Source organism: Haloarcula sp. H-hyl6, assembly GCF_056934455.1.
In genome coordinates, this window is record NZ_JBRIIK010000001.1 from 2,419,797 (window position 1) to 2,529,434 (window position 109,638).

At 68.2% G+C, this 109,638-nt stretch carries 108 protein-coding genes (2 of these 108 running past the window's edge); 48 read left to right on the forward strand and 60 right to left on the reverse strand.

Translation table 11 applies throughout. The features are described 5' to 3' along the window. The 4 genes from Hhyl6_RS12570 to Hhyl6_RS12585 form a co-directional block, all read right to left on the reverse strand. On the reverse strand, positions 1-1,507 hold the 5' portion of the coding sequence (locus tag Hhyl6_RS12570; RefSeq protein WP_483739532.1) for an SLC13 family permease. The gene continues 401 nt to the left of window position 1, outside the view; 1,507 of the gene's 1,908 nt are visible here — the first part of the coding sequence; its start codon is at positions 1,505-1,507; its stop codon lies beyond the left edge, outside the window. Positions 1,508-1,666: 159 nt separating this feature from the next. After that, positions 1,667-2,710, reverse strand: coding sequence for a DUF7972 family membrane protein (locus Hhyl6_RS12575; RefSeq protein WP_483739533.1), 1,044 nt, complete (start codon positions 2,708-2,710; stop codon positions 1,667-1,669). A 78-nt stretch (positions 2,711-2,788) separates the two neighbouring features. Then, positions 2,789-4,717, reverse strand: coding sequence for a threonine--tRNA ligase (thrS, locus tag Hhyl6_RS12580; protein WP_483739534.1), 1,929 nt, complete (start codon positions 4,715-4,717; stop codon positions 2,789-2,791). Positions 4,718-4,769: 52 nt separating this feature from the next. Then, positions 4,770-5,363 (reverse strand): HTH domain-containing protein, encoded by a 594-nt coding sequence (locus Hhyl6_RS12585; protein WP_483739535.1) that lies wholly within the window; start codon positions 5,361-5,363, stop codon positions 4,770-4,772. Positions 5,364-5,548: 185 nt separating this feature from the next. Between Hhyl6_RS12585 and Hhyl6_RS12590 the strand changes: the two genes are divergently transcribed. The 6 genes from Hhyl6_RS12590 to Hhyl6_RS12615 all read left to right on the forward strand — a co-directional run bounded on the left by Hhyl6_RS12590 (position 5,549) and on the right by Hhyl6_RS12615 (position 11,448). Continuing rightward, the gene (locus Hhyl6_RS12590; RefSeq protein WP_483739536.1) at positions 5,549-5,980 is read left to right on the forward strand and encodes a universal stress protein; all 432 of its coding nucleotides are present in this window, start codon (positions 5,549-5,551) and stop codon (positions 5,978-5,980) included. A 70-nt stretch (positions 5,981-6,050) separates the two neighbouring features. After that, positions 6,051-7,580 (forward strand): RAD55 family ATPase, encoded by a 1,530-nt coding sequence (locus Hhyl6_RS12595; protein ID WP_483739537.1) that lies wholly within the window; start codon positions 6,051-6,053, stop codon positions 7,578-7,580. Next, positions 7,581-8,141, forward strand: a complete 561-nt coding sequence (locus tag Hhyl6_RS12600) for a DUF7504 family protein (protein WP_483739538.1) — start codon at positions 7,581-7,583, stop codon at positions 8,139-8,141. A gap of 49 nt (positions 8,142-8,190) precedes the next feature. Then, on the forward strand, positions 8,191-8,703 hold the full coding sequence (locus Hhyl6_RS12605; protein ID WP_483739539.1) for a gamma carbonic anhydrase family protein: 513 nt from the start codon (positions 8,191-8,193) through the stop codon (positions 8,701-8,703). A gap of 255 nt (positions 8,704-8,958) precedes the next feature. After that, positions 8,959-10,878, forward strand: coding sequence for a glutamate-cysteine ligase family protein (locus tag Hhyl6_RS12610; protein ID WP_483739540.1), 1,920 nt, complete (start codon positions 8,959-8,961; stop codon positions 10,876-10,878). 96 nt (positions 10,879-10,974) lie between these two features. Continuing rightward, positions 10,975-11,448 carry a redoxin domain-containing protein gene (locus tag Hhyl6_RS12615; RefSeq protein ID WP_483739541.1) on the forward strand — a complete coding sequence of 158 codons (474 nt, stop codon included), beginning with the start codon at positions 10,975-10,977 and terminating at the stop codon, positions 11,446-11,448. Between the two features lie 28 nt (positions 11,449-11,476). On the opposite strand, the gene Hhyl6_RS12620 is transcribed toward Hhyl6_RS12615, so the two are convergent. From Hhyl6_RS12620 to Hhyl6_RS12630, 3 genes are all read right to left on the reverse strand, one after another. After that, positions 11,477-11,638, reverse strand: a complete 162-nt coding sequence (locus Hhyl6_RS12620; RefSeq protein ID WP_483739542.1) for a hypothetical protein — start codon at positions 11,636-11,638, stop codon at positions 11,477-11,479. A gap of 65 nt (positions 11,639-11,703) precedes the next feature. Next, complete coding sequence (locus tag Hhyl6_RS12625; RefSeq protein WP_483739543.1) at positions 11,704-12,753, reverse strand: dipeptide epimerase; 1,050 nt, start codon at positions 12,751-12,753, stop codon at positions 11,704-11,706. After that, positions 12,750-13,760 carry an N-acetyltransferase DgcN family protein gene (locus Hhyl6_RS12630; protein ID WP_483739544.1) on the reverse strand — a complete coding sequence of 337 codons (1,011 nt, stop codon included), beginning with the start codon at positions 13,758-13,760 and terminating at the stop codon, positions 12,750-12,752. The genes Hhyl6_RS12625 and Hhyl6_RS12630 overlap by 4 nt, the downstream gene beginning before the upstream one ends. Positions 13,761-13,931: 171 nt before the next feature. On the opposite strand from Hhyl6_RS12630, the gene Hhyl6_RS12635 reads away from it, so the two are divergent. After that, on the forward strand, positions 13,932-14,087 hold the full coding sequence (locus Hhyl6_RS12635) for a hypothetical protein (RefSeq protein ID WP_483739545.1): 156 nt from the start codon (positions 13,932-13,934) through the stop codon (positions 14,085-14,087). Positions 14,088-14,164: 77 nt separating this feature from the next. On the opposite strand, the gene Hhyl6_RS12640 is transcribed toward Hhyl6_RS12635, so the two are convergent. Then, positions 14,165-14,866: a Bax inhibitor-1 family protein gene (locus tag Hhyl6_RS12640; RefSeq protein WP_483739546.1), complete on the reverse strand. Its 702-nt coding sequence runs from the start codon at positions 14,864-14,866 to the stop codon at positions 14,165-14,167. Between the two features lie 69 nt (positions 14,867-14,935). Further along, entirely contained in the window at positions 14,936-16,786 is a 1,851-nt protein-coding gene (locus Hhyl6_RS12645) for an ATP-binding protein (RefSeq protein ID WP_483739547.1), read from the reverse strand. Between the two features lie 87 nt (positions 16,787-16,873). Between Hhyl6_RS12645 and Hhyl6_RS12650 the strand changes: the two genes are divergently transcribed. Both Hhyl6_RS12650 and Hhyl6_RS12655 read left to right on the forward strand, forming a co-directional pair. Next, positions 16,874-17,665, forward strand: coding sequence for an endonuclease/exonuclease/phosphatase family protein (locus Hhyl6_RS12650; RefSeq protein ID WP_483739548.1), 792 nt, complete (start codon positions 16,874-16,876; stop codon positions 17,663-17,665). A 93-nt stretch (positions 17,666-17,758) separates the two neighbouring features. Continuing rightward, positions 17,759-18,094 (forward strand): DUF7113 family protein, encoded by a 336-nt coding sequence (locus tag Hhyl6_RS12655; RefSeq protein WP_483739549.1) that lies wholly within the window; start codon positions 17,759-17,761, stop codon positions 18,092-18,094. Positions 18,095-18,098: 4 nt separating this feature from the next. Here Hhyl6_RS12655 and Hhyl6_RS12660 read toward each other — a convergent pair whose 3' ends face one another. Next, positions 18,099-19,352, reverse strand: coding sequence for a DNA double-strand break repair nuclease NurA (locus tag Hhyl6_RS12660; RefSeq protein WP_483739550.1), 1,254 nt, complete (start codon positions 19,350-19,352; stop codon positions 18,099-18,101). A 215-nt stretch (positions 19,353-19,567) separates the two neighbouring features. Here Hhyl6_RS12660 and Hhyl6_RS12665 point away from each other — a divergent pair, with 215 nt between their 5' ends. Beyond that, entirely contained in the window at positions 19,568-20,485 is a 918-nt protein-coding gene (locus tag Hhyl6_RS12665; RefSeq protein WP_483739551.1) for a calcium/sodium antiporter, read from the forward strand. Here Hhyl6_RS12665 and Hhyl6_RS12670 read toward each other — a convergent pair whose 3' ends face one another. Together Hhyl6_RS12670 and Hhyl6_RS12675 are read right to left on the reverse strand one after the other, a co-directional pair. After that, on the reverse strand, positions 20,486-20,878 hold the full coding sequence (locus Hhyl6_RS12670) for a DUF7522 family protein (RefSeq protein WP_483739552.1): 393 nt from the start codon (positions 20,876-20,878) through the stop codon (positions 20,486-20,488). Positions 20,879-20,954: 76 nt separating this feature from the next. Further along, on the reverse strand, positions 20,955-21,299 hold the full coding sequence (locus tag Hhyl6_RS12675) for a carboxymuconolactone decarboxylase family protein (RefSeq protein ID WP_483739553.1): 345 nt from the start codon (positions 21,297-21,299) through the stop codon (positions 20,955-20,957). Between the two features lie 108 nt (positions 21,300-21,407). Between Hhyl6_RS12675 and gpmI the strand changes: the two genes are divergently transcribed. Next, positions 21,408-22,967, forward strand: a complete 1,560-nt coding sequence (gene gpmI, locus Hhyl6_RS12680) for a 2,3-bisphosphoglycerate-independent phosphoglycerate mutase (RefSeq protein WP_483739554.1) — start codon at positions 21,408-21,410, stop codon at positions 22,965-22,967. Between the two features lie 281 nt (positions 22,968-23,248). Here gpmI and Hhyl6_RS12685 read toward each other — a convergent pair whose 3' ends face one another. From Hhyl6_RS12685 to nadA, 4 genes are read right to left on the reverse strand one after another with little or no spacing between them, the layout of a single operon-like run. Then, on the reverse strand, positions 23,249-23,902 hold the full coding sequence (locus Hhyl6_RS12685) for an RNA 2'-phosphotransferase (RefSeq protein ID WP_483739555.1): 654 nt from the start codon (positions 23,900-23,902) through the stop codon (positions 23,249-23,251). A gap of 39 nt (positions 23,903-23,941) precedes the next feature. Next, positions 23,942-24,787, reverse strand: coding sequence for a carboxylating nicotinate-nucleotide diphosphorylase (gene nadC, locus Hhyl6_RS12690; RefSeq protein ID WP_483739556.1), 846 nt, complete (start codon positions 24,785-24,787; stop codon positions 23,942-23,944). After that, positions 24,787-26,313: an L-aspartate oxidase gene (locus tag Hhyl6_RS12695; RefSeq protein WP_483739557.1), complete on the reverse strand. Its 1,527-nt coding sequence runs from the start codon at positions 26,311-26,313 to the stop codon at positions 24,787-24,789. Before Hhyl6_RS12695 ends, nadC begins: the two co-directional genes overlap by 1 nt. A 2-nt stretch (positions 26,314-26,315) precedes the next feature. Beyond that, positions 26,316-27,437 (reverse strand): quinolinate synthase NadA, encoded by a 1,122-nt coding sequence (gene nadA, locus Hhyl6_RS12700; protein ID WP_483739558.1) that lies wholly within the window; start codon positions 27,435-27,437, stop codon positions 26,316-26,318. A gap of 250 nt (positions 27,438-27,687) precedes the next feature. Between nadA and Hhyl6_RS12705 the strand changes: the two genes are divergently transcribed. The 3 genes from Hhyl6_RS12705 to Hhyl6_RS12715 all read left to right on the forward strand — a co-directional run bounded on the left by Hhyl6_RS12705 (position 27,688) and on the right by Hhyl6_RS12715 (position 30,940). Beyond that, positions 27,688-29,340: an alkaline phosphatase D family protein gene (locus Hhyl6_RS12705; protein ID WP_483739559.1), complete on the forward strand. Its 1,653-nt coding sequence runs from the start codon at positions 27,688-27,690 to the stop codon at positions 29,338-29,340. Positions 29,341-29,485: 145 nt separating this feature from the next. Further along, positions 29,486-30,703, forward strand: a complete 1,218-nt coding sequence (gene hmgA / locus Hhyl6_RS12710) for a hydroxymethylglutaryl-CoA reductase (NADPH) (RefSeq protein ID WP_483739560.1) — start codon at positions 29,486-29,488, stop codon at positions 30,701-30,703. A 108-nt stretch (positions 30,704-30,811) separates the two neighbouring features. Then, a complete protein-coding gene (locus Hhyl6_RS12715; RefSeq protein ID WP_483739561.1) occupies positions 30,812-30,940 on the forward strand; it encodes a hypothetical protein in 129 nt (42 codons plus the stop codon). Between the two features lie 16 nt (positions 30,941-30,956). Here Hhyl6_RS12715 and Hhyl6_RS12720 read toward each other — a convergent pair whose 3' ends face one another. After that, positions 30,957-31,304: a hypothetical protein gene (locus Hhyl6_RS12720; RefSeq protein ID WP_483739562.1), complete on the reverse strand. Its 348-nt coding sequence runs from the start codon at positions 31,302-31,304 to the stop codon at positions 30,957-30,959. Beyond that, the gene (locus Hhyl6_RS12725; RefSeq protein ID WP_483739563.1) at positions 31,301-31,825 is read right to left on the reverse strand and encodes a DUF5817 domain-containing protein; all 525 of its coding nucleotides are present in this window, start codon (positions 31,823-31,825) and stop codon (positions 31,301-31,303) included. Before Hhyl6_RS12725 ends, Hhyl6_RS12720 begins: the two co-directional genes overlap by 4 nt. A gap of 122 nt (positions 31,826-31,947) precedes the next feature. Here Hhyl6_RS12725 and Hhyl6_RS12730 point away from each other — a divergent pair, with 122 nt between their 5' ends. The 3 genes from Hhyl6_RS12730 (at position 31,948) to Hhyl6_RS12740 (ending at position 33,998) form a co-directional block, all read left to right on the forward strand. Beyond that, positions 31,948-32,286 carry a cupin domain-containing protein gene (locus tag Hhyl6_RS12730; RefSeq protein ID WP_483739564.1) on the forward strand — a complete coding sequence of 113 codons (339 nt, stop codon included), beginning with the start codon at positions 31,948-31,950 and terminating at the stop codon, positions 32,284-32,286. A gap of 37 nt (positions 32,287-32,323) precedes the next feature. Then, on the forward strand, positions 32,324-33,121 hold the full coding sequence (locus tag Hhyl6_RS12735) for a hypothetical protein (protein WP_483739565.1): 798 nt from the start codon (positions 32,324-32,326) through the stop codon (positions 33,119-33,121). 76 nt (positions 33,122-33,197) lie between these two features. Next, on the forward strand, positions 33,198-33,998 hold the full coding sequence (locus tag Hhyl6_RS12740; protein WP_483739566.1) for a hypothetical protein: 801 nt from the start codon (positions 33,198-33,200) through the stop codon (positions 33,996-33,998). 108 nt (positions 33,999-34,106) lie between these two features. Here the strand turns inward: Hhyl6_RS12740 and icd are convergent, their stop codons facing one another. Then, positions 34,107-35,369, reverse strand: coding sequence for an isocitrate dehydrogenase (NADP(+)) (gene icd / locus Hhyl6_RS12745; RefSeq protein ID WP_483739567.1), 1,263 nt, complete (start codon positions 35,367-35,369; stop codon positions 34,107-34,109). 255 nt (positions 35,370-35,624) lie between these two features. Between icd and Hhyl6_RS12750 the strand changes: the two genes are divergently transcribed. The 3 genes from Hhyl6_RS12750 to map are packed head-to-tail and all read left to right on the forward strand — an operon-like array spanning position 35,625 to position 37,769. Then, entirely contained in the window at positions 35,625-36,476 is an 852-nt protein-coding gene (locus tag Hhyl6_RS12750; RefSeq protein WP_483739568.1) for an isoaspartyl peptidase/L-asparaginase, read from the forward strand. Positions 36,477-36,488: 12 nt separating this feature from the next. Then, positions 36,489-36,827 carry a hypothetical protein gene (locus tag Hhyl6_RS12755; RefSeq protein WP_483739569.1) on the forward strand — a complete coding sequence of 113 codons (339 nt, stop codon included), beginning with the start codon at positions 36,489-36,491 and terminating at the stop codon, positions 36,825-36,827. Between the two features lie 45 nt (positions 36,828-36,872). Next, on the forward strand, positions 36,873-37,769 hold the full coding sequence (gene map / locus Hhyl6_RS12760; protein ID WP_483739570.1) for a type II methionyl aminopeptidase: 897 nt from the start codon (positions 36,873-36,875) through the stop codon (positions 37,767-37,769). Positions 37,770-37,956: 187 nt separating this feature from the next. Here map and Hhyl6_RS12765 read toward each other — a convergent pair whose 3' ends face one another. Beyond that, complete coding sequence (locus Hhyl6_RS12765; RefSeq protein WP_483739571.1) at positions 37,957-38,154, reverse strand: DUF7835 family putative zinc beta-ribbon protein; 198 nt, start codon at positions 38,152-38,154, stop codon at positions 37,957-37,959. A gap of 239 nt (positions 38,155-38,393) precedes the next feature. On the opposite strand from Hhyl6_RS12765, the gene Hhyl6_RS12770 reads away from it, so the two are divergent. Beyond that, on the forward strand, positions 38,394-38,951 hold the full coding sequence (locus Hhyl6_RS12770) for an HIT family protein (protein WP_483739572.1): 558 nt from the start codon (positions 38,394-38,396) through the stop codon (positions 38,949-38,951). 24 nt (positions 38,952-38,975) lie between these two features. Beyond that, positions 38,976-39,890: a cation diffusion facilitator family transporter gene (locus Hhyl6_RS12775; protein WP_483739573.1), complete on the forward strand. Its 915-nt coding sequence runs from the start codon at positions 38,976-38,978 to the stop codon at positions 39,888-39,890. A gap of 8 nt (positions 39,891-39,898) precedes the next feature. On the opposite strand, the gene Hhyl6_RS12780 is transcribed toward Hhyl6_RS12775, so the two are convergent. Then, the gene (locus tag Hhyl6_RS12780; RefSeq protein ID WP_483739574.1) at positions 39,899-41,182 is read right to left on the reverse strand and encodes a tRNA (N(6)-L-threonylcarbamoyladenosine(37)-C(2))-methylthiotransferase; all 1,284 of its coding nucleotides are present in this window, start codon (positions 41,180-41,182) and stop codon (positions 39,899-39,901) included. A gap of 106 nt (positions 41,183-41,288) precedes the next feature. Between Hhyl6_RS12780 and Hhyl6_RS12785 the strand changes: the two genes are divergently transcribed. The 4 genes from Hhyl6_RS12785 (at position 41,289) to Hhyl6_RS12800 (ending at position 45,564) form a co-directional block, all read left to right on the forward strand. Beyond that, complete coding sequence (locus Hhyl6_RS12785; protein ID WP_483739575.1) at positions 41,289-44,645, forward strand: PAS domain S-box protein; 3,357 nt, start codon at positions 41,289-41,291, stop codon at positions 44,643-44,645. Between the two features lie 108 nt (positions 44,646-44,753). After that, positions 44,754-44,942, forward strand: a complete 189-nt coding sequence (locus tag Hhyl6_RS12790) for a DUF7576 family protein (protein WP_483739576.1) — start codon at positions 44,754-44,756, stop codon at positions 44,940-44,942. Between the two features lie 143 nt (positions 44,943-45,085). After that, the gene (locus Hhyl6_RS12795; RefSeq protein ID WP_483739577.1) at positions 45,086-45,412 is read left to right on the forward strand and encodes a HalOD1 output domain-containing protein; all 327 of its coding nucleotides are present in this window, start codon (positions 45,086-45,088) and stop codon (positions 45,410-45,412) included. After that, positions 45,409-45,564 carry a DUF7331 family protein gene (locus tag Hhyl6_RS12800; protein WP_483739578.1) on the forward strand — a complete coding sequence of 52 codons (156 nt, stop codon included), beginning with the start codon at positions 45,409-45,411 and terminating at the stop codon, positions 45,562-45,564. The genes Hhyl6_RS12795 and Hhyl6_RS12800 overlap by 4 nt, the downstream gene beginning before the upstream one ends. 6 nt (positions 45,565-45,570) lie before the next feature. Here Hhyl6_RS12800 and deoC read toward each other — a convergent pair whose 3' ends face one another. Further along, complete coding sequence (gene deoC / locus Hhyl6_RS12805; protein ID WP_483739579.1) at positions 45,571-46,209, reverse strand: deoxyribose-phosphate aldolase; 639 nt, start codon at positions 46,207-46,209, stop codon at positions 45,571-45,573. A 134-nt stretch (positions 46,210-46,343) separates the two neighbouring features. On the opposite strand from deoC, the gene Hhyl6_RS12810 reads away from it, so the two are divergent. Together Hhyl6_RS12810 and Hhyl6_RS12815 are read left to right on the forward strand one after the other, a co-directional pair. Next, on the forward strand, positions 46,344-47,180 hold the full coding sequence (locus Hhyl6_RS12810; RefSeq protein ID WP_483739580.1) for a DUF63 family protein: 837 nt from the start codon (positions 46,344-46,346) through the stop codon (positions 47,178-47,180). 40 nt (positions 47,181-47,220) lie between these two features. Continuing rightward, positions 47,221-47,697 (forward strand): hypothetical protein, encoded by a 477-nt coding sequence (locus tag Hhyl6_RS12815; protein WP_483739581.1) that lies wholly within the window; start codon positions 47,221-47,223, stop codon positions 47,695-47,697. Position 47,698: 1 nt separating this feature from the next. Here Hhyl6_RS12815 and Hhyl6_RS12820 read toward each other — a convergent pair whose 3' ends face one another. After that, on the reverse strand, positions 47,699-47,914 hold the full coding sequence (locus Hhyl6_RS12820; RefSeq protein ID WP_483739582.1) for a hypothetical protein: 216 nt from the start codon (positions 47,912-47,914) through the stop codon (positions 47,699-47,701). 80 nt (positions 47,915-47,994) lie between these two features. Here Hhyl6_RS12820 and Hhyl6_RS12825 point away from each other — a divergent pair, with 80 nt between their 5' ends. Further along, on the forward strand, positions 47,995-48,720 hold the full coding sequence (locus Hhyl6_RS12825; protein ID WP_483739583.1) for a guanosine phosphorylase: 726 nt from the start codon (positions 47,995-47,997) through the stop codon (positions 48,718-48,720). A gap of 68 nt (positions 48,721-48,788) precedes the next feature. Then, positions 48,789-50,309: an HPP family protein gene (locus tag Hhyl6_RS12830; RefSeq protein WP_483739584.1), complete on the forward strand. Its 1,521-nt coding sequence runs from the start codon at positions 48,789-48,791 to the stop codon at positions 50,307-50,309. Here the strand turns inward: Hhyl6_RS12830 and Hhyl6_RS12835 are convergent. Further along, positions 50,306-51,472 (reverse strand): NAD-binding protein, encoded by a 1,167-nt coding sequence (locus Hhyl6_RS12835; protein ID WP_483739585.1) that lies wholly within the window; start codon positions 51,470-51,472, stop codon positions 50,306-50,308. The genes Hhyl6_RS12830 and Hhyl6_RS12835 overlap by 4 nt on opposite strands. Positions 51,473-51,501: 29 nt before the next feature. On the opposite strand from Hhyl6_RS12835, the gene Hhyl6_RS12840 reads away from it, so the two are divergent. The 3 genes from Hhyl6_RS12840 to Hhyl6_RS12850 are packed head-to-tail and all read left to right on the forward strand — an operon-like array spanning position 51,502 to position 54,654. Continuing rightward, positions 51,502-52,803: a potassium channel family protein gene (locus Hhyl6_RS12840; RefSeq protein WP_483739586.1), complete on the forward strand. Its 1,302-nt coding sequence runs from the start codon at positions 51,502-51,504 to the stop codon at positions 52,801-52,803. Further along, positions 52,800-54,335 (forward strand): TrkA C-terminal domain-containing protein, encoded by a 1,536-nt coding sequence (locus Hhyl6_RS12845; protein ID WP_483739587.1) that lies wholly within the window; start codon positions 52,800-52,802, stop codon positions 54,333-54,335. The genes Hhyl6_RS12840 and Hhyl6_RS12845 overlap by 4 nt, the downstream gene beginning before the upstream one ends. A 43-nt stretch (positions 54,336-54,378) precedes the next feature. Then, complete coding sequence (locus Hhyl6_RS12850) at positions 54,379-54,654, forward strand: ubiquitin-like small modifier protein 1 (RefSeq protein WP_483739588.1); 276 nt, start codon at positions 54,379-54,381, stop codon at positions 54,652-54,654. On the opposite strand, the gene Hhyl6_RS12855 is transcribed toward Hhyl6_RS12850, so the two are convergent. The 6 genes from Hhyl6_RS12855 to gatD all read right to left on the reverse strand — a co-directional run bounded on the left by Hhyl6_RS12855 (position 54,641) and on the right by gatD (position 63,978). Continuing rightward, entirely contained in the window at positions 54,641-56,332 is a 1,692-nt protein-coding gene (locus tag Hhyl6_RS12855) for a sensor histidine kinase (RefSeq protein ID WP_483739589.1), read from the reverse strand. The two genes, Hhyl6_RS12850 and Hhyl6_RS12855, sit on opposite strands and share 14 nt — an antisense overlap. 83 nt (positions 56,333-56,415) lie before the next feature. Next, on the reverse strand, positions 56,416-57,315 hold the full coding sequence (locus Hhyl6_RS12860; protein ID WP_483739590.1) for an N-acetyltransferase family protein: 900 nt from the start codon (positions 57,313-57,315) through the stop codon (positions 56,416-56,418). A gap of 39 nt (positions 57,316-57,354) precedes the next feature. After that, positions 57,355-59,040, reverse strand: a complete 1,686-nt coding sequence (locus Hhyl6_RS12865) for an outer membrane protein assembly factor BamB family protein (RefSeq protein ID WP_483739591.1) — start codon at positions 59,038-59,040, stop codon at positions 57,355-57,357. Between the two features lie 156 nt (positions 59,041-59,196). Beyond that, positions 59,197-60,843 carry an outer membrane protein assembly factor BamB family protein gene (locus Hhyl6_RS12870; protein WP_483739592.1) on the reverse strand — a complete coding sequence of 549 codons (1,647 nt, stop codon included), beginning with the start codon at positions 60,841-60,843 and terminating at the stop codon, positions 59,197-59,199. 161 nt (positions 60,844-61,004) lie between these two features. Then, entirely contained in the window at positions 61,005-62,627 is a 1,623-nt protein-coding gene (locus Hhyl6_RS12875; protein ID WP_483739593.1) for an outer membrane protein assembly factor BamB family protein, read from the reverse strand. A 103-nt stretch (positions 62,628-62,730) separates the two neighbouring features. Continuing rightward, positions 62,731-63,978 carry a Glu-tRNA(Gln) amidotransferase subunit GatD gene (gene gatD / locus Hhyl6_RS12880; RefSeq protein WP_483739594.1) on the reverse strand — a complete coding sequence of 416 codons (1,248 nt, stop codon included), beginning with the start codon at positions 63,976-63,978 and terminating at the stop codon, positions 62,731-62,733. Positions 63,979-64,098: 120 nt separating this feature from the next. Here gatD and Hhyl6_RS12885 point away from each other — a divergent pair, with 120 nt between their 5' ends. Next, complete coding sequence (locus Hhyl6_RS12885) at positions 64,099-64,602, forward strand: hypothetical protein (RefSeq protein WP_483739595.1); 504 nt, start codon at positions 64,099-64,101, stop codon at positions 64,600-64,602. Here the strand turns inward: Hhyl6_RS12885 and Hhyl6_RS12890 are convergent. The 3 genes from Hhyl6_RS12890 to Hhyl6_RS12900 all read right to left on the reverse strand — a co-directional run bounded on the left by Hhyl6_RS12890 (position 64,594) and on the right by Hhyl6_RS12900 (position 66,921). Next, a complete protein-coding gene (locus Hhyl6_RS12890) occupies positions 64,594-65,241 on the reverse strand; it encodes an ArsR/SmtB family transcription factor (RefSeq protein ID WP_483739596.1) in 648 nt (215 codons plus the stop codon). The two genes, Hhyl6_RS12885 and Hhyl6_RS12890, sit on opposite strands and share 9 nt — an antisense overlap. A 49-nt stretch (positions 65,242-65,290) precedes the next feature. Continuing rightward, positions 65,291-66,187 (reverse strand): hypothetical protein, encoded by an 897-nt coding sequence (locus tag Hhyl6_RS12895; RefSeq protein WP_483739597.1) that lies wholly within the window; start codon positions 66,185-66,187, stop codon positions 65,291-65,293. Between the two features lie 95 nt (positions 66,188-66,282). After that, complete coding sequence (locus Hhyl6_RS12900; protein ID WP_483739598.1) at positions 66,283-66,921, reverse strand: DUF1405 domain-containing protein; 639 nt, start codon at positions 66,919-66,921, stop codon at positions 66,283-66,285. 131 nt (positions 66,922-67,052) lie between these two features. On the opposite strand from Hhyl6_RS12900, the gene Hhyl6_RS12905 reads away from it, so the two are divergent. The 3 genes from Hhyl6_RS12905 to Hhyl6_RS12915 are packed head-to-tail and all read left to right on the forward strand — an operon-like array spanning position 67,053 to position 68,841. Further along, complete coding sequence (locus Hhyl6_RS12905) at positions 67,053-67,418, forward strand: DUF5802 family protein (RefSeq protein WP_483739599.1); 366 nt, start codon at positions 67,053-67,055, stop codon at positions 67,416-67,418. A 45-nt stretch (positions 67,419-67,463) separates the two neighbouring features. Continuing rightward, positions 67,464-68,357: a Vms1/Ankzf1 family peptidyl-tRNA hydrolase gene (locus Hhyl6_RS12910; protein ID WP_483739600.1), complete on the forward strand. Its 894-nt coding sequence runs from the start codon at positions 67,464-67,466 to the stop codon at positions 68,355-68,357. 52 nt (positions 68,358-68,409) lie between these two features. Further along, positions 68,410-68,841, forward strand: coding sequence for a universal stress protein (locus Hhyl6_RS12915; protein WP_483739601.1), 432 nt, complete (start codon positions 68,410-68,412; stop codon positions 68,839-68,841). A 37-nt stretch (positions 68,842-68,878) separates the two neighbouring features. Here the strand turns inward: Hhyl6_RS12915 and Hhyl6_RS12920 are convergent, their stop codons facing one another. Both Hhyl6_RS12920 and Hhyl6_RS12925 read right to left on the reverse strand, forming a co-directional pair. After that, entirely contained in the window at positions 68,879-69,322 is a 444-nt protein-coding gene (locus Hhyl6_RS12920; RefSeq protein WP_483739602.1) for a universal stress protein, read from the reverse strand. Positions 69,323-69,377: 55 nt separating this feature from the next. After that, positions 69,378-70,430 (reverse strand): KaiC domain-containing protein, encoded by a 1,053-nt coding sequence (locus tag Hhyl6_RS12925; protein WP_483739603.1) that lies wholly within the window; start codon positions 70,428-70,430, stop codon positions 69,378-69,380. A gap of 111 nt (positions 70,431-70,541) precedes the next feature. On the opposite strand from Hhyl6_RS12925, the gene Hhyl6_RS12930 reads away from it, so the two are divergent. After that, positions 70,542-71,393, forward strand: coding sequence for an NAD(+)/NADH kinase (locus tag Hhyl6_RS12930; protein WP_483739604.1), 852 nt, complete (start codon positions 70,542-70,544; stop codon positions 71,391-71,393). Here the strand turns inward: Hhyl6_RS12930 and Hhyl6_RS12935 are convergent. Further along, a complete protein-coding gene (locus Hhyl6_RS12935; RefSeq protein ID WP_483739605.1) occupies positions 71,390-71,677 on the reverse strand; it encodes a DUF8006 family protein in 288 nt (95 codons plus the stop codon). The genes Hhyl6_RS12930 and Hhyl6_RS12935 overlap by 4 nt on opposite strands. Before the next feature lie 174 nt (positions 71,678-71,851). Here Hhyl6_RS12935 and Hhyl6_RS12940 point away from each other — a divergent pair, with 174 nt between their 5' ends. After that, complete coding sequence (locus tag Hhyl6_RS12940; RefSeq protein ID WP_483739606.1) at positions 71,852-72,427, forward strand: response regulator; 576 nt, start codon at positions 71,852-71,854, stop codon at positions 72,425-72,427. Between the two features lie 6 nt (positions 72,428-72,433). Here Hhyl6_RS12940 and Hhyl6_RS12945 read toward each other — a convergent pair whose 3' ends face one another. Beyond that, entirely contained in the window at positions 72,434-73,039 is a 606-nt protein-coding gene (locus tag Hhyl6_RS12945) for a hypothetical protein (RefSeq protein WP_483739607.1), read from the reverse strand. Positions 73,040-73,102: 63 nt separating this feature from the next. On the opposite strand from Hhyl6_RS12945, the gene Hhyl6_RS12950 reads away from it, so the two are divergent. Next, positions 73,103-73,711: a response regulator gene (locus tag Hhyl6_RS12950; RefSeq protein ID WP_483739608.1), complete on the forward strand. Its 609-nt coding sequence runs from the start codon at positions 73,103-73,105 to the stop codon at positions 73,709-73,711. A gap of 43 nt (positions 73,712-73,754) precedes the next feature. Here the strand turns inward: Hhyl6_RS12950 and Hhyl6_RS12955 are convergent, their stop codons facing one another. After that, complete coding sequence (locus Hhyl6_RS12955; RefSeq protein ID WP_483739609.1) at positions 73,755-74,387, reverse strand: TetR/AcrR family transcriptional regulator; 633 nt, start codon at positions 74,385-74,387, stop codon at positions 73,755-73,757. A 199-nt stretch (positions 74,388-74,586) separates the two neighbouring features. Between Hhyl6_RS12955 and Hhyl6_RS12960 the strand changes: the two genes are divergently transcribed. The 3 genes from Hhyl6_RS12960 (at position 74,587) to Hhyl6_RS12970 (ending at position 80,520) form a co-directional block, all read left to right on the forward strand. After that, a complete protein-coding gene (locus tag Hhyl6_RS12960; RefSeq protein ID WP_483739610.1) occupies positions 74,587-76,515 on the forward strand; it encodes a COG1361 S-layer family protein in 1,929 nt (642 codons plus the stop codon). A gap of 1 nt (position 76,516) precedes the next feature. Beyond that, positions 76,517-79,033: an efflux RND transporter permease subunit gene (locus Hhyl6_RS12965; protein WP_483739611.1), complete on the forward strand. Its 2,517-nt coding sequence runs from the start codon at positions 76,517-76,519 to the stop codon at positions 79,031-79,033. A gap of 80 nt (positions 79,034-79,113) precedes the next feature. Beyond that, on the forward strand, positions 79,114-80,520 hold the full coding sequence (locus Hhyl6_RS12970) for a dihydrolipoyl dehydrogenase family protein (protein ID WP_483739612.1): 1,407 nt from the start codon (positions 79,114-79,116) through the stop codon (positions 80,518-80,520). Here Hhyl6_RS12970 and Hhyl6_RS12975 read toward each other — a convergent pair. The 10 genes from Hhyl6_RS12975 to Hhyl6_RS13020 form a co-directional block, all read right to left on the reverse strand. After that, positions 80,517-80,693 carry a hypothetical protein gene (locus tag Hhyl6_RS12975; RefSeq protein ID WP_483739613.1) on the reverse strand — a complete coding sequence of 59 codons (177 nt, stop codon included), beginning with the start codon at positions 80,691-80,693 and terminating at the stop codon, positions 80,517-80,519. The genes Hhyl6_RS12970 and Hhyl6_RS12975 overlap by 4 nt on opposite strands. A 59-nt stretch (positions 80,694-80,752) precedes the next feature. Beyond that, positions 80,753-81,490 carry a 5-formyltetrahydrofolate cyclo-ligase gene (locus tag Hhyl6_RS12980; protein WP_483739614.1) on the reverse strand — a complete coding sequence of 246 codons (738 nt, stop codon included), beginning with the start codon at positions 81,488-81,490 and terminating at the stop codon, positions 80,753-80,755. A gap of 36 nt (positions 81,491-81,526) precedes the next feature. Then, positions 81,527-82,372 (reverse strand): DUF8054 domain-containing protein, encoded by an 846-nt coding sequence (locus Hhyl6_RS12985; protein WP_483739615.1) that lies wholly within the window; start codon positions 82,370-82,372, stop codon positions 81,527-81,529. A gap of 109 nt (positions 82,373-82,481) precedes the next feature. Then, positions 82,482-83,012: a DUF7974 family protein gene (locus Hhyl6_RS12990; protein WP_483739616.1), complete on the reverse strand. Its 531-nt coding sequence runs from the start codon at positions 83,010-83,012 to the stop codon at positions 82,482-82,484. Positions 83,013-83,053: 41 nt separating this feature from the next. Beyond that, positions 83,054-84,388, reverse strand: coding sequence for an ABC transporter ATP-binding protein (locus Hhyl6_RS12995; protein WP_483739617.1), 1,335 nt, complete (start codon positions 84,386-84,388; stop codon positions 83,054-83,056). Next, positions 84,378-85,445, reverse strand: coding sequence for an ABC transporter ATP-binding protein (locus Hhyl6_RS13000; protein ID WP_483739618.1), 1,068 nt, complete (start codon positions 85,443-85,445; stop codon positions 84,378-84,380). The genes Hhyl6_RS12995 and Hhyl6_RS13000 overlap by 11 nt, the downstream gene beginning before the upstream one ends. Beyond that, the gene (locus tag Hhyl6_RS13005; RefSeq protein WP_483739619.1) at positions 85,442-86,482 is read right to left on the reverse strand and encodes an ABC transporter permease; all 1,041 of its coding nucleotides are present in this window, start codon (positions 86,480-86,482) and stop codon (positions 85,442-85,444) included. Before Hhyl6_RS13005 ends, Hhyl6_RS13000 begins: the two co-directional genes overlap by 4 nt. A gap of 2 nt (positions 86,483-86,484) precedes the next feature. Next, the gene (locus Hhyl6_RS13010; protein ID WP_483739620.1) at positions 86,485-87,438 is read right to left on the reverse strand and encodes an ABC transporter permease; all 954 of its coding nucleotides are present in this window, start codon (positions 87,436-87,438) and stop codon (positions 86,485-86,487) included. 15 nt (positions 87,439-87,453) lie between these two features. Beyond that, on the reverse strand, positions 87,454-89,388 hold the full coding sequence (locus Hhyl6_RS13015; protein WP_483739621.1) for an ABC transporter substrate-binding protein: 1,935 nt from the start codon (positions 89,386-89,388) through the stop codon (positions 87,454-87,456). Positions 89,389-89,647: 259 nt separating this feature from the next. Beyond that, entirely contained in the window at positions 89,648-90,745 is a 1,098-nt protein-coding gene (locus Hhyl6_RS13020) for a PGF-CTERM-anchored ABC transporter substrate-binding protein (RefSeq protein WP_483739622.1), read from the reverse strand. 59 nt (positions 90,746-90,804) lie between these two features. On the opposite strand from Hhyl6_RS13020, the gene btuC reads away from it, so the two are divergent. From btuC to Hhyl6_RS13035, 3 genes are read left to right on the forward strand one after another with little or no spacing between them, the layout of a single operon-like run. Next, complete coding sequence (gene btuC / locus Hhyl6_RS13025; RefSeq protein ID WP_483739623.1) at positions 90,805-91,875, forward strand: vitamin B12 ABC transporter permease BtuC; 1,071 nt, start codon at positions 90,805-90,807, stop codon at positions 91,873-91,875. Positions 91,876-91,907: 32 nt separating this feature from the next. Continuing rightward, positions 91,908-93,134 carry a heme ABC transporter ATP-binding protein gene (locus Hhyl6_RS13030; RefSeq protein WP_483739711.1) on the forward strand — a complete coding sequence of 409 codons (1,227 nt, stop codon included), beginning with the start codon at positions 91,908-91,910 and terminating at the stop codon, positions 93,132-93,134. A gap of 19 nt (positions 93,135-93,153) precedes the next feature. Next, positions 93,154-95,499, forward strand: coding sequence for a DEAD/DEAH box helicase (locus Hhyl6_RS13035; RefSeq protein WP_483739624.1), 2,346 nt, complete (start codon positions 93,154-93,156; stop codon positions 95,497-95,499). Here the strand turns inward: Hhyl6_RS13035 and Hhyl6_RS13040 are convergent, their stop codons facing one another. Beyond that, the gene (locus Hhyl6_RS13040) at positions 95,500-96,363 is read right to left on the reverse strand and encodes a mechanosensitive ion channel family protein (RefSeq protein WP_483739625.1); all 864 of its coding nucleotides are present in this window, start codon (positions 96,361-96,363) and stop codon (positions 95,500-95,502) included. A 116-nt stretch (positions 96,364-96,479) separates the two neighbouring features. Continuing rightward, positions 96,480-96,893, reverse strand: coding sequence for an Lrp/AsnC family transcriptional regulator (locus Hhyl6_RS13045; protein WP_483739626.1), 414 nt, complete (start codon positions 96,891-96,893; stop codon positions 96,480-96,482). A 102-nt stretch (positions 96,894-96,995) separates the two neighbouring features. On the opposite strand from Hhyl6_RS13045, the gene carA reads away from it, so the two are divergent. Next, positions 96,996-98,042 (forward strand): glutamine-hydrolyzing carbamoyl-phosphate synthase small subunit, encoded by a 1,047-nt coding sequence (gene carA, locus Hhyl6_RS13050; RefSeq protein WP_483739627.1) that lies wholly within the window; start codon positions 96,996-96,998, stop codon positions 98,040-98,042. A gap of 81 nt (positions 98,043-98,123) precedes the next feature. Here carA and Hhyl6_RS13055 read toward each other — a convergent pair whose 3' ends face one another. From Hhyl6_RS13055 to Hhyl6_RS13090, 8 genes are all read right to left on the reverse strand, one after another. Beyond that, positions 98,124-99,050 (reverse strand): 2-dehydropantoate 2-reductase, encoded by a 927-nt coding sequence (locus Hhyl6_RS13055; RefSeq protein WP_483739628.1) that lies wholly within the window; start codon positions 99,048-99,050, stop codon positions 98,124-98,126. A gap of 119 nt (positions 99,051-99,169) precedes the next feature. Beyond that, complete coding sequence (gene carB, locus Hhyl6_RS13060; protein WP_483739629.1) at positions 99,170-102,418, reverse strand: carbamoyl-phosphate synthase large subunit; 3,249 nt, start codon at positions 102,416-102,418, stop codon at positions 99,170-99,172. Between the two features lie 123 nt (positions 102,419-102,541). Beyond that, positions 102,542-102,772, reverse strand: coding sequence for a hypothetical protein (locus tag Hhyl6_RS13065; RefSeq protein WP_483739630.1), 231 nt, complete (start codon positions 102,770-102,772; stop codon positions 102,542-102,544). Between the two features lie 96 nt (positions 102,773-102,868). After that, on the reverse strand, positions 102,869-103,633 hold the full coding sequence (locus tag Hhyl6_RS13070) for a hypothetical protein (RefSeq protein WP_483739631.1): 765 nt from the start codon (positions 103,631-103,633) through the stop codon (positions 102,869-102,871). Positions 103,634-103,671: 38 nt separating this feature from the next. Then, positions 103,672-104,208 (reverse strand): DUF5815 family protein, encoded by a 537-nt coding sequence (locus Hhyl6_RS13075; RefSeq protein ID WP_483739632.1) that lies wholly within the window; start codon positions 104,206-104,208, stop codon positions 103,672-103,674. 52 nt (positions 104,209-104,260) lie between these two features. Continuing rightward, complete coding sequence (locus tag Hhyl6_RS13080) at positions 104,261-105,091, reverse strand: DUF7847 domain-containing protein (RefSeq protein ID WP_483739633.1); 831 nt, start codon at positions 105,089-105,091, stop codon at positions 104,261-104,263. 247 nt (positions 105,092-105,338) lie between these two features. Beyond that, a complete protein-coding gene (locus tag Hhyl6_RS13085) occupies positions 105,339-105,755 on the reverse strand; it encodes a DUF7124 domain-containing protein (RefSeq protein ID WP_483739634.1) in 417 nt (138 codons plus the stop codon). Positions 105,756-105,875: 120 nt separating this feature from the next. Continuing rightward, positions 105,876-107,126 carry an NAD(P)/FAD-dependent oxidoreductase gene (locus Hhyl6_RS13090; RefSeq protein WP_483739635.1) on the reverse strand — a complete coding sequence of 417 codons (1,251 nt, stop codon included), beginning with the start codon at positions 107,124-107,126 and terminating at the stop codon, positions 105,876-105,878. 130 nt (positions 107,127-107,256) lie between these two features. Between Hhyl6_RS13090 and Hhyl6_RS13095 the strand changes: the two genes are divergently transcribed. Further along, a complete protein-coding gene (locus tag Hhyl6_RS13095; protein WP_483739636.1) occupies positions 107,257-107,847 on the forward strand; it encodes a DUF6149 family protein in 591 nt (196 codons plus the stop codon). Between the two features lie 213 nt (positions 107,848-108,060). Here Hhyl6_RS13095 and Hhyl6_RS13100 read toward each other — a convergent pair whose 3' ends face one another. Next, the gene (locus tag Hhyl6_RS13100; protein WP_483739637.1) at positions 108,061-108,660 is read right to left on the reverse strand and encodes a hypothetical protein; all 600 of its coding nucleotides are present in this window, start codon (positions 108,658-108,660) and stop codon (positions 108,061-108,063) included. A gap of 119 nt (positions 108,661-108,779) precedes the next feature. After that, a protein-coding gene (locus Hhyl6_RS13105) for an NAD(P)/FAD-dependent oxidoreductase (protein ID WP_483739638.1) crosses the window boundary here: on the reverse strand, positions 108,780-109,638 show its 3' portion. Its footprint extends 491 nt past the window's final position; the window shows 859 of its 1,350 coding nt (coding positions 492-1,350); the start codon falls outside the window, past its right edge — the gene reads right to left on this strand; it ends in the stop codon at positions 108,780-108,782.

The following is a 109,638-nucleotide window of genomic DNA, read 5'->3' on the forward strand; positions in this document are numbered from 1 at the left end:
GGAGGAGGCCGGCCAGCAGGAAGACGACGTTCCAGCTAACCGCGTCGTAGGCCCGGGTGGCGCTGAGCGTGCCCGTCGCCACCATCGCCACGACGCCCCCCAGCGCGGCGATGTATATCGGCATCGCCTCCACCGCCGCGAGGGCGATGACGGCCACGAGGATACCGACGGGGACCAGCGCCCGGGGACTGAGCGACTGCGTCACCTCCCCGTCGTGGATGACGTCGAACAGTTCCGGCGGCCCCTCGGTCAACACGAGGTACCCCTCCTCCTCTAAGTGTCCGATTTCGTCCATCGGCGTCTGCAGGAGGAGGGTGTCGCCCGCGGAGAGTTCGACGTCCCCGAACCCCTCGCGGATGAGTTCGTCACCCCGGCGAATCGCCAGCACCGTCACGTCGAACCGCGAGCGAAGGTCCACGTCACCGAGGGTGCGGCCCCGGAGACGGGACTCCCCGTCGACGACGGCCTCGACGAGGAAGCCGGGGTGGCCGCTCTCGGCCAGCAGTTCCTCGGTCACGGACTCCCGCGGGAGTTGCCGCAGGCCGTACCGCTCGCCGAACTGGTTGACAGCCTGTCTGCTCCCCCGGACCGTCAGCACGTCGTCGGGTTCCAGCGTGCGGTCCGTCGCCGTCGCGAAGAACGACTCGCCGTCCCGGTCTATCTGGAGGACGTCAACGTCGATGACCTCGGGTTCGGCCGCCGCCCCCTCCTCTTCCGGGCTCGACACGCTCTCGGTGGCCACGAGAGCGGCCACCCCGTCGCCGTCGAGGGCCTCGGCGACGGTCAGGCCCACCAGCGGCGAGGACTCCCGTACCCGTAACTGCGCGAGGTACCGGTCCATGTCGAACTCCTCGGTGAAGTCCGCCGCCGGGTGGACGCGCTCGGGGACGAGCGCTCGGCCGACGGTGAGCAGGTAGCCCACCCCGACCAGCAGGACGACGATACCGACGGGCGTGAGCGTGAACATCGAGAACGGCTCGTTCAACAGGTCACGCGAGATGTCGCTGGCCAGCAGGTTCGTCGCGGTGCCGACGAGCGTCAGCGTCCCCCCGAGCATCGCCGCGAAGGAGAGCGGGAGGAGCAGTTTCGACGGCGAGAGTCCGTACCGCTCCGAGAGGCCGGTGACGAGGGGGATGAAGACGGCGACGATGGGCGTGTTGTTGACGAACCCGGCACCGACGCCCGTGGTGCCGACGATTGCCGCGAGCAGGCGGCGTTCGTCGCCGCCCGTGAGGGCCGCCAGTCGCACGCCGAGCCAATCGACGACCCCGGCCGCCTCCACACCGGCGCTGAGGATGTACATGGCGACGATGGTGACCACGGCGGGACTGGCGAACCCCGAGATTGCCTCCCGGGCGGGGACCCCGGTGTACGGTTCGAGGACGGCCAACGAGACGAGGACGGCCACCGCCGTCATGTCCGGTGGGAGCCACTCCGTGACGAACAGCATCAGGGCGACGGCGACGAGTGCGAACACCACGAGCGCACCCGTCGAGAGCGGGGCCATGCCCGAGTAGAACGCTCGGGGAAGTGATAAATTGCGGTGGCGAACCCCGACCCCTCGCGGGAGCGGAGGCCGTCGACTCCACTCGGCCTCGGAATGGGTCGAACCTCGCCGCTTTCGCAGAACTGCCGCTTTTCGTCCCTCGTGGGGCCTTCAGTTCACTCAGTCCCAACTCACGTCCACGGACCGGTCCGTGTCGCGGAGGATGAACGGCCCGATAGAGAGGGTCCGCTTGGTGACGGTGACGATGCGGAGGATGTACGCGAGCAACAGCGTGAACGGGAGCAGCGAGAGGGTCGTCGTCGTCGCCAGTATCCACAGCGAGTCCGCGACGCCGAGCGTGAGGTTCGTGAAGTCCCGCGCGTCGAAGAAGACTTGCGAGGTGATGGCGACGGCGAGTGCGGGGACGGCGACGTACAGCAGGGCCCGCGAGAGGTTCGACAGCTCCCACTGGAAGTACAGCGTCTTGAAGTGCTCGCGGGCGGGGCCGAACAGTTCGAGCGTGTCGACGAGCGTCTCCAGTCGGTCGAGGATGTCCTCCGAGAGTTCGTCGGCGTACTGCTGTCTGATTCGCCGGCCGGCGTACAGTTTCCACGAGTAGTTGTAGTTCAGCGCGGCCTTCACGACGTCGAACTCGCCGAAGTTCGCGCCTTCGAGTTGGTCCGTGACGGTGTCGGCGTTCCCCACGATGGAGTCCAGATACGCAGAGAGAAGGTCGTTCAGGTCGTCGTCGATGTCGTCGGTGTCGACGGCCTCTTGGACCTCTTGTGCGTGCTCCTTCGTGGCGCGGACGAGCGAACGGAGGAACGCCGAGGGTTCGGCGGGACTGACGCCGGCACCGACGGTGTCGGCCACGTCCGACCGGAACGACATGGCGCCGGCCATCCGGTCCCGCTGGTCGCCGACGGCACCCAGTTCCTGCGAGAGCACGAGTTGGCTCAGCGTCAGGACCAGCGTGACCCCGGTGATGGTCCCGGTGATGAGCGCCTGATACAGCGTCTCGATAGGGTCGCCACGGGTCAGCAACTTCTGGCCAGGCGTGGGGTGGAGGACGCCGACGACCATGATGGCCATGAACAGGCCGGCCGAGAACAGCGCGGCGACGAACTTCCTGTCAGCGTCCAACAACACCCAGAGGAACCACGTGGAGTCGTCAGCCCGCTCCCGCATCGTGTCGCTGGGCTGGGTCCGGTCGGAGTCGGTCATGTCGAGACTCTCGCCGGCCAGACGGAAAAGCGACCGCCCTTACCCAGTCGGACCGGACGGAGGCTGGCGAGTAGCCGGTTACCGTCCGGCGAGGAACGTGACGGCAGTCCGCTGTTGGTCGACTTCCGTTTCGAGGTGGTCGCGGAACTCCGCGAGGTCGATGTCCTTCTCCTCGCGTTCCTTCCGGTCCCGGACGGAGATGGTGCCGGCGTCCTCCTCGTCGTCACCGATGATGAGCATGTACGGCACCCGGTCGTCGTGGGCCTGCTGAATCTTTCGGCCGACGGTCCACGAGCGGTCCTCGATTTCGACGCGGAACTCGCCCAACTCGTCCTGCAACTCCTCGCAGTAGGGGATGTTGTCGTCGGAGACGGGGAGGATGCGGACCTGCTCCGGTGCCAGCCACGGTGGGAACTTCCCGTTGTAGTGCTCGGTCAGCACCATGAAGAACCGCTCGTAACTGCCGTACAGCGCGCGGTGAATCATCACCGGGCGGTGGTCCTCGTTGTCCTCGCCCGTGTAGGTCAGGTCGAACCGCTCGGGCATGTTGAAGTCGAGTTGGACCGTCGGACCGTCCCAGTTCCGGCCCAGCGCGTCCTCGAAGGCGAAGTCTATCTTCGGTCCGTAGAAGGCCCCGTCGCCCTCTTCGACCACGTAGTTGATGTCCTGCTCGTCGAGGACCGAGGCGAGTTGGTTCTCGGCCTTCTCCCATATCTCGTCGCCGCCGACGGACTTCTCGGGGCGGGTGGCGAACTGGACGGTGTAGTCGAGGTTGAACGTGTCCAGCGTGTCGAGGATGATGTCTACCGTCGCCAGCACCTCCTGTTCTATCTGGTCGGGGCGGACGAACAGGTGGCCATCGTCGATGGTGAAGGCCCACGTCCGCGAGAGCCCCGACAGTTCGCCGCGCTGTTCCTTGCGGTACACCTTCCCGTCCTCGAAGTAGCGGACGGGGAGGTCACGGTAGGACCACGACTTCTGGTCGAAGATGGTCGCGTGGCCCGGACAGTTCATCGGCTTGAGGCCGTACTCCTCGTCGTTGACCTCCAGCAAGAACATGTCGTCGACGTAGTTCTCGTAGTGGCCGGACTTCTTCCACAGTTCCGTGCGGAAGACGTGGGGCGTCTCTATCTCGTCGTATCCGGCGTCCCGGTTGAGTTCGGCGACGTAGTCGGAGAGTTCGTTGAGAATCTTCTTGCCGTTGGGTTCGTACAGGGGGAGGCCCGGCCCCGTGGTGTCGTCGATGGAGAACAGGTCCATCTCCTGTCCGATTTTGCGGTGGTCCCGCTCCTCGGCCTTCCGGCGGCGTTCGAGGAACTCGTCGAGTTCGTCCTGCGTGGGGAAGGCGGTGCCGTAGACGCGGGTGAGCGTCTCGTTGCTCTCGTCGCCGCGCCAGAAGGCCGCCGAGATTTCCAGCAGTGCGAACCCGCCGATTTCGCCGGTCGACTCGACGTGGGGGCCCTGACAGAGGTCGTAGAACTCGTCCTGTCTGTAGAAGGAGACCGGGTCCTCGTCTGCGGCCTCGGTCTCCAAGATGTCCTGCTTGAACGGGTTGTCCTCGTAGCGCTCGAAGGCCTCCTCGCGGTCGACGAGTTCGCGTTCGATGTCGTAGTCCGCCTCGATGATGGCCTCGGCTTCGGCCTCGATGTCCTCGAGGTCGTCCTCGTCCAAGTCGACGCCGGTGACGTCGTAGTAGAACCCGTCGTCGGTCCACGGTCCGATGGTCAGTGTCGCCTCGGGGAACTCGCGCTGGAGCGCCTGTGCGAAGACGTGGGCGGCGGAGTGCCGTAGCACGTCGACGTACTCGTCGCTGCTCGGTGTGACGATGACCAGTTCGACGTCCGTCTCGATGGGCGTGTGCTTGTCGACCAACTCGCCGTCAACGACGCCCGCGACGGTGTCCGTACCGAGTCCCGGTCCGATTTCGTAGGCGACGTCTTCGACCGTACTGCCGGCGTCCATCTCTAACGTGGACCCGTCCGGCAGCGTGACCGTGACCGTACTCATACCCGTGGATACGATAGCCGCCGGGGATAAGTGTATTGAGACGCGGACGCTCTCACTCGGTCGGCAGGATTTCGGGGCCCTCCGTTTCCTCCTCGCGCACTCGATGGCGCTCCTCGCGTGTCGGGCGGGGCAGGTCTGGGCGCGCCGGTCGCTCGGCATCGGCCGCTCGCTCCGGTGGGTCGAACCGGGTGAACTCACCCTGTTCGAGGGCCGCGAGACGGTCCGAGACTGTCGTCACCTCGCCGTCGGCGGCGTGTGGCGTGACGCAGACGGGGGCGCCGTCGTGGTACTCGACGAGGAGGACGGCGGGGACCCGGATGGCGCGGTAGTGGTCGTCGGCCATGGTGTTCTCGACGCCGCGGACCTCGAACGCCGGTGCCAGCGAACAGTCGTTCTCCGACGCCCACTCCTGGAAGATAGTGACTCGGCCGAGGGCGTACTCGCCGGCGGCCGTCGTCGCCGCCTCGGGGGTCGCCGGAATCTGCGCTCCCCAGACGTGGACCGTCCGGTCGGTGAGCGTCCCGCCTTCGACCAGTCCAGCCACGCGTTCGAGGACGGCGTTCTGTGCCTCGCGGTAGCCGTCCGGCAGCAGCGACCGAACGTACAGTTCCGCACTCCGGTCCGCCGGCAAGTCGCTCCCTTGCATGACGGTAGCACACATGGGCCCGTCTGACAAAAGTATTGTAGTTGACAACTAATGGTCGGACTACCGGCTGAGTGAACAGTGGTAACCCGGGGTACGATGGGTGGCGACGCTCCGCTCGGAGGACCGTCGTGCGGCGTGCCAACAGGGAGTACTATGTACCGTCGGGACGCAGTACCGCCGTGCCGATGTACGACAACGTACTTGTCGCGACGGACGGCAGTTCGGGGACGACCGAGACGCTCGCTCACGCCGTCTCTATCGCCCGCGACAACGACGCGGTGTTGCACGGCCTCTACGTCGTCGACCGACGCCTCTACCTCGCGGCCGACAAAGACACGCAGGACGACGTGCGCGAGTCCCTCCGCGAGGAGGGCGAGGTCGCACTCGACGACATCACCGTCGGCGGCGAGGAGGCGGGCCTCGACACCGTCACCCGGATGGAGGAGGGCATCCCACACAAGGTCATCACCCAGTACGCCGACGACGAGGACATCGACCTCGTCGTGATGGGCACTCACGGCCGGACCGGCCGGGACCGGGTCGCCAACCTCGGGAGCGTCACCGAACGCGTCGTCGAGAGTTCGCCGGTGCCGGTCCTCGTCGTCCACATCGAGTGAGGCCAATCTCAGTCCTGATAGTTTGGCACTACGCATTTATTACGCGGTGTCCAACTGCGGGTCGTATCACATGTCGGTACCCACCGGGAGCGAGACGCTCGACAGCATCTTAGACGGCGGCCTCCCCGAGGGGCGGACGGTACTGGTCACCGGCGGCCCCGGGACGGGGAAGTCCACGCTCGCCATGCAGTTCCTTCAGGAGGGACTCGAACGAGGCGAGGAGTGTCTATACATCAGTACGGAACAGACGTTCGACGAGCTATCGGACGCCTTCGAGGACTTCGCGTTCGACCTGAGCGACGACAACCTTTCGGTCACGTCCGTCCACGCGACGCCCGGCCAGACCGTCGAGAGCGGGGACGAGCGGGAACTCACGCTGGAGACGCTGGAGGGGGGACAGATGCTCGGTGGAGACTACTCGGCCCCCTTCGAGACGAAGTACGTCACGCGCTACCTCGAACAGTTCGCGCCCGCCGACCGGGTCGTCTTGGACTCCGTCTCCGGCCTCTCGGCTATCGGCGAGAATCAGGACGTCTTCCGCCGGACGCTCCTCGATTTCATCCGACTGCTCAACGAGGAGTTCGACGCGACGGCGCTGTTCACGGCAGAGGAGTCCCAACCGGACCTCCTGCGGGACGACGTCAAGACGGTGGCCGCGAGCGACGCCGTCCAGTTCAACACCCACGGCGTCCTCCGCCTCTGGCGTGAGAACGTCGGGGGCGACTATCACCGCTTCATGGAAGTCGTGAAGATGCGCGGCGTCGACCACGACACGCGCGTCCACGAGGTGTCGTTCACCCGCGAGGGTATCCGCGTCTCGCCGCGACTCCGGACACACCCCGGCGAGTTCGTCCCCGGGGACCACATGTCCACGGGCATCCCCGGACTCGACCACCTCATGGGCGGCGGCATCGTCCGCGGTGGGACGCTCTTACTGGAGCACGACGGACAGGCGAGTCCCCACTCCATCCTGACGAATCTGCTCGCGCAGGCCCACGACAACGACATGGCTATCTCCATCGTCCCGCCGGTCGAACTCCCGCCGAAGCGCCTGCGCAGCATCATCGACGAGCGAATCGGCGACATGGACGAGTTGCTGGCCGACGACCAGTTGTTCCTCATCGACTTCGCCAACATCTGGGAGAACACCAAGCGCAACGTCTTCAAGCCGCAGGAACACGACGCGGACGACCCTGCCTCGGTGTTCCGGACTATCGACGACAGGCGCGGCGACCAACCGATGTTCACCGTCCTCAACGTCGAGGCGCAATTGCCGGTGCTCGACGACGACGGACTCAGACAGATACGGTTCTGGGAGGAGGAGAACCTCTACCGCGAGGACGACACTTCGATGTACCTGTTCAACCCGGCGACGCTTGACGACGAACTCGCGGCCTTCTACGAGAACGGCGCGTGGCAGACGCTGAAGACGTGGCTAACCGACAACGGCCTCCAGTACCTCGAACTCCAGAAGTCCCCGAGCGGCTACATGGGGTCGACGCGACTCGTCGAGTACGTCGAGGACGAACCGTACATGCGGGTCCAGCGACCGCCGGGGGCCGGCGAGACGACAGCGACGCTCGACGGGGGGGTCCAGTAGATGGACGGGACGGGCGTCCGCCCGGGTACGAACGTCCTCGTCTCGGCCCCGTCTCTGAGCGCCGAGAAGCGCGAGACGTGTCTCGACCTGCTGGGACCCGCGCCGCCGGCGGAACTCGACGTGTTGCAGGTGACCTACTCGTCGTCGCCGACGGAACTCGTCGCCGACTGGCGCGACCACCACGGGGAGTTGCCCGCACGCATGGGCATCGTGGCCGTCGGGAATCAGGCCGGACTCCACGACGCCGAGGGGGTTGACGTCCCCGACAGCGTCTTCGTCACGACGGCCAACCCGAACGACCCGACGGGGCTGGGGATGCGCCTGAACAACTACCTCACCGACCACGACGGCGACTCCCAACTGGTGGCGTGTTTCGACTCGATGACGGAACTGCTCCAGTTCGTCGACGTGCAGGCGGCGTTCAAGTTCCTCCACATGTTCGCCGGGCAGTTGCGGGAAGTCGACGCAGTCGGGCACTTCCACGTCGACCCGGCGGCCCACGACGACCAGACGATAAGCCGACTGAAACCCCTCTTCGACGACGCCGTGGACCGGACCTGAGCCACCTCCCGACCGGTATCTTTTCGGATTACCCACACGCTGTGTCGATATGGACAGCCGCGAGTACGAGTTCGAGGGGGCGACCCCCGACATCCACGGGTATGCACACGTCAGTCGGGAGGCGACGCTGGTCGGCGACGTGACCGTCGGGCCGAACGCGAACGTCTGGCCGGGGTGCGTGCTCCGGGGGGACGTCGCGCCGGTCGAAGTGGGCCGGGAATCAGCTATCGGCGACGGAGCCATCCTCCACGCGTCGACGGTCGGCGAGAAGGTGATGGTCGGCCACGGGGCCGTCCTCAACGACGCCGAGGCCCGCGACGGCGCGCTGGTCGGGTTCAACTCCACCGTCAGCGACGCCGTCATCGGCAAGGGGTCCATCGTGGCCATGGGCACCGTCGTCCCGCCGGGCTACGAGGTGCCCGCGGAGTCGTTCGTCCGCGGGAGCCCCGCGCAGGTGACCCCGCTCTCGGAGACGACCATCGACCCGGACGAGGTGTTCGAGGCGTTCTCTTCGGGGGACTACGCCAACCTCGCCGCGCGGCACGAGGACCTGTTCGAGTAGTAGCGAGGGGCGACGACCGAACGAGAGTGAGGGAGTCGGCCCTCGGAGTCACGAGCGGGGAGGAACGACCCGCGAGTAGTAGCGAGGGGCGCGAGCGAAGTGAGCGGCCCTCGAAGCGGACCGGCGACTATCGGGAGCCGCGAGCAACGCGAGATGCCCCCCATTGCGATGCCCCCCATTGCGATGCCCTCGTCGGGGCGTAGCGCTCGCCGCTGACGGGGTAGTTATAAGGGAAGAACCGCCACAGTTCTCCACATGGACGACATCGTCGACCTGGTGCGCCGTTCGCTGGCTGACGATACCTACGCGGAGTTCGCCGACCGGGTCGACGAACAGGCGGCACAGCTACGGACCGCCATCCGGTCCGGGGAGTTCGACAACGAGTCGTTCTCGGTCGGCATCGAAATCGAGGTGTACGCCATCGAAAGCGTCCCGGAACCGCCGGAACCGGAGGGGGACGACGAGGAACTCGACGAGAGCGACCTCGACGCGGACCTCTCGGGCGGCGGCGGGAACGCGTGGGACGGGTCGCTGGACGCGCCGGCCGAACCAGACGACGGCGGCGGCGCGTCGCTCGAACCCGAGGGCGGGGCGTCGCTCGACCCGGCGGAAGACGACCCGTTGGCGCCCGAAGACGCGGGGGACGACGGAGACGACAGCGACGACGGCGAAGGCGACGACCAGTTCGGGCCCGGAGAGGGACCGTCGCTGGACATCGACCCCGACAGCCCCCTCGCCGACGACGACCCGGCCACGCCGGAAGACGAGGGCGAACCGGCCGTCGAGGCCGTGGCAGACGACGAACCGCAGATGGACCCCGAGGAGTGGGAGGGCCGCCTCACGCGCCTCCCGGACGTGGTGTTCGAGGGGGAGGCGAACAAGGAACTCGGCCTGCACAACGCCGAGGTCAACACCGAACCGAACAGTTTCGACCAGACGGGTCTGGAGGTTCAGACCACCGCCGTCGAGATGCAGACCAAGCAGGCCCGCTCGCAGGCCAGCAACCAGCACTGCGAACTCGTCCTCGACGCGATGTGGACGATTCCGCCGGCGGAGGGGAGCGAAGCCTACCTCTCGGCCCACGAAAAGCGCGACGGGGTGGTGCTCGCAGAGAACATGCGGCAGGCCCCGCGGTACGTCGCGCTGGACAACGAGGTCTTGGGGCACGCCGGCGGCGAGATACCGTTCGACGTGCCCGGCTACGACGGGGCGTTCCCGAGCATCCTCTTCGAGTCGCTGGCCACCTCGATTCAGCCCCACCTCCAGATACCCGACAGCGAGTCGTTCCCGGACTACTACAACGCCGCAATCCGGACGCTCGGTCCGCTACTGGCGCTGTCGGCGAACTCACCGTTCCTCCCGGCGGACATGTACGAGGGCGTCGACGGCGAGTGGCTCTGTGAGCAGACGCACCACGAACTCCGCATCGCGGCCTTCGAGCAGTCGGTCAACACCAGCGCGAACCCGAAGGTCCGAGTACCCGAGGACATCGACGCGGCGACCGACGTGGTCGACCGGGTGGTCGAGGACGACCTGTTCGCCCCGTTCCTCCGGGAGTGGCTGGAAGACGACGACCGGAACGGCTTCGCCGACGAGTTCTGGGAGTTCGACCACAAGCGCGGCACCTACTGGCGGTGGCTCCGCTGTGTCGTCGGCGGGACGCCGGTGGACGGCGCTGCGAGCGAGCGGTCGCTCCGCATCGAGTACCGGCCGCTCCCGACCCAGCCACACGTCTCGGACATGATAGGGCTACAGGTCCTGACGGTGGGCCTCATCAGGGGGCTGGTCGCCGCCGACCACCCGCTGGCGGAACTCCCGTGGCAGGAGGCCCGCCGGAGTTTCTACGCCGCCGCCGAGGACGGACTGGACGCGGACCTCGCGTGGGTCACGAGCCACGGCGAGCGCACCACCGACCCCGAGGTCGTCTTCGACGAGGTGTTCCACTACGCTCGCCTCGGCCTCGCGGAACAGGACGTACCGGAGGACCGCATCGAGGAGTACCTCGGCCCCATCGAGCGCCGCTACGAGGCCGGCGAGACGCCGAGTTCGTGGAAAATCGGCCGCGTCGAACGCTACCTCGACGACGGGTACGACCTACAGGACGCCATCGAGGAGATGCAACGGGACTACTTCGAGGCCAGCCGCGAGCACCACGAGTTCGCCGAGTGGCTGTGAGCGACGGCGCGGAAGTGAGCTGTTACCAAACCGGGGACCGGGCAGTGGTTCCCGGCTTGCCACCATTTATTCGGCTCAAGCGCTTACCCCGCGCCGATGGTATCCACAGGCGATTCCGCGCCGGACGTCTCGGCGACGATTGCGAACGGAGAGGTCGAGGCCTTCGAACTGTCGGACCACCTCGGCGACGGCCCGGTCGTGCTTGCCACGTTCCCGGGCGCTTTCACGCCGCCGTGTTCCAACGAGATGGTCGCGCTCCAGAACCACCTCGACGACTTCGAGGACGCGGGCGCGACGGTCCTCGGCCTGAGCGCCGATTCGGCGTTCTCGCTCAACGCCTTCCGGGAGGAACACGACCTCGAGTTCCCGCTGGTCAGCGACATGAGTCGCGAGGCGATTCAGGCCTACGGCCTCGAAATCGACATCGGTGACCTCGGCCTCCACGGCGTCGCCAACCGCGCCGTGTTCGTCGTCGACGACGAGGGCGAGGTGGCCTACAGTTGGGTCGCCGACGACCCGACCAACGAACCCGACTACGAGGAACTGGTCGAGGCCGCGGAGAGCGCCTGAAACGCAGAGAAACGGTTTTCGTCCCTTTTCACTCCGCGTCGAGCCACGCCTCGAACTCGTAGAAGCAGTCCGAGCAGAGAGCGCCCTCGAGGGTGGCGACGTCCTCGGAGACGTGTTCGACCATGTACCGCTGGTGACGGGCTTGCGACGAGTCGAGTTCCGTCCCGCAGTTGTCACAGTGTTCGGGCACGCCTCGTCGTTGGTCGCCCCGAGGGGTAAATCCCGGCTTTCGAGGGAGTCGTTCACACGCCCGGGTCAGAGCGAGTCCCCGAACTCCGGATTCCGGCGAACGCCGGTCCCCGCGTCGACGGCCCGCAGGTCGAACGTGTCGCCGTCCATCGGGACGCCCTCGTAGGGGTCGGCGTCGAGGAGGAGCGCCCCGTCCAAGTCAGCGTAGTCGAACAGCGGCGCGAGGTGGGCCGCCGCGCCGATGGAGGCGTTGGACTCGACCATGCACCCGAGCATCGTGGCGAGGCGGTGGGCGTCGGCGGCGTGGACGAGGCGCATCGCGGCCCGCACCCCGCCGCACTTGACGAGCTTCACGTTGACGGCGTCGCAGGCGTCCGCGACCCGCGGGACGTCCGTCGCGGTGACGCAGGACTCGTCGGCACAGACCGGCATCGCCGTCGACCGGGTGACGCGTCGCAGTCCCTCGACGTCGTCGGCGGGAACGGGTTGTTCGAGCATCGTCACGCCCGCCGCTTCGAGCCACCCCGCCGCGGTGACGGCCTCCTCGGGGTCCCACGCCGCGTTCGCGTCCACCCGGACGTCGGCGTCGGGGGCCGCCTCGCGCACCGCCTCGAAGCGGACCCGGTCGGCGTCGCTCCCCAGTTTCACCTTCAGTTTCGAGAACCCGGCGTCGACGGCGGCGGCCGCCTTCTCGGCCATCCGGTCCGGCGAGTCGATGCCGACGGTGTAGGTGGTGGCCGGGACCCGGTCGGGGTCCAGACCCCACTGGCGGTACAGCGGCGTCTCGAGCGAGCGAGCGGCGAGGTCCGCGAGCGCGATGGAGACGGCCGTCCGGGCCGCTGGCTGGTGTGGTGCCTGTTCGTGGAGGCGACGCTCGATTCGTTGTCCGGCGTACGGGTCGCCCACGGAATCGACCGTCGCCAACAGGTCGGCGAGCGTCTCGGCGACGCTGGTCGGCGTCTCTCCGTAGTACTCCGACGGCGTGGCCGCGCCGACGCCAGTCGTCCCCTCGTGGGTGAGTTCGAGGACCACGGTCCCGCTGGTCTCGCTGGTCCCCCGGGCGATGCCGAAGGGCGTCGAGAGCGGCAGGTCGTACCGTTCGACGTGCCACTTCATAGGACGGCGTCGAGTATCTCGTCGGGCACGCCGTCCCGAACCGGGTCGGTGACGGGCAGGCCGAGGGCGTCGCCGTACTCGTCTACCGCCTCGCTCGCGTCGGCCGCGTCCAGCGCACTCGTGTTCAACATTCCGGCGACGACCCGCGCGTCCGAGACGGGCGCGGCCATCCGGTCGTAGAGGTCCCGGTACTCGGGGAGCGGCGGGATGCTGAAGGACTCGTAGCCGTGGACGACCTCCTGTCCGGCGTTGTGGCACAGCACCAGCGCGTCGGGTGCGGACCCGTGGAGGATGCTCGTCGTGACGCCGGAGTAGGCGGGGTGGACGAGGGACCCCTGCCCCTCGACGACGAGGAGGTCTACGTCTTCGGGCGTCTGGACCAACCGTTCGACCGCGCCGGCGGCGTAGTCGGCGATGACGCGGTCCACGACGATGCCCCATCCGGTGATGGCGACGCCGGTCTGTCCCGTCGGGACGACGGCGGCGTCTAACCCTCGGTCCCGGGCGGCGTCGCGTATCTCGAAGGAGGCGGTCATCTTCCCCGTCGAGCAGTCGGTGCCGACGGTAGTGACGACGGTGGCGTCCACCTCACCGGCGGTGCCCTCCGCGACGGTCAGGTCGTCCGGCGGCTTGCGCAAATCGTGGAGTTCGGCGCCGTGTTCCTCGGCGAGGCGGACGAACTCCGCGTCGTCTTCGAGGAAGTCGTGCAGTCCCGAGAGGACGTCACAGCCGCGTTCGAGGGCCGCGCGCACGTCGGGCCGCCACGACTCGTCGAACGCGCCGCCGATGGGCGAGATGCCGATGACGAGTGCGTCCACCTCGGGCACGTCGTCCATCGAGGCGACGATGGGGGCGTCCTGTACGTCGGGGAGGTGGTCGTGGACTCGCTGACCCGCGTGCTCTCTGTCGACGACCGCTCGCACCTCGTGGTCACCGTAGCGGAGCAACCCGACGGCCGTCTTGGCTCGGTCGGGAAACGATTCGTGTGTGAGGACGGCGACCTGCATACGAGACCTGTCGCGGCCGCCCCGCCTAAAGGTATGGTCGCACGTCCGAGACCGGCCGACGGCGAGGGTGCTACCGCCATACTATCATAAAAGTAAATTATGTTCAACTATCGTCGTGGAGAAAAGATATGCCCGGCGTCGTCCAAGTACATCTAGAGTGTCGCCCGTCGCATGAGTTCGATACCCCCGATGTCGAGTGAACCGCTCGTTGACGTCGCCGTCACGCTCGGGCTACTCGGCGTCACGTTCGCTGTGTTGCTCGTGGTCCCGTTGTTCGCGACCCCCCGTGCGAGCGTCGACCCCGACGTCCCCGACGACCGGCACTGAGAGACGACCGACACGAGCGAGCGCCGCTCCTGAGAGGACTCGGTGCGGCTACGCCGACCCGCCTCGGTCCCGCTTCCTCACTGGTCGAGCATCGAGAGGATTCGCAGGACCCACTGGAGGACGTGGACGAACACGCCCATGACGGCGACGTAGATGCCGACGGCGTTGCGCAGGTCGCTGGCGTAGCGGTTCTCGCGGACGGCCCATATCTCGTAGGTCAGGTCGACGATAAAGCCGAGGAAAAAGAGGAGGCCCGCCACCACGAGGAGGAGCGGATTCAGGAACACGCCGGCGGCCCCGACGAGCAGTCCGCCGATGAAACACCCGAAGGCGTAGCGTTGCCACCCCGAGAAGTCGTAGCCGCTCTTGAAGACGACGGTGGCGACGACGGCAGTGATGGCACCGGTGATTACGGTGGTGATGCCCAGCGCTGGTACGCGGAGGCCGCTGCCGTAGATGTACAGTATCGCCGCGCCGAACAGGCCGTACCCGCCCTGAATCAGGAGGACGCCGGCCCCGGCGAGGCCCATGCTCCCGCGCTCGATGCCCTTGTTCGCCACCCAGAACCCGCCACCGACGGTGACGGCGAAGACGGCGATGCCGACGAAGAAACTGGAGAACAGCGCCGCCCCGAGCGGCGCGATAGGCGTGTAGGAGAGCCCCAGCATCACGAGGATGTTGACCGCGACCAGCGCGGTCCCCATCCCGATTATCTTGCTGATGTTCCGGTCGACCGTCGCCCCGACGTTCCGGGTCCCGCGGTCGAAGGTGCTACTCATGGTTGGGACCCACTCGACTGCCACACATGGGTCTTTTCCCTCCCAGACGGCCGAAACGCATATGTTACGTCAGTCTCGTCCGTGACGAGTCACGCACGTCGAGAGGCCGATGAGTTCGACGGGTTCGGAGTTGTCCGGCGAGTAGACGACGCGTTGGCCCTTCTCCATGTAGGGGACCTTCGACTCCAGATTGCTGGGGATGTTCACGGCCTTGATGGCGTCCTCGTCGCCGAGGTTCAGCACCATGGTCGTGTTTATCTGTTTGAACACGGGGTCGGCGATGTCCTGTGGGTCCTGCGTGATGAGGTAGAGGCCCAACCGTTCTTTCCGGCCCTGTTTGGCCGCTTCGGTGAACTTCCCGATGACCTTCCGGGCCTGCACGCTGTCGGCGTCCGTGAGGAAGTTGTGGGCCTCGTCCATCCCGAGGACCAGCGGCGTCTCCTTGATGCGGTCGTAGCGGGGGTCGTTCGAGAGTTTCTGGTCGATGAGGAGGCTCGACACCGCGAGGACGATGGTCGACGCGGTTCGGGAGTCGGTGATGTGGTAGGTGGGGATGACCGTGAGGCCGCCGTCCCGGACGAGTTGGGTAATCTGGTCGGTGATGGGTCGGGCGTCTTGGTCGAAGACGACACCGAACCCACGCACCCGGCGCTTCACGGCGTCGAAGGTGGCCTCGTGGACGTCGCCGGCCTCGTGGAGTTCCTCCTTCAGCGCCGGGTCGTCTAAGAAGGTGAGGAACTGGTCGTAGGTGCCGCTCTCCCCGTATTCGCGTTTGAACCGCGGGAGGAACGTGTTGACCAGCGCCCCGTACTGGTTGTCGTTGAGGCTGGACCCGGCGATGAGCCACGGGTTCTCGTAGACGAGCGAGAACGGAATCGTGAACTCCACCTGTTCGGCGCGGTGGTGGCTGGCGTTGTACTCGGTGCCCGCGACTTTCGGGACGAACGCGATGGTGTCGTCGTAGCCGCCGTAGGCGACGCCCTCTCGTTCGCACCGACGGGCGAACTCGTCGGTAAGTTTCGGGTTGTCGTCGTGCATCTGGGCGTACTCGTCCTGCGGGTCGAACTGGACGACGGCGAGTTCGGGCGAGCGCCCGTCGGTCATCTCGTACGTGCGGCCCAGATACTGCCGGAGGACGTTCTTCGAACTGTGGGTCTTCCCGGACCCCGTGCCCCCGGCGACGAGGGTGTGCCGGAAGACGAGGGGGTCGCCGTCCTCGTAGTCGTCTTTCAGGCGGTAGTCGATGGTCGGCGGTTCGGCGCTGGTCCTGACCTTCTCGCCGCCGACGGAGAGGTGGCCCAGAAAGACGCCGTCCTCGGGAATCTTCAGGCCGGTCTTGATTTCTGACTTGTCGGTGGCCTCCCGGACGACGGTTTCGGGTTTCGGCACCCGGTCGGTCATCCGCCGCTTGAGTTCGCCGCCGTCCTGATACAGCACCGCCACGGGGTCCAGTTCCGCCATGAACTTGAAGTCCTGTTCGTCGATGCCCTGCTGGCGCATCGCTCGGCGGGCGTGAATCTCCGTGGCGTCGTCGGCGCGGAACTCCTGTGCGTACTCCAGCGCCGAGATGCGGCAGAACAGGCGCTCGCCGTCGGGATAGGGGACGAGGAGGTACTTCCCGATGCGGACGGCAGAGCGGTTGGCGGCGGTGACGTACGCGCGGAGGTGACACTCCTCGGTGTCCTCGCTGATGCGGAGGCCGTCGGCGGCCGAGAGCACGCCGAGGCCGCTATCGGCCGGGACCGGGTCCGTCTCCATCGACTCGAACGCCGGCGCAGTTGTCCCGTCGTCGGCCGCTTCCTCGCCCCCGTCGGCCGTCTCGTCGACGGTCTCGGCGGGGGGCGTGGCCGACGAGTCGTCGGCGTCGTCCGCACCCTCGCTCCCGCCGTCGAAGTCCGTGAAATCCCCGAGGTCAGACATATCGGCATCCACGGTAGCCGGGGACTAACACCTTTCCCCAGCGGGGCGGAAGTGAAGCCTTACGCCCGTGGGTGGTTTGGGGGGCATATGGAACCGGTACGGGTGATGTCGTTCAACGTCCGATACGACGCCGCCGAGGACGGACTGGACAACTGGGCACACCGGCGGCGTCTCGTCGCGGGGACGATTCGGTATCACGCCCCGGACGTCGTCGGGATACAGGAGGGCCAGACGCACCAGATTTGGGAGTTGGAGACGCTTCTGCCGGCCTACGACTGGATTGGCGACCCGCGAGACACGGTGGAGGCCGGCGGGGAGTTCACAGCCATCGGCTTCCGCACCGCCCGCTTCGACTGCGAGGCGACCGAGACGTTCTGGCTGTCGGAGAGCCCGGAGACGCCCGGGAGTCTCGGATGGGACGCCCGCCACCCCCGCGTGGCGACGTGGGGACGCCTCCGAGACCACGAGACTGACGGCCGACTGCTCGCGGTGAACACGCACCTCGACCACAAGGGGGCGGACGCGCGGGTGAACGGCATCGACCTCGTCCTCGCTCGGGTCGACGACATCGCCGACGGCGACCCGGTCGTCCTCGGAGGGGACTTCAACTGCGTCGTCGGCGACCCCGCCCACCGACAGGCGGACGAGCACACCCTCCCCGACGGACGCACCCTCGTCGACGCACGCGACCTCACACCACACCGACATGGACCCACGACGACGCGGACGGACTTTCACGACCTCGTCCCCGACATGGGCATCGACCACGTGTTCGTCAGCGACGACGTGACGGTCGACGGTTGGGCGGCGCTCACCGACCGGGACGACGACCACTACGCTTCGGACCATCTCCCCGTCGTCGTCGACTGTCGGCTCTGACTGGGGTGCGTTCCGTGACCGCTGGCCCCTCTCCTGTCACCCGTCGAGACGCTACGCGCGGGGCTTTTGCCCGCAGAGCACGTAGCCACGCCTATGCTACTCGTTCGTGGGACCGTCGGTGGGACCGGCCTGACCGGGACGCTGTACGAACCGGGCGAGGACCCGCCGTCGTACAGGGGTGCGCCGGACGAAGGGGCGCCCTACGTGTGGGTCTGTGACGCCTTCTACGAGGTAGAGAGCGGCGGCCGGGTCCAGACTATCGGGGACCGGGAGCTACGGGTCGCCTTCGAGTCGCCGATGCCCCGCGGGTTCGAGACGCGGGACGCGGCGCTCGCGGGGGCCAGAGAGCACGTTCGCACGCAGTTCGCCCGCCTCGGCGTCGACGAGGCCGACGTCGAGGTGACCGTCACCCGGGCAGAGGAGGCGTAGGCGGTCAGAACTTCTCCTCGATGGCCCCCCACCGGAGGTCGTTGTACGACGAGTCGCGGTCCGTCTCGAAGGCGCGCTCGATGCGCCGTGTCAGTTCTTCGCTCCCCTGCCGGTCGATGCTCGCGAGTTCGTCGGCCTTCGAGATGGCTATCGGCGGGCCGCGTTCGGCGGCGACGTCGTGGAGCACCTGTCGCGTCAGTCGTTCGCGGCGCTCCTCGTCGTGCGTGAACGCGTAGGGTGCTTCGACCCGGAACACGAGGTCGGTCCGGGGGTCGTACACCACGAAGAAGGTCACCTCGTAGGCCGCCGGGTCCAACGACCGCTCGATGCCGAGTGCGTCCCCGTCGGTGGCCATCACCGCGTCCGTGCCGCCCCGCGAGCGGAACCAGTTTGTGCAGGTGAGCGCCTCGGTCCGGCGCTCCCCGTCGTCGTCCTGTCGTTCCAAGATGTGTCGGAAGAAGGCGCTGTCGCTGGTCCAGGGGGCGTTCGTCTTCTTGCGGACGACCCGGGTCAGGGGCTTTCGCGAGGAGTTCTTGACGAACCCCACGAGCGGCACGTCCTTCTGTACGAACCGTTCGACCAGTTCGACGTAGTTGCCCACGACGGTCTTCGGTCGGTCGTCCTCGGCCAGCACCTCCGCGAGTTCCGAGTCCCGGTCGGCCCAGCGGAGGAGACCGGTCGGGTAGATGGGGCCGTCCAGCACGAACAGGTCCTCCACCGAGTCGACGTTCAACAGGGCGTGTTCGCTCTCGGCGAGGTACAGCGCCAGCGCGTGGACCACGCGCTGTTCGAACCGGTCGACCTGCGGGGCGTCGAGTATCCGCCGGCGGGCGTACCCCCGGTCGTCGGCCCGCCACTCGCCGTCGAAGGTCAGCGTCGTGTCGTTGGAGTGGACCGCCATGATGATGGTCCGGCCGCGGTGGAGGTCCACGTCCGATGGGGTCGCGCTCATCGCCGCCTGCGCCACGTCGAGGACGAGGCCGTTCTTGAACGTGGTCGGGTTGATGGTCCCGGAGTCGAGGCCGTGCTGTGTCGGGAACGGGGGGTCCTCCAGCGCGACGTCGGCCACGGGGACCTTCCGACGCCGCTGGTCGCCGAGCGGGACGAGTATCTCGCGGCCGTCCGTGTCGTAGAGCGGGTCCAGAAAGTTCGCCCACACCTCCTCGGCGGCGGCCCCTTGGTCGCTCGCCTCGACGGTCGCACCCACCTGCCCGGCGAGTTTCGCGATGCCCTCGACGTGTACCGGGTCCAGCGTCATGTGCGTGGGTTCGGTGGCGGGAGCATAACTCTGGTGGGGCCGTGGATTGGCGCGGTTGCGCCGTCGGGGCATCGGCGGCGGTCTGTCCGTCGGCGGCGACGGTCACTCGACCCGGCACTCCGGATGGCACAACGGTTAGGTGGGTGCTGACGGTAGCCGACGGTATGTCGTCCGAACCGACCCCGAGAGTCACCTCGCCGCCTCCTCAGCACTAGATGGTCCTGTTCGACGCGCTGTTCGTCGGCGTCGCCGTCGTCGCCCTCTGGTTCGGCGCGGACCAGTTCGTCACGGGCGCGGCCCGCATCGCCCGCCGACTCGGCGTCCCCGGCCTCGTCGTCGGCCTCACAGTCGTCGCCTTCGGCACGTCGGCCCCGGAGTTCGCCGTCACGCTCGACGCCGCCCTCGCGGGCCAGACGGACATCTCCGTCGCCAACGTCGTCGGGTCGAACGTCCTCAACCTCGGGTTCGTCCTCGGCGGCGTCGCCCTCGTGCGGGCGCTGGCCACCTCCCGGGCGCTGGTCCGACGGGACTCGCTGTTGCTCGTGGCGACGACGGCGCTCCTGCTCTGGATGGTGACGGACGGCCGTCTCGGCCGGGTCGAGGGAGCGCTCCTGTTCGCCGGACTGGTCGCCTACCTCCTCTTTCTGGCCCGCAAGGGGAGCGAGCGGACGGCCCCCGACGGGGACCAACAGTTCCACTGGCCCGACGCCGGCCGTCTCGTCGTCGGCCTCGCCCTCGTCGTGGGCGGGGGGCACCTCCTCGTCCTCTCGGCCGTCGACATCGCGCAGGCGGTGGGCGTCTCCGAGTGGGTGGTCGGTCTCACCGTCGTCGCCGCAGGGACCTCCCTTCCGGAGTTCGTCACCTCGCTGGCGGCGGCCAGGCAGGGTCGGACCGGCATCTCGGCGGGGAACCTCGTCGGGAGTTGCATCTTCAACGTCCTCGGCGTGTTGGGACTCGCCGCGGTCGTCCACCCGCTTCCGGTCAGGCCCGTCGGCGTCGAGGGGACGGCGTGGCTGATGGGGACTGTCGTCCTCGTGACGGTGCTGTTCTACACCGACGCCGCGCTCTCCCGGGTAGAAGGTGGGTTGCTGGTCGCGCTCAACGCCGCCAACTGGGTGGCGAACCTGCTCTGATTACTCCTTGCCGGACTCCTCGCGGAGGAGGCGCTCGATGGCCTCGGCTATCTCCTCGTAGGAACTCATCGAGAGGCCGTCGGTGGTGATGAGGACGCCCTGCCGGTCGGTGGTCGCCCGCAGGAGGTAGCCGTTCTCGAAGGCCCGGACGGTGAACTTGTACTCGCCCAGTTCGGAGTCCTGATACGCGTTCTTCGTCTGCTTGTACCCCTGCCACTCGTGGCCGACGAAGTCGTTCAGGTCCGCGTCCTGTTCTAAGTCCTCTCGCAGGTACAACTGCTCGAAGTTCGCCCGGGTGAAGTACGTGACCGACCGCAGCGAGTCGCCCGTCGCCGTCCGCGCCGTCGTGACGATGCTGTCGGCGAGGCCGTCCGAGAGGATGTTCCGTGTCATGCGCGTACGGTGACGGGCCAGCCTCTTAACCTCGGGGTTCCCGGCACCCCCGGACGGCGGCCCCCTGCGGGGGGTTTCACTCGCCGCGCTCGTCGGCCAGCGCCTCCAGCGTCTCGTGAGCCTCGACGGCGTAGGTCAGTGCTGGCCCGCCGCCCATCACGACGGCGACTTTCAACGCGTCGACGACTTCCTCGTGGGTCGCGCCGGCCTTCAGGGCCGCGTCGGTGTGCCACAGGACGCAGTTCTCACAGTGGACGACGACGCTGATTGCCAGCGACATCAGTTCTTTCGTCTTGTGGTCCAGTGCGTCGTCGCCCTCGGCGGCGTCGATGTACCCGGTGAACTGTTCTATCTCGGGCGCGTCGGTCAGCAGGTCGTTGAGTGCCTTGTTGAACGACGCCAGCTCGGCAGTTCGTGTCATCTAGTCTGAACTTCGGTCACCGGCGTCAAAATGTTACCGCAGGTACAGAAATCCGGGACGTCGCGAGCGACCGAAGGGCTATTAGGCGGGTCACGCCACCCTCCGGGTATGCAAGTCGGGCTCGTCATCCTCGACGGCTGGGGCCTCAATCCGGACGACGACGTCCGGGACGCCGTGGCCGCGGCCGACACGCCGAACTTCGACCGGTACTGGGACGCAGGGGCACACTCGACGCTGGAGACGCACGGCCGCCGCGTCGGTCTCCCCGAGGGTCAGATGGGGAACTCCGAGGTGGGCCACCTCAACATCGGGGCCGGTCGCGTCGTCAAGCAGGACTCCGCTCGCGTCAGCGACAGCATCGCCCGCTCGCGCGGCGAGAGTCCGCCGGACGACGACGCGCGGGACCCCGCGTTCTTCGAGAATCCCCAGATACTGTCGGCGTTCGAGTACGCCAAGGAACACGGCGGCCGCGTCCACTTCATGGGGCTGGTCTCCGACGGCGGCGTCCACTCCTATCAGGACCACCTCCACGCGCTCGTCGAACTCGCGGGCGAGCGAGACGCCGACGCCGTCACCCACGTCTTCACCGACGGCCGCGACACCTCGCCGACGGGCGGCGAGGACTACCTCGCCGAACTGCAGGCCCACGCCGACGAACACGGCACCGGCCACGTCGCCACCGTCTCCGGTCGCTACTACGCGATGGACCGCGACCAGAACTGGGACCGGACCCGTCGGGCCTACGACGCCATCGTCTCCCGTGATGCCGAACACACCGCCGAGACGGCCGTCGGCGCCGTCACCGAGTCCTACGAGCGCGGCGAGACCGACGAGTTCGTCGAACCGACGCTCGTCGAGGACGGCCCGGCCATGGCCGACGGCGACGCCGCTATCTTCTTCAACTTCCGCTCGGACCGCGCCCGCCAACTCACCCGGATGCTCGCCGACATCCGACCCGAGGACTGGGGTGGCGACACGGAACCGCCCGAGATTCGGATGGTGACGATGACCCAGTACGACGCCACCTTCGACGTGCCCGTCGCCTTCCCGCCGAACCAACCGGAGAACGTGCTGGGCGAGGTGTTGGCCGACGCCGGCCAGACCCAGTTGCGCCTCGCGGAGTCCGAGAAGTACCCCCACGTCACCTACTTCCTCAACGGCGGCCGCGAGGTGGAGTTCGACGGCGAGATTCGCCACATCGTCGAGAGCCCCGACGTGCCCACGTACGACCTCCAGCCGGAGATGAGCGCCCCGGAGGTCACCGACACCGCCGTCGACGTCATCGAGAGCGAGGACCCCGGCGCGATGGTGCTCAACTACGCGAACCCGGACATGGTCGGCCACACGGGCGACTACGAGGCCGCAATCGAGGCCGTCGAGGCCGTCGACGAGCAACTGGGGCGACTCGCCGACGCCGTCCAGTCCGCGGGCGGGCACCTCCTCGTGTGTGCCGACCACGGAAACGCCGACGACATGGGCACCGAGGACGACCCCCACACCGCCCACACGACCAACCCGGTCCCGTTCGTCTACGTTTCCCTGGACGGCACCGCAGACGGGAAGACGGCCCGCGACGGCGGCACCCTCGCCGACCTCGCGCCGACGATGCTGACGCTGATGGGCATCGACCGCCCCGAAGAGATGACCGGCACGCCGCTGGTCGAGTAGCACAGTTCTCCAGTCTCTCGGTGGCCCGCGACAGTTCGTAGCGAATTCCCAGCGGGGCGACGGCTTCGACCAGTGCCTCCCGCTCCCGTCGGAGAGCCTCGGCGTCGCGGGGGACCACTTCCACCGGGCCGCCGTGTGTCCACTGCGTCACCGGCTATCGTCGAGAGGAGCCCTGCGGTGTCCCCTCGCGGCCCCCAGTGTCGTCCATCGAATCTGCCCGAGAATTTTCGCGCACGGTTAGCGATTCGGGGTGGGTCTACGGGAGCCACCGCACTCGGCAGTCAGTCTCGCCCTCGACGAGTCAGGTACTGCGGCGGGACGGCGTCGGTCGTGTGCGTCGCTTTCCCGCGGCGCGTCACCTCGTGGCCGTCGGTTCGCATCCCATCGGCGTCGACGGCGAACACCACGGGGTCGTCGGCGTGGCGACGGCCGACCTCGCGGGCGTCGGCGACGCTCGCAGAGAGGTGGACCTGCTGACGTCCCATCGGACGCAGTCCCTCGCGCTCGATGGCGTCGACGTTCCGCGGCGCGGTGCCGTGGTACAGCGTCGCCGGCACCGGGTCGTCGCCTGCCTTCAGCGAGACGTCGACGGAGTGGCCGTACGCCGCGCGAATCCGGTCCTCGTCCCCGTCACCGCCGGTGCGTTCGAACCGACCTTTCGGGTCCGTGGCGACCACCGCCGCGAGCGTCTCGCGGTCGGTCCAGTCGTACTTCGACTCGACGGCGGCGACGAGTTCCGAGAACGGCGTCCACCCCGCCGCGTCGAGTTCGAGGCCGGCGTCCGCGGGGAAGTGTCTGAGCGCCCCCGAGACGAACTTCGAGAGTTGCCGCCGTCTGTCGCCCCGGAGGACGGCGCGACCGCTGTCGCCACAGTCCGGGCAGGTCTCCCCTTCGAAGAAACCGTGGTCCTCGCAGGACCGTACGTCGGCAGGCATCACCACAGCGTCGGCCAGTGACGGACAAAAACGTCCCGCTCACCCGGTCCGGAAGGAGAGGTCCAGCGTCGGCGCGGAGTGGGTCAGCGCGCCCATCGAGACGACGTCGACGCCCGTCGCGGCGTAGTCGGCCACGTCCGCGACGGTGATGCCGCCGCTGGCCTCGGTGAGCGCCTCGCCGTCGGCCGCGGCCACGAGGTCCACTGCTCGCTCTGTCTCGGCCACGCTCATGTTGTCCAGCAGGACGATGTCCGCGCCCGCTTCGACCGCCCGCGGGGCGTCCTCGGGCGTCTCGACTTCCACGTCGAGTTGCGTGGCGAACGACGCTCTCTCGCGGAAGTGCGAGATAGCGCCCTCCAGCCCCATCTCCGCGACGTGGTTGTCCTTGACCATCACCATGTGCGAGAGGTCCAGACGGTGAGTGTCCCCGCCGCCGACGGCGACGGCGCGCTTCTCGACGCCGCGCAGGCCGGGCGTAGTCTTGCGCGTGCCCGCGATTCGCACGTCGTCGTCGACGGCACGCGCCTCGTCCACGGCGGCCCGCGTCTTCGTGGCGATGCCCGAGGCGTGGCCGACGACGTTGACGGCGACGCGTTCGCCCCGCAACACCTCGCGGGCCGGCCCTTCGACTCTGAGAACCACGTCGCCGGCCGCTATCTCGGCACCGTCGTCGACCTGCTCGGCGGTTCCACCGCCTCGCTTCGAGGTGTTCCGCACCTCGCACCCCAAATACTCGAACACCGCTCGCGCGGCGTCGAGGCCGGCGGTTACGCCGTCTTCCTTGGCGACCAGCCGACCTTCGGTGTCGCCCGGCACGTCGTTCGTGACGTCGTGGTGGCCCACGTCCTCGCGGAGCCACCGGTCCACGTCGGCGTCCGTAATCATCAGTCGTCGGCCGGCGGGCCGGCTTGCTCGCGCACGAGGTTGTGAGTTCCGACGCTCTCCGTGTTCTCGGCGGCGTGGCGCGCGACCAGCAGCGCCGTGACGCTCGCGTGGCGCAGTTCGTACAGCGAGCGGGCGGTCCGGGTGCGGACGTAGGCGTCCACCTCGCCCTTCAGACGGCGCAGGACCGCCATCGCGCGCTGGAGGTCCGCCGGGTCGCGTTCGACCCCCAACTGCTCGTCCATCACGCGGCGCAGGCGGTGGAACTTGTCGCGGGCGAACTTCGGCGGGAGGTCGGGGTCCCGGTCCAGCAGGTCCGGTGCCTCGATTGGCTCTGGGTCCCGCCCGGCGGCGTCCCCGCCGGCGCGCAGGCCCCACACCAGCCCTTCGAGCAGGGAGGTCGACGCGAGGCGGTTCGCGCCGTGGACGCCGGTGCAGGAACACTCGCCGACGGCGTACAACCTATCGAGCGTCGTCCGGCCGTACTCGTCGACCGCAACGCCGCCACAGAGGAAGTGTTCGGCCGGCGCGACGGGAATTCCGGATTCCCAGTCGACGCCGTGGTCGTCGCATCGCTCGGCGAGACCGGGGAACTCCTCGGCGAAGTCGACGGGTGCGACGTCTAGGGTCACCTCGCCAGTCGCTTCGCGTTCGGTCTGCACGGCGCGAGCCACGACGTCCCGCGGCGCGAGTTCGGCGGCCTCGTGGTAGTCGGGCATGAACCGCTCGCCGTCGCCGTTGCGGAGGAGGCCGCCCTCGCCCCGTACTGCCTCGCTGACGAGGAAGGCGACCGCCCCGTCCGCTCCGGCAGTATCGTCGCCGTCGACGACGCAAGCGGTCGGGTGGAACTGCACGTACTCCATGTCCTCGACGTCGGCGCCGGCGAGCGCGGCCATCGCGATGCCGTCGCCGGTGGCGTCGTCGGGGTTCGTCGTCCGCGGGTACAGTTCGCCGATGCCGCCGGTGGCGAGGACGACGCTGCCCGCGTAGTGGGGCCGGACCTCGCCGTCGGCTTCCAGCATCGCGCCGTGGACGCGGCCCTCGTGGCGAATCAGTTCCAGCGCGGCGGTGTCGTCGAGAATCTCCACGCCGTCGTGGGCGTCCAGATAGTTCAGGAACGGGACGTGGATGTGCTTGCCCGTCGCCGCGTCGACGTGGAGGATGCGGTCCTCGCTGTGGGCGGCCTCGCGGGTGTAGTCGGGGCCGTCCCCGTTCCGGTCGAATTCGACTTCCAGCGTGTCGAACAGCACGTCCTCGACGGCCGCGTTGGCGTTCTCGACCAACACGTCGACGGCGTCGGGGTCGGCGGTGTCGTCGCTGGCCGCGAGGATGTCCTGTTTGAACTGCTCCGGGTCGTCGCGGGAGACGGCGATGCCCCCCTGTGCCCACCACGAGGAGGCCCCCTCGGGGCGGGTGGCCTTCGTCGCGAGGGTGACCTCGCTCCCGTTCCGCGCTGCCGCGAGTGCTGCCGCCAGTCCCGCGATTCCGGACCCGACGACGAGGACCTCGGAAGTGTCGTGTGCAGGCATAGCTAAATCTCCAGCATCCGGTCGAGTGCGACCTGCGCCAGTTCCTTCTCCTCGGGCGCGACTTCGATGACGTTGCGTTCGCGGCCCGCGACCAGTTCCTCCAAGACCCACGTCAGGTAGTTGGGGTCGATTTGGCGCATGGCGTTGCAGTCCATGCAGGCGTCCCCACACAGCGGAATCACGTTCACCTCGGGATGCCACCGCTGGAGGTGGTTGGTGAGGTGAATCTCCGTGCCGATGGCCCACGTCTCGCCGGGGTCGGCCTCGGCGACAGTCTCGCAGATGGTCGCCGTCGAGCCGACTTTATCGGCGGCCTCTACGACCTCGCGGCGGCACTCGGGGTGGACGATGACGTTCGCGTCGGGGTCGTCGGTCCGAATCGCCTCGACGTGGTCCTCGCGGAACCGCTCGTGGACCTGACAGTACCCCTCCCAGAGGATGACGTCGTTCTCGACGGCCTCCTCGGCGTCGGTCCCCTCGGGCTCCCACGGGTCCCACTCGACCGTCTCGTCGGCCATGTCGAGTCTGTGGGCCGTGTTCTCGCCGAGGTGCTTGTCGGGGAGGAACAGCACCTTCTCGCCCTTCTCGAAGGCGTACTCGAAAGCGTCGTGGGCGTTCGAGGACGTACAGACCAGCCCGCCCTGCTCGGCGCAGAAGGCCTTCAGGTCGGCGTAGCTGTTCATGTACGTGATGGGGACGATGTCCTCGTCCGTCGCGGCGGTGAGCTCCGCCCACGCGGCGTCGACCTGGAGCGCCTCGGCCATCCCCGCCATCGGGCAGGACGCCTCCATCGAGGGGAGGATGACACTCTGGTCGTCGTCCGTGATGATGTCGGCGGACTCGGCCATGAAGGTCACGCCGCCGAAGACGACGTAGTCGGCGTCGCTCTCGGCCGCTTCGACGGAGAGTTGGTAGGAGTCGCCGACGAAGTCGGCGTGGTCGACGATTTCGCGTCGCTGGTAGTTGTGGCCGAGGACGACCACGTCGTCTCCGAGTTCTTCGAGCGCCGCCTCGATGCGCTCGGTCCGTTCGTCCTCCTCGAGGTCCCGGTAGGCCGGGGGCAGTTGTTCGAGGTTGTCGTATTTGAAGAGACTGAGGTCGGTTTCGAACTCAGCCGTTTCCATTTCGGGCACGGTTGACGCACCTATCAGTATCTCGTCGTTCGGACCTCGTCATTGAAAAGATTTTGCCTTCAATACGCGGACGTGTTGAGAATCGGGTTCTGAATACGGCGATTGTCGAATCGTGTTGTCTGTCGACGTGAGACACTACCGGCGGTCGCATCGCTCGACGGGGACGATAAGCCCGTCTTATCGGCGTCGACGGCGCGCTAATCCTCTGATTACTTTGTGCGTCTCGGCCGTCCGGCGGGCCATGCCACAGGCAGACGACGTCGACCACGGACGCCGGACGGTCCTCGCGGCGGCGCTTGCGGCGGCCCTCCCGGGCACCGCCGTCGCTCGGCCCCACGCCGTCGGGTCGCTCCCGTCCGCGAGTCCGGCAGTCGGCGACGACCCGTCGACGGGGGTGTTTCCACAGGGGGTCGCCAGCGGCGGCCCGACGACGGGCGGGGCCGTCCTCTGGACGCGCGTCTCGCCGGACGCCTACCGCGAGGGGACGCCTCTCCGCGTGACCGTCGCCCGCGACGCCGGCCTCACCGACTTCGTGGGATCGTGGCGCATCCCGGCCGACCGGGTCGCCGCAGGCGACTACACCGTCAAGGCCGCGCTGGACGGCGAACTCGACCCGAACACCGCGTACTACTACCGGTTCGACTACGACGGCGCGACGAGCCCCGTCGGCCGCTGTCAGACCCTGCCCGAACCGGACGCCAGCCCCGACCGAATCGCGTTCGCGCTGGCGACCTGTCAGGACTACCGCAACGGCTACTACGGCGCGTACCACCACGTCGCCGAGTCGGACGTGGACTTTCTGGTCCACCTCGGGGACTTCATCTACGAACACGGCGGCGGGCGGGGGTTCCCCGACCGGTCGCTCTCGCTGCCGAGCGGCGAGGGCATCGTGATGGGGCTGGAGGACTTCCGGTACCTCCACCGAACCTACCGTTCGGACCGGTTCCTCCAGGCGGCGCTTGCCGCCCACCCCGTCCTCCCGACGTGGGACGACCACGAGATAGTGAACAACCGCTACTGGGACTACGAGGAGGGACGGCCCTACGCCGGACGCGGGGACCACCCGCGCAACGACGACCCCGAGTTCATGACTCGACTGTTCGCCGACGGCATCCGCGCGTGGTGGGAGTACACCCCCACACGGGTCCCCTACGACCCCGACGCCGACTCGCTGCTGGCCCAGATAGACCTCTGGCGGCGCTACCGCTTCGGCGACCTCGTGGACCTGTTCGTCACCGACGAGCGTCTGTACCGGACCGCACCCGCCGACGGCGCGCAGTTCGCCGCCCGCATCGGCGAGGCCGACGGCGAGATAACCCACACGATGCTCGGGGAGCGACAGCGCGAGTGGTTCACCGAGCGACTCGCCCAGAGCGACGCGACGTGGTCGGCGTGGGCCAACGAGGTGCTGGCGATGGAGTTCGACCTCGATTTGGGCGGGGTCGACCTGTTCAACGCCGACGCGTGGGACGCCTTCCCCGCGGAACGCGACCGGATACTCCGGGCCGCCGCCGAGAGCGACAGTTCACTCGTCGCGCTCACGGGCGACATGCACACCGCGCTGGCGGGCTACATCGAGGGTCGGGACCGGCGCTACGGCGTCGAGTTCATGACGCCCGCGATAACGAGCCAGAACCTCCGCGAGTTGCTCGGCCTGCCGAACGACCCCGAGATTCGGCGACTGGTCGAGCGGTACGTCCAGCAGTACAACCCTCACGTCCAGTTCTTCGACAGCCACGACTGGGGGTACGCCACCGTCGAGTTCACGCGCGAGGACTGTACGTACAGCGCCTACGGCGTCGACAAGCGGACCGACTCGGCGAACGCGAACCGGCGGTTGCTGGCCCGGTATCGCTGTCCGGCCGGCCAATACACGCTCCAGCGCCGCGGCTAGTCTCCGTCTCGCCGTGACGGAGCGGACGCTTGCCCTCGCGACCAGTGTAGACCACCCCCCTCCGGCCGTTCACGTCTGTTTCCGAGACCGTACAGCGGCGGTAGGCAAGAGCAACTGTTAGGACCCTCCCCACCCACGCGCCTGTATGACCGACACCGACGCCGAGACCCTCGCCGAGCGAGTCCGCGAGGGCGAGTTGCGCCTCTACGAACTCGAAGAGCACTCCGACGCCGAGACGGCCGCCGCCGCCCGCCGGCACCTGTTGGCCGAGGAGACCGGCGTGGACCTCGACGTAATCGGCGAGTACGCCTTCGACGCCGCCGACGCCGAACCGAACATCGAGAACATGATTGGCGCGGCTCAGGTTCCGATGGGCGTCGTCGGCCCCCTGCCAATCGACGGCGGCGCGGCCGAGGGCGAGCACTACCTCCCGCTGGCGACGACGGAGGGCGCCCTGCTGGCCTCCGTGAACCGCGGCGTCTCGACCATCCGGAACGCCGGCGGCGCGACCGCTCGCGTCCTCAAGTCCGGGATGACTCGCGCACCGGTGTTCCGGGTCGAAGACGTGGCCGAGGCCGGCGAGGTGTCCTCGTGGGTCCGCGAGAACGTCGACCGACTCGCCGAGGCGGCCGAGTCGACGACCAGCCACGGCGAACTGCAGGACGTGACCCCCTACGTCGTCGGCGACAGCGTCTTCCTGCGCTTCTCCTACGACACGAAGGACGCGATGGGGATGAACATGGCCACCATCGCCACCGAGGCGGCCTGCGAGGTGGTCGAGAGCGAGACGCCTGCGGACCTCGTCGCGCTGTCGGGGAACCTCTGTTCGGACAAGAAACCAGCCGCCATCAACGCCATCGAGGGGCGCGGGCGCACCGTCTCGGCGGACGTGCTGATTCCCCACGAACAGGTCGAGAACCGTCTGCACACCACCAGCGACGCCATCGTCGAGGCCAACACCCGGAAGAACCTCGTCGGGTCCGCGAAGGCCGGGGCGCTGGGGTTCAACGCGCACGCCGCGAACGTCGTCGCCGCCGCGTTCCTCGCCATGGGGCAGGACGCCGCGCAGGTCGTCGAGGGGAGCAACGCCATCACGACCGTCGACGACCGAGAGGACGGTCTGTACGCCTCGGTCACCATCGCCTCGCTGGAAGTCGGCACCGTCGGCGGCGGGACGGGTCTGCCCACGCAGGCCGAAGCACTCGACGTACTGGGGTACGGCGGCGGTGGCGACCCCGCAGGCAGTAACGCCGACGCGCTGGCGGAGGTCATCGCTACGGGGGCGCTGGCGGGCGAACTCTCCCTGTTGGCGGCCCTCTCGTCCCGGCACCTCTCCTCGGCGCACGCGGAACTCGGGCGGTAGCCCCGCGACCACTTTCAGTTTCACTCCGAAGGGGTGGCTCCGGTTTATGCTCGGTCGGGCGCTTTTTCCGACAGCGTCCGCCGGGTAGCCCCCGCGGACGTTCCCACCATGTCCCCACTATCGACCGACACCGAGTCCGCGGTATCGCTCGCGCACCGACTCCTCCACCTGTTGAAACTGCTCGCGACGACGCTCGCGGCGCTGGCGGCGCTGGCGAAGACGCTCGGGTGGGTCTGACCCGCGACCGCCGTTTTCAGCGCCCCTGTGTGACCAGAAACCCGACGCCGGCGACGAGGACGACGACGCCGGCGAGCAGGAGCACCCCCTCGCCGAGGAGCGGTCCCAGCACCAACAGCGCCCACGCGACGGCGAAGACGCCGTGGGCCGCGGCGAACAGGCGGTGGCCTCGCCGTCCGAACACGACCGTCCCGAGCGTGAACCCCAGCGTCAGGACGACGGCCGACAGGGCCACGGCACTCACCGAGCGGTCGCCGACCGCGACTGGGTCGACCACCGGCGCGAGCAGGTAGAGCAGGCCCGCCAGTCCGACCAGCGACCCGACTGCGACGGGGCCGGGTTCAAGGTCGAGCGCGGCGGTCATAGCAACCGGTAGGTGCCCCGTGACTCGGTGACCTCCCCGGCCCGGACGAGTTTGCGGAGCGTCTTCTCCGCGTAGTCGTCCGGGACGCCCCGCGCTGCGGCGTAGGCAACCACGTCCTCCTCGGTCGGGCTATCGAGTTCGCGGAGGGCCGACAGCACCGTCTCCTTGCGACTCGACCCACCGGTCGCTCCCTGTTCGGCCCGTTCGCCCGCGGCCGCGACCGCCTCGCTGTCGAGGCCCGACCCTTCGAGGTACGTCTCGTCGTCGATGCCAGACTCCTCGACCTGTCGGTCCATCTCGGCGTAGGAGTCGAGTTCGGCGAAGTCGTCGCCGTGGCCCTGCCGGTTCGCCAGCATCGACGCTCTGACCTCGCGGGCGTGGGCCTCGTCGTCCGTCTCGACGAACTTCCGCCGCTTGGCGTGCTGTCGGCGCTGTCCACACCGGGGGCACTGCGTCGTCTCCGGCCGCCCCTCAACGACCCAGAGGGAGCTGCACTCGCTACACCCGACCACCGCGTACATGCCCGTCCGTTGGGCCGGTTCGGGGTTGAACGTTCGGATTGGGGCGACCGGCGACGGGGGCGGGAGCGGGTCCCCCGTGTTCGACCCGGGGATTTACGCCGTCCTCCGACGAGTTGGCGGGCATGGAGGAAGTCCCACAGGCCGCCAGCGAGACGGTCGAAGTCGTAGACGGCGTCCACCTCACGCAGATGGCCGCCGGCGAGGCGATGAGCGTCCAGCACTTCCACATCGAACCCGGCGCAACGGTCCCCGAACACAGCCACCCCCACGAACAGGTCGGCTACGTGGTCAGGGGCACCGCAACGTTCGTCGTCGGCGGCGAGGAGTTCGTCGTCGGTCCGGGAGACTCCTACGTCATCCCCGGTGGGGAGTCACACGGCGCTGAGAACCGCGGTGACGACCCCGTTGCCGGCATCGACGTGTTCAGTCCGCCCCGGACGGACCCGGACTGGCAGGACTGACACAAGACACTTCTCGGCGCGTTCGGAAGTCCGAGGCGTGCCCGGGTCACGCGTTCGGTCGCTCGTCCTCGCGTTCGTGCTCGTGACCGCGGGGTGTCAGGGTCTGACCGCCGAGCGGTCGGCGGGGTCGACGGCGGTGACGCCCGCGCCGGTGCCCTCCGATACGACGCCGGCCGGCGGGACGCCGACCGTCGACCACGAGAGCCTCGAAGCGCGCCACCGGAGCGCCCTCGACGGCCGCTCGTACACCGTCACCGTGGCGTTCACCGTCGACTACGAGAACGGGTCGACCGGGCGACTGCGGGACCGCTTCGTCGTCGGGAGCGAGGGGACCTACCGCTGGGACCGGCGAGCGGCGGGCCCGTACCCGTCGGACGCTCACGACCACGTCGCGTGGCAGAGCGCATCGGGGTCGGCCATCCGCGAGACGCTCCCCAACGGGACGACCACCGTCAGCACCGGCGACGTCGTCGGACCCAGCGACCCGTCCCTGTCGTTCTTCGTCGCCCGGTTGATAGACGGATTCGACGTCTCTACCGAGCAGACGGCGACCGGTCGACGTCTGTACGGCACGCACGCCGAGGCACCGAACGTCCCGCTCCCGCCCGGCCTCATGGAGGCGCGAGACGGCGCTATCAACGTCCGTATTCGCGACGGCATCGTCAGAACGCTCGTCGTCGGGTGCCGGGCGAGCGTGGCCGAGACGGGCCACCCGGTGACGTTCCGACTGGAGGTAACCGTCAGCGATGTGGGCGGTGACCCACCCACGGAACCGCCGTGGGTCCCAGAGACGACGGGGACGCCGGTCCCCGAGGGAACCGAGACCGACGATTGACGCTGCCCGGTGCCGAGCGCCTCTCACGTGCCGGTTGCGCGACAGTTGTTTGTATCTCCCGCCCCTCTAGCGACCGATGCGGCTCCGTGCGCTCGTCGCGGTCTGTGGCCTCGTCCTCGCCGGGTGTAGCGGATTCGCCGCCACCGAGGGGGTGGAGACGGTGACGCCTGCGCCGGTTCCGACCGACGGGATACAGTACCCGCCCGGCGTGACCGACGACGGCGTTGTGCCGTCGGCGCTGGCGAGCGCCCACGCCGGGTCGCTGTGGACGACGAGTTACACCCTGACGAGCGTCCAGCGGGCCTACGACGAGGACGGTGACCTCGAACAGCGGACCGACCACGTCCGCTGGGTCGCGGCCAACGCCTCGGTCTACCGGGGTCAGTTCGAGCAGAACGCCAGCCAGTACCGCGCCGGGTGGCGGTCGACGGAGGTGGACTACTGGTCGAACCGCACGGTCGTCGCGACCCGCTACGTGAACGAACGCGGCGAGGAGACGCTCCTGCGCTGGCCCGCCGAGAACAGCGACCTACTCACGGACCTCACGGACAAGCAGCGACTGGAGGGGGAACTTGCCGCCGTCGAGATGCGGGTCGCTCGACGGAGACCGGACGGCGGCGTCATCCTCGTCGGGTCCCGTCCCCGCGACACCGAGCGACTGGTGACGCCGCTGTTCGCCCGCGAGGTAGCGAACGTCTCCGTCAGGATGCGGGTCCGGTACGACGGTGTCGTCGTCGCCCGTCGCGTCAGTTACGACGCGGTCCTCAGCAGCGACCGAGTCCACGTCGTCCGCGAGGTGCGCCTCTCGAACCTCGGCGAGACGACCGTCGAGCGCCCGGACTGGGTGCGGAACACGACCGTCTCCGAGCGGCGATAGCGGTCGCTCGTCGGCGGGCGCGAAAGAAAGTCGGTGTTCGTGACTGCCGGCTTACGCGAGTTTCTCGATGTCTTCGCGGCGACGCCGCGAAGGTCAGAGAAACCGGCCTCAGGCCAGTTTCTCGATGTTCTCGACGACCTTGTCGGCGAACTCGCTCGTGGCGAGCTTGTTGCCGCCCTCTATCTGCCGTTCGAGGTCGTAGGTGACGTCGCCGCTGGAGATGGTCTCCTCGACGGCGTCGCGAACGAGCTGGCCGGCGTCCTTCCAGCCCATGTACTCGAGCATGAGGCGGCCGGAGAGAATCATCGCGGTCGGGTTGACCTTGTCCTCGCCGGCGTACTTCGGCGCGGAGCCGTGGACCGGTTCCGCGAGACAGCGGGCCTCACCGAAGTTCGCGCCGGGCGCGATGCCGAGGCCGCCGATTTGAGCGCCGGCGGCGTCGGACATGTAGTCCCCGTTGAGGTTCATCGTCGCGATGACGTCGTACTCGTCGGTGCGGGTCAGGAGCTGCTGGAGCATGTTGTCGGCGATGCGGTCGTTGACGACCAGCGTGCCCTCGGGCTGTTCGCCGTCGTACTCCTCCCACAGTTCGTCCTCGGTGATGACGTCCTCGCCGTACTCCTCCTCGGCGACTTCGTAGCCCCAGTCACGGAAGGCACCCTCGGTGAACTTCATGATGTTGCCCTTGTGGACGAGGGTGACCGAGTCGCGCTCCTCCTCGATGGCGTAGTCGATGGCCTCGCGGACCAGACGCTTGGTGCCGTACTCCGTAATCGGCTTGACGCCGATGCCGACGGGGCCGTCGTGGATGGTGCTGTCGAAGCCCATCTCCTCCTCGACGAACTCCTTGACCTCCTCGACCTCGTCGGTGCCGGCCTCCCACTCGATGCCGGCGTAGACGTCTTCGGTGTTCTCCCGGAAGGTGACCATGTCCATCTGCTCGGGTTCCGAGACGGGCGAGGGGACGCCCTCGATGTGGTACGTCGGGCGGACGTTCGCGTACAGGTCCAGCGTCTTCCGGAGCGCGACGTTCAGCGAGCGGAAGCCCGCGCCGACGGGCGTCGTCAGCGGGCCTTTGATGGCGACGTTGAACTCCTTGATGGCCTCGACGGTGTCGTCGGGCAGGTTCTCGTCGTACTTGTCGCGGGCGGACTCGCCGGCGTAGACGCGCATCCACGAGATGTCGCGTCCGGTCGCGTTCGCGGCGGCCTCCAGAACCTTCTGGGCGGCCGGGCCGACGTCCGTCCCGATGCCGTCCCCGTGGATGATGGGGATGATGGGGTTCTCGGGGACGTCGAGTTCGTTGTCGTCTGTGACCTGAATCTGCTGGCCCTCTTCGGGGACCTCCACTTGCTCGTAGTCGTAGCCCATACGTCGCGTCTCGATAGTCGGGCCTAAAGGACTGCCGTTTTCCCGTAGACGTGGTAACGAACAGCATTGGAAAGTCGGCCGACACTACCGCAGGGCGTCGGGCATCGCCTTCAGTTCCGTCGGGTCGTTCGGCAGGGCCGCTCGCGGGAACCGACGACAGGTCCCGTCGGCCTCGTCGCGCGTGTACATCGGCACGGTGTGATGGCCCGGCGCGTCCGGCGATATGTTTTCGGTCTAGCGCTCGAGCGGTGTCGTATGCACGTCGTCGCTCACGGCGGCGCGGGAAGCGCGCCAGACGAACCGGCAGACCGGCAAGTGACGCTCGCGGACGCCGTAGAGAGCGCCAGTGACGCCGATACTCCCCTCGACGCGGCGCTCGAAGCCGTCCGACCGTTGGAACGCGACCCGCGGTTCAACGCCGGCGTGGGCGGGGCCGTCCAGAGTGACGGCGTCGTCAGGACGGACGCAGGCCTGATGACCGGCGACGGCACCGTCGGCGCCGCCTGCTCGATGGCCGGCGTCGCGCACGCCGCCGACGTGGCCCGCGTCGTCGCGACGGAGACGCCCCACGTCCTTCTGGCGGGCGACCCGGCGGTCGAACTGGCCGCGGCGAGCGGTATCGACGCCGACGAAGACCTGCTGACCGACCGGACGCGGGGCCGCTACGAGGACGCCGACCCGCCCGAGGGCGACGCGCGAGACCACCTCGACTGGGTGCGCGAGCACTTCGCCGGAACGGACACCGTCGGGGCCGTCGCCACCGACGGTGACCGACTCGCGGCGGCCACGTCGACGGCCGGCCGGTGGTTCGCACTTGCGGGTCGGGTCGGCGACGTCCCGCAAATCGGCGCGGGGTTCTACGCTGACGGGCGCGGCGGCGCGAGCGCCACCGGCGAGGGCGAGGCCATCGCCCGCTTCGGCCTCGCGCGGCGGGCGGTCGAACTGCTGGAGACGTTCGGCCCGCGGCAGGCCGCCGAGGAAGCCATCGCCGAGTTCGAGAGCGAGACGGGGGGGCGTGCGGGGGTCGTCGTACTGGACTACGCGGGCCACGTCGGGAGCGAGTACAACACGGCTGCGATGCAGACGGCGCGGACGCCGCGGGAGTGAACACTTTTCGCCATGGTCGCCGAACGCTCGGCCATGGACGCCCTCCCGTTGGCCCTCGCCCTCTCGTTCGCGCCGTTGGCTGCCGTCGTCGCCGGCCTCGACGCCGCTCGCCGCGGCGACTCGTGGCTCGTGACCGCGCTCGCCGTCGGTGGCGTGACGCTCCTCGCGTGTGTCGGCGTCGCGTTCGCCGACGACGCCCTCCTCTCTGCGTACGCCGCGCTCGCCGGCCACCCCGTGGTGGTGCCGACGCCCCGTGCGTACCTCGGCGGCCTCGTGGCAGTCGCGGCCGGCGTCACGGCCGCCGTCCTCTCGGGCTACGGCGTCGTCACCCGGTTCCGACGGACGGCGTGACCCACAACGGCAAACGCTTTCACGCACAGCGCCCAACGCCGGAGCATGAGCGACGTGGACTTCGAGTCCGAGCAGTACGAGAAGTGTCGCGAGGCGGGCGAAATCCTCGCGCAGGTGCGCGACGAGGCCGCAGAGCGCGTCGAGGTCGGGGTCTCACACCTCGAAGTCGCCGAGTGGGCCGAACAGGAGATTCGGGACCTCGGCGGCGAACCCGCCTTCCCGGTCAACATCTCCATCGACGAGGAGGCGGCCCACGCGACGCCCGAACGTGACGACGAGACCACGTTCGGCGAGGAGATGGTCAACCTCGACATCGGCGTCCACGTCGACGGGTGGCTTGCCGACACCGCGGTCACCGTCGACCTCTCGGGCCACGACGACCTGACGGCCGCCTCAGCCGAGGCGCTGGACGCCGCCCTCGAGGTGGCCGGTCCCGGCGTCGACGTCGGACAGATAGGCGCGGCCGTCGAGGACGTCATCGAGGGGTACGGCTTCAACCCCGTCGTCAACCTCACGGGGCACGGCCTCGGCCACTGGGAACAGCACACCGCGCCGAACATCCCGAACCGCGAAGTCTCGCAGGGCGCGGCGCTCCAACCGGGCGACGTCGTCGCCATCGAACCGTTCGCCACCGACGGCCGCGGGAAGGTACAGGAGGGGGCAGACGAGGAGATTTTCGCGCTGGAACGCGAGGGGACCGTCCGGGACCGGAACGCCCGACAGGTCCTCGAACAGATTACCGAGGAGTTCAAGACGCTCCCCTTCGCGGCTCGATGGCTGGACTCCCCGCGAGCGAAGATGGCGCTCCGTCGCCTGAAACAGCAGGACATCGTCCACGGCTACCCCGTCCTCAAAGAGCAGGACGGGACGTTCGTCAGCCAGAAGGAACACACCGTCATCGTGACCGAGGACGGCGTTGAAGTGACGACACGGTCGCGGTAAGGTCCGGATACGGCCGCGGTAAGGTCCGAATACGGCCGCCTAACGGCTCGTTTTGACTCGCTCGTCCCCCGGTGTCGGGTCGGTGGTCGGGCCATACCACGACACGAACGGTCGTCGAGTACCTGCGGGTGGGCGCGTAGTACCGGCGCGGGCCCTGCCGACCGCACTCAGGTCCGGAAAAGACGCCTCACGCGTTGTTCATCCGAGTCTTCGTCGTCGCGCCGCAGACTCGGCACTCGCTGACCCGATACGGTTCCCGCGAGAACTCCGCGTTCTCGCGTTTCGTGCTCTCGGTCTGAATCTCCAAGTTGACATCGTGCGGTGTCTCTCGCCCGCAGTTCGAGCACGCCTCTGACATGTCGACGCCGTCGTTTGTAGTCGCCATCCCACCTCCGCCTTCCGGGGAAATCCGCATAAAAACCCCCTTCCGTTGGGCTCCGTTCACACCGTTTATCGCCGGACGTGGTTTGGATGGGCGAACCAGGCACGCAGAGCGCCAGAGACGATTTACGAACGATTCTGTGACCGTGAACGGGGTATTTACCGTGTGAACGGCCGACAGTATTAAATACTGCCTTTCGACCGGTCGAAGTCGTTTAGGCGGGGCGGCCGGACCGTGGCAGTATGGACTCAGTGTTCGCGCCGTGGCGCATCGAGTGGGTCGAACGCGAGGAGACGAACCCGGACGTCGACTGCGTGTTCTGTGCGTTCCGCGAGGATGACGCCGACCGCGAGAACAACGTCGTCGCGCGGAGCGACCGCGCGTTCGTCCTCCTGAACAACTACCCGTACAATCCCGGTCACGTGATGGTCGTCCCCCACGACCACACCGGGGATTTCCGCGCGTTGGACGACGAGACGTTGTTGGACCACGGTCACCTCAAACAGCGCTGTTTCGACGCGCTGGACGCGGCGATGGGGCCGGACGCGTACAACGCCGGACTGAACCTCGGCGGGTCCGCGGCGGGGGGGTCCATCGACGACCACCTGCACACCCACGTCGTCCCCCGCTGGGAGGGCGACACCAACTTCATGCCCGTCGTCAGCGACACGAAGGTCATCGTTGAGGCCGTCGAGGACACCTACGACCGCCTCCACGAGGCGTTCGCCGAGCAGGAGGGAACCACCGTCACGGACGACGATGCCGCCGTGCGCGTCGACACGCCTCCAAAGCGGCTTTAGCCTCCCCCCGTTAGTTCCCAGTAGATGTCGCGCCGTGCCACGCTTCGCCGGGTCGGCCTCCTCGTCCTCGGCGTGAACCTCACGCTGGCTCTCCTGAAGGGGGCCGTCTGGTTCTCCACGGGGAGCCTCGCCGTCCAGTCGGAGGCGGTCAACAGCGCCGCAGACACTGCCTACTCGCTGGTGGTCGTGGCCGGTCTCTACCTCACGACCCAGCCGCCGGACTTCGAACACCCCCACGGCCACGAGCGCATCGAACCGTTCGTCTCGCTGTTCGTCGCCGCGGGCATCTTCGCCGCCGGCGGCGTCGTCCTCTGGCAGGCCGGTCGTGCCCTCCTGACCGGCGACATCGCGGTCACGCGCGGCCCGTTCGCCGTCGGCGTCCTCGCGCTCTCCGGGGCCGCGAAGTACGGTCTCTACCGGTACTGTCTGGCCGCCGGACGCGACCGGAACTCGCCCGCCCTCGTCGCCACCGCGAAGGACAACCGCAACGACATCCTCACCGCTGGCGCGGCCCTCGTGGGAGTCGCCGGCGCGACGGCAGGGTTCCCGGTCGCGGACCCCCTCGCCGCCATCGTCGTCGCCGTCGGCATCCTCTACACCGGCGTCGAAGTCGTGCGGGACAACGTCGCCTATCTGGTCGGAGCGGCCCCGCCGGAGGACCTGCGACGGGAGATTCTCCAGCGAGCGCTCGACCACCCACAGGTACAGGGCGCCCACGACGTCATCGCGCACTACGTCGGCCCCGAAATCGACGTGAGCCTCCACATCGAGGTGGAGGGGGACCTGACGCTCCGAGAGGCTCACGACATCGAGACGGCGGTCATCGAGTCGGTGCGGGACCTGCCAGAAGTCGACGACGTGTTCGTCCACGTCGACCCGAAAGAACTCGGCGAGTGGAAGGACGACGACGAAGTCGAACGGTTGGCCGATTTAGAGTGAGGGCTGCCTCAGTCCGCCACCCGTGCCCGCTCGACCGGTTCGCCGAACGCGTAGACGGTGTTGTGGCTCGTCACTTCCACGTCGACCGTGTCGCCGATTTCCAGCCCCCGTTCCTCGGCGTCGGCGATGACCACCTGCCGGTACGCCTCGTCGTAGCCGACCAGCGACTCGTCGGTGCCGTCCTCGACCAGAAGCACCTCGGATTCGCGACCGACCATGTCCTCGTAGGCCGCGCCGGTGACGTCCATCTTCAGTTCGGTCATGGCCTTCGAGCGGTCCTTCTTCGTCTGGCCGCCCAGTCCCTTTATGTCGGCGGCGTCGGTGCCGGGCCGCTTCGAGAAGCGGGTGACGTTGATTTTCTCGGGTCGGGTCTCCCGCAGCAGTTCCATCGACTGCTCGTGGTCCTCCGGGTCCTCCGTCGGGAACCCGACGATGAAGTCCGTCGACAGCGTCCAGTAGTCCAGCGCGTCGTCGAACGCCTCGACGACCTCCAGATACTCGGAGACGGCGTGTTGCCGACGCATGTCCGCGAGGACGTCGTCGGACCCCGACTGGACCGGCGCGTGGATGAAGTTGTACAGTTCGTCGTGCTCGGCGAACACCTGCGCCAGTTCCTCGCGGACGCCGTGGAGGCCCTTGGGGTTCGCCATCCCGACGCGGACGCGGAACTCGCCGTCTATCTCGGTGCAGATGCGGTCCAGTAGCTCCGGGAGGAGACTCGCCCCCCGATTCCGGTCCCAGCCGTAGACGCCGGTGTCCTGTCCGGTGATGCGGATCTCCTTCGCGCCGGCGTGGACGAGCGCCCGGGCCTTCTCGACGTTCTCCTCGACCGGGGGCGACTCGATGCGGCCCGTCGCCTGCTTGGTGATGCAGTACGAGCAGTCGCTCATACAGCCGCGGGCGATGGGGAGGATGCCGACGACGCCGTTCAGGACGGTTTCGGTGTCGGGCGTGACCGTCGGACACTCCCCGTTGAGGACGTGCTGGGGGACGTCGTCCCAGTGGAGTATCTCGGCGTCGACGTCGGCGTCGCGGAACGCCTCGCCCTGTGCGAGGGCCATACAGCCCGTGACGACGAGGTCAGCGGGGGTCTCGGCGTCCAGTTCTTTGGCCCGTTCGAGCATGTTGCGCTCCGTCTTCTCCAGCACGGTGCAGGTGTTGAGGATGGCCACGTCCGCGGCCTCGGGGCCGTCGGCGGGGTGGTGGCCGCCCTCGCGGAGCGCCTGCTCTATCTGCTGGGTCTCACCTCGGTTGGAGGTACACCCGTACGTCTCGATGTGATACCGGGCCATTCGTCCTAGCGATACGGCTTCCCGGGCAAAAGCGCGACGGATTCACTCCGCGGGGGTGGGCGGGCAGATACTACTATGTGTGTCTGTTCATATTGGTAACACGTGTATGCGAGTCCGACACTTCGTGGCCGCGGACTCGCCGGTCACGTGGTCTGGCCGAGACGCGGCCGGCGCGACCCCGCTCACTGACGCGAACAGTCTGTCCCCGGCTTCGAGTTCCGAGTCGAGTGCCCCCACGCGGCCGACGGGGCCGACCGTCTGCACCGACGGGGGAGAGGGGTTCGCGGAGGGGACGGACCCGTACCGACTGCTGTGTGAGCAGGTCGAGCGATACGGCGTGTTCGTCCTCGACGACGAGGGCCGGGTGGCGGAGTGGAGCGACGGTGCCGCGGCGGTGTTGGGGTACGACCGGGACGCGGTCGTCGGGGACTCGCTTGCGACGCTCTACGCGGACGACGACCCGTCGACGGGCCGTCCGACCGAAGTCCTCGAACGCGCCGAGACGGAGGCGGAAGTCGTCGACGAGGGGTGGCTGGTCCGGGCGGACGGGCGTCGGTTCTGGGGACGGCTGACGGTCACGGCGCTCCGGTCGGACGGCGGCCTCGTGGGGTACGGCGTCTTTGCAACCGACCGCTCCGCGGCCTCGGAGACGTTCGGGACACGCGACGTGATGACGGAGGGGCCGGTCCAACTGGTCGGGGTGGCCGAACCCGACGGAACGCTGGTGGAGGTCAACGAGCGGGCGCTGGCCTTCGCGGGCGTCGAGCGGGCCGACGTCGTGGGCAGACCGCTCTGGGAGACCCACTGGTGGTCCCACTCCCAGCGGGCCCGGGACCGACTTCGGGAGGCCGTCGAGACGGCGGCGGCCGGCGAGGTGGTCCGCTACGAGGCCACGATAGCCGGTGCCGACGGTGAGCGCGTCATCTTCGACGTCTCGCTGACCCCGGTCACGGACGACGACGGCCGGGTCGTGGCGCTCCTCACGGAGGGGCGGGACGTGACCGAGCGCAAGCGGGCCGAGGCGGAACTGCGCGAGCGCAACCGGATGTTCTCGACGCTGATGGACAACCTGCCGGGCATCGCCTACCGCTGTCAGAACGAACGCGGGTGGCCGATGTCCTTCGTCAGCGCTGGGTGTTCGGACCTCACGGGGTACGACGCGGCCGACATCGAGTCCGGCGAGGTGAGTTGGGGCGAGGACGTCGTCCACCCGGAGGACAGAGACCGGGTCTGGGAGGAGGTGCAGGCGGCCCTCGACGAGCGCGAGACGTTCACGCTCACCTACCAGATACGCTGTGCCGACGGCACCGAACGCTGGGTCTGGGAGCGGGGGACCGGCGTGTTCGAGGACGACGAACTGGTCGCCATCGAGGGGTTCATCAGCGACATCACCGACCGCAAGGAGCGCCAGCGCCGCCTCGAAGCGGTGTTCGACCAGACCTACCAGTTCACCGGCTTGCTCGACCCCGACGGCACCGTCCTCGAGGCCAACGAGACGGCGCTGGAGTTCGGCGGGTTGGACCGCGACGACGTGGTCGGCAAGCCGGTCTGGGAGACGGCGTGGTTCCAGACGGATTCGGAGACCCGCGACCGGGTCGAACGCGACGTCCGTCGTGCGGCCGACGGCGAGTTCGTCCGCCACGAACTGGAGGTGCAGGGGACGGACCGCGTCGCCACCATCGACTTCTCCATCCGGCCAATCACCGACGAACGGGGCGAGGTGGAACTGCTCATCCCCGAGGGGCGCGACATCACGGAGCGGACGCGCCGGGAGTCACAACTGGAGACGCTCAACGAGGTGTCCCGAGAACTGACCGAGGCGGAGTCCGAACAGGCCGTCTGCGACATCGCCGTCAGGGCCGCACGGGAGACGCTGGGACTGGAACTGGCCGCCGTCGAACTGTACGACGCCGAGCGCAACCGTCTCGTCCCGCGTGCCCGGACCGACGCCGTCGCGGACCTGGTCGGCGACGCGTCGCTGTTCGACCCCGAGGAGGGCGAGTCGTGGCAGGTGTTCGTCGAGCGCGAGGAGACGGTGTACGAGGACGTCGAGTTTCAGGCCGCCGCGTCGGACCCGGGGACGCCCCTCGACAGCGCCATCGTCCTCTCGCTGGGTAGCCACGGCGTCTTCATCGCCGGGGAGACGACGCCCGAGTCGTTCGCCGACCCGGACGTCGACCTCGCGCGAATCCTCGCGGCCCACGTCGAGACGGCCCTCGGCCGGGTCGAACGCGAGGCGACAATCCGCGACCGGACCACGACCCTCGAGACGGCCACCGAGCGCCTCGACCGGTTGGACCGCGCCAACGGCGTGCTCCGAGAGACGATGCGAGGCATCGTCGGGGCCGACTCGCGGGCGGAGATACAGACGCACGTCTGCGAGGCGCTGGCCGCGACGGGCCCGTACCGGTTCGCGTGGTTCGGCACGGCCGACCCGGTCAGCGACGAGATTCGCCCGGCGTCGTGTGCGGGCGCGGAGTCGGGCTATCTGGACGCCGTCACCGTCACGCTCGACGGCGGCGAACCGACTGGCCGCGCGGCGGCGGACCGGGAGATACAGGTCGCGACACCCGCCGCGGCCGACCCGCCGTTCGACCGCTGGGTGCAAGCGGCGCTCGAACGGGACTATCGCACCGTCGTCTCGGTACCGGTCCGGTACGACGAGGCGCTGTACGGCGTGTTCAGCGTCTACGCCGACGACCCGGCCCACCTCGACGACGTCGAACAGGCGGTGCTCCGAGAACTGGGGGCGGTGGTGGGCCACGCCATCAACGCCGTCGAGCGAAAGGCCGCGTTGATGAGCGAGCGCCGCGTCGAACTGGAGTTTCGGGTCGATGACCCGGACACGTCGCTGTTTCGGTGCGTGCAGGCGGTCGGCGGGGAGTTCGAACTCGAGGGGGCCCTCACGGAGGGGGAGAACCCGCTCCGCGTGTTCTTCACGCTCCGCGACGCGGACCCGGACGACCTTCGAGCGTTCGCGGCGGACGCGCCGGGGGTCACCGACGTCAGGCACGTCGCGGGCGACGCCGAGGAGAGCCTGTTCGAGTGTACGGTCGTCGGCGAGTGCATCGTCGGCACCGTCTTCGACCACGGCGGCGCCCCCCAGACGCTCACCAGCGACGGCGACGGGGTCAGACTGGTCGTCGAACTGTCCGACGACCGGGACGTCAGGGAGTTCACCGAGACGTTCGAGACGAAGTTCCCGGGCGCACGGTTGCTCGCCCGGCGCGAACGGGACTGGCCGATACAGACCGGGACGGAGTTCCGCGCGGAACTGCTCGACCGGTTCACCGACAAGCAACTGGAGGCGGTCAAGGCGGCCTACCTCAGCGGCTTCTTCGAGTGGCCCCGCGAGAACACCGGGCAGGAGGTGGCCGAGAGCCTCGGCGTCTCGCAACCGACGTTCAACCGGCACCTGCGGGCGAGTCAGCGGAAACTGCTCACTCTGTTGCTCGACGAGTGACGCGGCGGTTCAGTGTATAGTGGGTCCCGGTGCGCTCCCTCTAAACACGTAACGACGCTCGTTTTCCCGCTGTAGGACTGGGTTCTACTCACCCCGCCCTACAGATGTATGGTCGATAATTCCCTCTCGGATACCCCGGCGACTGCGGACCAGCCCCGCCGCTGTGCTCGCTGCGGTGCGTCGATAGAGACGACGGAGTGGTATCCGGTGGTGGCCGTTCCGGAGGAAGGGTACCGGATATACGCGTTCTGCGACGAGACGTGTCGCGACCACTGGAAACGGGAGACGGATGCGTGACGGGCCCCACGTCGGACGGTGGCTGTGACCTCTCACCCGGTGGGCCGGCACTCGCCGAATCTAAATGTATAGTGGGTGCCCGCCTGTCGCTCGTGTCAATGTAGCCGCTACCACTATCCTCACGTAGTGTCTCCACTGACCCGATGAACCGGAACGATACGCCCCGTGCGCAGGTCACACGCACCGTCCCAGACGTCTCGTCCACGGAATCGCTGACTCGGACGCTCGTCACGGCCATCGCGGCGGCGAAGGAGACGTCTATCGCCGACCTCGATACGTCGCTGTACGACGTCGTCTCGCCGGAGGCGCTCTCGCGGGTTCTCTCGTCGTCGCCCGACAGCAGGGTCGCGTTCAGATACGGCGACGCCCGGGTGTCCACCTACGGCGACGGGACGGTCGTCGTCGACACCGACCCGCCCTTCGCCGACGGCCAGACGGAGCAGTCGCCCGAACTCACGCCCGAACTATGACTGGTGACGCGGACGCGCCGGCAGAACGGCCCGAGAGCCCCGTCGCGGACCGGTACACCGCCCTCCGAGTCGACGACGAACTCCTCATCTACGACCCGAACGGCGAGGACGCGTGGATACAGTCGTCCGAGACGTCCGAACTGCGGGCCTGAACCGTCCTACGCGTCTCCCTGCTCGCGCCACTCTGAGACGATAGTGTCGCCGCTCGACGCCCCGATGCGCTCGGCGCCGGCGTCGAACATCGCCTTCGCCTCCGCCCACGACCCGACGCCGCCGCTGGCTTTCACCGGGAGGTACTGGCTCAGTATCTCCACGTCGTCGACCGTCGCGCCGCCCTCGGAGAACCCCGTCGCCGTCTTGAGGTAGGCGGCGTCGGCGTCGACGGCCAGTCGGCCGACCCGGTGGAGTTCCTCGTCGGTCAACAGCGGTGCCTCGACGATGACCTTCACGGGGACGGGGACGGACGCGACGACTTCGGTGAGTCTGTCGCCGACGGCCTCGTCCTCGCCGGCTTTCAGCAGGCCGACGTTCGAGACCACGTCGAGTTCGTCGGCGCCGTCGTCCCACGCCTCTTTGGCGGCCCGACACGTCGTGTCGGTGCTCTCCTGTCCGTGGGGAAAGTCGATGACCGTCGTCAGCGGCACGTTCGCGTACTCGGTCGCCAACGGGAGGTAACACGGAGGGATGCACGCCCGCATCCCGTGTTCGAGCGCCTCGTCGAGACACGTCCGAACGTCCTCCGGCGTCGTCGTCGGTCCGAGGACGGTGTGTTCCACCCGGTCTGGAAGGTCGTCCATACCGGTCCGAGAGGCGGCGAGTACCTAAACGTCCCGGCGGACCGTCGGCTCGTAGCGACGAACCGCCGGTCGCGCCACGCTGACCCCGTGTGCGAGGCCGGAACCTTTTCGGGGTCACGGGGCGGCGTGGAGATATGGTATTGCCTTCGGGGTTCGGACTGCCGCCGTTGCCGTATCTGGCGGCGCTGGCAGGTGGGACGCTGGTGGTGTCGGCGCTGTTGGTCGCGCTCGAACCGCCGATAGACCAGCGAACGGTCGTCGCTCTCGCACCGTGGATGGCCATCGGGGGGACGCTGCACGCGCTCGGCCAACCGCCAATCGAGGTGTACGACCCGGTGCTCAGACCGCTGTTCGGGACGCCGGCGGTGTACTTCACGACGTACGTCACGCTCGGTACGGTGTGGGTGTTCCTCTCGCTGTTCGGCGTCCGCCGGGGGCACGACGAGACCATCTCGCGGAACCTCGGCCTCGTCGGGACGGGCGTCCTGACCGTGTTGCTGGTGCTCGCGGCCATCACCGCACTTCGCTCGGGACTGCTCGCACTCGTCTGGCCCACCGTGGCCGTCGTCGGGTCGGTCGTCCTCTCGGCGATAACCCTGCTCGTCGTCGCGCTCTGGCGGACGCCGATAATCGTCCGGACGCGGTACGCCGCGCCGGTCGTCGTCTTCGCGCACGCCTTCGACGGCGTCTCGACGGCCATCGGGACGGACGTCATCGGCGTCGGCGAGCGGTCGCCCGTTCCCCGAGCCATCATGGACTTCGCCGGGACGCTCCCGACGGCACCCGTCGCCGGAAAGGGGTGGCTGTTCGCGCTGGTGAAACTCGTCGTCGCGGTGGCCGTCGTCGTCCTCATGCACCAGTATCTGGAGGAGGAACCCGTCGAGGGGAGTCTCCTGCTGGCGTTCGTCGCCGCCGTCGGCCTCGGCCCGGCGACGAACAACGTCGTCCTGTTCCTCTTCACGCCGGTGTAGGTTCCAAACGCTCATTGTCACCCCCGTCCAGAGTCGGGATATGTTGGCGTTCTCGCTCGGAGAGTGGACGCTGGTCTGTCTGCTCTCGGGCGCTTTCGCGGCGCTCTTGCTGAACATCCCGATGTACGTGCAACCGGAGGGGTACCACCCCGCCTACGTCGCCGCCGGCGGCCTGACCGGCGTGGACCCCGGCGACGCGAGTGCGGCCCTCGCCGTTGCCGTCCATCACGTCACCGGTACGGTGGCGGCGCTGCTGTACGGGGCCGTCGTCTTCGTCCTCGCGGCGTTGCTCCCGACCGGCCTCTCGCTCAACGGGGTGCCGGCGGTGCCGCATCTGGCGGGGGCCGTCGCCGTCACGCTGTTCGTCTACGCCTTCTTCGTGCGGGTAGCGATGCCGCGGGCCGGCGGGAGTTTCGGCGGCCAGCGAGAGGCCATCGTCCAGCAGTGGGCGCTCTCGTCGTTCATCTACGGGACGACGCTGGCCCTCGTGGTGCCGGTGTTCGTCACCCAGTTCTGAGTCAGCCGTACTGCCGGGAGAGGTTGCGGTACATCACGCCGAGCAGAAACGCCGCGGCCAGTGCGCCGAACGGCAGCGCGTACATCCACGGGACGTCCGCGCCGGCCCCGGTCCGCTGAGTGAACACCGCGATGAACCCGAGACCGAACCCGGCGACGACCGACGCGACCGCCGGCCACCGCATCCGCCTGTCGAACAGTGAGAAGTCGTCGCTCATACACACACCCTTGCCCCGCCCCTACCTGATTGTTCCGGCGAATCCCCGGCGTTCATACGGACGCCCGCCGAACGGCCGCCATGGCGAAACAGCCCCATCTGCTGGTCGAACCGGGCGACCTGAACGACGTGGCGCTCCTGCCGGGCGACCCCGGACGGGTGGACCGCATCGCCGGCCACTGCGACGACCACGAGGTGGTCGCCGAGAACCGCGAGTACAAGGTCGTCAACGCCACCTACGAGGGGACGGACCTGACCATCTGCTCGACCGGCATCGGGTCGCCGTCGGCGGCCATCGCCGTCGAGGAACTCGCCGCCGTCGGCGTCGAGACGTTCGTCCGCGTCGGCACCACGGGGGCCCTCCAGTCCGACATCGAAATCGGGGACATGGTCGTCGCCACGGGCGCGGCCAAGGACGAGGGCACCACCGAGCGCTACGAGAACGTCACTATCCCGGCGGTGCCGGAGTACCACACGCTGTCGGCGCTCGTCGACGCGGCCGAGGCCCGCGGGGAGGACGTCCACGTCGGCCCCGTCGCCACGGACGACGCCTTCTACGCCGAGACCGACGAGTACGTCGAGAACTGGGAGGCCGCCGGTCTGCTGGCTGTCGAGATGGAGGCCGCGGCCATCTTCTCGCTGGCCCGTCGGAAGGGACTGGCCGCTGGCGCCATCTGCACCGTCGACGGCAACCTCGTCGAGGGGACCCAGAAGGGGGCGACCGACGACGAGGAGCTCCCGGCGAAGGCCAAGAACAACGTCGAGCGGGCAATCGACATCTCGCTGACCGCCGCCACCTCGCTCTGACCGCCGTCGCGCCCCCCGACGGTCCCTCCGGCGGTGGGCTTACGGACCCGTCGCTCGATTGGGCACCTATGCTCGACCAGTTGGTTCGCCGCCTCCGGACGTTCGGGGCCCGCGCTCGGCGGGTCGAACGACGGGAAGTCCGGGAGTTCCGCCGGTGGGCGGAGACGACCGACCGACTGGTACACCTCTCGGTGCTGGTGTTCGTCCCGTTGCTCATCGGCCTGGTGACGATGCTCGCCAACGCCGTACCGACGCTCTCGTTCCTGCTGTTCCCGCCGCTGGCCTCGGGGACGTACACCCTGTTCGTGGACCCTCGCGGGAAGTACTCCGACCCGGCCCGGTTCGTCGCGGGGTTGACCATCGGTTCGGCCTGTGGCCTCGGCGCGCTCTCGGTGTCCACCGCGATGCTCTCGCCGCCGACCGGCCAGTTTCAGGTGGCCGCGGCGGCCGCGGCGCTGGCGGTGCTGGCGACGGGCCTCGTGACGTGGCCCCTCGACATCGAGGAACCGTCGGCGTACTCGACGGCGCTGCTGACGTTGCTGGTCCAACCGGCCCAGCGCCTCCCGTTCGTCCTCAGCATCTTCCTCGCGAGTTCGCTGGTCGCCGTCGTCTTCGTCCTCTGGCGTGACCGACTCTACGAACGACGCGCGACGGTGCTGTACAAGTCCACGACCGGCGACGACCACGTCCTCGTCCCGATGCGCGGCGAGAGCGCCGGCGAGACGGCGATGCTGGGCGCCCGCCTCGCGGCCGCACACGAGGCCGGGAAGGTCGTACTGCTCGACATGGTCGCGGACTCGGCGGCGGCCGAGGCGGAGCGGGAACTGCTGCGAGACACCGTCAAGTTGGACATCTTCGCCGAGACGGAGGAGGGCGTGGCCCCCGACTCGACCCGCTCTGCGGGCCGGGTCATCGGTGACGGCGGCGAGAGTCCGGAGTCGACCGACCCGGAGAGACCGGACTTCGACGCGCAGGTCGATTGGCTCGAAACGCACGCGGCCCGCATCGAGACACGGACGGGCGTCCCCTGTCAGGTGGTCGTCGCCACCGACGATGGGGACCCGGCGGCGACGACGCTCCGGACCGCGGCCGAGACCAACTGCGACCTCGTCGTCACGCCCTACGAGAGCAGGCACGGCGCGCTGACGCCGTACCTCCGCCGCCTGTTCCGCGGCGATAGGGACGTCCTCGTCCACCGCTCACAGGGCGACCAGACCCGCTGGAAGCGGGTGTTGGTGCCGGTCCGGCGCACCAGCGACGTGGCCCACAACATGGTGGACTTCGCCACCCGACTGGCCGGCCGGAGCGGTCGGGTCGCCGTCGCCACCTGCATCGGCGAGCGACAGAACCGCCGCCGCGCAGAGGAGATGCTCGCGGACCTCGTCGAACCGTTCGACGGCGCCATCGAGACGCGCGTCTCCCGAGCGGGCATCCACGAGTTCCTCACGTCGACGGGGTCACAGTACGACCTCGTCATCATCGGAGCCAGTCAGGACCGAAGCGCCGCCTCGCGGTTCGTCTCGCCGCCGACGTTTGAGCGGTTGGACGACGTGGAGACAGACGTGGCCATCGTCGACCGGAGCCACTAGATGCCGGCGTCGTCCTCGCGTTCGATGTCCAGCAGGTGGTCGGCGATGTTCTCCATCCCCTCGCGGCCCAGCGCCGACTGGACGAGGAGGTGGCCGCCGATCTGTGCGGGGCTGATGACGGTACTCGCACCCGCCCGCCGGAGTTTCTCGATGTTCTCCCGTTCGGTGGCGGCGGCGACGATGTTCAGGTCCGGGTTGAGCGAGTGGGCGGTCAGAATCGATAGGGCGTCCTGCGCGTCGTCGTTGGTGGCCGCGACGGCCGCCTGCGCGTCCTCGATGCCGGCCCGCAGGAGCGGTTCTTCGTCGCTCGGGTCGGCGGTCAGGACCGCGATGTCCCGTTGCTGGAGGCGGGCCGCGGTCTCCGAGTCCGGGGTGATGACGACGAAATCGCTCGCGTCTACGAGTTCTTCGAGTATCGGTTCGGTCAGGTCGCCGTAGCCGAGAACCACCACGTGGTTCTCGAGCAGGTCGAGTTGTGCGTCAGTCATGTTGCCGAGTACCTCCGAGAAGCGCTTTTCGATGGCCGGGCCGAGCAACGACCCCAGCGCGATGGCGAAACTGGCCGTCCCGAGGACGACCACGGACATCCCGAACAGCGTCGCTCGTTCGCTCACCGGCGTCACGTCGCCGTAGCCGACGGTGCTGGCGGTGACGAGCGTGTAGTAGAACGCGTCGGTGAGCGTCGAGACGTTGGTGAACTCCTCGCGGAGCGCCCACGTCCCGACGGTGCCGTACACCTGTGCCCCGATGAGTGCGGCCCCCGCAGCGAGTTGCGCCGTCGTGAGGTCGATGGCCCTGTCGAACCGACGCCGGTTCACCAGCAGGGTCGGCAGCGACACGAGCGAGAGGACGACGAGCGGCAGCGAGAGCGGCGAGGACTGGACGACGCCCTGCAGGGCCGACACCGGTAGCAGGACGACCGTCGAGTACCACGCGATGCGCAACCGCCGGCGGAGGCCGACGACGCTCAGCAGGAGCGAGAACCCCGTCAGCGCCCCGGTGAAACCCGCGGCTTGCTGGAGGCTATGTGGCACCACGTCGGCGATGGTCCCGCCTATCGGGGCCGTGATGTTGGCGACGCCCGTCGCGAAGGAGAGCACCGCCACCAGCGTCGGCAACAGTATCGTCGCCCGGGCCCCCAACCACTCCCGCGACCAGTCCATGTCTCCCCTGTGTCGATGGGGTGGTGTAAATGTACTGTCCCGCGTTCGGACGCGGATTCCTCGCTCACGCCGGCGGAAGCGATTTACCACCGGCCGCGCAGGATGGGCACATGGCTTCGCTCCCCATCGAGATTCTCCTCGGCATCTATCTGGGACTGCTGGTCGGCGTCATCCCGGCGCTGGCGTCGTGGGCGCTCGGGTTCGGGTTCAAGTACCTCACCGGCGTCACCCTCCCCGGATTCGCCGTGGCCGTCCTCGCCATCGCGCTGGCGGGCGTCAGCGGCGGGTTGCTGGCGCTGGCCGACGAGTCCATCACGCAGGCGCCCAACGCCGAACGGGTCATCACCGCCATCGTCCTCGTCGGGATGGTGTCGATGTACGCCCACAGCAAGGGCGACCAGATGGGGGCGACGTTCCCGAAACGGCTCTCGTTCCAAGGGCTTCGGGACAAGACGCTCTCGGCCGACGTGGTCGAACGATTCGGCGGGCGCGACGAAGTCCGCATCCGCGTCGTCGGCGAGGTGGCCGACATGGAGGGGTATCCACCGCTGTCGGAACCGCTCCGGGCCGAGATTCGGGGCGGCGAGTGGACGTTCCCGGCGGACCTCCGCATCGGCGAACTCGAAGCCTCGATGGCGGACCGACTGAAGACGGAGTTCGACCTCGGCGACGTCTCGGTGACCATCGACGAGGAGGGTCGGGCCAGCGTCGTCGCCGCGCCGCCGTTCTCGGGGCTCTCGAAGCGAGTCGCCGACGGCCGTCACGCCGTCTCCGTCGACGCCGTCCTCCCGACCGGACTGGCGCGAAACGACGAGGTGACGGTGCTGACGACGGACGCACAGGTCAGGGGCACCGTTGTCAGCGCCCGGTCGGCGGGGAGCGACGACGAGGTGGAGACGCCCGACGACCCCGACGTCGTGGACGCGGAGACGCCGTCGGCACCGGTGCACGCGCCGACCACGGACGGCGGGGAGGGCCGCCTGACCGTCGCGGTCAACCGCACCGACGCCCAACCGCTCCTCCGGAGCGAGTCGGCGAAGGTGGTCGTCGAACCGCGAGGCACCCGGCGGGAGTACGAACTCGTCTCCCTCCTGCGTCGGGCCGGCAACCGGTTCCGACGGCTGACCGTCCGGGCCGAGGGGGCGCTCGACGGGACCACGCTCGGGGAGGCCCGGGTCCGTGAGACGTACGGCGTCGCCGTCGTCGCGGTGCGCGAACAGGGCGGGTGGCGACTCGCCCCGCGCGGGGAGACCACCGTCGAGGCTGGCGAGGAACTGTACGCCGTCGGACCACGGGAGAACCTCGACGAGTTCGCGGAGGCGGTCGCATGACGCTGTTACAGTGGGGACTGACCCTGCAGGGCGGGCTACGGCCGGAGGAACCGCTCGTTCTCGGTGCCCAGCTAGTCGGACTCGGCATCGCCGCGGCGGCGGCGGCCGGCCTCGTGGCGATGGGGTACCGCTGGTACGTCCGCGAGCGGGTCCCGACGGGACTCGGCGTCCTCTTCGGCCTGAGTGCCGTGGCCCTGTATCTCGGGACCACCGGGGCCCTCGGTGCGGTCATCTCACCCGGGGCCGAGGGCGCGGCCGTGCTCGAATCGAGCAAGGTCCTCCCCAACCTCGCGGCGTTCGCACTCGGTGCCGCGGGGTCGTCGGCCGGCATCCGCGCCGGCGACGCCCTCGGGACCGACCTCTTCGCCGCGACGGGCGGCCGCGACGTGGAGGCGGACGTGAGCGAAATCGTCCAGACGGTGGGGCGGGTCACGTCGGTCCACCTGCCGGAGGACGTCGCGGACATCGTGGGCTACGACCCGATGCCCGACGCCACCAAGGAGACCCTCTCCGGCCGGCGCTTTCTCTTCCCCCGTCGACTGACCAAGGGCGAACTGCGCGACCGACTCGTCGCCCGGCTCAAGACCGACTACGGGGTCGGTCACGTCGACCTCGAACTCGACGAGGACGGGGACGTCTCGTACCTCGCCGTCGGGTCGCGGGCCGCCGGTATCGGCCCCACCTTGCCGCCCTCGACCAACGCCGTCGCCATCCACGCCGACCCCGCACACGCCGCCAGTTCGGGCGACCTCGTGCAGGTCTGGGAGACGGACCCGCTCAAGCGCGTGCTCACCGGGGAACTCCGCGGCATCGCCGACGAGGTGGTGACCGTCGCCATCGACGCGGCGGACACGCCGAAACTCGACCCGTCGGCGCGGTACAAACTCGTCACGCTCCCGGTGCAGGACCGCCCCGACAGGGAGTTCGCCTCGCTCCTCCGGGCCGCCGACGAGACGATGGGCACGGTCACCGTCGAAGCGGGGAGCGCCCTCGTCGGGACCACCGTCGGGAGCCTCGGGGTGACCGTCGCGGCCATCGCCCGAGAGGACGCGGCCCCGGAGACGATTCCCTCTCGGGACCGCGTGCTGGCGGCCGGTGACGTGGTGTACGCCGTCGCCACGCCCGACGCCCTCCGGCGCATCGAGGCCGACGCGACCGGCACTGGAGAGACGGCGACGCAGGTAGAGGGCGACGTCGGCGGGGAGGGAGGGTCCGACGGGGACGCCGAGGCCGATTCAGTAGCGAACGACGACCCGTCCGCGAACGAGACGGCCCCGGAACCAGCGACGGACGACCGAACCGACCCGGCGAACGGCGCGAACACGGACGAGGGCGTCCCCGTCTGGGACCTGGACGAACGCGTGACGCCGGACCGGGACGCCCAGACCGAGGACTCGCCAGACGGAGCGGACGACGACGCGCCGGCGCAGGGCGACGACACGGCCGACCAGTCCCCGGACGACGACGCTGGCGACGGGACCGAGGACGAATCCGACGGGGAGGGCGCGGAGACGGACACCGACCGCCCCTGAACGGGTCGCAACCCTCTTTGTCACGGCCCGCCCGCAATAGTGTATGGAGTGGAAACTGTTCGCACACCTCCGGACCGTCGCCGACGGGGGGACGGTCACAGTCGAGGTGGGCGACGGCGCGACGGCCGAGACGGCGCTGGAGGCGTTGCTGGCGGAGCGTCCGGCGCTGGCCGAGGAGGTGCTCGAAGACGGTGAACTGGCCGACCACGTGCGGTTGCTGGTCGACGGCGAGGACCCGTTCGCCGCCGGCGACGGCCTCGCGACACCGGTCGACGCCGACTCGGAACTGGCCCTGTTCCCGCCGGTCAGCGGCGGGTAGGCCGACCGTCGGGCGTCGTCTCCGTGTCCCCGCGTTCGAGAGCAGTGACGTCTGAGACGACGATGCGAATCCCGGAGTCGTGGTCCGTGTCGAGACCGACCGTCCAGCCGTGGGTCTCTGCGAGCATCCGGAGGTTCGGGAGCGTCATGCCGGACTCTGCGTCGGGGACCGCGGTGCCGTACTCGAAGAAGGCGGCGGGGTCCTGTTCGCCCACGGGGTCCCCGTCGTCCGTCACCGTGAACTCCTCGTCGGTGACCGTGACCGTGACCGACGAGGCGCCGTTGTGGGCCGCGAACGTGAACGCGTTCGCGAAGAGGTCCTGCACCCGGTCGGGGTCGGCCGCTACCTCGGCGTCGCCCGCCACGGTGAGGGTCATACCGTCGGTGTCGGCCATCTCCCACGCGGCCCGGACGACGCCGTCGAGACCGAAGGTCGTCCGGTCCTCGACGGTCTGCCCGTATCTCGCCACCGTCGCGAGGTCGTCGACGAGGCCGGACATCCGCTCGGCGGTCTGCGATGCAGTCTCGAGGGACTCTCTGGCCTGCGTGACGTCGCCGCCGTCGAGCGCGTCACCGGCGATTTCGACTCTGGCGTGGACTATCTGCAGGGTGTTGAGGAGTTCGTGCCGGATGGCCGACGCGAACCCCTCCAGTTGCTCGTTCTGCCGTTCGAGTTCCCGGCGCTGTCGCTCGGCCCGCGTCACGTCGGTGAACACGAGGACGCGGCCGATGTCGACCTGCCCGAGCGTGAACGAGGTGTCGCTGAGCAGGTAGTGTTTCGTCTCCCCGTCTCGTTGCAGGTCCAGCACGTGGTCCGACGAGTCGAGTGCGTCCGCGACCCGGGGGAGAACCTCGTCGAGCGGGTCGCCGGTCCCCGCCGTGAGCGCGGGAAACAGTCGGGCGGCCCGCCCGTTGGACTCGCGAACCCTGTCGTCGTCGTCCAGATACACCACCGGTCCGTCGACGCCGTCGGTCAACTGGACGGCGAGGAACTCCGTCTCGAAGACGTAGAGGACGCCGACGGCGAACACCGCGACGCCGAGCGGTTCGTAGTTGATGTCCAGCAGGTTGTCGCTGGCGAACCCGACGACGTCGAGGAGGACGGGGAGACCGGTCACGCCGACCAGTGCCGCCAGCGGTCTCGTCTCGTAGTCGGCTTCGAGGAGCAGTTCGTACAGCATGAAGAAGCCGACGGCGACGAGCGCGTACGACAGGCCTGAGACCACCCAGTGGAGCGCCTCGTGGGAGATGGTCAGGTGGGGGAACGGCGCGGTCACGAACGCCGTCTGGAAGTACCAGCCGTGAATCGGGTTCGTCATCTTCACCGTCACGATGGCGGCGTAGACGCCGAGTGCGAGGCGACGGTAGGTCCCGTCGCGGTGAAACGACCGCCCGGTGTAGGCCGAGCAGAAGTACAGCCACGCGCCGACGGTGGTGAGGCCGACGACGAGGCTGAGGAGGTAGGCCCCGTACTTCAGGGCGCGCGTCGGAGCGAGGAGGAAGGCCAGTTCGAGCGCCGCCCACCCCCCGCTACCGGCCAGCAGGCCGACCAGCCCCCGGCGGGTGTCGGGGTCGGTGACTCGTCTGGCCCGCCCCAGCGCGACGAGACAGCCAAGCGTCGCCAGCCCGTAGGCCGCGACGTAGGCGAGGAAGGCGAAAGGAATGTCGCCGAATTGCATCTATCCGTGACAAACCGATTCACCGGCTTGAGTGCTGGGGCGGGATTATCCGCGCTGATAACCGCTCGACGTCGGGACCCCGCTCAGGTGAGGTCGGCCGACAGGACGAAGTCCGGCCAGTCCGCGAGGCCCGCGCGGACGAAGGCGGCCTCGGCGACGTGTCTCGGCGTCTCGGGTATCAACACTCGTGTCTCGTCGACGCCGAGGGCGGCGGCGTCGGCCCGAATCGCGTCGAACAGGGCCGCGGCGGCGTCGGTGTCGGCCCACGTCCCGACGGCGTACTCCGCCAGCGCCTCGTCTGCGGTGGGGTCGACCGTCTCCCGAACCCGGGCGGCCATCCCTCTCGTCCCGTCGTCCTTGACGGCGAAGACGGCCTGTTCGTCGGCCAGCGTGTGGAGGCGGTCGCGGGTCAACTCCGAAAGTGCCCACGTCTGCCCCGGGTCGAGTGCGAGGCCGGAGAGCGCGGTCCGGCCCTCGCTCCCGGTCCAGTAACTCCACGCCGCGGCGGGGTCGTTCTCGATGGCGGGGCCGTCCGGGTCCGGCGTCGCGTCGCGTGGCTCAGGGTGGGCCCAGCGGAACGCCGTGTTCGGTTCGAACCCGGTGGCGATGGACTGGCCGAGGCCGGCGTCGTTCCACGAGAACACCATGTTCCGTCCGACGGTCGCTCCTTGCTCGCTGGCCCACTCGAAGAGGTGGTCGACCATCGCCAGCCCCAACCCCTCGCCGCGGTGGTCCGGGTCGACGCGGATGCCCTGGAACCACGCCTCGTGGTCGGTGAGCATGACCGCCTGACAGACGCCCGCGGCGGCGCCGTCTATCTCGGCGACGACGGTGTGCTGGGTCGGGCCGTCGCTCTCGACCCACTGCTCGAACACCTCGGGAATGTAGTCGACGGTGTCGGCCCGGTCGGCCCACACCTCCTCGGCGAAGGCGACGACGTCGTCGTAGTCGTCGGCCCGCGCCTGACGGACGGTCGGTGACATGACTCGACCGTCGGATGGCGGCGGGAAAAAGCTACGCCGTCAGGCGGTCGAGAGTTCGACGAACTCCGTGGCCGTCTCGCCGTCGTCGTCGGTGACGCGAACGGTCACCGTCAGCGTACCGCAGTAGTCCAGCGGGACGGTGATGCTCTCGCCGGACTGGTCGAACTCGGTGCCGCTCCCGACGGCCCACTCGACGGTGGTGACGTTGCCGTTCGGGTCGCTGGCGTCGGCGGTCAGCGTGACGTTGCCGCCGGCGTCGAGGTCACGGTTCTCGGCGTCCTCCGGTTCGGTCCGGATGACGACCGACGGTTTCGTCCGCTCCTCTTCTTCCTCGATGAATCGGTGGTCCGCGGGGGTGGCGTTCTCCGTCGATTTGAGCGCGTACACGGTGCCCTCGTCGGAGTAGACGCCTCTGTCGACGACGCTCGCGAACAGCGCACCCTCTGCGGGTGCGACCGTCGTCGCGTACGAGTGTGCCGTCGTGTCGAAGGCGTAGTTCCACCGTTCGGCGCCGGAGGTGGCGTTCAGAGCGTAGACTCCCTCTTGGGGCGGCGAGCCGAGTTCTCGTCCCTCGACCGTCACCTGCTGGCCCGGGACGTACACCGTGTCGTTGGCGACGGCGGGACTGCGCAACCCGGCGTCGCTGCGGGTCTCCCACGTCGTGTCGCCCGTCGCGGCGTCCAGCGCGTGGACGCTACTGCGCTCTTCCGTGACGGTCGTGAGGTAGAGCGACCCGTTCTGCACCGCGGGGTCGGAGGTCCACTGCGTCTCGGTGCCCTCGTCGCTCATCGTCTCGTTCCAGACGACCGACCCGTCTGTGAGGGAGAGCGCGTAGACGTCTCGCTGGCCGAGCGTGAGGTAGGCGGTGTCGTCTTCGAGAGCCACGTCCGACGGCCGGGGCGCGTCGTACGGCGCTCCGAACGAGACGTCGTGGGAGGCGGTGAGCGTCGTGTTCCACTCCACGTCACCCGTCCCCGGGTCGCGGGCGCTGACGTGCGTCTGGTTGGCGTCGTCGGCGATGCGGCGAACGACCAGCGTCCCGTCGCTGGACGCGACGTCAGCCACGCGGTTTCCGCGGGTCGTGTTCCAGATTGTCTCGCCCGTCGTCGCGTTCAACGCAGAGAGGCGTCCCTCGTGAGCGACGTACAGTCGGCCGTCGTCGACGACGTACTCGTTGGATTCGCGATAGCCAGACTCGTTGCGTGCCCACGCTATCTCACCGGTCGAGGCGTTCAGGGCGTAGACGCCGCCGGTCTGGTTCCCGGGGTCGTCGTCGGCGTCGATGCCGTCGCCGTTACTCGTCACGTAGACGCGCCCGTCGGCGACGGTGGGCGTCGTCTTGAGGTCCGGGAGGTCGCTCTGGTTCCACACGACTTCGCCCGTTTCCGTGTCGTAGGCGACGACGTGGCCCTTGCTGACGTACGTCGGCGAGGACCCAGAGTCGTCGTAGGCGACGTAGGCCGTGCCGTCGACGACGGCGGGGACGGTGGGTTCACCGAAGTCCGCCGACGTGTTTTCGTCCGGGTACTGCTGTGTGACCGTGGCGTTCGGGCCGGTCGGTGCGGCGCCGTCGTTCGAGTGCGTGTGACTGGCGTCACCGCTGTCGGTCGGCCAGTCGTCTGCCGTGGCGTCCGTAGCGGCAGGTCCTGCTACGGCGATGGCGGGAACTAGCGACCCACAGACGGCAATTACTACCGCGACTGTGAGGAGTTTCTTTCGGAACATCCGAGCAGTTGTTCATGTGGGCCCCCGTTTATTATCTGACTAATAACTGGTCCTAATATCGAATTAGACGGCCACTGTTGTTCACATCTGTGGACCGTTCTGGACGGGTGTGCCGATGATGGGTCGCTCGGACGGACTGGCAAGAGGGGGACCGAGTCAGTCCGTCGAGAGGACGAGCGTGTCGGTAGTGGTCTCGCCGTCGTCGTCGGTGACGCGGACGGTGACCGGCACGAAGCCACACTCGTCCACCGTCACGGCGATAGACTCGCCGGACCGGTCGAACTCACCGGTGGTGTCGACGTCCCACTCGATGGCCGTGACGGTGCCGTCCGGGTCGCTGGCGTTCGCGGTCAGCGTGACGGTGGTGCCGGGCGACAGGTCGCGGTCGGTGGCGTTCGACGGCTCGGTGGTGACCGTCACCGTCGGAGCGTAGGTCACGTTCGCGTCCGAGTCGAACCGGTGTCTCGGGTCCACGGCGTCGTCGGTTGATTCGACGCCGTAGAGGACGCCGCTGTCGAAGAACACCTCGCGCTCCCCGACCGCGACGTACACCGTCCCGTTGGCCGGGACCGTCGAGACGACGGTCCGGTCGATGTACTCCTGTCGGGCGTAGCTCCACCGTTCGGTCCCGTCCGTGGCGTTCAGGGCGTACACGCCGTCGGACCGCAGGTGACCCGACTCGGTCGCCTGTTTCGCGCCGACGTAGACGGTGCCGCCGGCGACGGTCGGCGTGAACAGTTCCGCCTCGGCCTGTTCGAACCGCCACGCCGTGGCGCCCGTCGCCGCGTCGATGGCGTGGACCGTGCCCGCGTCGTCGTCCGTCGAACTGACGTAGACGACGCCGTCCGCAACCGCGGGCGCAGAGGCCGAGTGGGCCGGCCGGTCGGCCGCGGCGGAGGTCAGGTCTGCGCTCCACGCGACGGCACCGTCCGTCAGCGCGAGCGCGGAGACGGTGTTCTCGCCGTCGGAGACGTAGACGGTGCCATCGGTGACCGCGAGGCCGGCGGGGGCGACGTACTCGTCCTCGGTGGTGGTCGTCTGCGCCCACCGGCGGTCGCCCGTTTCCGGGTCGAACGCGGTGACCGTCGGGCCCTCGGCACCCTCGGAGACGGTCACCAGCGTCCCGTTGCCCCACGCCATCGCGTCGGCCGCGACGGTACTCCGTTCCCAGACGGTCGCGCCGGTGGTGGCGTTCAGCGCGTACAGACTCCTCGTCTGCCGAACGTAGACCCGGTCTCCCGCGACGAGGTGGCCCGTCACCCGGTCGAAGTCGGTGCCGTTGCGGGCCCACGCCACCGCGCCGGTGGTGGCGTTCAGCGCGAAGACGCCACCGCGGGTCTCGGACTCGTTCGCCCCCATCCCGCTGTCGTAGGGGCCGCGGCCGGAGACGTACACGCGGTCGCCGGCGACCGTCGGGGTCTGGCGAACCTTGGGTAACTGGCTCCGGTTCCATCGGACGTCGCCGGTGCCCTCGTCGTAGGCGACGACGTGGCCGTCGCTGACGTCGCTCACCGACCCGCCGGTGTCGTCGTAGCCGACGTACACGGTCCCGTCGACGACGGCCGGCGCGGTCGGTTCTCCCCAGTCTCCGTCGGTGTTGGGGGGCGTGTACTCGTCGTCTATCGTCGCGTTCGGACCGGTCGGTGCGGTCCCGGTGTTCGCCCCGGTCCGCCCGAGGTCACCGCGGTCGGAGGGCCAGTCGCCCACCGCGCCCGTGGTGGCTGGCGTGGCGAAGGCGGCGGGGACCAGCGACCCACAGACGGCGAGGGCGAGGGCGACTGCGAGAAGTTGCGTTCGTGACATTCAACGCAGAATTTACTCGATGTCTCATTTACTACTCACACGTTAAGAGCGGATAATACCGCGTTAGAACCCACTATCACGAGTGATACGGGCCTTTCCGGGGATGGACACGCGCTGTCGGCCGGGGGATGCGGTCGCCCTCGAAAACGTGTGTCTATCCGTCAGACCGTCGAGAGTTCCACCTGCTCGGTGACGACGTTGCCGTCGTCGTCGTCGGTGACGCGGACGGTCACGGTCAGCGTGCCGCAGTAGTCCAGCGGGACGGTGATGCTCTCGCCGGACTGGTCGAACTCGGTCCCGGTGCCGACGGCCCATTCGATGGCTGTGACGGTGCCGTCGGTGTCGCTGGCGTTCGCGGTCAGCGTGACGTTGTAGCCGCCCGGGAGGTTCTGCTCCTCGGCGTTCGGCGGGTCAGACGTCAGAGTGACCGAGGGGGCGGGGTCGTCGTCGATTCTGTCGACGAACCGGTTGTAGTCGGCGGGCGCCTCGGCCGAGGCGTTCAGGGCGTACAGCGCCCCCTCGTGGTAGAACACCTCCTCCTCGCCGAGAGTCACGTACACGTGGCCCTCCGCGGGCGTCACGGCCACCGTACTCCGGTCGATGAGTCGGTCGCTGGCGTACGTCCAGCGCCGTTCGCCAGTGCTGGCGTTCAGTGCGTACACGCCTTCGGCGGCAGGGCCGCCGGACGCCGGTTCCTGTTTCGCGGGGACGTAGACGGTCCCGTTGGCGACGGTGGGCGCAGCGAACGTCGCGCCCGCCGGGTCGAACCGCCACTCGGTTGCGCCCGTCTCGGCGTCGTGTGCGTACACCGCCGTCTCGCTCACGTAGACGGTGCCGTTCCTGACTGCCGGGGCCGTGACGTCGCTCCCGTACTCTCGGCTCCACTCGACGGTGCCGTCCGCGAGCGAGAGCGCTCTGAGTGTGTCCTCGGCGTCCGAGACGTAGACGGTCCCGTCGTCGATGGCGAGGCCGCCCGAATCGCCGTCCCCGTAGGTCGCCTCGAAGCGAGTGCGCCACTCGACGGCGCCGGTCGTCGCGTTCAGCGCGACGACGGAGGCGTTGCTGTACGCGTCGGCGACCACGAGAGTCCCGTTCGACAGCGCGAGGTGGGCCGACCGAACGCCGTCGGGACCTTCCCACACCGTCTCACCGGTCGTCGCGTTCAACGCGACCACGCGACCGGTGTCGACGTACAGGTGGTCCTCGCCCAGCACCTGCCCCTCGGCAGAGACGTTTCGTGACCACACCATCTCGCCGGTCGTCGCGTTCATGGCGAACGTCCCGCCCGGGAGACCGCCGACAGCACTCGCCTCCTTCGGGTGCCTTCGGTCGTAGATGGGGCCCGTCCCGGTGACGTACACCCGGCCGTCGCCCACCGAGGGCGTCGTCCGAATCTTCGGCAACGCGGTCCGGTTCCACACCGTCTCGCCCGTCGTCGTGTTGTACGCCACGACGTCGCCTCTGCTGTAGTAGCCCGGCGAACCGGTGTTGTCGTAGCCGACGTACATCGTGCCGTCGACGACGGCCGGCGTGGTCGGTTCGCCTGGCCACCCGGTCCCGGCCCGGTCGAAGTTCCTCACTCTATGGTCGCCGTCCGAATACTCGTGGGCCAGCGTGACGTTCGTGTCGCTGGGGGCGTTCCCCGCGTTAGACCCCGTCGCGGCGGGCCCACCGCGTTCGCCGGGCCAATCGTCCGCGTCGGTCGGACCCGCCACGGCGGCGGGCACCAGCGATGCACAGACGGCGACTGTCAGAACGAGCGCGACTAGTTGCTGTCGAGACATATCCGCGCTCTCGGATGTCTGCGAAATTACTAATCGTGCGCTAACTCTCTCCAAACACGGTTTTAAACCGCTCGTTCGGCCCGGGAGAGCGGTATCGCGAGCGCTACAACCAGGGCGTCGACCGCCGCTGAATCTCGCCGGCCAGCGACTCGCTCATCGCGTCGGCGACGTCGTCTGCGTTCTCGAGCGCCCACATCAGTTTCACCTTCGCGGTGCCGGGGAGCATGTCTTCGCCCTCGACGACGCCGGCGTCGAGGAGGTCACGGCCGGTGTCGTAGACGCGGTCACACACCCGCCCTTCCAGACACTGGCTGGTCATCACGACCGGGATGTCGAGGTCGTCGAGCACCGCAATCCAGTCGGTGTTGACGTGGCCCAGACCGGTGCCTTCCAGCACGAGGCCCTCGCTCCCCTCCGCGGCGGTTTCGAGGAGTTCGGTGCTCATCCCGGGCGTGAACTTCAGCAGTTCCACGTCCGTCGAGAGGGCGTCGTGCAGGGCGAGGTCCGTCTCGCCTCGCTCCGCGTACTCGCGGCGGAACGTGACCTCGTCGTCGCCGTCGGTGTCGTACGCGACTTCGCCGAGCGGTTTCGCGCCGACCGTCTCGAAGGCGTCCCGGCGGGAGGTGTGGTTCTTCCGGACCCGCGTGCCGCGGTGGAGCGCACAGCGGTCGTCGGACTCGTCGGCGTGCATGCAGACCAGCACCTCAGCGCAGTCGCTCTTGGCCGCCTCGACGGCGCAGACGGCGTTCATGACGTTGTCCGAGGACGGCCGGTCGGCCGACCGCTGACTGCCCGTGAAGACGATGGGGACCGGCGTATCGAGCATGAAGGCCAGCGCCGACGCGGTGAACTGCATCGTGTCGGTGCCGTGCATGACGACGACGCCGTCGGCACCGGCCTCTATCTCCTCCCTCACGGCGCGTGCGAGGTCCTGCCACACCTCCGGGGTCATGTTCTCCGAGAGGATGTTGGCGACGACGCGGCCGCGGTAGTTGGCCATCCCCGCGAGGTCCGGCACCGCCCGGAGGACGTCCTCGGCGTCGAACTGGGCCGTCACCGCGCCGGTGCGGTAGTCGACGGTCGAGGCGATGGTCCCGCCCGTCGAGATGAGCGACACCGTCGGCAGGTCCTCGTCGAACTCGATTGCGGAACTGCTCTCCTCGTCCTGTGCGCTCTCGACGTCGTAGACGTCCGATTCGAGGACTTCGACAGACGCCTCGTTCCGGTCGATGCCGACGTTGTACCCGCCGTCGAGTTTGACCACGACGTGGTCGGGCGTACTGGACGGGAGCAAGACGCCCTCGTAACTCTGGTCCGCGCTCTCGACGCGAACACGGTCGCCTGCGTTCATGCGCGTGGGTTCCTGCCGGCGTGACTTGAACCCATTTGTTTCGGCCCTCGCGTCGGCCCGCACGCTAGTCGTCGCTGACACCTCCACAAAGGCCATACGTCCGGCGAGCGGAGCAACGGTATGTCCGAGCGAACGACCGAGCGCACTCGCGAGACGGAGACGGCGGCCGACGTCTCCGAGGGGAGCGCCCCCGAAATCGGCGGGCTGGACGGCCTCTCGACGGAGACAACCGACGACGAGGCCGAGTCCGAGAGCGGGAGTTACTTCTCGCTCCGGGCGCTCCTGTTCGCGTTCGTCGCCGTGGGCGGCGGCATCGTCGTCGGGGGGTTGATTCCCGTGATTCCGTTCACCGCGCTGCTCGGGATTCCCGCCGGCGCGTTCGTCCACGGCCTCCTCGCCGGCGAGCGCCGGTACGCCGAGACGGCGGTGGCCGGCGGCGTCTCTGCCGGCGTTGTGACGGTGACGTCGTTCCTCTCGCAGTTCGTCGTCCGCGGCATCGGCGGCGGCCAACTCGGGGTGGGACGCCTGTTCGCCGTCGCGGCCGCCGTCGGTCTCGTCCTCGCCGTCCTCGGCCACTACTTCGGCCGTGACCTGCGGGACGGCCTGACGCGGGACCTAGCGTAACTGCCAACCGTCGCGGGTCTGCTCGACCACGCCCTCGGCGGCGAGTCGGTCGAGCGCCTCCTCGACCATCTCGGGCGGGGCCTCGATAGCGTGGGCCAGTTTCCGCACCGACGACGGCCCGTGCGAGAGCGCGCTGACGAGTTCGGCGTAGAGGCGGCCGTCGCCGTTCTCGACGCGTTCGTCGAACTGGTCGCGGACGTCGGTCACGCGTCCCTGCACCCACCGCTGGGCGAGCGACAGTTCGTTCTCGAGTTGTTCGAGGCGTTCGAGTTCGCGGGCGAGGTCACGGAGGCCGCCGTCACCCTCTTCCTCGACGTCGATGGAGAGGTGTCGGCAGGTGGAGATGTCGAGGCCGGGGTTGGCGGGATAGGCGCTCTTGGTCCCGAACTCGTAGGGTGAGACGCGGACCTCGAGCCGGAGGTTCCGGGCGATAGAGAAGTACTTCCGCCGCTGGTCGTCGGTGCGGGACTCGACGAGGCCGGCGTCCTCGAGTTTCTGGAGGTGGTCGATGACCGCCTTGGGGCTGACGCCGATGTACTCGCTTATCTCGGTCACGTAACAGGGTTTGTGTGCGAGCAAGCGGAGGATACGCCGCCGGTTGGCGTTCCCCAGCAAGTCGAGCAACTCGGCGGAGTCCATTCACCCGAGGGTAGCGGGTCGCAGTAGAAAAGGGTGACTCTCGCGCCCGTCAGTTAGCGCGGTCGCCGGACGCCGACCCGTCGCCGCTGCCGCCGTCGTTACCGCGCTCGTCAGCGCCGCTGTTGCCGGGGCTCCCGTCGCCGGTGGCACCCTCGCCGTCAGTCTCGTTCGTGCCGTCGGTCCCGTCGTTGGACGCGTTCGCTCCGTCCCCGCCGGGCGGGTTCGGGCGCTCACCGTCCTGCCGCGCGTCGTCGGCAGCGGAGTTGCCCGCCCCGTCTGACTGGCCGGGTGCCGAGTCGGCACCGTCGGCTCTCTCAGACCCGTTCGAGGTCGCGTTTCCCTCGGCGTCGTCCGTCTCCGAGCGACCCGCCCCCTCGCCGGGCGGCCCCTCACCGGGAACGCTGTCCGGTGGGCCGCCGCCGAACCCGCGGGCGATGGCCGACACCTCGGGTCCCGATAGCTCGCTTGCGTTCTCTTTCAGGCGTTCGAGTCGGCCGTCCTCCACACCGGCCACGGCGGCGGCCTCGTCGGTCTCGTTGACCGCGGTCTGGAGCGCGTCGATGCGGGCGCTGAGGCGACTCTGCTGGGCGACGTAGGCCGGTTCCGGGAGTTCCCCGTTCTCGTAGCGCTGGCGGAGGCTCTCGTTGCGTTCGCGGAGGCGTTCGAGGCGCTGTTCGAGCGCGCCGGTGCGACTCGTCACCATCCGTTCCCGCTGGCTCTCGTTGGCGCGGTCGAACCCCGCCTGCCACATCCCCCTGTCGACCGTGTCGTTGGTCGCGGCCGAACTGGACTGCAGGAAGGCCGTCAGTTGCGTCCCGAGGCCGGGCCGGTCTGCGCTGGCGTTCGTGGCCGTATCGGTGGTCTCCTGCGCCGCGACGGCCGGTAGACCGACGATGGCACCGGCGACGAGACACAGCACGAGTACCACGGCGTGCCGTCGAGTCATCTCTATCCGGTCATTGCCGACCCAAGGTAAAAAGCGGCCCCTTCGTTCGCTCCGTTCAACGAGCGGCGAAACGACCGTAGACCGTCCAAGAGCGTTTAGGCTGGCCGCTGGTCCAGTCTCGGCATGATTCGCCAAGCAACCCCCACCGACAGCACCGACAGCGCGACGGTGGCGACGACGAGCGTGATACCGGGGTCGTACCGGAGCGGGGGGTAGTAGCCGAAGCCGTAGTCTAACAGGTCGTTGCCGAGTGCGAGCGCCAGCGCCGTCAACAGCGCCCCGCGGGTCGTTCGGCCGTAGTGAGGCACTAACAGCCCTTCGGCGACGAAGCCGAGGTGAGTGACGACGATGCCGAAGTACGCCCACGGCGCGGGGAAGTAGGCGTCGAAGCCGAGGTTCAGCGCGACGAACGTCCAGACGCCCATCTTCACCAGCCACACCAGCGCGATGGTGTGCAGGTAGGCGAGTGGCAGGTTCGTCGGCACGTCGTCGAGCGACCGACCGAGGAAGGGCAGCAGCGTCACGAGCGACAGGGTCATCAGGAAGAGGGCGGCCGGCGAGTCGGCGTACAGCGGCCAGAGAAAGGTCGAGACGTCCGGCATCGTCTCGACGTAGTAGCGGACGCCGACGAGTATCGCCACGACGTTGACCACGACCAGCCACACCAGACTCGGCGCGTTCTCCAGATAGTACCGCGCGTAGCGACGCGGAAGTGGCCCCCACTCGGTGTCCATGGGCCGTCTCGGGCCCGACGCGCGGAAACCCTGTCGGTCGCAGGCGGCAGAAACTGCGCTCTGAATGCCCGACGGCAAAAGGGTGTCGGCGAAAGCTTATGTGTGTCACTGACACACGTACGGACGCACGGATGTTCGAACAGTTCTCCCGCGGCTACTACCTCGGCCGCCTCTACGTCGAACCCCGAACCGACGGGACGGCCGCGATGTGTCGGGACCAACACGAGCGAGTCAACCAGCAACTGTACGCCTCCGGCGAGGGCGTCGAACGCACAGACCTCCCGCTGGTGATGAAACTCGGCTCCCGACACTTCCCCGTCCACGGCGACGAACGCGTTCCGGCGGACACGCTCGCCGTTCCAGCGGACGTCCTCGAATCCGCGAACGTGCGGAACCCGCCCAGCCTCCGCGAGGTGTTCCTCGCGAAGGCCGACCACGCGGCCCAACTGCTGTCGGTGGCGGACGCCACGTCGGCGCTCCCGGACAGCGCGGTGTAACCGCGGCAACCACTTTTAAGCCCGTCCCAGTCCGCAGTCCAGTCGATGCTGGACCGGTTGCTGGGGCGTGCCTCGCTCAAAGAGCGCGTCGCCGACCTCGAAGAGGAGAAGCGCCACCTCGAACGGCAACTCGACGCGGAGGAGGAGCGCCGCGCGGAGGCGACGACGGCCCGGCAACAGGCCGAAGCGGAGGTCAACCGGCTAGAGGACCGCGTCACAGAACTCGAAGACCGCGTCGAGCGACTGCAGGCCGACGAAGGCGACTGGTCGTACCGTGCCGAGGAGCGTCTCAACGGGCGCCGTGTGAGTGAGATACTGGACCGCCTCGAATCGGTCGAGACGGAACCGGAGGGCGTGTTCACCGCCTACGTCGCCGACGAGAGCGACCTGCCCGGTCCGGTTCGAGACGCGTTCGGCGAGCGCGCGTCGCTGGTCGCCCGCGCCGCGCCCTGTCTCGCGGTGACTGACGACGCGGGCCTGCTGTCCGTCTGTCTCTCCGTCCCGCTCCCACCGGAACCGTTCGCGACGTGGAGCGACGGCGTCGAACTGGAGCGGTCGTGGTTCGAACCGACCGGGGCCTACGCCGTGGCCCTCGTCCGGTCTGACCTGTTCGCGCTCGGTACCTACGAGGGTCGCGAGCGAACCGCCTTCCACGGGTTCGACGCCGACCTGAAGAGCCAACACTCCAAGGGTGGGTTCTCCCAGTCACGGTTCGAGCGCCTGCGCGACCAGCAAATCGCCAGCCACGTCGACCGCTGTCGGGCGGCCATCGAGGAGGCAGACGCCGGTCCGCTCTACGTCGTCGGCGAGGGGTCGGTCATCCACGAGTTCGCCGACGACGCCGCGGTGACTCGCACCGTGGACGCCACCGGCGAACCCGAGGCGGCCCTCGAAGACGCCGTGCGGTCGCTGTGGACGGTCCGCCTCCGGGTGCCGTAGCGCGGTTGTCACGGGGCGAAGATTCAAGCCGCCGGCCGCGGGCAGAGAGTGTATGAGCAAGCGCATTCTGGTCCCCGTCGACGGGTCCGACCAGGCGACCGCCGCCTCCGAGTTCGTCGTCGACAACTACCCCGAGGCCACCGTCGTCCTCCTGCACGTCATCAACCCCGCGGAAGCGGGGTACAGCGCACAGGCGTCGGTCCCGTCCTTCTCCGAGGAGTGGTACCAGCAGAAGAAAGCCGCCGCCGAGACGCTGTTCGACGACCTGGAGGCCGCCGCCCACGAGGCCGGCGTCGAGACGGTCGAGCGAGTCCTCGAAGTCGGTCGGCCGACCCAGACCATCGTCGACTACGCCGAGGACCACGACATCGACCAGATAGTGATGGGGAGCCACGGTCGCTCGGGCGTCTCCCGAATCCTGCTCGGGAGCGTCGCCGAGACGGTGGTCCGGCGCGCGACGGTGCCGGTCACGGTCATCCGCTGAGCGTCCCGGCCGGCGCTCGACGGTCCGCGGTTCGCAGTCAGGCGTGCCGGACGATGTGGACGTCGTACTGGGGGTCCTCGGAGACGGGTGCGCCGACGCTGGAGACGGGCGTCGAGACGCGACCGGCGTTCTCGCTGCCGACGAAGACGATGGAGGCGTCCACCTCGTGTGCCACCGACCGGATAGTCCGGACGACGTCGGTAGTGATAGACGCCATCGAACTGACCTCCTCCGGTACCTCGAAGCGGAACTCGGCGTCGGGCGCTATCTCCGCGATACGTTCCCGCAGTCGCTCGCCGATGACCTCTGGGTCGAACGGGTCGTTCGGGCTGAGCCAGTTCCGTTCGAGCGCGTAGTCGGGTTCGTCGGGGACGACGACCAACGCGAGGACGGGTTCGTCGGTGTACTCGGAGAACTCCACCGCGCGTTCGAGGGCGGCTTCGGCGAGGTCCGACCCGTCGAATGGGACGAGCAACGTCATAGCCGGGGCTTCGCCGGACGGATGTATAAAGGATGGTCCTGCGGCGACCGCCGCGTCAGAAGATATTGGCCTGCTGGTAGACGCTGATGCCGTCCATCGTTATCTCGTAGGGTTTCGTCTCCCGGGAGTGATTCGCGTTGCGTATCTTCTGTATCTCGACGGCCAGACGCGTCTCTCGCGTCTCGGACCGGACGTACTGGAGGATGAACACGGCGTCGGTCAGGTACTCGATGATGCCGTGTCGGGAGGCGTAGGGGTTGTCTTCGTTGGCTTCGGAGGTGAGCATCGTCGTCACGCCGGCGGCTTTCAGCGACCGCGTGAAGTCGAACACCTCCGTCCGCCGCTTCGAGGGTTTGTCGTACATCATCTCCAAGAGGGAGACGGAGTCCAACACGAGGCGGTCCGCGTCGAAGTCCTCGACGAGGTCGGGGAGTTCCCCGCGGATGTTGTCGAGGCTGTTGGCCATCTCGACGGGGTCTAAGTCGACGACGGCCAGTTGCCCCTCGGCCTCGTACGCGTCGAACCCCCACCCGCGGTCGTTGGCGGTGTCCATGATAGCGTCGTGGGACTGTTCGAGCGTGATGAACACGCAGTTCTCGCCGTTCTCGAGGCCGTGGTGGAGGAACTGCAAGCCGAAGGTGGTCTTCCCGGTCCCCGCCGACCCGATGGTCACGACGAGGTGTCGCCGGGGGATACCGCCCTGAATCATCCGGTCGAGTCCCTCGATGCCCACGTCGATACGCGGGATGTCGGAGTCGAAGTCCTCGTCCTCGAAGTCGGCGTCCGAACCGCCACCGCTGCCAGCGGACTCGAAGGCGTCGGCGAAGTCGTCCTCGAACAGGCCGCCATCGCCACCGTCGTCGAAGGGACTCTCCCCGCCGCTGCCGTCGAAGGGGCTGTCTCCGGTGTCGTCTCCGCCGAAGGGACTCTCGCCGCTCGCGCCGCCGTCGAACGGACTCCCGCCGCCCCGGTCGGCGGCGTCGTCGCTGCTGTTCTCGAACGGACTCTCACGCTCGCGCTGGCTGTCGTCCCCCTCCGACGCCGACTCTGCGTCGTCCTCGAGCGCACTCTCGAACCAGTCGTCGTCCCGCTGCTCGTCGTCCCTCATCGCCCCGACCACCGGCCACAGACCCGGGCCATGCGTCGAGATTCTCGTCCAGATAAATATAACCTTGCCGTCGTGGAGGGTTTATACCCGCCCGCCGGGAAGTGAACTGCAATGACCGTCGGTATCGTCGCCCAACGGGACAACGACCGGGCGATGTCGCTCGCCAGTACGCTGACCGGCCGGCTCGCCGAGGTGGGCGAGTCGGTGGCCGTCGACCAGACGACCGGTGCGACGCTCGAGGACCACGACGCGTGGGTGGCCGCGTCCCCGTCGAGTCGACCGGTCGAGGAGATGCGGGACTGTGACCTCGTCGTCAGTATCGGCGGCGACGGGACGTTCCTCTACGCCGCTCGCGGTGCCGGGTCGACGCCGCTGATGGGCGTCAACCTCGGTGAGGTCGGCTTCCTCAACGCGCTCGCGCCCGAGGAGGCCGTCGAGACGGTGGTCGCAGAGGTCGAACACATCCAGAAGACCGGCAGCGCCCGCACGCGAGCGATGCCACGACTGCGGGCCAGCGGCCCCGGGTGGGAACTCGCCCCGGCGCTCAACGAAGTGGTCGTGCAGGGAACCCACCGGGGGAGCGGCGGTGGCGGGGAGTTCGAGATTCGCATCGACGGGTCGCTGTACACCAGCGGACACGCCGACGGGGTGCTCGTCGCGACGCCGACTGGCTCTACGGCGTACAACCTCAGCGAGGGCGGGCCGCTCGTCCATCCCGACGTGGCCGGACTGGTCGTCACCGGGATGGCGCAGGCCGACGGGATGCCGCCGCTGGTCGTCGACGCCGACAGCGACGTGGTCGTGACGCTGACGGACGCAGAGAGTGGTGTGGTGGTCAGCGACGGACGGGTCCGCGAGGAGATAACCCCGCCGGAGCGGGTGACGCTGTCGCGGGCGAGCGAACCCATCCGACTGGCCGGGCCACCGCTCGATTTCTTCACCGCGCTCGGAAAACTGGGCTAACGGCGGCCGACGGCGTACAGCACCGGTGCGACGGCCAGCAACACGAGGCCGAACAGTTTGTACTGGAACGCCGAGGCGAGGACGCTCCCGGTGTTCGGTTCCATCGCCGCGGCGGGCGTGATGAGGAGCAGGGCACCGATGGCGATGGTGTGGACGCCGAGCATCCGCAGCGACCGCATCGGCAGGATACCGACAGCGCCGACGACGAATCCGAGCAACAGGATATCACCGATGGTGTAGTTCAGCAGGAAGCTGTCGATGACTTGCAGCGGTGGCACGAGCATTCCTATCCCGAATCTGGCCGTGACGCAATCTTTAAAGTTCCGTTCCGTCACCGCTCGTCCCGCGTCGTCACGGCGGTCACCTCTCGGAGCGAACCGGCCGGTGACCGGTCAGTGTGGCGTGGTTTCACGACCTGACGAATAGTTATATGTACGCGGCTAGCAGTACACAGTATCGTGCCAGATTCCACTGCGGACGCGACCGTTCTCGTCGTCGACGACGAGGAAGAGGTCGCAGACGTCTACGCGTTGCGTCTCCGCAATCAGTACGAGACAGAGACGGCGTACGGAGGGGCGGCCGCGCTCGACCGAATCGACGACGACGTCGACGTCGTGCTGTTGGACCGGCGCATGCCCGACGTCTCCGGGGACGACGTCCTCGCGGAGATTCGGGAGCGCGACGTCTCGACGCGGGTCATCATGATTACCGCGGTGGACCCGGACTTCGACATCATCGACATGCCGTTCGACGACTACCTCTGCAAACCCGTCGAGAAGGAAGACCTCGTCGCAGCCATCGACCAACAACTGGCCGCCCGCCGCTACGACGACCGTCTCGCGGAGTATCTGGAGGTCACGTCGAAACTCGCGCTGTTGGAGGGCGAGAAGACCTCGCAGGCGCTCGAAGACAGCGCCGAGGTCGAACGACTCGAGCGGCGGGCCGAAGAACTCAAGTCCGAGATGGACGACGCGCTCTCCGAGTTCGAGGACATCGACGCCGCGTTCAAGGAGATACGCCGTCGGCCGAGCTAACCGGTCCTACTCGGCGTCGACGGGCGTATAGAGGACGTAGCCGCTCTTCTCGGCCCCGACGGCCCGGAGTCGGAACGGGACCGTCCCCCGCTCCGTCTCGCAGGAAACGACTGTGTCGACCTCGCCCGCGGTGACGGCGTTCGCGTCGACCGAGTCCCCGCCGGCGACGAGCAAGGCCTCGGACAGCGGCGTCCCCGCCAGTTGACCGGCCGGCACGTCGAACGTGGTGGCGAAGGCGTCGTTGGCTGCCCTGACGACCGGTCCGTGCCCCTCCGCCGCGTAGTAGAGGACCGGGTCGGGATGACCGTCGAAGAGGTCCGCGGGTTGGGGCGTCGGGGTGGCGGAGTCGTCGACTTCGACTGTCATCGTCTCGTCGGTCACTTCGAGGTCGTCCGCCGTCTGTATGAAGTGCACGACCGCGCCCAGACCGCCGCCGAGGGCGATGCCCAACCCCAGTCCGACCTCTCGAGAGAACGGCAACCCGAGCGTCGCGTCCGCGACGAACATGACTGCGGCGACGACGACGGCACCGACCCCGATGTAGGCGACGACGACGGCGAGGCTTCCGAACCGTCCGGCCGGGGCAGTCGCCTCGTCGGTGTCGTCGACCATCGTACTCCGGTGTCGTCGGGGCACGAGTTAACCTTTTTCGGGACGTCCGCGGCGACAAGACCTATGCGTCTCTCGGTGCTAGAGACGGGCGACGTGGGACCCGGCACAGACAGACGCGGTCACGTACTGGTCGTCGACGACGAACCCGATGTCGCGGACACCCAAGCGCTCCGTCTCAGAGAGTGCTACGAGACGAGCGTCGCCTACGGCGGCGAGGCGGCACTCGAACTGGTCGGGCCCGAGATAGACGCCGTTCTGCTGGACCGACGGATGCCCGACGTGGACGGCGACGAGGTGCTCTCTCGCCTCCGTGAGCGCGGGTACGAGGGGACGGTCGTCATGTTGACTGCGGTCGACCCCGACCTGAACATACTGGAGATGGCCTTCGACGACTACCTCCGGAAACCGGTCGACCGAGAGACGCTTCTGACGACGCTCGACCACCACCTCGACCCTCCCGACGAGGACCAGCGACTGGACGAGTTCTTCGAACTCACGTCGAAAATCGCCGTGCTGGAGGCGGAGAAATCGGTCGCCCAACTCGACGACAGCCACGAGTACACCGCCATGAAAGAGCGCGCGGAGGAACTGGAGTGGCAACTCCGGACCGAACTCGACGACTTCGACGACATCCTCGAAACGCACCTGTCTATCGGGCGCGGTACGGGATAACGTTACGCTTAGAGGCCCGGTAGCGAGACGAACCCCGTCTCGCTCACCGCTCTTCAGCCCCGTCGACGAGCAGTTCGTTCTCGATGTAAGACTCGATGGCCTCGCGCATCTGGGGGAGTGGGTTGTCGTCTCGCGTCGCGTTCTGGAGCGTGATTCCCTCGAGCGTCGTCAAGAGGAACTGTGCGGTGCGTTCCGGGTCGACGTCGGCGAACACGCCGTCCTCGACGCCCTCCTCGATGAGCGACGCGATTCGCCGGGTGAACTCCTGGTCTGTCTCGGTGAACTTCGCTCTGAAGTCGGGGTTCCGGACCGCCTGTGCCCGCAACTCGACGTACGTCGCCAGTACGTCCTCCTGTTCGGGCATCTCGTCGGCCGTGGGGAAGTCGCCGAGGAGGAGGCCGAAGAACGTCCAGAGGTCTTTGACCGGGTCGCCGGACGACTCCAACTGGAAGATGCGGTCGAACTCGTCGAGGGTAAACTCGAGGAACGAGAGCAACAGGTCCTCCTTCCCGTCGAAGTGGTGGTAGAAGGTCGACTTGCTGAGGTCCGCCTCGTCGGCGATGCGCTGGATGGAGAGTCCCGCGTAGCCGTATTCCTGCAGTGCACAGAACGTCGCACGCATTATCGCCTCGTGGGAGTCCTCGGGTTCGCCCGCGAACGGAAGCGCGTCGGTCATCCCGACCGAATATTCGTTCGGTAGGCAAAAGTGCTTCGTACCAGTCGCTAACCGGAACGTTGATGTTTGACCGAACGTTCGTTCGATACGAGATGAACGACTGGTGCGTCGGGACCGTCAGCCAGAGTAACCCGACCGTAGCCGCCCGTAAGAACTCCGTATCGCCAACCGAGGCCCGTTCCCCGTCCGTATTCACGCTATGAGACCACGTACGCCACTGACGTTGACTGTCGTTGCGCTCTTGCTAGTCGCCGGGACCGCCGCCGCCGCGGTGACCGGTAGCCCCGACATCGACGCGACCATCGCGGACAACACCGTCTCGCCCGGCGAGGAGACCACGCTGGACGTGGTCCTCGTCAACAGCGGCGACGTCGACTCGGGGTCCGCGACGAACCCGAGTCTGAACAGCGAGGTGACGACGGCCCGCGGTCTGACCGTCGACGTCCGCTCCGGCGGCGCGCCCATCTCCGTCACGACGTCCCGGCAGAGCGTCGGGACGCTCGCACAGGGGCCGCCGACCACCGTCTCGTTCGACGTCAGCGTCGACGAGAACGCGGACCCCGGGACCTACGAGGTGCCGGTCGAACTGGAGTACGAACACACGAGCTACATCTCTGAATCCGACGGAAGCCGCGACGAGGACCGCGTCTCGCGAACTATCGACGTCACCGTCCGCGTCTCCGACGAGGCCACCTTCGACGTGACGGACGTCGAGTCGAGCGCCCGCGTCGGGTCCACCGGCACCGTGGCCGTCACCGTCGAGAACACTGGCGGCGAGGCCGCCCGTGACGCCGCGGTGACGCTGGCCAGCCAGAACTCCGACCTCGGCGTCGGCGGCGGCACGGAGAGTTCGCGGTACGTGGACCTCTGGGAGTCCGGCGAACAGCGGACCTTCCGGTACCGCGTGAGCGCCTCCGAGAACGCCGAACCCGAACCGTACCAGTTCGACCTCTCGGTCGGGTTCGACGACGAGGACGGCGTCCGCAAGCAGTCCGTCGGGTCGTCGGTTGGCATCGCGCCCCAACCCGAGCAGACGTTCTCGGTCGTGAACACGTCGAGCGCCGTGGCCGTCGGCAACACCGGGTCCTACGCGCTGACGCTCCGCAACGACGGGCCGGTGACGGTCCGGGACGCGACGGTGACCGTCGCCTCCCAGAGCGCCGACATCACGTTCGGCGAGTCGTCCTCGACGACGCAGTACGTCGGCGAGTGGGAACCGGGCGAGACCCGTACGGTCGTCGTCGACGCGACGGCCGGACAGAACGCCGAGACGCGGCAGTACGCCCTCTCGACCTCGGTCCAGTACGAGGACCCGGAGGGTGACGCGGGGGCCGAGGAGGGCCTCTCGGTCGGCCTCCAGCCCCAGCCGGAACAGACGTTCTCCCTCTCGGGCGTGAACGCGACCCTACAGGCCGGCGAGGACGGCACGCTCGAAGCGACCCTGACCAACGAGGGGCCGCGCGCAGTCTCGAACGTCGTCCTCCAGTGGCAGAGCGAGCACAGCAACCTCTCGCCGCAGGAGACCCAGTACGCCGTCGGGGACCTCGAACCCGGCGAGTCTGCGACGGTCAGTTTCGGCGTCGACGCCTCGGAGAGCGCCGACGCCGGGCCGCGGCAGTTCGACTTCACCACGGTGTTCCGCGACGACAACGGTGACCGCCGGGAGGGCGACACGCTGGAGGTCCGCGCCGAGGTCGCGGGCAGCGAGGACGAGTTCTCCATCGAGTCCGCCAACACGACGGTCAGGGCCGGCGGGGCGGAGACCATCGAACTCACCGTCACCAACGAGGAGGACGTGGTGCTGACCGACATCTCGGCGAAACTGTTCGCCGATTCGCCCATCTCGGTCACCGACGACGAGGCGTACATCGCTCGCCTCGAACCCGGTGAGTCGCGGACGCTGCGCTTCGGCATCAGCGCCTCCGGCGGGGCCATGGAGAAGGACTACCCCGTCTCGCTGGACTTCCAGTACGAGGAACCCGACGGCGACACACCGGTCTCCGACACCTACCGCGTCGCAATCGGGGTCACGTCACAGGGCGGCGGGGGCGGGCTACCGCTCTCGACCATCGCTGGCGTCCTCCTCGTGAGTCTCCTCGCAATCGGTGGCTACGTCAGGTTCCGCTAAGATGGACTACCAGCGGTACATCGACTGGGCGGACGACCGCATCGTCGGGGACTCCCGACGCGTCGTCCTGACGTTCCTCGTCGTCACTCTCGTGTTCACGGCGGGACTGGGGAACATCTCGACGAACGCCGGCACCTCGCAGTTCACCACGAACCTGCCGGCCGAGGAGGCGTTCTCACAGGTCAACACGGAGTTCTCGCCGGCGTTCTCGCCGGACACGGGCAACACCCAACTCATCCAAGAGGGGAACAACGTCCTCTCGAAGGACGCGCTGTTGCGGATGCTCCGGGCACAGGAGCGTCTGGAGAACCACCCTGACCTCCGCGTGACCGGGACGTCCAGCGCCGCGAGTGTCGTCGCCCGACAACTCGACCCGTCGGCACGGACCACGGAGGCGCAGATTCGCGCCGTCGAGTCCGCCTCCAGCAGCGAAATCGACGCCGCGGTCCGGCGGGCCGCAGACCAGAGCCCACAGTTCACCTCGCTCGTGAGTAGCGACTTCAACCGCGGGTCCGCGTCGGCGTCGGCCACGCTCGGCCTCGTCACTCACGAGATACCCGCCGGCATCTCCTCGGGGTCCGGACAGGGCGGGTCCAGTCCGCTGACGAGCATCCAGCGACAGGCGCAGTTCACGGTCCGGTCGGCCGGCCACGGGACCATCTCGGTGTTCGGGTCGGGCATCGTCGCCGCGGAGTTCTCGAACGTGGTCTTCGACTCGCTCATCCTCACCGTCCCCGCGGCGGTCATCTTCATCCTGCTGTTCCTCTCTGTGGCCTACCGCGACCTCGCGGACATGGCGCTCGGACTAATCGCGCTGTTCATGGCCATCGTCTGGACGTTCGGGTTCATGGGGTTGGCCGGCATCCCCTTCTCGCAGATGCTCATCGCGGTACCGCCGCTGTTGCTGGCGGTCGGCATCGACTTCGGCATCCACGCGGTCAACCGGTATCGTGAGGAGCGCCAACACGGGACGAGCATCGACAGGTCGATGCGCACCACGACCGACCAGTTGCTGGTGGCGTTCTTCATCGTCACCGGGACGACGGTCATCGGGTTCGCGGCGAACCTCACCAGTTCGCTCCCCCCGATTCAGGACTTCGGGTTCGTCGCCGCCGTCGGCATCACGTTCACGTTCTTCATCTTCGGCGTCTTCCTGCCCGCCGCCAAAGTCGAGTTGGACACCCTGCGCCAGCGCTACCCCATCCCGACGTTCACCCAGCGACCGCTCGGGTCCGAGGACTCCGCCCTCGGCGGCGTCCTCCGCGGCGGCGTCGTCATCGCCGAACGCGCGCCGGTCGTCTTCCTCCTCGTGACGCTCGTCGTCACGGCGGGCGCGGGCGTCTACGCGACTGGCATCTCCACCTCGTTCTCGCAGGACGACTTCCTGCCCCCGGAGGACAACGCCGACTGGATACAGTCCCTGCCCGAACCGTTCGCGCCGAGCGAGTACACCGTCACCGAGCGGACGAACTTCTTAGAGGAGAAGTTCGACTCGACCCAGAGCGGGCGAGCGACCATCTACATACAGGGACCGATGCGGCAGGACTCGGCGCTCGAACAGATATACAGGGCGGGCGACGACCCGCCGGACTCGTTCGTCCGCGAGGACGGCCGCGCGGCGTCCTCGTCCATCGTCACCGTCATTCAGGACCGGGCCGAACGGGACCCGGAGTTCCGCCGACTGGTCGAGCGCAACGACGCCAACGACAACGGCGTCCCCGACGACAACCTCGAGACCATCTACGAGTACCTGCTCGACTCCTCCTCGCGGGACGCCGCGCTCAACTACCTCAACGAGGACTACCGGAGCGCCCGGGTCGTCTACACCGTCGAGGCCGGCGCGAGCGACAGCGAGGTGACCGAGGACGCGAGGGGGGTCGCCGAGGACTTCCGTTTCGAGGCGACGGCGACCGGGTCCATCGTCGTCTTCCAAGCGGTGTCGGACGTCATCCTCGAGTCGGCGGTCCAGTCGCTGGCAATCGCCCTCGCGGGGGCCTCGGTGTTCCTCGTGTTCATCTACTACGTGTTGGAGGGACGGCCCTCGCTGGGCATCGCCAACGTCATTCCCGTCGTCGTCACCGTCGCGTTGCTCGCCGGGACGATGCGGTTCCTCCAGATTCCGTTCAACGCCATCACGGCGACGATGCTCGCCATCACCATCGGGTTGGGCGTGGACTACTCCGTCCACGTCACCCACCGGTTCGCCGACGAGATGCACGAGGCCGACCTCGTGACGGCCCTCGACCGGACCGTCCGGGGGACCGGCGGTGCCCTGTTGGGCAGTATGCTCACCACCGTCTTCGGCATCGGAGTGCTCGCGCTGGCGGTGTTCCCGGCCATCGGACAGTTCGGCATCCTGACGGCGCTCTCCATCGCCTACGCCTTCCTCACGTCGCTGTTGGTCCTCCCCTCGGTGCTGGTCGTCTGGGACGGCCTGACGAACCACGACCGGCCGTTCGAGCGCCTGTTCGACCTCGGCGGCCCGCAACCCGCCCGGCCCACCGAAGGGGACGACTGACAGCGGCGCAGTCTGTCGGTCGTGGCTCCCGCGGACACGCCACTGAAGCCTTTATCCGACACCACCGCTAGCCTACCGGTATGACTCACGTCGTCATCATCGGCGCGTACGGGAGCGCCGGCGCGGCCACCGCCGGCGAACTCGTCGACGAGGACGGAATCGAACTCACGCTCATCGACGACGGCGACCCCGGCGGTGGCCTCTGCATCCTCGAAGGGTGTATGCCCTCGAAAGAGGTGCTGTCGGCGGGCGCACACCGCTTCCAAGCACGACACGACCACCGACTGGTCGGGGACGTGCCGGACGTCGACTTGGAGGCCGTCGTCGAGACGAAGAACGAACGCACCCGCGGGTGGGCGGCCCACCGACGCGACTCCATCCACGAGATGGCCGAACGCGACCACGTGGAGTTCGTCCACGACACGGCCACGTTGGTCGACGACCACACCGTCCGGGCCGGCGGCGAGGAGTACGAGGCGGACTACGTCGTCATCGCCACCGGGTCGAGCGTCAACGTCCCGGACCTCCCCGGCATCGACGAGGTGGACTACATGACCAGCAAGGACGTCCTCCACGCCACCGAGTTCCCCGACTCGGGCATCGTGATGGGCTTTGGCTACATCGGGATGGAGATGGTCCCGTACCTCGCCGAGGCCGGCGGGATGGAACTCACCGTCATCGAACACGACGAGCGACCCATCGACGAGGCCGACCCCGCGTTCGGCGACGAGGCCCGGCGCATCTACGAGGACAACTGGGACATCGCGATTCCGACGAACTGCTACGAGTGCGAACTCGAACGCACCGAGGACGGCGGCGTCCGTCTGCACGTCGAGTTCGAGGACGGCACGGAAGACACCTACGAGGCCGACCAGTTGTTCCTCTTCACCGGCCGCCGGCCGACGCTCGAAGGGTTGGGCCTCGAAAACACCTCCGTCTCTGCGGAGGGCGACTGGGTGCGCGAGACGATGCAGACGGCGGACGCCGACCACGTCTACGCCGTCGGCGACGTCAACGAGAAAGAGCCAATCCTCCACGTCGCCAAAGAGCAGGGATTCACCGCCGCCGAGAACATCCTCCGACAGGAGGCCGGGGCGGAGCCACAGGCGTACGAGAACGTCCACCACCACGTCATCTTCTCCGGCCTTGGCATCTACCCGTTCGCCCGCGTCGGCCACAACGAACAGACCGCTCGCGAGGAGGGCTACGATATCGTCACCGCCACCAGACAGGCCAGCGACGACGGCGTCTTCAAGTCCAAGGACGTCCCCGAGGGCCTCTCGAAACTCGTCGTCGACGCCGACGACGGCACCGTCCTCGGGTGGCAGGGCCTGCACTACCACGCCGACAGTTTCGCCAAGACGATGCAGATAGTCGTCGAGTTGGGTTTGGACGTCCGTGACCTCCCTGACCGGGCGTACCATCCGACCCTCCCCGAGAACCTCGACGGCCTCATCCGGGACTGCGTGGCCGAACTGGACGACTAACCGCGCATCGACGGGTAGTTCTGTATCTCGACGAACTCCGTTCCGCCGCAGGCCGCACACTCCTCCGGGGGCGTGTAACTGTGGTCCGGCGGGTCGCCGTGGACGGTGCCAGCGAAGACGGCGTGACACTGCTCGCAGACGTACTCTTGCGGTCGCTCTGGCTGGTGGGCCATGTCGCGTTGTTGAATCTACACGTCTATAAGCGTGTGTCCGGCGTGTCGCTCCGGGTGCGTCACCCGGTGTCGGGCGCTCGTGCGGCCAACACGGGCATCTCCTCGATTCGCTCGGGTGGCAGGGCGGCCCAGTCGACGCCGGTCGGCCGGTCGTAGGGGGTCTCGGTTTCGACGGTTCGCTCGGGGGTGACGACGTAGTCAATCGGCACGTCGTGGGCGTCTACGGGCACTTCGGCCTCGCTCACTGCGCCGTCTGGACTCCCGACGACCTGCAGTTCGTGGACCGTCGTCACCACCGGGGTCGTCGCTCCGACGAGGCCCAGTTCCCGCAACACCGCGTATTCGAGGTCGCTGAACCCCTCGCCCTTGCCGATGCGTGCGCCGTCTTCGGTGACGGCCACGGACCCCGACACCACGAGGTCGACATCGCCGACGGCCTCGGGCCCGACCTGTCGGGCGTGGTCGGCGACGTTCGACACCGCCGGTGCCGCCTCGACGTCGTCCAGTTCGGCGGGGTCGAGTTCGTAGAAACACCGCTCGTCGCGCAGACGCGGGACGGCCATGTAGACGGTCTTGCCCGCCCGCAGGGCCGCGCGGCGAAGCGGGAGTTGGGGCGAGTCGGGGTTGGCCTTCACCGTCTCCGCGGCGTCCCAGACGGTCGTCTCGGTCACCCGTTCGGCCGCCCGCGCGGCCCCCTCGAAGTTCGGAATCCGGTCGTGGGGCGGGAACGGGAACCGGGCGACTCCGCTCGATTCGAGCGCGTCCCACACCCGGTCACGAATCGCCTGCTTGTCCATGTACAGTCCTCGCGCGTTGCGTGCAAAAGGCGTCCGTTAGCTCACCAGTCGGCCGGCGTGGGTCGTCGGGTCGAGTTCGGCGAGGCGGGCGTCGCAGTCGGTACAGGCCACCGCCACCACCTCGTGGATGCCACAGCAGGAAGTCTGGACCTCGCTGGCGCGCTCGACGGTCCCGCCGCAGGCCGGACAGACGGTCCGGTGTGAGCGAACCGTCTCCAGCATGTTCACGCGCTGTTCGAGCGGCACGTCCGTCCACCGGTCGGTCCACTCGGTCAGCGCCTCGTGGGCGGCCACGTCGACGCGGAGCGCGCTCCACGAGGGCCACTCCCGGATGCGGTTGCCGACTTTCACGGAGGGGTGGTCCTCTCGGTCGACGTCCACCTCGTCGGTCCCGACTCCGAAGACGTCCGCCAGCGGGGCGGTCAGGTCGGCGTCGGCCGGACGCGCGTCGACTCGTTCGCCCACGGCGGCGGCGAACTCGTCGGTGAGGGCCCGGTCCTCGCCGGTCCCGGTGACGATGCCCTCCTCGGCGAGGAAGGCGTCGGCGTCGACCGAGTTCTCGCGGTGGTGTTCGACTTTCTTCAGAGTCTCGAAGTCGTCGGGTTCCGTCGGTGTAGGGTCTTTCCCGAACGCCCGCAGCACTCGCTCTGGGAGGTACTCCGTGGTCAGTCTCGGCGTCCCCGGGACGAGATACCCCCGCAGGGCGATGGCCGCGAACGAGGCGACGGCGACCACCGCGGCGAGTTCGACGGCCGCGAGCGCCGCGACGCCGCTCAGGACGGCGGCGACGACGACGTTGACGACGGTACACGGCCAACAGCGGTTCTCGCCCGTGTGGTCGGGGTTCCGGAGGCGGCCCACGACGGGGGCGTCGCTCGACATAGCTGTGAGTCGTGGGGCACGGACTAAAACGGTTCGCACGGCTTCGGGACGCCGAACGACGCGGCCGGTCGTCCGAACTGCGACGCCGTGTTCTGACGGCCGGCGCCGCTCACTCGATGCGGACCGTCGTCTCCGCGGCCAGTCCCTTCCCGTCGGCGTCGTCGACGTCGATGTACGCGCCGACGGTGTACTCGCCGGGGTCCGCGGGTTCCCACTCCGTCTCGCTCACCTTGAACAGCCCCGTCCAGCGGCGGAGGAACTGTTTGCGCTCGCCCCGGTCGAAGGTGTAGACCCGCCCCTCGTCCGGGAGCGACTCGGGGACGCGCGAGGCCTCCGGCGCGCCGTCGACGTGCCACGTCCACAGGCGGGGCGTCCGGGTCCGGACGCTGATGGGAATCGGGAACGTGTTGCGCAAGGTCACTTTCAGCGGGACGTCGGTGCCCGTCGCGTAGGCCGGTTCGGGCGTCTCCACGGCGACGGAGAGCGCCCGGTGGGCCAGCCACCTCGGGACGAGGAGACGGCTCAGCGACTCGCCGGGCACGGACCGCATCGCGGCCGGTTTCGGGGCGTCGTCGCGCTCGCGGGGCGTGAACGCGTCGTCGTCTCGCTTGAGCGCCTGCGAGTCGTAGATTCGGCGCATTGGTGTCTGTAGTCTGTAAAATCGGAAAACGGTTCGGGTGGTCAGTCGTCGGCGACGGCGTCGCCGCCCTCGGCCGCACCGGTCGGGTCGTCGGCGTAGGCGTCGTCCTGCAGGTGACAGGCGATGCGGTGCGTGTCGCCGGTCTGGACCGTCCTCGGTTCGTCCGTCTCACACGGGGAGACGAACGCGTCGTCCAACTGGGCGAAGGCCGCCTCGACGTCGCCGCCGTGGAGGCGGTCGATGGCCGTCGAGAGCGCGTCTTCGGCATCGGGGTCCGAGAGGCGCTCGGGCAGGCCGAACTCCTCGCGGACCAACCCGTCCAGCACGCCTCTGGAGGCGGTTTCGGGGTCGTCCTGTTCGTCCTCGGTGACCGCGGTCAGCGAGTCGACGCTCTCGGCGCGGGCCGCCCGCAGTTTCAGGTCCATCACCGACCGCCACACGCTCTGTTCGAGGTCGTACTCCGGCGGCTGGATGACCTTCGGACAGCGGGTGTGGAACCGACACCCGGAGGGCGGGTCCAGCGGCGACGGCACCGTTCCGGGGAGGAATATCTGCTCGCCCTCCCACAGCGGGTCCGGTTCCGGCACCGCCGACAGCAGCGCCTCCGTGTACGGGTGGTACGGCGGTTCGAACACCTCCTCGGTCGTGCCGACTTCGGCGAACTCCCCGAGGTACATCACCGCGATGCGGTCGGAGATGTGCTCGACCACGCTCAGGTCGTGGGCGATGAAGATGTACGAGAGGCCGTACTCGTCCTGCAGGTCCTCCAGCAGGTTCAGAATCTGGGCCTGCACGGAGACGTCCAGCGCCGACACCGGTTCGTCGCAGATGATGACCTCCGGGTCGACGGCCAGCGCTCGGGCGATGCCGATGCGCTGGCGCTGGCCCCCCGAGAACTCGTGGGGGTAGCGGTGGGTGTGACTCGGATTCAGCCCCACCGTCTCCAGCAGGTCGTAGATGCGCTCTTCCCGGGCCTCGCCTTCGGCGATGCCGTGGATGTCCAGCGGTTCGCCGATGATGTCGCCGACGGTCAACCGCGGGTTCAGGCTGGCGAAGGGGTCCTGGAAGATGTACTGCAGGTCCTTTCGCAGGTCGCGGAGTTCGCTCGACCCCATCTCCGTGAGGTCGTCGCCTCGGTAGTAGACGGACCCGTCGGTGGGTTCGGTGAGTCGCAGGAGCGCCCGGCCGAGCGTGGTCTTCCCGCACCCGCTCTCGCCGACGACGCCCAGCGTCTCGCCCTCCATCAGTTCGAGGTCGACGCCGTCGACGGCCTTGACCTGCTGGTTGTTCCCCAGCAGTGAGTCGATGAACCCGCTACTGGAGTCGTAGTACTTCTGTAACCCCTCCACGCGGAGGATAGGCTCCTCACCGGACATCCTGTCCCTCCTCGGTGATGACCGGTTCCTCGCCCTCGACGGTGACCTCGAAGTCCAGGTCGCCCTCCAGGTCGCCGGTGTACTCGAGACAGGCCGCGGCCCGGTCGTCGGACGGCGTCGCCGCGTCGCCGGTCTCCGGGTCGACCAGCGGCGGTTGCTTCCGGGTGCAGGACTCCTCGGCGTACGGACACCGGGGGTGGAACGCACACCCCGGCGGCACGTCGACGAGGTCCGGCATCGTCCCCGGAATCGTCTGGAGTCGCTCGCGCTCGTCGCCGATGCGCGGAATCGAACTCATCAGGCCGACCGTGTAGGGGTGTTTCGGGTCGTAGTAGAGGTCCTCGACGCTGGCCTTCTCGACGGGTCGCCCGGCGTACATCACCATCACGCGCTCGCATATCTTCGCGACGACGCCGAGGTCGTGAGTGATGAGTTGGACGGCCGTGTCGAACTCGGCGGCGAGGTCCTCTATCTGGTCGAGAATCTTCGCCTCGGTGGTCACGTCCAGCGCCGTCGTCGGTTCGTCGGCGATGAGCAGGTCCGGGTCACACGACAGCGCCATCGCGATGACCGCTCGCTGCTGCATCCCGCCGGAGAACTCGTGTGGGTAGTCGTCGTACCGGCTCTCTGCGTCGGGGATGCCGACCCGGTCGAGCAACATGATGGTGCGCTCGCGCGCCGCGTCGTCGTCGTAGCCGAGGTGGTGGCGAATCGCCTCGGATATCTGCTCGCCGACCGAGTAGACGGGGTTCAGCGCGGTCTGGGCGTCCTGGAAAATCATGGCGATTTCGTTGCCCCGGACCGAGCGAATCTCGTCGTCGCTCATCTCCAGTAGGTCCTCGCCCTTGAACAGAATCTCCCCGCTCTCGATGCGACCGGGGTCCTCGATGAGGCGCATCAGCGAGAGGGCGGTGACGGACTTCCCGGCACCGCTCTCGCCGACGACGCCGAACGTCTCCCCGCTCTCGATGCGGTACGAGAGGTCGTCGACGGCGGTGACGACCCCGTCCTCGGTGTAGAAGTTCACCGTGAGGTCGTTGATTTCGAGGAGGGTCATCCGCCGCCTCCCTGCCCGACGTTGCCGACTTCCTGCGCGTCCAGCGCGTCGTTGACGCCGTCACCTATCATGTTCATGGCCATCACGAACAGGAAGATTGCGCCGCCGGGGAACACCGTGGCCCACCACGGGATGGAGCCACCCGGTCCCTGAATGAGCGTCTCGCGGGTCTGGTCGAGCATCGTCCCCCACTCGGGGGTCCCGGGTTCGAACCCGAGGCCGAGGAACCCGAGCGCGGCGACGCCGATGACGACGGTGCCGATAGAGAGCGACGCCTGCACGATGAGCGGCGCCATGGCGTTGGGTACGATATGCCGGAAGATGACCGAGCGGTCACGTGCGCCCAGCGCCTGCGCGGCCAGCACGTACTCGTTCTCCTTGACCGAGAGAATCTCCCCGCGGATGAGGCGGGCGTAACCGGCCCATCCCGGGACGGAGAAGGCGATGACGAGCGGCCAGTACCCGCCGCCGAGCAGAGCGACGATGACCAGCGCCAGCACCAGTCCCGGGAAGGCGAAGATGACGTCGACGAGGCGCATCAGAATCTCGTCGACCCACCCGCCGTAGTAGCCCGCGACGGCGCCGTAGGCGAGGCCGAACGTCGCCGTGATGCCGACGACGACGAAGCCGATGGAGATGCTCAGTCGGCCGCCGACGAGCACCCGGGAGAACAGGTCCCGACCGGAGGCGTCGGTGCCCATCGGGTGGGCCAGCGTCGGCGGGTCGTACCGTCCGACGGTCGACCCGGGTTCGAGGTACAGAATCGTCCCCGGGTCGTACGGCGCGATGGAGAACGGCTGGACGGTGATGCCAGCTACCGTCACCGGGCGGGCGAAAAACGACAGCAGCGCCATCGCGGCGACGACGTAGACGCCCAGCATGGCGACTCTGTTGTGCCGGAACCGACGCAGAGCGCGCCGCCACCGGCTCTCCGTGCCGCCGCCGGTCGATTCAGACCAGTCCGACAGGTCGTCTCGTTCGGTCACGCGGTCCGTGTCGAATCCGGTTACCCGGATGCGTCCTCGTTCAGTAGACATGGTCAATCGTATCGAATCCGTGGGTCGAGAACCGCATAGAGGATGTCGGCCACAAGGTTCGCCAGGATGATGGCGACACCGATGAACAGCGTAATCCCCAGGATGAGGTCTATCTCTCTGTTGCTGACGGCGCTGATGAGCGCCCGGCCGAGGCCCGGCCAGCCGAACACCTGTTCGACGACGACGGACCCCGAGACGATGCTCGCGGTCAGGAACGCGGCGACGGTCGTCACCGAGATGAGCGAGTTCCGCAGGACGTGCTTGAGCACGACCGTTCGCTCGGGGAGCCCCTTCGCTCGGGCGGCCGTGACGTACTCCTTGTTCATCTCCTCGGCCATCGAGGAGCGCATGATGCGCATCAGCGTCGACGCCGACGCGGTGCCGATGGTGATGCCGGGCAACAGCAGGTACCAGAGCATCTCCGGGGAGTACAGGGCCGTTCGGGGGGCCAGCACCGGCCAGAGGTTGAGCGTCAGCGCCCCGATGAGGATGAGCATCAGGCCGAGCCAGAAGTTCGGTATCGAGATGCCCGAGAGGGCGACGAACCGACTCACGTGGTCGCCCAGTTCGTCCTTCCGGACCGCGGCGTAGATACCGGCCGGGACGGCGATGATGACCGCGAACACCCAGCCGAAGATGCCCAGCGCGACGGTCTCGGGCAGGCGCTCGACGATGACGGTGCTGACCGCGCGGTCGGTGGCGATGACGCGGCCGAAGTCACCTTGCAAGACGCCGAGTAGCCAGTCGAAGTACTGCTCCCATATCGGGTCGTTGAGGCCGTATCTGGCTCTGAGTCGGGCCTCCTCGGCCGCGGAGATGTCCGGGTTCAGCGCCACCACGACGTCGATGGGGTCACCGGGGGTTATCTGGACGAGGGCGAACGTGATGACGGAGACACCGAACAGTATCGGGAAGATCAACAGGACGCGCTTGAGGATGAAGCGTCGAAGGCTCATAGATTGGTGACCGTGTTACCGGTCGAGGTAGGTTATCTGCTGGTCCGTGGGATTGTACATCGCGTACCCAACTATATCTTGCGTGCTGGGGTACGTGTTGAACCCCTTGACGTCGTTGTTCACGACGCCGACCAGCGTGCTGTGGGTCCCGTAGGAGTTCCCGTTGAGTTCCAGAATCAGTTCCCAGACCTCCTCGTAGCGCTCGCGGCGGAGTTCGGGGTCCTGTGCGACGTCGACCCCGTAGCGGGCCTTCCGCATGGCCTCGTTGAGTTCGGGGAAGTCGATGTTCTGGAAGTTACAACACTGGGCGAAGTTCTGGGGGCTGTGGACGGACTTGGCGTAGCCGTGCGGGTTGAACCCGCCCGAGAGGCCGATGAAGGCCAGTTTGCCCTGGTCCCAGTAGTCCTCGGAGAGCAGTTGGCTGACGAAGGTGAGGAACTCCTTCGTGTTGACGCTCACGTCGAAGTACTGGGTCCCGTCTATCTCCTGGCTCATCGACTCGGCGATGAGTTCGACGGTCCGGACCCGGTCGTCGTTGTCGGAGTTCGTCTCGAGGGTCACCTCGATGGGGAACTCGACGTCCGTCTCGCCGGCGGCCTCTTCGGCCAGTTCCGCGGCGGCCTCGGGTTCGTAGGTGTTGTAGCTCTTGAGGTCTTCGACCATCGCCTCGTAGTCCGTCGACCCGGTCCCGGCGGCCAGCGGCGGGAGCGGGACCCACGCGGGCTTCTCCCAGCCCTGGAAGATGTTCTCGGAGATGCTCTGGCGCGGGATGAGTTTGTTCGCGGCGCGGCGGAGTTTGGCGTTCGTCCACGGTTCGACCTTGACCGGGAACTGGAGGAAGGTATACCCCGCGCCGTTGGTCGGTGCGGTGCGGTAGTCCTCGGACTCCCTGTAGTTCGTCAGCGTACTCGCGGTGAGCCCGAAGGTCATGTCGATTTCGCCGCTCTGGAGCGCGCCGGCCCGCTGTGAGTCCGAGGAGATGATGGCGATGTCCACCTCGTCGACGGCCGGGCCGTTCGGGAACTCCGAGGGGCCGTCGAACCAGTCTTTCATCTCCGTGTCGAACCAGTAGTTCTCGTTCTTCGAGAAGAGGACGTACTCCTCGTTCTTGAACTCGGCGAGTTCGAACATCCCGGTGCCGAGCGGGGTGTTACCCTGTCGGGGGTCCATCTCGCCCAGCGGGACGTTGTCGGTTATCTCCGAGGGGTAGACCGGCATACCGCCGAGTTCGCGGATGGCCGACGCGTCGGCCTCCTGCACGTAGAGGTCGACCGCGTAGTCGCCGTCGGCCGAGATGTGGAGCAGGGAGTCGAACACCTGTCCGGACAGCGTCGAGTTCTCGATGCGGCCGTAGGAGGCCACGACGTTGGGCGCGGTCAGTTCCTCGTCGTTGTGGAACGTGATGCCCTCGTGCAGTTGGAACTTGAAGTGCATCCCGAAGGTGCCGTCGGCGACGGCGTCGCCCGCCTCGTCGACGGTGAGGACCTTCGCGTCGTCGCCGGCCGACGGGTCGTCGGGGTTGTCGGGGCTCTCGATGACGATTTGCTTCTCGGTGTCGAGGTAGACCGAGCCGTCGTCCGTCTCGGCGTACTGCACCGTGGTCATGTAGTCGGTGTAGTCGGCGGCAGAGACCTCCTTGACCTCGACTTGCTCGTAGGATTCTGCGAGCCACGGGTACAGTTCGCCGGTCGCACTGGTCGTCACCATGCCCTCGAACAGCAGGTTGTGGAGGATGGAGGCCGTCGCGGAGGAACTCTCGGGGAAGTCGAACGTGTCCGGGTTCGCGCCGATGGCCGTCTTGAACGTCCCGCCTTCCTTGATGTCCTCCGGGTCTACGGTGACTCGGTCCTGTACAGGGTCTACAGCACCGCCGCCGCCACCGCCGCCGTCACCGCCGAGACCGGAACACCCGGCCATCGAAGCGACGCCGAGACCGGCAACGGTTTGCATGAGATTTCGCCGCGACAGTGCACTGGACAGACCCTGGGCTTTGTTATCATTCATATGATATCACAAACGGTCTATTGTGACAGTTAAACCCCTAAACAAAAAATTTTGCGCAAATTTACACTGTTGTCTCGGAACTTTCACCCCAACAATTCGGTGTTAATGGCAACTGAACAACTGCTGTCGGGCGATTCGACTCTCCCACCGGTGGCGGGGTAACGAATTCATAACTTTACGGCGTCGTGAGGCGCTGCGTGGTCGGTTAGCGGTGCCGCCCGACCAGCAGCGCGGCGGCGAGTGCGCCGACGAGCGCACCGACCGCTGTGAACCCGGGCCCGTTTCCACCCGTCGTGGCCGCGGGCGTGTCGCTCGGGGTTTGGTCGTCCGACGCCGTGGTTGGCTGTTCGGTGTCGTGGCTCTCGACGGCCGACCGAGGGACGTAGCTCTCGGCGTCGTACCGGTCGGGGTACAGTTGCCGCGAGGCGTTGTGGACGGTGTTGACGACGCTCCGCGGGGCCGGTTGGTTCAGGTCACGGACCCGCAGGCGAATCGTCGAGTTGGTCTGGCCGGCGGTCGTACTCGCGTACGGTTCCTCGCTGACGAGGCCGACGGTCTGTTCGGTGAGGACCAACACTTCGGGGTCCAGTTGGAGGAGCACCTCGTCGCTCAGTTGCGGGTAGCCGCTGTGGTTGCGCGCGGCGGCGTTGTCGGCGCCGGCGACGCCCAGTAGCGTGTCGATGAACGTCCCGTTCGCGGCGACGTAGCCGCTACTCAGCGGGTAGACGACCGTCGGTCGGTCCTCGACGCCGGCCGTCGTGTTCTGCACCGCCTCGACGTTCCGGGTCATCCACTCGTTCGTCTCGGCCGCCCCTTGACAGTTCCCGGTCAGGCGGCCGATGGTGGTCGTCTTCTGCTTGATGTCCTCGACGGTGGTCGAGGCGGGGAGGTGGTACACCGTCAGGCCGGCCTCTCGTAGCCCGTCGACGTCGCCGGCGCTGGCGTTCGGCGCGACGACGAGGTCGGGGTTCGTGCCGACCACCTTCTCGACACTGACGCCGAACCCGGCCGAGACGTTCGTCCGGCTATCGGACCCCTCCAGATAGGACGCGTACTGGGTGAGACCGACCACTTGCTCGCGGCCGCCGATTTCCCACATCGTCTGGGCAGCCGACGGGTTGGTGGTCGTCACCCGCTCTGGGCGTTCGTCGAGCGTTACCTCCGTTCCGGTGGCGTCGGTCATCGTCACCGGGAACGAACAACTCTCGTCGGTCTGCTGGGCGCTCGCGGCGGCCGCCGGCGTCGCGCCGACGACGGAGAACACGAGCAACAGACCGAGGACTGCAGTAGCGAATCGTCGCATCGTCTGGTCCGGCGGGCAGGAACAATAAATATTTAACTACTGCAAGTGGCGTTTCACACATGCCTCGGTCGGGCCGTACGCTCTCGTGGTCGCTGGCGCTGACGGCGCTCCTCGGTGCCGTCGTCACCGTCAGCGCCGGCATCGGCCCGGTGTGGATTCCCCCGGACGCCGTCGCGAAGGTGTTGCTCGACGCCGTCGTCCTCCCGACGGCGGTGGACCTCTCCGGGGCGACGCCCGGCGTGACCACTCGACCGCTGTTCCGGTTCCCCGTCGAGGACGTCCAGCGTCAAATCGTGTTGCAGGTCCGCCTCCCGCGCATCCTGCTGGGTGCCGTCGTCGGGTTCTCGCTCGCGGCGGCGGGGACCATCATGCAGGGCATCTTCCGCAACCCGATGGCCGACCCCTCTATCATCGGCGTCTCCTCCGGCGCGGCCGTCGGCGCGGTGGGGTTCATCGTCGCGCCGGTGGCCCTCCCGTTCGACCTCGGTCTGCGAGCGGCCGCCTTCTCGGGGGCGCTACTGGCGGCCTTCGGCGTCTACCTCATCGCCACACAGAACGGGCGGACGCCCGTAGCGACGCTGTTGCTCGCCGGCGTCGCCGTCCAGACGTTCCTCGGTGCCGTCGTCTCCTTCCTGCTCCTCCACAGCGGCGAGAGCATCCGCCGGGCGCTGTTCTGGCTGATGGGCCACCTCAAGGGGGCGACGTGGCCGGAGGTCTGGTCGAGTCTGGTCCTCGTGGCGGTTCCGTTCGCCGTCCTCCTCGTGTACGCGCGGGACCTGAACGTCCTCCTGCTGGGCGAGGAGGACGCTCAGAGCCTCGGTATCGACGTCGAGCGAACGAAGCGAATCCTGCTCGCGTTCTCCTCGCTCGTCACGGCCGCGGGCGTCGCCGTCGCCGGCATCATCGGGTTCGTCGGTCTCATCGTCCCGCACGTGATGCGACTCGTCGTCGGCCCGGACCACCGCATCCTCCTGCCGACGGCGGCGCTGGCCGGGTCGTCGTTCCTCGTGGCGACGGACACGCTCGCTCGCTCCGGGGCCGCGGAGATTCCCGTCGGCATCGTCACCGCCGCGCTGGGTGCCCCGTTCTTCCTCTACCTCCTCCGACAGCGGGAGGTGCACGAACTGTGAGCGACGACGGGCACACCGGCGAGCAGATACCGATGCTCGAAGCAGACGGCGTCTCCGTCACGCTGGGCGGTCAGCAGGTGCTCTCCGACGTCGACATCACCGCCGAGTGTGGCTCGTTCGTGGGGCTACTCGGCCCGAACGGGGCCGGCAAGACGACGGCCCTGCGGACGCTCAGAGCGACGCTGTCGCCAGACAGCGGGACCGTCCGTGTCGCCGGCGACCCCATCGAGGGGCTCTCCTCGAAGGCGGTCAGCCGACGCGTCGCCAGTACGCCGCAGGCGACGACCCTCTCGTTCGACTTCACGGTCGAACAGACCGTCGAGATGGGTCGCACCCCCCACTTGGGCCGGTTCGACCGCGCCGACGAGTCGGACCGCGAGGCTGTCCGCGCCGCGATGGAGCGCGCCGAGGTGGCGCAGTTCGCCGACCGCTCGGTCACCTCCCTCTCGGGCGGCGAGCGCCAGCGAGTCCTGCTGGCCCGGGCACTCGCACAGGAGACGCCGGTACTCCTGTTGGACGAACCGACCGCCAATTTGGACATCAACCACGCCGTCCGTACGCTGGAACTCGTCTCGGACCTCGTCGCGGAGGGGAAGACGGCGGTGGCCGCCATCCACGACCTGAATCTGGCGGCCCGCTACTGCGACGAACTCGTCCTGCTCGCCGACGGCGAGGTCCGAGCGTCGGGGGACCCCCAGGGGGTGCTCACCTCGGACACGCTCGGCGATAGCTTCGACGCCGAGACGCTCGTGACGACGCAACCGGCGACGGACGCCCCACTGGTGACGCCGTTGGCCGACCGCGACGCTATCGACAGGGCCGTCCACGTCGTCGGCACCGGCCCGCAGGCCGCGGCCGCCGTCGCCCGCCTCGTCGCCGCCGGCGTCTCGGTCACAATCGGCGTCGTCCCGGCCGGTGACGCCGCCGCCGAACGCGCCGGCGAACTGGACTGTTCGGTCGTCACCGTCCCGCCCTTCGCCGGCGTCGACAGCAACTCCCAGCAGCGAGCGACCGAACTGGCACGCGAGGCCGACGCCGTGGTCGTCGCTGGCGACGTTGGCGACGCCAACCAGTCCGTCGTCGCCGCGGCCGCCCGACTCGTCGCCGTCGCCGGCGAGGGCGTCCCCCGAGTCGAGTCCGAACGGACCACCGTCACCACCGTCGAGTCGCTGCCGGCGGCCGTCGCGGCCCTCCCGCCCGCGGCCGACGCCGACGACGAGCGCCCCGTCCGGTCACAGGAACAGCAAGACCGATACTGACCCACTCCCTAGCCCGCCCGTGGACGACACTATCGCGTGGCTCCGCGACCGACCCTACTACGAGGGCCAAATCGTCGACGAGCGGACGGTCCCCGGACGGGGGGCGACCGTCGCCGACTGTGCGCTGAACGCACGCCTCGCTGACGTGCTGGCCGACGAGGGTATCACGGAGCTCTACGCCCACCAGACCGCCGCCGTCGACGCCGTCCGTGACGGCGAGAACGTCGTCCTCGCGACGGAGACGGCCAGCGGCAAGAGTCTGGCCTACACCGTCCCCGCCTTCGAGCGGGCGCTGGACCGGCGCGCGACGACGCTGTACGTCGCCCCGCAGGTGGCGCTCATCAACGACCAGACTGAGACGCTCTCCGAACTGGCGCAGGGCCTCGGCTTCGCGTCGGGCGTTTCGGTGGCGCAGTACACCGGCCGCCAGTCGAAATCCGAGAAGGAGGCTATCCGGGAGCGTCAGCCGACCGTCCTCCTGACGACGCCGGACATGCTCCACTACGGCATCCTTCCTCACGCCCACCGCCTGTGGGACTGGTTCTTCCAGCGACTGGAGACCGTGGTCGTCGACGAGGTCCACGGCTATCGGGGGGTCTTCGGCAGTCACGTCTCGCTCGTCATGCGCCGTCTGTCGCGCATCGCCGAGCGGTTCGACAGCGACCCGGAGTGGGTCTGCTGTTCGGCGACCATCGGGAACCCCGTGGAACACGCGGCCACCGTCACCGGGCGACCGGACGATTCGCTCGCCCTCGTCGACGAGGACGCGAGCGCCAGCGGGCCGCGCCACTGGTTGCTGTGGAACCCGCCCGAGTACGACGGCGGGGACGGGTGGGGGAGCGGGCGGCGGCGGTCCAGCCACGTCGAGACCAAACGGCTGTTCGTGGACCTCGTGGAACGCGGGTTGCAGACGGTCGTGTTCGCCGGGTCCAGACAGACCGCCGAGCGCTACGCCAGCGACAGCGCAGACGCGTTGCGGGACCGCGGGCACCACGACCTCGCCGACGCCGTCGGCGCGTATCAGGCGGCGCTCACGGACGAGAAACGCCGGGACCTCGAAACGCGGTTGCAGTCGGGGGACCTCCGGGGCGTCTGGTCGACCAGCGCGCTGGAACTGGGCGTCGACGTGGGCGGCCTCGACGCCGTCGTGCTCGACGGCTACCCCGGCACCCGGATGCGGGCGTTCCAGCAGGCCGGGCGTGCGGGCCGGGGCACCGACCCTGCCTTGGTCGTCCTCGTCGGCGGCGAGGACCAACTCGACCAGTACGTCCTCCGCAATCCGCCGACGCTGTTCGAGAAGGACGCCGAGCAGGCGGTCACGAACCCGGAGAACGAGCAGTTGCTCCCGAACCACGTGCTGGCCGCCGCCGGCGAGAACTGGCTCTCGCCCGACGACGACCGGCACTTCGGCGAGACGTTCCCGGACGTGGTCGCGGACCTCGAATCTGCCGGCGAACTGGACCGCCGGTCGACCGATAAGGGAGTGCGCTGGACCTCGAACGGCCGCCCGCACCACGACATGAGTCTCCGCACCGTCGACGACCGCGAGGTGAAACTGGTGGCCAAGGGCGACGTCGTCGCGAAACTTCCGTTCGAGGACGCCCTGCGGGACGCCCACCCCGGAGCCATCTACCACCATCAGGGCCGGCGCTACGAGGTCACCGACCTCGACCTATCGACGGGCGTGGCCGAACTCGACCGGACGTGGGCGAACTACTACACGCGGGTCCTCCACGACAAGACGATAACCGTCGAGACGGACCTGCAGGAGCGACCGCTCCCGACCCGCGAGGACGTGCCCGTCCGGTTCGCGTCGGTGACGATGCGCAAGCAGATTACGGGCTACGAGCGCCGCGACGGGTCGTCAGGCGAGGTACTCGGCCAGCGTCCGCTCGACCTGCCCGAGACGACGCTTTCGACGAAGGCGCTGTACTACACCGTGCCCGACGACCTCGAACGCGACGTCCTCACGGGCGACTACGGCGACAGCGACACCGCTGACTTCCCGGGCGCTATCCACGCCGCCGAACACGCGATGATTTCGATGTTCCCCTTCGAGTACCTCTGTGACCGGGGCGACGTCGGCGGCCTGTCCACGCCGCATCACCCCCACACCGGCGACCCGACCATCTTCATCTACGACGGGTATCCGGGTGGCATCGGCCTGACGCGGGCGGGCTATCACGACGTGGGGGCGCTGATGGACACCACCCTGTCGATGCTCCGGTCCTGCGACTGCGCCGATGGCTGTCCGGCCTGCGTGCAGTCGCCCCACTGCGGGAACGCCAACGACCCGCTGGACAAACACGGCGCTATCCACCTACTGGACGGTCTCACCGGCGGCGGCACGGACGGGGTTCGGTAGCTACTCCGCCGTCGGTGGCGCGTCACGGACCGTGAGTTTCCCGGAGAGGTCGCGCTGTGGCGACTCGCTGAGGTCGATGCCCTCCGCGCGACAGGCCTCGTGGACGCCGCGGACGAACGCCGACTTGACCGACAGCGCCCGGTTCTTCCGCTCGACCGGGAGCCAGACCCGCCCGACCACCAGCACGGAACTGCTCGTCAACTCCGAGACGGCCACGGTCGGCGCGGGTTTCTCGCGGACGTGGTCCAGGTCGCGGGCGACGTTGCGGATGATGCTCTCGACCTCGTCTAGGTCCGCCTCGTAGGAGACGCCGAACTCGTAGTCGACGCCGACGGGGTCGGTCGACGTGTGGTTGGTCACCGCCGTCGTCGCCAGCGTCGTGTTCGGGACCACGATGCGCTCGTTGTTCGGCGTCCGCACCCGGGTCACCCGGAGGTCGATGTCGACGACGGTCCCCTGCTTCCCGTTCCACTCGATGGTGTCACCGACGTTGAGGTCCGGGTCGGTGACGATGAACGCCCCGGAGACGAAGTTGCCCAGGACGTCCTGTGCGGCCAACCCGACGGCGATGGTGATGCCGGCCGCGATGAGCGTCGACCCCGCGAGGCTCCCCCTGAACCCGGCGACGCTGGCCGCGACGACGACGGTGACGACCACCACGAGGAGGTGAGTCGCGCTCACCAGCGCGCTCTCGACGGTGCGGTTGAACTGCGAGCGAGAGAGCGCCCAGCGAACGCCCGGGACGACGAGGAACCGTCCGAGGGCGTAGATGAGCGCCGCGACGGCCAGAAACTCCGCGCCGTCGTTGGCGAGTTGGGCGTACGTCTCGGTGATGTCGCCGGGGAAGGTGCCGGAGAACTGCATACCGGCCGTAGCGCCCGGACCCACGTTAAAAGTGGTCGTCAGGTGCCGCTATCCGACGCGTTCGTCGAGAATCAGCCTCACTCGGCGACTCCTCGTTCCGGGTCGCTTCCCGAGGTTCACCCGACCCGTTCGTCGAGGATTAGCCTCGTCTTCGTGCTCACGACCTCGTCCAACTCCCGCGCCCGCGTGATGAGGTCGTTGACCGCACCGGTGTCGGCGGCGTCGACGACGACGACGATGTCCTCTTCGCCGGAGACCTGCCAGACGAAATCGACGGACGGCCACTCGGCGATGCGGTCGGTGACGGCCGCCGTGTCCACGTCCACGTCGACGCCGACCTCTATCATGGACTTGACGTTGCCCGTCCGCGTGGCGATGGTAAACCGCTCGATGACGCCGTCTTCTACCAACCGCTCGACGCGGTTGCGGACCGTGCCCTCGGAGGTCTCCACCTCGTCGGCTATCTCCGTGTAGGGCGTGCGGGCGTCTCGGCGGAGTATCGAGAGTATCTCCCTGTCCAGTTCGTCCATCGAGATTGGACGCTTCCCACCCACCGAACTTGAGGATTACGAAAATCGTAACTCGGCTTCGAAAGCAACCCTTATGAACTGGAATACTGTACGCATCTCGTAATGACAGACGCATACGTAGCGCTGGAGGGTGACCGCGTCATCGAGGCCCGCGCACGCGCGCCGGGCACGGCCCGCGGCGAAGTGGTGTTCACGACCGCATACACCGGCTACGAGGAGAGTCTCACCGACCCGTCCTACGAGGAGCAGGTGCTCACGTTCTCGTACCCGCTCATCGGGAACTACGGCGTCCGGGAGGAACGCTTCGAGTCCGAGCGCGTCCACCCGCGCGCCGCCGTCGCCCGCGAGATGACCGACGACGTCGCCGAGTGGCTGGAGAGCGAGGGCGTCCCCGCCGTCGACCACCTCGACACCCGCGACATCGTCACCGAGATTCGCGACGAGGGTGCCATGAAGTGCGGCATCGCCGCCGGCCCCGACGCGACGGAACAGGACGCGCTGGACGAACTCCACCAGTGCAAGCACATGTCCGACCACGTCGACATCGGCGCACAGGTGTCCGTCGACAGCGTTGAGTCCTACAACGAGGGCGGCGACGGGTCGACCGTCGCCCTCGTCGACTGCGGCGCGAAAGGGTCCATCATCGAGTCGCTGGTCGAACGCGACGCTACCGTCCACGTCTTCCCCTACGACGCCAGCGAGGACGACGTCGCGGCCGTCGACCCTGACCTCCTGTTCATCTCGAACGGTCCCGGCGACCCCCAGAACTTCGGGCAGGCCGGGGAACTCGTCGAGACGTACGTCGGCGACGTGCCACTGGCGGGCATCTGCCTCGGCCAGCAGGTCGTCGCGAACGCGCTGGGCGGCGAGACGGAGAAGATGGAGTTCGGCCACCGCGGCGTCAACCAGCCAGTGCGTGACCTCCGCACGAACCAGGTCGTGATGACGACCCAGAACCACGGCTACACCGTCGCCGAACCCGGCGACAAACTCGACGTGACGCAGGTCAACGTCAACGACGACACCCCCGAGGGGCTGGAGAACGACGACCTGAACATCATCACCCGCCAGTACCACCCCGAGGCCAACCCCGGCCCGCACGACTCGCTGGGCTTCTTCGACGACGTGCTGGCGATGGCGCAGGACTAGTCGTACTGAGCGAAGGGCGACTGACCGGCCGAGCGGCCCTCGACGTTTCGAACTTCGAAGTCGCGGGCCCCGGACGGCCGATTACCGGTCCGCGAACCGCTCGGCCCACGGCCGGAGGACGGCCGTGACCGCTTCGTTCATCGGCACCTCGACGTCGGTACCCTCGGCGTGCCGGACGACTGCGGCGTTGAGCACGTCCAGTTCCATCGGTTTCTCGTGAGTCAGGTCGTAGTGCAGGGACGAGTACGAGTCCGCGTCGAGGTCCTCGGCGAACGCGACCCACTCTTCGGCGGTGTCCTCGGGGAGGGCAACGTCGTTCGCCCGAGCGACCGCACACACCTCCTCGATGACCCGGCGGTACATCCGCCACGACTCCTCGGCGTCGCGGACGTCACCGACCGGGAGACGGGTCGCCGCAGTCATCCCTGACTGGGCGCAGATGAACGCGAACTTCCGCCACAGTTCCACGTCGATGTCGTCGGCGAGGACCGCCTCGACGCCCGCACAGGACCGAAGGGCGTCGTCCAGCGCCGCGATGCGGTCGGTGCGGGCGTCGTCCAGTTCGCCGTAGACGAAGCGTGCCGGGCCGCCGGTGTGTTCGACGACGCCCGGTTCGGCGATGGTCGAGAAGATGTAGGCGACGCCGCCGACGACGTGGGACTCGCCTATCGCCTCGGCGAGCCATCGCTCGTTGTCGACGCCGTTCTGGAAGGAGACGACGGCGGTGTCCTCGCCCAGAAGGGGGTCGAGGTCGGCCGCGGCCTCGCGCGTGTCGTGGGCCTTCACGCAGAACAGGACGTAGTCGACCGGTCCGACGTCGTCGGGGTCGTCGGTCGCGGGCAGTTCGACTGCGATGTCGCCGGCGACGCTCTCGACGCGGAGTCCCTCGGTCCGCAACGCGTCGAGGTGGTCGCCTCGTGCAATCAGGTGGACCTCGTGCCCGGCGTCGGCCAGTCGCGCGCCGAGGTAGCCGCCGACGCCGCCGGCCCCGAAGATAGCGAAGCGCATGGTCGACGGTGACGGCGGGCCGGAAGGTAGCTGTTTGGTCGCTGGCGGTGGCCGTGAACGAGCGGCGAGTGAGAGAGAAAACGGGTAGACGGGTTCAGACGACGCGACCGACTGTCGCGTTACTTACCCCACTCGCGGGTGGTCTTGGGGCGCTCGCCGATGGCCTGCACCGCGAGGGGCTGGTCGTCGGAGTTGATGGCCTCTAGAGCCGCCTCGCCGCTCTCGATGGTCGAGAAGTAGGTAATCGTCTCCTCGACGCAGGCCTCCAGCACGTCGCGGTCACGGGAGACCACGAGGTCGATTTCGCCGTTCTGGATGGCCTCGATGACGGCCTCGGTGTCCTCGAAGTCGTCGAGGTCCTTCACGTCGAAGTGCTCCTCGAAGCCGAGGATGGGCAGGTCGACGATGGCCGTCCCGTCGAGCGGGATGGGCTTGCCGACGCACATCTGGGCCTTCTGGTAGGCCTTGCCGAAGGACCCGGCCGTACCCATGACCTCGCCCGTCGACTTCATCTCCGGGCCGAGACGCGGGTCCGAACCCGGCAGGCGGTCGAACGGCAGGACGACTTCCTTCACGGACACCTGCTCGGGAATCTGCTCGTCGACGTCGAGTTCGTCGAGGGTGTTCCCGGCCATCACCTGCGCGGCGAGTTTGGCGATGGGGACGCCGGTGGTCTTCGAGATGAACGGCACCGTTCTCGAAGAGCGCGGGTTCGCCTCCAGCACGTACACCTCGCCGTCGCGCACGGCGAGTTGGACGTTCAGCAGGCCGACGGTGTCGAGCGCGTCGGCAATCTGCTCCGTGACCTCGCGGATGCGCGGCATGACGTCCTTTATCTCCTGCGAGCGGGGCGGAATCATACACGCCGAGTCGCCGGAGTGGACCCCGGCGGTCTCGACGTGTTCCATCACGCCGCCGATGAGGACGTCCTCGCCGTCGGCGACGGCGTCCACGTCCAGTTCCACCGCGTCGGCGAGGAACTCGTCGACGAGGATGGGCTTGTCGGGGGAGACGCGAACGGCCTCCTCGATGTAGGTCTCGAGGTCGTCGTCGTTGTAGACGACGTCCATCGCGCGGCCACCCAGCACGTAGGACGGACGGACGAGGACGGGGTAGCCGATGTCGTGGGCCAGTTCCAGCGCCTCCTCCTTGCTGGTCGCCGTGCCACCCTCGGCCTGTGCGATGCCGAGGTCGTCCATCAGTTTGTTGAAGCGGTCGCGGTCCTCGGCGAGGTCCATGGCTTCCACGGAGGTACCGAGAATCTCGCAGTCGAGGCCACGGCGTGAGAGTTCGTCTTCGAGCGGTTCGCCGATGTCGACGGAGGTCTGGCCGCCGAACTGGACCATCACGCCGTCGGCACCGGTAGACTCGACCACGTCGGCCACCTCTTCGGCGGTCACCGGCTCGAAGAACAGGCCGTCGGAGGTGTCGTAGTCGGTCGACACCGTCTCGGGGTTGTTGTTGACGACGTGGGCGTCGATGCCCATCTCGCGCAGGGCACGGACCGCGTGGACCGAACAGTAGTCGAACTCGACGCCCTGTCCGATGCGGATGGGGCCGCCGCCGACCACGACGACGCTCTCGACGTCGGGGTCGACCTGGAGTTCGTTGCGGTCGATGCCCGAGACGGGGTCGCGCGTCGAGTAGTAGTACGGCGTCGTCGCCTCGAACTCCCCGGCGCAGGTGTCGACGAGTTTGTAGTCGCGGTGGGTCGTCTCCGACTCGACCGTCTCGACCTGTACGCCGGAGCCGTCCGTCGCGGCCTCCACTTCGGCCTCGTCGCCGCCGTCGGCGTCGAGGCTGGCGGGGAGCCACGAGACGTGGGTGTCGTTGAACTCGCCGCCGGCGAGTGCGGTTATCTCTTGGTCGGTGAAGCCGGCCTGTGCGGCCGTCTCGTAGTCGCCGTCCATCGCGGCTTGGGCGGCGTCGGCGACCGTCTGGAACCGCTCGACGTACCACTCGTGGATGTCCGTCAGGGAGACGACTTCATCGACGGTGTAGCCGCGCGTGAACGCCTCGAAGATGGCGTACGGGCGGTCGGGGCTCGCGCGTTCGAGGTACTCCGATTCGAGTTCGTCGTCGCCGACCTCGTCGAAGTCGACGGCGGGGTTGTACTCGGAGGAGCGCAGGGCCTTCAGCAGGCTCTCGGGGAACGTCCGGCCGATGGACATCGCCTCGCCCGTGGACTTCATGGCCGTCGACAGCTCGAAGTCGACGTCGGTGAACTTGTCGATGGGCCAGCGCGGCACCTTCGTCACCACGTAGTCGATTGCTGGTTCGAACGCGGCGGTCGTCTCGCCGGTAATCTCGTTGTCTATCTCGTGGAGGCGCTTGCCGAGTGCGACCTTCGCGGTGACGCGGGCGATGGGGTAACCCGTCGCCTTCGAGGCCAGCGCGGAGGAGCGAGAGACGCGCGGGTTCACCTCGACGACGCGGTACTCGCCGCCGGGCGTGCCGTCGTCGCGCCACGCGTGCTGGATGTTACACCCGCCCTCGATGCCGAGTTCGCGGATGACCTTCAGCGCGGAGTCACGCATCTGCTGGTGGCCCTCGTCGGGGATGACCTGCGAGGGCGTGACGACGGTGGACTCGCCCGTGTGGATGCCCATCGGGTCGATGTTCTCCATGTTGCAGATGATGATACACGAGTCGTCGGCGTCGCGCATCACCTCGTACTCCAGTTCGACCCACCCTTCGATGGACTCGGTGATGAGAACCTCGCCGTTCCGCGAGAGGCGCAGGCCCTTGCGGACGCGCTCGATGAGTTCGTCGAACTCGTCGACGACGCCGGACCCGGAGCCACCCAGCGTGTACGTCGTGCGTGCGATGACCGGGAGGCCGCCGACCTCGTCGACGGCGTCCTGCACGCGCGCTTCGAGCGCCTCCTCGTCGAAGTCCGTGACCGACTCGTCCTCGTCCAGCGAGATGGTGGTCGACCGGGGAACGGGTTCGCCGATGTTCTCCATCCGCTGACGGAACAGGTCGCGGTCCTCCGTCGCGTAGATGGTGTCCAGCGGCGTCCCCATCACGTCGACGTCGTACTCTTCGAGGACGCCCTCCTCGGCGAGTTCGGCCGTGACGTTGAGGCCGGTCTGGCCGCCGAGGCCGGCGATGACGCCGTCGGGGTTCTCCTTCCGGATAATCTCGGAGATGGCCTCGGTGTTGATTGGTTCGAGGTACACCTTGTCGGCCATCTCGGGGTCGGTCATGATGGTCGCCGGGTTGGAGTTGACCAGTACCACGCGGGCACCCTCCTCCTGGAGGGCCCGACAGGCCTGTGCGCCGGAGTAGTCGAACTCGGCTGCCTGTCCGATTTTGATGGGGCCACTCCCGATGAGCAGGATAGTGCGGTCTTCGTCCTCTGTCATTACAGGAGTCGAACCTACACATCGTAATAAGCCCGGCGAAAATGTACGAGTCTCGAAGCCCGATTTCGAATATCGTAATGCGACCCACTCACACGGGAACCGCTCACACCCACCGGCCAGACCTCAGTTGCCGTGGTCGCTGACCCGGTAGCGGTAGGGTTGGTCCTCGATGACCTCGACCTCTCCCGTCTGGGCGCGTCGGCCCAGTACCGTCGCGACGCGGTGAGCGCTGCCGAAGTCCTCGTCGTGTTCTTCGAGGAGGTCGAGAATCTCGCGGGCCGTCAGCGGGCCGTCGGCGTCGGCGTCGTCGAGCACCATCAGGATGCGCTCGAACTCGCCGTGGCGGATGGCCATAGAGACATGCACAACCCCAAACACCATATAACACCGTCAGACAGCCGTCAGACGGCGTTTTAGGCGAAATCGACAGACGGCGTGTCCCCGTGTCTGTCAGCGGTTGTCATACGACGACGTCGTCGGCGTCTCACGCCCCGTCTCGTTCGACCACCGCTCTCGGACCCACGCTGGCCGTTCGACGGTGGTCGACCCGACGTCGGTGTACCGGAACCGGTAGCGGACCGTCCTGTTCCGTGCGGTGTCTCTGTAGGTGACGGCGAACGAACGGACGAACCCCGACGGCGCGACGACGGCCCGGGCGGCGTACGAGTCCGCTCGTTCGAACCCGTCGGGTGGTCGCCCCACGACGAGTTCGTAGCCGTCGGGGTGAGGTGCGATTCGGGCGGGCCCCGTCGGGAGGAAACTGCGGAGGAGGCGGCCCGTGACGTGACCGAACCGGTCGTGTGCGGGCACGGATTGCCCGCGCGCGAACTTCACCCCGAGCGGTCGGCGGTGTCGGTCGTACCGGACCGCACCGTCGACGAACGTCTGGTCGCTGTAGCCCCCGCTCAACTGTTCGCTCCGGTAGAGGTACCGACGCTCGTCTTCGACGGCCAACCGGGTCACCCCATCCCTGTATCGCTCCCCCCACCGGATTGTCAGCCTGTAGGACCGGTCGTAGAGCGCGTCCCTGTGCGACCGTGCGAGGGCGTCCGGGCTGACGACGCTGTCGTTCGTCAGGCCGGGGATACGAGCGGGCCCCGTCGGTCGTTCCGGAACGGGCGCGGGCGTCACCGTCTCCGGCGGGTCGGAGGCGGCGAACCCGCTACACCCGGCGAGGAGAACCACGGCCGCCACGACTGCACCGTGCCAGCCCATACCGCACACTCGGGGCGCGGACGGGAAACTGTAGCGCCTCAGATGGCGGTGTCGTGCTCGTCGTCGAAGTTCCGCTCGGCGCGATACTGGTCGACGAACGCCTCGACGTCGAACTCCAGCATCTGGGCCTCGAACTCGTCCATCACGGCGTCGTCCTCGGCGTGGCTGACGGCGTGTTCCATCAGTTCGACCAATAGCTCGACGACGATTTCGTGGAGGCGTCGGGAGTCGAACTCGGTGACCCACGCCAGCGAGAACCCGACGGCACCGTCCTCGGCGGCGTCGGCGACGGCGACTTTCTCGGGGAACTCCTCGATGACGACGCCCATGAGGTGGGCCGTCGTGAACTCGTCGTGGTCGTCGGCCGGTTCGATGGTCTCCGTGAGGACGTCCTCCAGAAACTCGGGGACGAAGCGGGCGAGTGGATGAGCGTCCAGCACGACGGCGTGACTCGCGCCACACGAGCAGTCGTACTCCCGAATCCCCATGTGGAGGTCGTCGTGGGTGTCGAGGACCTCGCCGCAGGGGAGTTCGAGTTCGGACTCGCGTCCGCCGGGCACGCGCGGTTCTGCCATTGCCGGCCGTAGGACACTCCGGGGGTTAAAGCCCGCGATACGGGGCGTCGCGTCAGAACTCCTCCGCGGCGGCGTCCTCTCGGACCTGCAGGTAGGCGGCGGTCACCGCGGCGATGCCGAGTGCCTGGAAGACGGCAGCGAGGACCGTAGAGACGACGTTCAGGACGACCCGCCCCGAGACGCCGGCGACGTCGGGGCCGAGGCCGAGGAACGTCCCGAGGAACGTCGGGACGCTCGCGACGAGGCCGAACAGACCGAGGACGACCAGCAGGACGACGATGCTCGCGGGGTCGTCCACGAACCGCGCGAAACTGTTTCGCACCGTCGCGCCGTAGCCGCCGTCGTTCAGCGCAATCTCCTGCCGGAGGTAGACGAAGACGGTGAGGACGACGAGCGACCCGAGGGACCCGACCAGCGACCCCACCAGTGCGACCCCCGGACTGGCTAACTGTCCGGCGACGGGTGCCACCGACCCGAGGACGAACAACAGGACGGCGACGCCACCGCCGAGGACCACGACCTGTCCGAGGCGTTCGCTCGGCGACTCGACGACTGTCTCACTCGGGCCGGCGAAGGTCCGAATCGCCCAGAAGCGGACGCCCTCGCCCACGAGGACCAGCGCGAGGGCGAGGACGACGGCGACTCCAAACCCCACGTCCAGTGCGAGCGGGAAGTTCCCGGCGAACGACGCTATCACCTGTTGCTGTTCGGGGGTGTAGCCGCCGCGTTCGAACACGACGGTCAGCAGTTCCTCGCTGAAACTCTGATTGACGACGAGGTTCCCGAGGTTGTAGAGGACCAGTACGGCGAGGACGAGGACGCCCGACTCGCTGGTCAGGTCGCCGAAGCCGCGGCGGAGGGAGGCACCGATGTCGAGGGACATTGTCGGTTCGGTTCGAGACTCCCTCGGATAATAAAAATACGCGTCTCCGCGTATCGAATCCTCGACGAGTCCGAGCAAGTCGTCTGCACGAGGACTCGCGACCCTCACCCCGAGGACGCCGGCCCCACCCGGCGTGGCCAGTCCCCGAGACTACCTCTGAGCGCATCGACGACGCTGCTGCTCGTCGGCCCCCATCGAGACTGCGTGATAACACACGACCGCTAAAGTACACGCACTGCCGCTGCAGTCACGGCCAGTCGTCGCGCTCGTCGTCCTCGTTGGTCGTCGCCGCCGGGGCCTCGGGTTCGCCGAGTTCCCAGTCGGCGGCTTCTGCGGCCTGTTCGACGGGCAGGAACTCCCAACCGGCCGTCTCGGCCAGTTCCTCGGCGGCCTCGTCCGTGCCGACGAAGACGTGTCGGTCGGTGTCGAACTGCTCTTTGACGTTGACGAGGCTCTCCTCGCGGCCGCGCGGCCCGGAGAAGAAGTCCTGTCGGATGCGGTGCTTGCGCGTGAAGTTCGTCACGACGTACGTGGGTTGGTCGGAGATGACGCCCACGTACTCGGACCACTGGCGGGCGTCGTTGAAGACGCTGTCCGGGTACGCCAGTTCCTTCAGCGCGTCTAGGTCGAACGCGAGTGTCATGTCGCCGCTGCCGCCGTCCATGGCCGTCACTCCGCTGTGCGCGGAAAAAAGGGCGTCGTTCTCGCCGGCGGACTGTCGGTCCCGGGACAGTCGCTCGGGGAACGGTCGGAGCGGGAAAAGACGGTGTGGCAGGCTGCCGGGTTACTCGGCGGGCGCGGCCGTCTGGGCCTTCACTTCTTCGAGGTCGACTTCCTTCTCCAACAGGAGCTCCTTCTTCTCCGCGACCTGTCGCTCCTCGCGGATGAGCTTCTTGAACTTCGACTGCTGGGAGAGGTCGCCGATGAGCACGCCACCGACCAACTGGCCGTCCTCGAAGGCGAGGCGGCGCCACTCGCTGTCGGAGTACTTCCGCTCGGCCTCGTCGTCGCCGCGGGTCGGGTGGCCGAAAGAGAGGAACGGGAAGTCGAAGTGGGTGATGGAGTACGAGGAGACCCAGCGGAACGCGTCGGCCTCGTCGTCGGCGACCATGTTCGTGCCGGCGACGGACCCTTGTTCCTTCGCGGAGCCCCACGCACCGTTCTGGGCGCGAGCATCGAGGATGGTGTCGTAGAACTGGGTGATGTCACCGGCCGCGTAGACGTCCTCGACGTTGGTCTGCATGTACTCGTCGACGACGACGCCGTCGTCGAGTTCGATGCCGGAGCCGGCGAGGAACTCCGTGTTGAAGTCCAGTCCGATGGCGACACCGGCCCACTCGCCCTCGTACTCCTCGCCGTTCGGGTCGACGGCACCCGTGACGTGGCCGTCGTCGTCGACGGTGAAGTGGTCGACGCCGGAGTCGAAGACTGGCTCGACGCCGTTCTCGCGCAGGGCCTCGTGGATTATCTCGGCGCCGTCCTCCGAGAGCGCGTAGCGCCACCAGCGGTTGCCACGCATGAGGTACTTGGCGTCGACGCCCTGTGCGCCACAGACCGCCGCGAGGTCGATGCCCAGCAGACCGGCGCCGACGATGATACCCTGGTCGGCCTCCTCGGCGTGTTCGGCGATGGAGCGGGCGTCCTGGAACGTCCAGAAGTGGTCGATGCCGTCGGCGTCGCTGTTCTCGACGGGGACCTGTGCGGGCGTCCCGCCCGTTGCCACGAGGAGTTTGTCGTACTCGTAGGTCGTCCCGCTGTGAGTGTTGACCTCGTGGGCGTCGGGGTCGATGTCGGTCACGTGGGTATTGAGCTGGAGGTCGATGTCCCGCTCGTCGTACCACTCCGGCTCGTGGATGGAGATTGGTGCTTCGGGGAGTTTGCCCTTGGCGAACTCTTTGATGAGGATGCGGTTGTAGAGGGCCTCGCCCTCGTCGGTGATTACTGTGACATCTGCATCCGGGTCCTCTTCCCGAATCGTCTCGGCCGCGGACGCTCCCGCGATACCGTCTCCGATTATCACGTGCGACGTGCTCATGTTCGGTGGGTAGGAAATCGGGCTTAATGTGGATTGCTATCTCCGTATCGCTTGCGATACCGGGACTGAATCCGCCGAAATACCGGAATAGTCGGGGCATTGAAGGCGCTCGCGTCCTAATCGTCGGTCGATGAAACTCCGTCAGAACGTCAAGCACTTCGCGGCCAAGCAGGCGCTGACGCTCCCGGTGGTGGGCGAGAAGGTCAACGACCGACTGGTCGACCTGCACACGAACGTCTTCGCCGACAAGGCCGACGCGGACCGGGCAGACGAACGCCGGCCGCACTTGGACGACTTCTTCGACGCGACGATGGACACCTACGTCGCGGCCTTAGAGGCCGGCTACCCGGAGGCCGAGGCGCGCGAGATAACGCACATTCAGGCCAACTTCGACTTCTACAACCACGGGTGGACGGAGATGATGGAGTTCCCCAGCGACGAACTCGACGTTCACTACGAGCGATACGATGAGTTCTTCGCGCGACACGGCATCACCATCGAGGACCCCCTCGGCGAGTTCCGGCCGGCCGACGGAATCACCGAGGCCCCGTCGACGCCAGAGAAACTCGACGACCCGGAACACCCCTACGCCGAAGGCGGGTTCGCCGACGACGTGTACGTCGAGACCGAGGACGGCGAAGTGGTCGTCGGGGGGCAGGACGAACCTGAAGACGTCAGTCCTGCCGAGGCCCCCGGCGTGGACGACGAGACGAGCGACTGAGGCGTTCGCGACGCCGGTCGGTCCAGTTCTGCCGCAGGTCGAACGCCGTCAGCACCGCGACCGGCGCCCCGTCGTGGTGCCCCGCGACGGCGAACACTGTACCCCGTTCTTCGTGTCGAGGACCACGTCGTGGTGCCAGGCGTCCGTCTCACGGGTCCCGTTCAGTCCCACTCGCCAGACGAACTGCTCGCCCGGAGCGACGCCGAGGGCGCCCTACTCGTCCGCGACGACGTCGAACAGCGCCAGACACTCGCTGTACAGCCCCGACCCGCTATTGACCGTCTGGACGGCGAACGCGTGCCGGCCCGGCGTGAGCGGTGCCTCGACGGGGAGGCGTCGTTCGCCGGCCGTCGCACCGCCGAGCACCCAGTCGAACCGCTCACCGGAGCCGAGGCGCACGAGCCGTGAGTCGACGGACGCAGTCGCCGTCTGGACCCAGCCGTCGGCCCCATCTCGCAGCACGTACCAACTCCCGGCGAACACCGAAAGGCCGTCCGTCCCCTGCCACCGAAGCGTGAACCACAGCGGGCTGGTGGGCGCACCGCCGGCGACTGTGAGCACCGGGCGACTGGCTTCGAGGGCGGGGACGGACGCCGGCGTCTGGACGTGCCCACACACGGTCCGGTGGGTGCGGTGGTCGAACGTCGGGCACGGTTCGCCGTCGAACCGCGTGGCCGTCGGTTCGGCCGTCGGAGTCGCGGCGCTCGGCACTGCGGCGGGCGTCAGCGTCTCACGCTCCCGCCGTGCGGCCGGACAGCCAGCGAGGGCCCCGAGCGCACCGGCGACGCTGGCGAGCACCTGACGGCGGCGCATACTCGCCTGTGGGAGTCCGTCGCAAAGAGTGCGGCGTCGCGTGGCCCGTCTAGCCTTCCGCCATCGACCGTTCGGCCCCGCCGCCCGCTACGGTCCGCACCGCCGAGCAGTAGGGGGCCTCACTCGGCGGACGGCGTCGCTCGGTCCGACCGGGCGGTCGCCTTCTCGTCGATGCGGTCTGCGCACTCGTAGCCGGCAACGACGCCGCCGTTCAGCGACCGTTCGGGGTACTGCGCCTTCGAGGCCATCCCGGCGTAGTAGACGCCCTCGGCGACCTCCTCGCCGAGGTCGTAGGGGACCACCATGTCGAGGTACCCGCGCTCGTAGATGGGCGCGGTTCGGGGGTTGCGCGCGGTGCGCACCCAGTTGACGGACTCGCGGTCGAAGTCGGGGAACAGGTCCTCGATGGCCGACAGCCACGTCTCCCGCACCTCGTCGTCGTCCTGTTGCCAGATGTCCTCCTCGGGCGATTGGATGTAGCGGGCGACGTACAGCAGGTGTTCGCCGCCGTAGCGCTCCCGCGGGACGAAGTTCGTGTGCTCGATGAGCGCCCCGAAGGGGGCCTCGTCGGCGATGTTGAGCCAGTAGGTGTCCATCAGCGACTCGTCCATGCTGACGACCGAACACACAGTCCCTTGGAAGTCGATGTCGCAGGGGTAGCCCGTCAGGTCTTCGAGGACGTCGGGCATCGCCGCGACGACGACGCTGTCCACGTCGTGGGTCGTCGTCTCGCCGCCGGACTCGGCGGCCAGGCCCGTCACCTCGCCGTCGGCGGTGTCGATGTCCGTCACGCGCGCCCCCGTCTCGATGTTCTCCCGCCCGACGGCCTCGACGAGGGCGTCCAGCAGGCGGCCGAACCCGCCGTCGAGGTAGCCCAGAATCTCGCCCTTCAGGATGTCTCGCTCGCCGCGGAACTTGATGCGGCCCAAGAGCCACGCCGCGCTGACGTCCTGTTTCCGGTCGCCGAACTTCGCGTCC

What these genes read in the sequence shown, in the direction of transcription:
- Hhyl6_RS12945 (WP_483739607.1), bottom strand. Translation starts at nt 73,039, where the DNA reads ATGGTCGACGACACCGACGAGGCGACTGCCCCGGCCGGACGGTTCGGA.
- Hhyl6_RS12810 (WP_483739580.1), top strand. Translation starts at nt 46,344, where the DNA reads ATGGTATTGCCTTCGGGGTTCGGACTGCCGCCGTTGCCGTATCTGGCG.
- Hhyl6_RS12920 (WP_483739602.1), bottom strand. Translation starts at nt 69,322, where the DNA reads ATGACGTTGCTCGTCCCATTCGACGGGTCGGACCTCGCCGAAGCCGCC.
- Hhyl6_RS12615 (WP_483739541.1), top strand. Translation starts at nt 10,975, where the DNA reads ATGGTATCCACAGGCGATTCCGCGCCGGACGTCTCGGCGACGATTGCG.
- Hhyl6_RS13005 (WP_483739619.1), bottom strand. Translation starts at nt 86,482, where the DNA reads ATGTCTACTGAACGAGGACGCATCCGGGTAACCGGATTCGACACGGAC.
- Hhyl6_RS13055 (WP_483739628.1), bottom strand. Translation starts at nt 99,050, where the DNA reads ATGCGCTTCGCTATCTTCGGGGCCGGCGGCGTCGGCGGCTACCTCGGC.
- Hhyl6_RS12765 (WP_483739571.1), bottom strand. Translation starts at nt 38,154, where the DNA reads ATGGCGACTACAAACGACGGCGTCGACATGTCAGAGGCGTGCTCGAAC.
- Hhyl6_RS12960 (WP_483739610.1), top strand. Translation starts at nt 74,587, where the DNA reads ATGAGACCACGTACGCCACTGACGTTGACTGTCGTTGCGCTCTTGCTA.
- carA (WP_483739627.1), top strand. Translation starts at nt 96,996, where the DNA reads ATGACAGACGCATACGTAGCGCTGGAGGGTGACCGCGTCATCGAGGCC.
- Hhyl6_RS12900 (WP_483739598.1), bottom strand. Translation starts at nt 66,921, where the DNA reads ATGGACACCGAGTGGGGGCCACTTCCGCGTCGCTACGCGCGGTACTAT.
- Hhyl6_RS12825 (WP_483739583.1), top strand. Translation starts at nt 47,995, where the DNA reads ATGGCGAAACAGCCCCATCTGCTGGTCGAACCGGGCGACCTGAACGAC.
- Hhyl6_RS13065 (WP_483739630.1), bottom strand. Translation starts at nt 102,772, where the DNA reads ATGGCCATCCGCCACGGCGAGTTCGAGCGCATCCTGATGGTGCTCGAC.
- Hhyl6_RS12855 (WP_483739589.1), bottom strand. Translation starts at nt 56,332, where the DNA reads ATGCAATTCGGCGACATTCCTTTCGCCTTCCTCGCCTACGTCGCGGCC.
- Hhyl6_RS13070 (WP_483739631.1), bottom strand. Translation starts at nt 103,633, where the DNA reads ATGGGCTGGCACGGTGCAGTCGTGGCGGCCGTGGTTCTCCTCGCCGGG.
- Hhyl6_RS12895 (WP_483739597.1), bottom strand. Translation starts at nt 66,187, where the DNA reads ATGACTCGACGGCACGCCGTGGTACTCGTGCTGTGTCTCGTCGCCGGT.
- Hhyl6_RS12990 (WP_483739616.1), bottom strand. Translation starts at nt 83,012, where the DNA reads ATGCGCCGAATCTACGACTCGCAGGCGCTCAAGCGAGACGACGACGCG.
- Hhyl6_RS12590 (WP_483739536.1), top strand. Translation starts at nt 5,549, where the DNA reads ATGTACGACAACGTACTTGTCGCGACGGACGGCAGTTCGGGGACGACC.
- Hhyl6_RS12995 (WP_483739617.1), bottom strand. Translation starts at nt 84,388, where the DNA reads ATGTCCGGTGAGGAGCCTATCCTCCGCGTGGAGGGGTTACAGAAGTAC.
- Hhyl6_RS12830 (WP_483739584.1), top strand. Translation starts at nt 48,789, where the DNA reads ATGCTCGACCAGTTGGTTCGCCGCCTCCGGACGTTCGGGGCCCGCGCT.
- Hhyl6_RS12780 (WP_483739574.1), bottom strand. Translation starts at nt 41,182, where the DNA reads ATGGCCCGGTATCACATCGAGACGTACGGGTGTACCTCCAACCGAGGT.
- Hhyl6_RS12915 (WP_483739601.1), top strand. Translation starts at nt 68,410, where the DNA reads ATGAGCAAGCGCATTCTGGTCCCCGTCGACGGGTCCGACCAGGCGACC.
- Hhyl6_RS12800 (WP_483739578.1), top strand. Translation starts at nt 45,409, where the DNA reads ATGACTGGTGACGCGGACGCGCCGGCAGAACGGCCCGAGAGCCCCGTC.
- Hhyl6_RS12775 (WP_483739573.1), top strand. Translation starts at nt 38,976, where the DNA reads ATGTCGCGCCGTGCCACGCTTCGCCGGGTCGGCCTCCTCGTCCTCGGC.
- Hhyl6_RS12595 (WP_483739537.1), top strand. Translation starts at nt 6,051, where the DNA reads ATGTCGGTACCCACCGGGAGCGAGACGCTCGACAGCATCTTAGACGGC.
- Hhyl6_RS12625 (WP_483739543.1), bottom strand. Translation starts at nt 12,753, where the DNA reads ATGAAGTGGCACGTCGAACGGTACGACCTGCCGCTCTCGACGCCCTTC.
- Hhyl6_RS12955 (WP_483739609.1), bottom strand. Translation starts at nt 74,387, where the DNA reads ATGACCGACGCGCTTCCGTTCGCGGGCGAACCCGAGGACTCCCACGAG.
- Hhyl6_RS13080 (WP_483739633.1), bottom strand. Translation starts at nt 105,091, where the DNA reads ATGTCCCTCGACATCGGTGCCTCCCTCCGCCGCGGCTTCGGCGACCTG.
- Hhyl6_RS12935 (WP_483739605.1), bottom strand. Translation starts at nt 71,677, where the DNA reads ATGCTCGTGCCACCGCTGCAAGTCATCGACAGCTTCCTGCTGAACTAC.
- Hhyl6_RS12650 (WP_483739548.1), top strand. Translation starts at nt 16,874, where the DNA reads ATGGAACCGGTACGGGTGATGTCGTTCAACGTCCGATACGACGCCGCC.
- Hhyl6_RS12750 (WP_483739568.1), top strand. Translation starts at nt 35,625, where the DNA reads ATGCACGTCGTCGCTCACGGCGGCGCGGGAAGCGCGCCAGACGAACCG.
- Hhyl6_RS12705 (WP_483739559.1), top strand. Translation starts at nt 27,688, where the DNA reads ATGCCACAGGCAGACGACGTCGACCACGGACGCCGGACGGTCCTCGCG.
- Hhyl6_RS12660 (WP_483739550.1), bottom strand. Translation starts at nt 19,352, where the DNA reads ATGACGCTGGACCCGGTACACGTCGAGGGCATCGCGAAACTCGCCGGG.
- Hhyl6_RS12605 (WP_483739539.1), top strand. Translation starts at nt 8,191, where the DNA reads ATGGACAGCCGCGAGTACGAGTTCGAGGGGGCGACCCCCGACATCCAC.
- Hhyl6_RS12695 (WP_483739557.1), bottom strand. Translation starts at nt 26,313, where the DNA reads ATGCCTGCACACGACACTTCCGAGGTCCTCGTCGTCGGGTCCGGAATC.
- Hhyl6_RS12655 (WP_483739549.1), top strand. Translation starts at nt 17,759, where the DNA reads ATGCTACTCGTTCGTGGGACCGTCGGTGGGACCGGCCTGACCGGGACG.
- deoC (WP_483739579.1), bottom strand. Translation starts at nt 46,209, where the DNA reads ATGGACGACCTTCCAGACCGGGTGGAACACACCGTCCTCGGACCGACG.
- Hhyl6_RS12950 (WP_483739608.1), top strand. Translation starts at nt 73,103, where the DNA reads ATGCGTCTCTCGGTGCTAGAGACGGGCGACGTGGGACCCGGCACAGAC.
- Hhyl6_RS12575 (WP_483739533.1), bottom strand. Translation starts at nt 2,710, where the DNA reads ATGACCGACTCCGACCGGACCCAGCCCAGCGACACGATGCGGGAGCGG.
- icd (WP_483739567.1), bottom strand. Translation starts at nt 35,369, where the DNA reads ATGGGCTACGACTACGAGCAAGTGGAGGTCCCCGAAGAGGGCCAGCAG.
- Hhyl6_RS13045 (WP_483739626.1), bottom strand. Translation starts at nt 96,893, where the DNA reads ATGGACGAACTGGACAGGGAGATACTCTCGATACTCCGCCGAGACGCC.
- Hhyl6_RS12670 (WP_483739552.1), bottom strand. Translation starts at nt 20,878, where the DNA reads ATGACACGGAACATCCTCTCGGACGGCCTCGCCGACAGCATCGTCACG.
- map (WP_483739570.1), top strand. Translation starts at nt 36,873, where the DNA reads ATGAGCGACGTGGACTTCGAGTCCGAGCAGTACGAGAAGTGTCGCGAG.
- Hhyl6_RS12725 (WP_483739563.1), bottom strand. Translation starts at nt 31,825, where the DNA reads ATGTACGCGGTGGTCGGGTGTAGCGAGTGCAGCTCCCTCTGGGTCGTT.
- Hhyl6_RS12645 (WP_483739547.1), bottom strand. Translation starts at nt 16,786, where the DNA reads ATGTCTGACCTCGGGGATTTCACGGACTTCGACGGCGGGAGCGAGGGT.
- Hhyl6_RS12975 (WP_483739613.1), bottom strand. Translation starts at nt 80,693, where the DNA reads ATGGCCCACCAGCCAGAGCGACCGCAAGAGTACGTCTGCGAGCAGTGT.
- Hhyl6_RS13030 (WP_483739711.1), top strand. Translation starts at nt 91,908, where the DNA reads ATGCTCGAAGCAGACGGCGTCTCCGTCACGCTGGGCGGTCAGCAGGTG.
- gpmI (WP_483739554.1), top strand. Translation starts at nt 21,408, where the DNA reads ATGCAAGTCGGGCTCGTCATCCTCGACGGCTGGGGCCTCAATCCGGAC.
- Hhyl6_RS12635 (WP_483739545.1), top strand. Translation starts at nt 13,932, where the DNA reads ATGAGTTCGATACCCCCGATGTCGAGTGAACCGCTCGTTGACGTCGCC.
- Hhyl6_RS12835 (WP_483739585.1), bottom strand. Translation starts at nt 51,472, where the DNA reads ATGGACTGGTCGCGGGAGTGGTTGGGGGCCCGGGCGACGATACTGTTG.
- thrS (WP_483739534.1), bottom strand. Translation starts at nt 4,717, where the DNA reads ATGAGTACGGTCACGGTCACGCTGCCGGACGGGTCCACGTTAGAGATG.
- Hhyl6_RS12965 (WP_483739611.1), top strand. Translation starts at nt 76,517, where the DNA reads ATGGACTACCAGCGGTACATCGACTGGGCGGACGACCGCATCGTCGGG.
- btuC (WP_483739623.1), top strand. Translation starts at nt 90,805, where the DNA reads ATGCCTCGGTCGGGCCGTACGCTCTCGTGGTCGCTGGCGCTGACGGCG.
- Hhyl6_RS12665 (WP_483739551.1), top strand. Translation starts at nt 19,568, where the DNA reads ATGGTCCTGTTCGACGCGCTGTTCGTCGGCGTCGCCGTCGTCGCCCTC.
- Hhyl6_RS13020 (WP_483739622.1), bottom strand. Translation starts at nt 90,745, where the DNA reads ATGCGACGATTCGCTACTGCAGTCCTCGGTCTGTTGCTCGTGTTCTCC.
- Hhyl6_RS12885 (WP_483739595.1), top strand. Translation starts at nt 64,099, where the DNA reads ATGTCCGAGCGAACGACCGAGCGCACTCGCGAGACGGAGACGGCGGCC.
- Hhyl6_RS12785 (WP_483739575.1), top strand. Translation starts at nt 41,289, where the DNA reads ATGCGAGTCCGACACTTCGTGGCCGCGGACTCGCCGGTCACGTGGTCT.
- Hhyl6_RS13010 (WP_483739620.1), bottom strand. Translation starts at nt 87,438, where the DNA reads ATGAGCCTTCGACGCTTCATCCTCAAGCGCGTCCTGTTGATCTTCCCG.
- Hhyl6_RS12870 (WP_483739592.1), bottom strand. Translation starts at nt 60,843, where the DNA reads ATGTCACGAACGCAACTTCTCGCAGTCGCCCTCGCCCTCGCCGTCTGT.
- Hhyl6_RS12980 (WP_483739614.1), bottom strand. Translation starts at nt 81,490, where the DNA reads ATGGACAAGCAGGCGATTCGTGACCGGGTGTGGGACGCGCTCGAATCG.
- Hhyl6_RS13100 (WP_483739637.1), bottom strand. Translation starts at nt 108,660, where the DNA reads ATGCGCCGCCGTCAGGTGCTCGCCAGCGTCGCCGGTGCGCTCGGGGCC.
- Hhyl6_RS12840 (WP_483739586.1), top strand. Translation starts at nt 51,502, where the DNA reads ATGTACTGTCCCGCGTTCGGACGCGGATTCCTCGCTCACGCCGGCGGA.
- Hhyl6_RS13090 (WP_483739635.1), bottom strand. Translation starts at nt 107,126, where the DNA reads ATGAGCACGTCGCACGTGATAATCGGAGACGGTATCGCGGGAGCGTCC.
- nadA (WP_483739558.1), bottom strand. Translation starts at nt 27,437, where the DNA reads ATGGAAACGGCTGAGTTCGAAACCGACCTCAGTCTCTTCAAATACGAC.
- Hhyl6_RS12715 (WP_483739561.1), top strand. Translation starts at nt 30,812, where the DNA reads ATGTCCCCACTATCGACCGACACCGAGTCCGCGGTATCGCTCGCGCAC.
- Hhyl6_RS12770 (WP_483739572.1), top strand. Translation starts at nt 38,394, where the DNA reads ATGGACTCAGTGTTCGCGCCGTGGCGCATCGAGTGGGTCGAACGCGAG.
- Hhyl6_RS12600 (WP_483739538.1), top strand. Translation starts at nt 7,581, where the DNA reads ATGGACGGGACGGGCGTCCGCCCGGGTACGAACGTCCTCGTCTCGGCC.
- Hhyl6_RS12740 (WP_483739566.1), top strand. Translation starts at nt 33,198, where the DNA reads ATGCGGCTCCGTGCGCTCGTCGCGGTCTGTGGCCTCGTCCTCGCCGGG.
- Hhyl6_RS13085 (WP_483739634.1), bottom strand. Translation starts at nt 105,755, where the DNA reads ATGGACGGCGGCAGCGGCGACATGACACTCGCGTTCGACCTAGACGCG.
- nadC (WP_483739556.1), bottom strand. Translation starts at nt 24,787, where the DNA reads ATGATTACGGACGCCGACGTGGACCGGTGGCTCCGCGAGGACGTGGGC.
- Hhyl6_RS13095 (WP_483739636.1), top strand. Translation starts at nt 107,257, where the DNA reads ATGAAACTCCGTCAGAACGTCAAGCACTTCGCGGCCAAGCAGGCGCTG.
- Hhyl6_RS12675 (WP_483739553.1), bottom strand. Translation starts at nt 21,299, where the DNA reads ATGACACGAACTGCCGAGCTGGCGTCGTTCAACAAGGCACTCAACGAC.
- Hhyl6_RS12790 (WP_483739576.1), top strand. Translation starts at nt 44,754, where the DNA reads ATGGTCGATAATTCCCTCTCGGATACCCCGGCGACTGCGGACCAGCCC.
- Hhyl6_RS12925 (WP_483739603.1), bottom strand. Translation starts at nt 70,430, where the DNA reads ATGAGGGACGACGAGCAGCGGGACGACGACTGGTTCGAGAGTGCGCTC.
- Hhyl6_RS12910 (WP_483739600.1), top strand. Translation starts at nt 67,464, where the DNA reads ATGCTGGACCGGTTGCTGGGGCGTGCCTCGCTCAAAGAGCGCGTCGCC.
- Hhyl6_RS12630 (WP_483739544.1), bottom strand. Translation starts at nt 13,760, where the DNA reads ATGCAGGTCGCCGTCCTCACACACGAATCGTTTCCCGACCGAGCCAAG.
- Hhyl6_RS12875 (WP_483739593.1), bottom strand. Translation starts at nt 62,627, where the DNA reads ATGTCTCGACAGCAACTAGTCGCGCTCGTTCTGACAGTCGCCGTCTGT.
- Hhyl6_RS12585 (WP_483739535.1), bottom strand. Translation starts at nt 5,363, where the DNA reads ATGCAAGGGAGCGACTTGCCGGCGGACCGGAGTGCGGAACTGTACGTT.
- Hhyl6_RS12610 (WP_483739540.1), top strand. Translation starts at nt 8,959, where the DNA reads ATGGACGACATCGTCGACCTGGTGCGCCGTTCGCTGGCTGACGATACC.
- Hhyl6_RS13015 (WP_483739621.1), bottom strand. Translation starts at nt 89,388, where the DNA reads ATGCAAACCGTTGCCGGTCTCGGCGTCGCTTCGATGGCCGGGTGTTCC.
- Hhyl6_RS12795 (WP_483739577.1), top strand. Translation starts at nt 45,086, where the DNA reads ATGAACCGGAACGATACGCCCCGTGCGCAGGTCACACGCACCGTCCCA.
- hmgA (WP_483739560.1), top strand. Translation starts at nt 29,486, where the DNA reads ATGACCGACACCGACGCCGAGACCCTCGCCGAGCGAGTCCGCGAGGGC.
- Hhyl6_RS13075 (WP_483739632.1), bottom strand. Translation starts at nt 104,208, where the DNA reads ATGGCAGAACCGCGCGTGCCCGGCGGACGCGAGTCCGAACTCGAACTC.
- Hhyl6_RS12905 (WP_483739599.1), top strand. Translation starts at nt 67,053, where the DNA reads ATGTTCGAACAGTTCTCCCGCGGCTACTACCTCGGCCGCCTCTACGTC.
- gatD (WP_483739594.1), bottom strand. Translation starts at nt 63,978, where the DNA reads ATGAACGCAGGCGACCGTGTTCGCGTCGAGAGCGCGGACCAGAGTTAC.
- Hhyl6_RS12985 (WP_483739615.1), bottom strand. Translation starts at nt 82,372, where the DNA reads ATGTCGAGCGACGCCCCCGTCGTGGGCCGCCTCCGGAACCCCGACCAC.
- Hhyl6_RS12720 (WP_483739562.1), bottom strand. Translation starts at nt 31,304, where the DNA reads ATGACCGCCGCGCTCGACCTTGAACCCGGCCCCGTCGCAGTCGGGTCG.
- Hhyl6_RS12820 (WP_483739582.1), bottom strand. Translation starts at nt 47,914, where the DNA reads ATGAGCGACGACTTCTCACTGTTCGACAGGCGGATGCGGTGGCCGGCG.
- Hhyl6_RS12890 (WP_483739596.1), bottom strand. Translation starts at nt 65,241, where the DNA reads ATGGACTCCGCCGAGTTGCTCGACTTGCTGGGGAACGCCAACCGGCGG.
- carB (WP_483739629.1), bottom strand. Translation starts at nt 102,418, where the DNA reads ATGACAGAGGACGAAGACCGCACTATCCTGCTCATCGGGAGTGGCCCC.
- Hhyl6_RS12815 (WP_483739581.1), top strand. Translation starts at nt 47,221, where the DNA reads ATGTTGGCGTTCTCGCTCGGAGAGTGGACGCTGGTCTGTCTGCTCTCG.
- Hhyl6_RS12865 (WP_483739591.1), bottom strand. Translation starts at nt 59,040, where the DNA reads ATGTTCCGAAAGAAACTCCTCACAGTCGCGGTAGTAATTGCCGTCTGT.
- Hhyl6_RS12845 (WP_483739587.1), top strand. Translation starts at nt 52,800, where the DNA reads ATGACGCTGTTACAGTGGGGACTGACCCTGCAGGGCGGGCTACGGCCG.
- Hhyl6_RS12970 (WP_483739612.1), top strand. Translation starts at nt 79,114, where the DNA reads ATGACTCACGTCGTCATCATCGGCGCGTACGGGAGCGCCGGCGCGGCC.
- Hhyl6_RS12755 (WP_483739569.1), top strand. Translation starts at nt 36,489, where the DNA reads ATGGTCGCCGAACGCTCGGCCATGGACGCCCTCCCGTTGGCCCTCGCC.
- Hhyl6_RS13040 (WP_483739625.1), bottom strand. Translation starts at nt 96,363, where the DNA reads ATGCAGTTCTCCGGCACCTTCCCCGGCGACATCACCGAGACGTACGCC.
- Hhyl6_RS12685 (WP_483739555.1), bottom strand. Translation starts at nt 23,902, where the DNA reads ATGCCTGCCGACGTACGGTCCTGCGAGGACCACGGTTTCTTCGAAGGG.
- Hhyl6_RS13000 (WP_483739618.1), bottom strand. Translation starts at nt 85,445, where the DNA reads ATGACCCTCCTCGAAATCAACGACCTCACGGTGAACTTCTACACCGAG.
- Hhyl6_RS12860 (WP_483739590.1), bottom strand. Translation starts at nt 57,315, where the DNA reads ATGTCACCGACCGTCCGTCAGGCGCGGGCCGACGACTACGACGACGTC.
- Hhyl6_RS12730 (WP_483739564.1), top strand. Translation starts at nt 31,948, where the DNA reads ATGGAGGAAGTCCCACAGGCCGCCAGCGAGACGGTCGAAGTCGTAGAC.
- Hhyl6_RS12640 (WP_483739546.1), bottom strand. Translation starts at nt 14,866, where the DNA reads ATGAGTAGCACCTTCGACCGCGGGACCCGGAACGTCGGGGCGACGGTC.
- Hhyl6_RS12930 (WP_483739604.1), top strand. Translation starts at nt 70,542, where the DNA reads ATGACCGTCGGTATCGTCGCCCAACGGGACAACGACCGGGCGATGTCG.
- Hhyl6_RS12850 (WP_483739588.1), top strand. Translation starts at nt 54,379, where the DNA reads ATGGAGTGGAAACTGTTCGCACACCTCCGGACCGTCGCCGACGGGGGG.